At 63.4% G+C, this 112530-nt stretch carries 112 protein-coding genes (2 of these 112 running past the window's edge); 73 read left to right on the top strand and 39 right to left on the bottom strand.

All coding sequences use genetic code 11. The features are described 5' to 3' along the window. The 3 genes in view from HJO_RS07025 to HJO_RS07035 are tightly spaced (at most 2 nt apart) and all read left to right on the top strand, a layout consistent with a single transcriptional unit that may run on beyond the window. Positions 1-1110: the 3' portion of an acyl-CoA dehydrogenase family protein gene (locus HJO_RS07025; RefSeq protein WP_035615513.1), read on the top strand. It extends 105 nt beyond the left edge of the window; only the last 1110 of its 1215 coding nucleotides appear in the window; its start codon lies beyond the left edge, outside the window; it ends in the stop codon at positions 1108-1110. Positions 1111-1112: 2 nt separating this feature from the next. Then, positions 1113-1739 carry a 2-hydroxychromene-2-carboxylate isomerase gene (locus HJO_RS07030; protein ID WP_035615515.1) on the top strand — a complete coding sequence of 209 codons (627 nt, stop codon included), beginning with the start codon at positions 1113-1115 and terminating at the stop codon, positions 1737-1739. Continuing rightward, positions 1736-2872, top strand: a complete 1137-nt coding sequence (locus HJO_RS07035; protein ID WP_035615516.1) for an acyl-CoA dehydrogenase family protein — start codon at positions 1736-1738, stop codon at positions 2870-2872. The genes HJO_RS07030 and HJO_RS07035 overlap by 4 nt, the downstream gene beginning before the upstream one ends. An 81-nt stretch (positions 2873-2953) precedes the next feature. On the opposite strand, the gene HJO_RS07040 is transcribed toward HJO_RS07035, so the two are convergent. Continuing rightward, positions 2954-3406, bottom strand: coding sequence for a DUF2853 family protein (locus HJO_RS07040; protein WP_084141728.1), 453 nt, complete (start codon positions 3404-3406; stop codon positions 2954-2956). Between the two features lie 522 nt (positions 3407-3928). Between HJO_RS07040 and HJO_RS07045 the strand changes: the two genes are divergently transcribed. Both HJO_RS07045 and HJO_RS07050 read left to right on the top strand, forming a co-directional pair. After that, positions 3929-5533, top strand: a complete 1605-nt coding sequence (locus HJO_RS07045; protein ID WP_035615518.1) for an FMN-binding glutamate synthase family protein — start codon at positions 3929-3931, stop codon at positions 5531-5533. Between the two features lie 9 nt (positions 5534-5542). After that, on the top strand, positions 5543-6376 hold the full coding sequence (locus HJO_RS07050) for a lipoprotein N-acyltransferase Lnb domain-containing protein (protein WP_035615520.1): 834 nt from the start codon (positions 5543-5545) through the stop codon (positions 6374-6376). Positions 6377-6389: 13 nt separating this feature from the next. Here HJO_RS07050 and bfr read toward each other — a convergent pair whose 3' ends face one another. Beyond that, on the bottom strand, positions 6390-6869 hold the full coding sequence (gene bfr, locus HJO_RS07055; protein ID WP_035615522.1) for a bacterioferritin: 480 nt from the start codon (positions 6867-6869) through the stop codon (positions 6390-6392). 149 nt (positions 6870-7018) lie between these two features. Continuing rightward, positions 7019-7219: a (2Fe-2S)-binding protein gene (locus HJO_RS07060; RefSeq protein WP_035616060.1), complete on the bottom strand. Its 201-nt coding sequence runs from the start codon at positions 7217-7219 to the stop codon at positions 7019-7021. A gap of 138 nt (positions 7220-7357) precedes the next feature. Between HJO_RS07060 and HJO_RS07065 the strand changes: the two genes are divergently transcribed. After that, the gene (locus tag HJO_RS07065) at positions 7358-8164 is read left to right on the top strand and encodes a GGDEF domain-containing protein (protein WP_051618377.1); all 807 of its coding nucleotides are present in this window, start codon (positions 7358-7360) and stop codon (positions 8162-8164) included. Positions 8165-8181: 17 nt separating this feature from the next. Here HJO_RS07065 and HJO_RS07070 read toward each other — a convergent pair whose 3' ends face one another. From HJO_RS07070 to HJO_RS07080, 3 genes are read right to left on the bottom strand one after another with little or no spacing between them, the layout of a single operon-like run. Next, entirely contained in the window at positions 8182-8406 is a 225-nt protein-coding gene (locus HJO_RS07070; protein ID WP_035615524.1) for a helix-turn-helix transcriptional regulator, read from the bottom strand. Positions 8407-8409: 3 nt separating this feature from the next. Further along, entirely contained in the window at positions 8410-8832 is a 423-nt protein-coding gene (locus tag HJO_RS07075; protein WP_156945465.1) for a hypothetical protein, read from the bottom strand. 41 nt (positions 8833-8873) lie between these two features. Next, positions 8874-9290, bottom strand: a complete 417-nt coding sequence (locus tag HJO_RS07080; protein ID WP_035615526.1) for a hypothetical protein — start codon at positions 9288-9290, stop codon at positions 8874-8876. 155 nt (positions 9291-9445) lie between these two features. Here HJO_RS07080 and HJO_RS07085 point away from each other — a divergent pair, with 155 nt between their 5' ends. Beyond that, positions 9446-11035, top strand: a complete 1590-nt coding sequence (locus HJO_RS07085) for a lysine--tRNA ligase (protein ID WP_035615528.1) — start codon at positions 9446-9448, stop codon at positions 11033-11035. 64 nt (positions 11036-11099) lie between these two features. Continuing rightward, entirely contained in the window at positions 11100-11438 is a 339-nt protein-coding gene (locus HJO_RS07090) for a hypothetical protein (RefSeq protein WP_156945467.1), read from the top strand. 12 nt (positions 11439-11450) lie between these two features. Here HJO_RS07090 and HJO_RS07095 read toward each other — a convergent pair whose 3' ends face one another. After that, complete coding sequence (locus HJO_RS07095) at positions 11451-14909, bottom strand: indolepyruvate ferredoxin oxidoreductase family protein (RefSeq protein WP_035615532.1); 3459 nt, start codon at positions 14907-14909, stop codon at positions 11451-11453. 127 nt (positions 14910-15036) lie between these two features. Between HJO_RS07095 and HJO_RS07100 the strand changes: the two genes are divergently transcribed. After that, positions 15037-15531, top strand: a complete 495-nt coding sequence (locus HJO_RS07100) for an Lrp/AsnC family transcriptional regulator (protein WP_035615535.1) — start codon at positions 15037-15039, stop codon at positions 15529-15531. Positions 15532-15535: 4 nt separating this feature from the next. Here HJO_RS07100 and HJO_RS07105 read toward each other — a convergent pair whose 3' ends face one another. The 5 genes from HJO_RS07105 to HJO_RS07125 all read right to left on the bottom strand — a co-directional run bounded on the left by HJO_RS07105 (position 15536) and on the right by HJO_RS07125 (position 18999). After that, positions 15536-16156 carry a hypothetical protein gene (locus HJO_RS07105; RefSeq protein ID WP_035615537.1) on the bottom strand — a complete coding sequence of 207 codons (621 nt, stop codon included), beginning with the start codon at positions 16154-16156 and terminating at the stop codon, positions 15536-15538. An 82-nt stretch (positions 16157-16238) separates the two neighbouring features. Next, positions 16239-17420: a thiolase family protein gene (locus tag HJO_RS07110; RefSeq protein ID WP_035615540.1), complete on the bottom strand. Its 1182-nt coding sequence runs from the start codon at positions 17418-17420 to the stop codon at positions 16239-16241. 264 nt (positions 17421-17684) lie between these two features. After that, positions 17685-18032, bottom strand: a complete 348-nt coding sequence (locus HJO_RS07115) for a hypothetical protein (RefSeq protein ID WP_035615542.1) — start codon at positions 18030-18032, stop codon at positions 17685-17687. 565 nt (positions 18033-18597) lie between these two features. Then, positions 18598-18720 carry a hypothetical protein gene (locus HJO_RS18805; protein WP_277813159.1) on the bottom strand — a complete coding sequence of 41 codons (123 nt, stop codon included), beginning with the start codon at positions 18718-18720 and terminating at the stop codon, positions 18598-18600. A 9-nt stretch (positions 18721-18729) separates the two neighbouring features. Then, positions 18730-18999: a hypothetical protein gene (locus tag HJO_RS07125; RefSeq protein ID WP_035615545.1), complete on the bottom strand. Its 270-nt coding sequence runs from the start codon at positions 18997-18999 to the stop codon at positions 18730-18732. Positions 19000-19408: 409 nt separating this feature from the next. Between HJO_RS07125 and HJO_RS07130 the strand changes: the two genes are divergently transcribed. The 5 genes from HJO_RS07130 to HJO_RS07150 all read left to right on the top strand — a co-directional run bounded on the left by HJO_RS07130 (position 19409) and on the right by HJO_RS07150 (position 23513). Then, positions 19409-19912 (top strand): hypothetical protein, encoded by a 504-nt coding sequence (locus HJO_RS07130; RefSeq protein ID WP_051618379.1) that lies wholly within the window; start codon positions 19409-19411, stop codon positions 19910-19912. 199 nt (positions 19913-20111) lie between these two features. Next, the gene (locus HJO_RS07135; RefSeq protein ID WP_035615550.1) at positions 20112-20525 is read left to right on the top strand and encodes a hypothetical protein; all 414 of its coding nucleotides are present in this window, start codon (positions 20112-20114) and stop codon (positions 20523-20525) included. A 79-nt stretch (positions 20526-20604) separates the two neighbouring features. After that, positions 20605-20982, top strand: a complete 378-nt coding sequence (locus HJO_RS07140; RefSeq protein WP_156945469.1) for a hypothetical protein — start codon at positions 20605-20607, stop codon at positions 20980-20982. A gap of 127 nt (positions 20983-21109) precedes the next feature. After that, positions 21110-21772, top strand: coding sequence for a glutathione S-transferase family protein (locus HJO_RS07145; RefSeq protein ID WP_035615554.1), 663 nt, complete (start codon positions 21110-21112; stop codon positions 21770-21772). 166 nt (positions 21773-21938) lie between these two features. Further along, positions 21939-23513 (top strand): ABC-F family ATP-binding cassette domain-containing protein, encoded by a 1575-nt coding sequence (locus HJO_RS07150; protein WP_035615557.1) that lies wholly within the window; start codon positions 21939-21941, stop codon positions 23511-23513. Here the strand turns inward: HJO_RS07150 and HJO_RS07155 are convergent. The 8 genes from HJO_RS07155 to HJO_RS07190 all read right to left on the bottom strand — a co-directional run bounded on the left by HJO_RS07155 (position 23510) and on the right by HJO_RS07190 (position 33564). After that, a complete protein-coding gene (locus HJO_RS07155; protein ID WP_035615559.1) occupies positions 23510-24097 on the bottom strand; it encodes a glutathione peroxidase in 588 nt (195 codons plus the stop codon). The two genes, HJO_RS07150 and HJO_RS07155, sit on opposite strands and share 4 nt — an antisense overlap. Positions 24098-24159: 62 nt before the next feature. After that, positions 24160-24510: a DUF1801 domain-containing protein gene (locus HJO_RS07160; RefSeq protein ID WP_162173792.1), complete on the bottom strand. Its 351-nt coding sequence runs from the start codon at positions 24508-24510 to the stop codon at positions 24160-24162. A gap of 20 nt (positions 24511-24530) precedes the next feature. Beyond that, complete coding sequence (locus HJO_RS07165; protein ID WP_035615563.1) at positions 24531-24761, bottom strand: dodecin family protein; 231 nt, start codon at positions 24759-24761, stop codon at positions 24531-24533. Positions 24762-24856: 95 nt separating this feature from the next. Further along, positions 24857-25183: a PilZ domain-containing protein gene (locus tag HJO_RS07170; protein WP_035615565.1), complete on the bottom strand. Its 327-nt coding sequence runs from the start codon at positions 25181-25183 to the stop codon at positions 24857-24859. 151 nt (positions 25184-25334) lie between these two features. Continuing rightward, positions 25335-27509, bottom strand: coding sequence for a M13 family metallopeptidase (locus HJO_RS07175; protein ID WP_156945471.1), 2175 nt, complete (start codon positions 27507-27509; stop codon positions 25335-25337). 81 nt (positions 27510-27590) lie between these two features. Continuing rightward, complete coding sequence (locus HJO_RS07180; RefSeq protein ID WP_035615567.1) at positions 27591-30812, bottom strand: efflux RND transporter permease subunit; 3222 nt, start codon at positions 30810-30812, stop codon at positions 27591-27593. Then, a complete protein-coding gene (locus tag HJO_RS07185; protein WP_035615569.1) occupies positions 30809-32086 on the bottom strand; it encodes an efflux RND transporter periplasmic adaptor subunit in 1278 nt (425 codons plus the stop codon). The genes HJO_RS07180 and HJO_RS07185 overlap by 4 nt, the downstream gene beginning before the upstream one ends. 5 nt (positions 32087-32091) lie before the next feature. Continuing rightward, positions 32092-33564 (bottom strand): efflux transporter outer membrane subunit, encoded by a 1473-nt coding sequence (locus tag HJO_RS07190; protein WP_035615571.1) that lies wholly within the window; start codon positions 33562-33564, stop codon positions 32092-32094. Between the two features lie 226 nt (positions 33565-33790). On the opposite strand from HJO_RS07190, the gene HJO_RS07195 reads away from it, so the two are divergent. Further along, positions 33791-35188: a sensor histidine kinase gene (locus HJO_RS07195; RefSeq protein WP_051618380.1), complete on the top strand. Its 1398-nt coding sequence runs from the start codon at positions 33791-33793 to the stop codon at positions 35186-35188. A gap of 32 nt (positions 35189-35220) precedes the next feature. Then, positions 35221-35910: an SOS response-associated peptidase gene (locus tag HJO_RS07200; RefSeq protein ID WP_035615573.1), complete on the top strand. Its 690-nt coding sequence runs from the start codon at positions 35221-35223 to the stop codon at positions 35908-35910. Here HJO_RS07200 and HJO_RS07205 read toward each other — a convergent pair. After that, on the bottom strand, positions 35907-36155 hold the full coding sequence (locus HJO_RS07205) for a DUF3297 family protein (RefSeq protein ID WP_035615575.1): 249 nt from the start codon (positions 36153-36155) through the stop codon (positions 35907-35909). The two genes, HJO_RS07200 and HJO_RS07205, sit on opposite strands and share 4 nt — an antisense overlap. 119 nt (positions 36156-36274) lie before the next feature. Between HJO_RS07205 and HJO_RS07210 the strand changes: the two genes are divergently transcribed. Then, the gene (locus HJO_RS07210; protein ID WP_051618381.1) at positions 36275-37327 is read left to right on the top strand and encodes a hypothetical protein; all 1053 of its coding nucleotides are present in this window, start codon (positions 36275-36277) and stop codon (positions 37325-37327) included. On the opposite strand, the gene HJO_RS07215 is transcribed toward HJO_RS07210, so the two are convergent. Continuing rightward, positions 37324-37830, bottom strand: a complete 507-nt coding sequence (locus HJO_RS07215; RefSeq protein WP_051618382.1) for an SRPBCC family protein — start codon at positions 37828-37830, stop codon at positions 37324-37326. The genes HJO_RS07210 and HJO_RS07215 overlap by 4 nt on opposite strands. Positions 37831-37952: 122 nt before the next feature. On the opposite strand from HJO_RS07215, the gene HJO_RS07220 reads away from it, so the two are divergent. The 3 genes from HJO_RS07220 to HJO_RS17635 all read left to right on the top strand — a co-directional run bounded on the left by HJO_RS07220 (position 37953) and on the right by HJO_RS17635 (position 41625). Beyond that, positions 37953-39137, top strand: a complete 1185-nt coding sequence (locus HJO_RS07220; RefSeq protein WP_035615577.1) for an FAD-binding domain — start codon at positions 37953-37955, stop codon at positions 39135-39137. 76 nt (positions 39138-39213) lie between these two features. Beyond that, positions 39214-40221: a zinc transporter ZntB gene (locus tag HJO_RS07225; RefSeq protein WP_035615579.1), complete on the top strand. Its 1008-nt coding sequence runs from the start codon at positions 39214-39216 to the stop codon at positions 40219-40221. Between the two features lie 9 nt (positions 40222-40230). Beyond that, positions 40231-41625: a mechanosensitive ion channel family protein gene (locus HJO_RS17635; protein WP_051618383.1), complete on the top strand. Its 1395-nt coding sequence runs from the start codon at positions 40231-40233 to the stop codon at positions 41623-41625. A 43-nt stretch (positions 41626-41668) separates the two neighbouring features. Here the strand turns inward: HJO_RS17635 and HJO_RS07235 are convergent, their stop codons facing one another. Next, positions 41669-42196 (bottom strand): GcrA family cell cycle regulator, encoded by a 528-nt coding sequence (locus HJO_RS07235; RefSeq protein WP_035615581.1) that lies wholly within the window; start codon positions 42194-42196, stop codon positions 41669-41671. Between the two features lie 278 nt (positions 42197-42474). On the opposite strand from HJO_RS07235, the gene HJO_RS07240 reads away from it, so the two are divergent. From HJO_RS07240 to HJO_RS18605, 3 genes are all read left to right on the top strand, one after another. Then, positions 42475-43350, top strand: a complete 876-nt coding sequence (locus tag HJO_RS07240) for an ABC transporter permease (RefSeq protein ID WP_035615583.1) — start codon at positions 42475-42477, stop codon at positions 43348-43350. A 79-nt stretch (positions 43351-43429) separates the two neighbouring features. After that, positions 43430-44026 carry a hypothetical protein gene (locus HJO_RS07245; RefSeq protein WP_035615585.1) on the top strand — a complete coding sequence of 199 codons (597 nt, stop codon included), beginning with the start codon at positions 43430-43432 and terminating at the stop codon, positions 44024-44026. Between the two features lie 232 nt (positions 44027-44258). Further along, positions 44259-44594 carry an EF-hand domain-containing protein gene (locus HJO_RS18605; RefSeq protein WP_199285755.1) on the top strand — a complete coding sequence of 112 codons (336 nt, stop codon included), beginning with the start codon at positions 44259-44261 and terminating at the stop codon, positions 44592-44594. 78 nt (positions 44595-44672) lie between these two features. Here the strand turns inward: HJO_RS18605 and HJO_RS07255 are convergent, their stop codons facing one another. Both HJO_RS07255 and HJO_RS07260 read right to left on the bottom strand, forming a co-directional pair. Beyond that, on the bottom strand, positions 44673-45413 hold the full coding sequence (locus tag HJO_RS07255; protein WP_162173793.1) for a GGDEF domain-containing protein: 741 nt from the start codon (positions 45411-45413) through the stop codon (positions 44673-44675). Between the two features lie 120 nt (positions 45414-45533). Next, positions 45534-46262 carry a GGDEF domain-containing protein gene (locus tag HJO_RS07260; protein ID WP_162173794.1) on the bottom strand — a complete coding sequence of 243 codons (729 nt, stop codon included), beginning with the start codon at positions 46260-46262 and terminating at the stop codon, positions 45534-45536. A gap of 243 nt (positions 46263-46505) precedes the next feature. On the opposite strand from HJO_RS07260, the gene HJO_RS07265 reads away from it, so the two are divergent. Next, a complete protein-coding gene (locus HJO_RS07265) occupies positions 46506-47816 on the top strand; it encodes a Na+/H+ antiporter NhaC family protein (RefSeq protein WP_206741825.1) in 1311 nt (436 codons plus the stop codon). On the opposite strand, the gene HJO_RS07270 is transcribed toward HJO_RS07265, so the two are convergent. Next, positions 47806-48243, bottom strand: coding sequence for a PaaI family thioesterase (locus HJO_RS07270; protein WP_035615589.1), 438 nt, complete (start codon positions 48241-48243; stop codon positions 47806-47808). The genes HJO_RS07265 and HJO_RS07270 overlap by 11 nt on opposite strands. A gap of 963 nt (positions 48244-49206) precedes the next feature. On the opposite strand from HJO_RS07270, the gene HJO_RS07275 reads away from it, so the two are divergent. From HJO_RS07275 to HJO_RS18925, 3 genes are all read left to right on the top strand, one after another. Further along, positions 49207-50067 (top strand): hypothetical protein, encoded by an 861-nt coding sequence (locus tag HJO_RS07275; RefSeq protein ID WP_035615591.1) that lies wholly within the window; start codon positions 49207-49209, stop codon positions 50065-50067. A 256-nt stretch (positions 50068-50323) separates the two neighbouring features. After that, positions 50324-51490: an AAA family ATPase gene (locus HJO_RS07280; protein WP_162173795.1), complete on the top strand. Its 1167-nt coding sequence runs from the start codon at positions 50324-50326 to the stop codon at positions 51488-51490. A 1-nt stretch (position 51491) separates the two neighbouring features. After that, complete coding sequence (locus HJO_RS18925; RefSeq protein ID WP_422120071.1) at positions 51492-52109, top strand: RloB family protein; 618 nt, start codon at positions 51492-51494, stop codon at positions 52107-52109. An 18-nt stretch (positions 52110-52127) separates the two neighbouring features. Here the strand turns inward: HJO_RS18925 and uvrB are convergent, their stop codons facing one another. Continuing rightward, entirely contained in the window at positions 52128-54317 is a 2190-nt protein-coding gene (gene uvrB, locus HJO_RS07285) for an excinuclease ABC subunit UvrB (RefSeq protein WP_035615596.1), read from the bottom strand. 147 nt (positions 54318-54464) lie between these two features. Between uvrB and HJO_RS07290 the strand changes: the two genes are divergently transcribed. Beyond that, entirely contained in the window at positions 54465-56390 is a 1926-nt protein-coding gene (locus HJO_RS07290; protein ID WP_051618386.1) for an ATP-binding protein, read from the top strand. 46 nt (positions 56391-56436) lie between these two features. Here HJO_RS07290 and HJO_RS07295 read toward each other — a convergent pair whose 3' ends face one another. After that, positions 56437-57720 carry a M48 family metallopeptidase gene (locus tag HJO_RS07295; RefSeq protein ID WP_051618387.1) on the bottom strand — a complete coding sequence of 428 codons (1284 nt, stop codon included), beginning with the start codon at positions 57718-57720 and terminating at the stop codon, positions 56437-56439. Between the two features lie 132 nt (positions 57721-57852). Between HJO_RS07295 and HJO_RS07300 the strand changes: the two genes are divergently transcribed. Further along, entirely contained in the window at positions 57853-58764 is a 912-nt protein-coding gene (locus tag HJO_RS07300; protein ID WP_051618388.1) for a DMT family transporter, read from the top strand. 91 nt (positions 58765-58855) lie between these two features. Here the strand turns inward: HJO_RS07300 and HJO_RS07305 are convergent, their stop codons facing one another. Further along, positions 58856-59065: a cold-shock protein gene (locus HJO_RS07305; protein ID WP_035615597.1), complete on the bottom strand. Its 210-nt coding sequence runs from the start codon at positions 59063-59065 to the stop codon at positions 58856-58858. 278 nt (positions 59066-59343) lie between these two features. On the opposite strand from HJO_RS07305, the gene HJO_RS07310 reads away from it, so the two are divergent. Both HJO_RS07310 and HJO_RS07315 read left to right on the top strand, forming a co-directional pair. After that, positions 59344-59715 carry a PilZ domain-containing protein gene (locus HJO_RS07310; protein ID WP_035615599.1) on the top strand — a complete coding sequence of 124 codons (372 nt, stop codon included), beginning with the start codon at positions 59344-59346 and terminating at the stop codon, positions 59713-59715. A 168-nt stretch (positions 59716-59883) separates the two neighbouring features. Further along, positions 59884-61365, top strand: a complete 1482-nt coding sequence (locus HJO_RS07315) for a sigma-54-dependent transcriptional regulator (RefSeq protein WP_035616092.1) — start codon at positions 59884-59886, stop codon at positions 61363-61365. A 123-nt stretch (positions 61366-61488) separates the two neighbouring features. Here HJO_RS07315 and HJO_RS07320 read toward each other — a convergent pair whose 3' ends face one another. After that, positions 61489-62388: a hydrogen peroxide-inducible genes activator gene (locus HJO_RS07320; RefSeq protein ID WP_035615600.1), complete on the bottom strand. Its 900-nt coding sequence runs from the start codon at positions 62386-62388 to the stop codon at positions 61489-61491. 123 nt (positions 62389-62511) lie between these two features. Here HJO_RS07320 and HJO_RS07325 point away from each other — a divergent pair, with 123 nt between their 5' ends. The 13 genes from HJO_RS07325 (at position 62512) to murC (ending at position 76972) form a co-directional block, all read left to right on the top strand. Next, on the top strand, positions 62512-63072 hold the full coding sequence (locus HJO_RS07325) for a peroxiredoxin (RefSeq protein ID WP_035615602.1): 561 nt from the start codon (positions 62512-62514) through the stop codon (positions 63070-63072). Positions 63073-63279: 207 nt separating this feature from the next. Further along, on the top strand, positions 63280-63822 hold the full coding sequence (gene ahpD / locus HJO_RS07330; RefSeq protein WP_035615604.1) for an alkylhydroperoxidase, AhpD family: 543 nt from the start codon (positions 63280-63282) through the stop codon (positions 63820-63822). Positions 63823-64274: 452 nt separating this feature from the next. Continuing rightward, positions 64275-64790 carry a division/cell wall cluster transcriptional repressor MraZ gene (locus HJO_RS07335; RefSeq protein WP_051618389.1) on the top strand — a complete coding sequence of 172 codons (516 nt, stop codon included), beginning with the start codon at positions 64275-64277 and terminating at the stop codon, positions 64788-64790. After that, a complete protein-coding gene (gene rsmH, locus HJO_RS07340) occupies positions 64787-65815 on the top strand; it encodes a 16S rRNA (cytosine(1402)-N(4))-methyltransferase RsmH (protein ID WP_035615607.1) in 1029 nt (342 codons plus the stop codon). The genes HJO_RS07335 and rsmH overlap by 4 nt, the downstream gene beginning before the upstream one ends. Beyond that, positions 65812-66150 carry a cell division protein FtsL gene (ftsL, locus tag HJO_RS07345; protein ID WP_051618390.1) on the top strand — a complete coding sequence of 113 codons (339 nt, stop codon included), beginning with the start codon at positions 65812-65814 and terminating at the stop codon, positions 66148-66150. Before rsmH ends, ftsL begins: the two co-directional genes overlap by 4 nt. Then, entirely contained in the window at positions 66147-67775 is a 1629-nt protein-coding gene (locus tag HJO_RS07350) for a peptidoglycan D,D-transpeptidase FtsI family protein (RefSeq protein ID WP_035615610.1), read from the top strand. The genes ftsL and HJO_RS07350 overlap by 4 nt, the downstream gene beginning before the upstream one ends. Then, positions 67772-69208, top strand: a complete 1437-nt coding sequence (locus tag HJO_RS07355; RefSeq protein ID WP_035615613.1) for a UDP-N-acetylmuramoyl-L-alanyl-D-glutamate--2,6-diaminopimelate ligase — start codon at positions 67772-67774, stop codon at positions 69206-69208. The genes HJO_RS07350 and HJO_RS07355 overlap by 4 nt, the downstream gene beginning before the upstream one ends. Next, a complete protein-coding gene (locus HJO_RS07360) occupies positions 69205-70641 on the top strand; it encodes a UDP-N-acetylmuramoyl-tripeptide--D-alanyl-D-alanine ligase (protein ID WP_035615616.1) in 1437 nt (478 codons plus the stop codon). The genes HJO_RS07355 and HJO_RS07360 overlap by 4 nt, the downstream gene beginning before the upstream one ends. Continuing rightward, positions 70641-71834, top strand: coding sequence for a phospho-N-acetylmuramoyl-pentapeptide-transferase (gene mraY / locus HJO_RS07365; RefSeq protein WP_035615618.1), 1194 nt, complete (start codon positions 70641-70643; stop codon positions 71832-71834). The genes HJO_RS07360 and mraY overlap by 1 nt, the downstream gene beginning before the upstream one ends. A gap of 10 nt (positions 71835-71844) precedes the next feature. Beyond that, the gene (murD, locus tag HJO_RS07370) at positions 71845-73260 is read left to right on the top strand and encodes a UDP-N-acetylmuramoyl-L-alanine--D-glutamate ligase (RefSeq protein WP_035615620.1); all 1416 of its coding nucleotides are present in this window, start codon (positions 71845-71847) and stop codon (positions 73258-73260) included. Continuing rightward, positions 73257-74408, top strand: coding sequence for an FtsW/RodA/SpoVE family cell cycle protein (locus tag HJO_RS07375; protein ID WP_035615622.1), 1152 nt, complete (start codon positions 73257-73259; stop codon positions 74406-74408). The genes murD and HJO_RS07375 overlap by 4 nt, the downstream gene beginning before the upstream one ends. Then, positions 74401-75501: a UDP-N-acetylglucosamine--N-acetylmuramyl-(pentapeptide) pyrophosphoryl-undecaprenol N-acetylglucosamine transferase gene (locus tag HJO_RS07380; protein ID WP_035615624.1), complete on the top strand. Its 1101-nt coding sequence runs from the start codon at positions 74401-74403 to the stop codon at positions 75499-75501. Before HJO_RS07375 ends, HJO_RS07380 begins: the two co-directional genes overlap by 8 nt. A gap of 49 nt (positions 75502-75550) precedes the next feature. Further along, on the top strand, positions 75551-76972 hold the full coding sequence (gene murC, locus HJO_RS07385) for a UDP-N-acetylmuramate--L-alanine ligase (RefSeq protein WP_035615626.1): 1422 nt from the start codon (positions 75551-75553) through the stop codon (positions 76970-76972). Here the strand turns inward: murC and HJO_RS07390 are convergent. Further along, a complete protein-coding gene (locus HJO_RS07390) occupies positions 76969-77787 on the bottom strand; it encodes a hypothetical protein (protein ID WP_156945473.1) in 819 nt (272 codons plus the stop codon). The genes murC and HJO_RS07390 overlap by 4 nt on opposite strands. A 178-nt stretch (positions 77788-77965) precedes the next feature. Between HJO_RS07390 and HJO_RS07395 the strand changes: the two genes are divergently transcribed. Next, on the top strand, positions 77966-79450 hold the full coding sequence (locus HJO_RS07395; RefSeq protein WP_035615629.1) for an MFS transporter: 1485 nt from the start codon (positions 77966-77968) through the stop codon (positions 79448-79450). A 60-nt stretch (positions 79451-79510) separates the two neighbouring features. On the opposite strand, the gene HJO_RS07400 is transcribed toward HJO_RS07395, so the two are convergent. The 3 genes from HJO_RS07400 to HJO_RS07410 all read right to left on the bottom strand — a co-directional run bounded on the left by HJO_RS07400 (position 79511) and on the right by HJO_RS07410 (position 81238). After that, positions 79511-80122, bottom strand: coding sequence for a TadE/TadG family type IV pilus assembly protein (locus HJO_RS07400; RefSeq protein ID WP_035616098.1), 612 nt, complete (start codon positions 80120-80122; stop codon positions 79511-79513). A gap of 4 nt (positions 80123-80126) precedes the next feature. Next, positions 80127-80687, bottom strand: a complete 561-nt coding sequence (locus HJO_RS07405; protein ID WP_035615631.1) for a TadE/TadG family type IV pilus assembly protein — start codon at positions 80685-80687, stop codon at positions 80127-80129. 107 nt (positions 80688-80794) lie between these two features. After that, positions 80795-81238: a pilus assembly protein N-terminal domain-containing protein gene (locus HJO_RS07410; protein WP_084141743.1), complete on the bottom strand. Its 444-nt coding sequence runs from the start codon at positions 81236-81238 to the stop codon at positions 80795-80797. A gap of 277 nt (positions 81239-81515) precedes the next feature. On the opposite strand from HJO_RS07410, the gene HJO_RS18150 reads away from it, so the two are divergent. The 10 genes from HJO_RS18150 to amaB all read left to right on the top strand — a co-directional run bounded on the left by HJO_RS18150 (position 81516) and on the right by amaB (position 92255). Beyond that, complete coding sequence (locus HJO_RS18150) at positions 81516-81671, top strand: Flp family type IVb pilin (RefSeq protein ID WP_084141746.1); 156 nt, start codon at positions 81516-81518, stop codon at positions 81669-81671. A 176-nt stretch (positions 81672-81847) separates the two neighbouring features. Further along, positions 81848-82345 (top strand): A24 family peptidase, encoded by a 498-nt coding sequence (locus tag HJO_RS07415; RefSeq protein ID WP_035615637.1) that lies wholly within the window; start codon positions 81848-81850, stop codon positions 82343-82345. 116 nt (positions 82346-82461) lie between these two features. Continuing rightward, positions 82462-83316: a Flp pilus assembly protein CpaB gene (cpaB, locus tag HJO_RS07420; protein ID WP_035615639.1), complete on the top strand. Its 855-nt coding sequence runs from the start codon at positions 82462-82464 to the stop codon at positions 83314-83316. 2 nt (positions 83317-83318) lie between these two features. Continuing rightward, a complete protein-coding gene (locus HJO_RS07425) occupies positions 83319-84884 on the top strand; it encodes a type II and III secretion system protein family protein (protein ID WP_051618391.1) in 1566 nt (521 codons plus the stop codon). 21 nt (positions 84885-84905) lie between these two features. Continuing rightward, positions 84906-85613 carry a CpaD family pilus assembly protein gene (locus tag HJO_RS07430; RefSeq protein WP_162173796.1) on the top strand — a complete coding sequence of 236 codons (708 nt, stop codon included), beginning with the start codon at positions 84906-84908 and terminating at the stop codon, positions 85611-85613. A 30-nt stretch (positions 85614-85643) separates the two neighbouring features. Beyond that, positions 85644-87035: a CpaE/TadZ family protein gene (locus tag HJO_RS07435; protein ID WP_035615641.1), complete on the top strand. Its 1392-nt coding sequence runs from the start codon at positions 85644-85646 to the stop codon at positions 87033-87035. A gap of 22 nt (positions 87036-87057) precedes the next feature. Continuing rightward, the gene (locus HJO_RS07440; RefSeq protein ID WP_035615644.1) at positions 87058-88551 is read left to right on the top strand and encodes a TadA family conjugal transfer-associated ATPase; all 1494 of its coding nucleotides are present in this window, start codon (positions 87058-87060) and stop codon (positions 88549-88551) included. A 3-nt stretch (positions 88552-88554) separates the two neighbouring features. Further along, a complete protein-coding gene (locus tag HJO_RS07445) occupies positions 88555-89589 on the top strand; it encodes a type II secretion system F family protein (RefSeq protein WP_241764693.1) in 1035 nt (344 codons plus the stop codon). An 11-nt stretch (positions 89590-89600) separates the two neighbouring features. Further along, positions 89601-90632: a type II secretion system F family protein gene (locus tag HJO_RS07450; RefSeq protein ID WP_035615647.1), complete on the top strand. Its 1032-nt coding sequence runs from the start codon at positions 89601-89603 to the stop codon at positions 90630-90632. A gap of 111 nt (positions 90633-90743) precedes the next feature. Beyond that, positions 90744-92255: an L-piperidine-6-carboxylate dehydrogenase gene (gene amaB, locus HJO_RS07455; protein ID WP_035615649.1), complete on the top strand. Its 1512-nt coding sequence runs from the start codon at positions 90744-90746 to the stop codon at positions 92253-92255. Between the two features lie 4 nt (positions 92256-92259). Here the strand turns inward: amaB and HJO_RS17640 are convergent, their stop codons facing one another. Then, positions 92260-93231 carry a tetratricopeptide repeat protein gene (locus HJO_RS17640; protein ID WP_051618394.1) on the bottom strand — a complete coding sequence of 324 codons (972 nt, stop codon included), beginning with the start codon at positions 93229-93231 and terminating at the stop codon, positions 92260-92262. A gap of 116 nt (positions 93232-93347) precedes the next feature. Between HJO_RS17640 and HJO_RS07465 the strand changes: the two genes are divergently transcribed. Next, positions 93348-94712 (top strand): leucyl aminopeptidase family protein, encoded by a 1365-nt coding sequence (locus HJO_RS07465; RefSeq protein ID WP_035615651.1) that lies wholly within the window; start codon positions 93348-93350, stop codon positions 94710-94712. Here the strand turns inward: HJO_RS07465 and HJO_RS07470 are convergent. After that, positions 94700-95374 (bottom strand): tetratricopeptide repeat protein, encoded by a 675-nt coding sequence (locus HJO_RS07470; RefSeq protein WP_035615653.1) that lies wholly within the window; start codon positions 95372-95374, stop codon positions 94700-94702. The two genes, HJO_RS07465 and HJO_RS07470, sit on opposite strands and share 13 nt — an antisense overlap. A 61-nt stretch (positions 95375-95435) precedes the next feature. Between HJO_RS07470 and HJO_RS07475 the strand changes: the two genes are divergently transcribed. After that, complete coding sequence (locus HJO_RS07475; RefSeq protein WP_035615655.1) at positions 95436-96290, top strand: SDR family oxidoreductase; 855 nt, start codon at positions 95436-95438, stop codon at positions 96288-96290. Between the two features lie 30 nt (positions 96291-96320). On the opposite strand, the gene HJO_RS07480 is transcribed toward HJO_RS07475, so the two are convergent. Beyond that, positions 96321-96878: an EF-hand domain-containing protein gene (locus HJO_RS07480; protein WP_156945475.1), complete on the bottom strand. Its 558-nt coding sequence runs from the start codon at positions 96876-96878 to the stop codon at positions 96321-96323. A gap of 289 nt (positions 96879-97167) precedes the next feature. Between HJO_RS07480 and HJO_RS07485 the strand changes: the two genes are divergently transcribed. Continuing rightward, positions 97168-98889 (top strand): tetratricopeptide repeat protein, encoded by a 1722-nt coding sequence (locus HJO_RS07485; RefSeq protein WP_035616108.1) that lies wholly within the window; start codon positions 97168-97170, stop codon positions 98887-98889. On the opposite strand, the gene HJO_RS07490 is transcribed toward HJO_RS07485, so the two are convergent. After that, complete coding sequence (locus tag HJO_RS07490) at positions 98886-99644, bottom strand: alpha/beta hydrolase (protein ID WP_035615659.1); 759 nt, start codon at positions 99642-99644, stop codon at positions 98886-98888. The genes HJO_RS07485 and HJO_RS07490 overlap by 4 nt on opposite strands. A 58-nt stretch (positions 99645-99702) precedes the next feature. Between HJO_RS07490 and HJO_RS07495 the strand changes: the two genes are divergently transcribed. The 14 genes from HJO_RS07495 (at position 99703) to HJO_RS07555 (ending at position 111030) form a co-directional block, all read left to right on the top strand. Continuing rightward, positions 99703-100863 carry a glycosyltransferase family 4 protein gene (locus tag HJO_RS07495; RefSeq protein WP_051618395.1) on the top strand — a complete coding sequence of 387 codons (1161 nt, stop codon included), beginning with the start codon at positions 99703-99705 and terminating at the stop codon, positions 100861-100863. 37 nt (positions 100864-100900) lie between these two features. Continuing rightward, positions 100901-101917 (top strand): glycosyltransferase family 9 protein, encoded by a 1017-nt coding sequence (locus tag HJO_RS07500; RefSeq protein WP_035615660.1) that lies wholly within the window; start codon positions 100901-100903, stop codon positions 101915-101917. 97 nt (positions 101918-102014) lie between these two features. Continuing rightward, positions 102015-102554: a translation initiation factor IF-3 gene (gene infC / locus HJO_RS07505; RefSeq protein WP_084141796.1), complete on the top strand. Its 540-nt coding sequence runs from the start codon at positions 102015-102017 to the stop codon at positions 102552-102554. 35 nt (positions 102555-102589) lie between these two features. Continuing rightward, on the top strand, positions 102590-102946 hold the full coding sequence (locus tag HJO_RS07510) for an I78 family peptidase inhibitor (RefSeq protein WP_162173797.1): 357 nt from the start codon (positions 102590-102592) through the stop codon (positions 102944-102946). 384 nt (positions 102947-103330) lie between these two features. Further along, a complete protein-coding gene (locus HJO_RS18385) occupies positions 103331-103483 on the top strand; it encodes a hypothetical protein (protein WP_156945477.1) in 153 nt (50 codons plus the stop codon). A gap of 122 nt (positions 103484-103605) precedes the next feature. Then, complete coding sequence (gene rpmI, locus HJO_RS07515) at positions 103606-103809, top strand: 50S ribosomal protein L35 (protein WP_034741433.1); 204 nt, start codon at positions 103606-103608, stop codon at positions 103807-103809. 41 nt (positions 103810-103850) lie between these two features. After that, positions 103851-104213, top strand: a complete 363-nt coding sequence (rplT, locus tag HJO_RS07520; RefSeq protein WP_035615665.1) for a 50S ribosomal protein L20 — start codon at positions 103851-103853, stop codon at positions 104211-104213. Positions 104214-104335: 122 nt separating this feature from the next. Continuing rightward, positions 104336-105412, top strand: a complete 1077-nt coding sequence (gene pheS / locus HJO_RS07525; protein ID WP_035615667.1) for a phenylalanine--tRNA ligase subunit alpha — start codon at positions 104336-104338, stop codon at positions 105410-105412. Positions 105413-105423: 11 nt separating this feature from the next. Then, positions 105424-106059, top strand: coding sequence for a hypothetical protein (locus tag HJO_RS07530; protein ID WP_162173798.1), 636 nt, complete (start codon positions 105424-105426; stop codon positions 106057-106059). Continuing rightward, the gene (gene pheT / locus HJO_RS07535; protein ID WP_035615670.1) at positions 106056-108449 is read left to right on the top strand and encodes a phenylalanine--tRNA ligase subunit beta; all 2394 of its coding nucleotides are present in this window, start codon (positions 106056-106058) and stop codon (positions 108447-108449) included. The genes HJO_RS07530 and pheT overlap by 4 nt, the downstream gene beginning before the upstream one ends. Before the next feature lie 34 nt (positions 108450-108483). Next, complete coding sequence (locus HJO_RS07540) at positions 108484-109338, top strand: ion transporter (RefSeq protein WP_035615672.1); 855 nt, start codon at positions 108484-108486, stop codon at positions 109336-109338. Positions 109339-109385: 47 nt separating this feature from the next. Further along, positions 109386-110219, top strand: coding sequence for a 4-hydroxy-tetrahydrodipicolinate reductase (gene dapB / locus HJO_RS07545; protein ID WP_035615673.1), 834 nt, complete (start codon positions 109386-109388; stop codon positions 110217-110219). 101 nt (positions 110220-110320) lie between these two features. Then, positions 110321-110725, top strand: a complete 405-nt coding sequence (locus HJO_RS07550) for a PTS sugar transporter subunit IIA (RefSeq protein WP_035616114.1) — start codon at positions 110321-110323, stop codon at positions 110723-110725. Beyond that, entirely contained in the window at positions 110725-111030 is a 306-nt protein-coding gene (locus HJO_RS07555; protein ID WP_156945481.1) for an HPr family phosphocarrier protein, read from the top strand. Before HJO_RS07550 ends, HJO_RS07555 begins: the two co-directional genes overlap by 1 nt. 9 nt (positions 111031-111039) lie before the next feature. Here HJO_RS07555 and HJO_RS07560 read toward each other — a convergent pair whose 3' ends face one another. Next, positions 111040-111603, bottom strand: coding sequence for an EF-hand domain-containing protein (locus HJO_RS07560; RefSeq protein WP_156945483.1), 564 nt, complete (start codon positions 111601-111603; stop codon positions 111040-111042). A 200-nt stretch (positions 111604-111803) separates the two neighbouring features. Between HJO_RS07560 and HJO_RS07565 the strand changes: the two genes are divergently transcribed. Further along, positions 111804-112530, top strand: the 5' portion of a protein-coding gene (locus HJO_RS07565; RefSeq protein ID WP_241764695.1) for a sensor histidine kinase. 1724 nt of this gene lie beyond the right edge of the window; only the first 727 of its 2451 coding nucleotides appear in the window; the start codon lies at positions 111804-111806; its stop codon lies off the right edge, out of view.

Below are 112530 nucleotides of genomic sequence, written 5' to 3' on the forward strand. Positions count from 1 at the left end.
GAAATCGTCTGGGGCGGCAAACGCGGCGAATTCAAGAATCCCGACTCGAAGGTCTGGCTGGACCGGATGGGTGAAAGAGGCTGGACCGCACCGGAATGGCCTGCTGCCTATGGCGGCGGCGGCCTGACGAAAGAACAGAACCGCGTGCTGCAGGAAGAGCTGCGCCGCATCAAGGCGCGCCCGGCGCTGTTCTCCTTCGGTCTCTGGATGTTCGGTCCCGCCTTGCTGGAGTTTGGCAACGAGGAGCAGAAGAAGCGCTTCCTGCCCGACATCGTGAAAGGCAAGACGCGCTGGTGCCAGGGTTATTCCGAACCGGGTGCGGGCTCTGACCTCGCCGGCCTGCAGACCAGGTGCGAGGACAAGGGCGACCATTACCTGATCAACGGCCAGAAAGTCTGGACGTCGTATGCTGACCAGGCCGACTGGATCTTCTGTCTCGTGCGCACAGACACGTCGTCAAAGCACGAAGGCATCAGCTTCATCCTGTTCGATATGGAAAGCCCCGGCGTGGAAGCGCGGCCGATCCTGCTGGTCTCCGGGTCGTCTCCTTTCTGCGAAACCTTCTTCACCGATGTGAAAGTTCCCAAGGACCAGCTGGTCGGGCGGGTGAATGGCGGCTGGGAAATCGCCAAGCGCCTGCTGCAGTTCGAACGCTCGTCAATCTCGGCTGGCGGATTCGGCGGTACGGGCGGCTCAGGCATCCTGGGCCCGGAAGAATATGCCAAGATCCATGTCGGCACCGACAGTGAGGGGCGCATCGCCGATGGCGACCTTCGCGGTCGTATTGCGGACCACAAGATGTACGCAAAGGCGTTCAACCTGACCGTCCAGCGCCAGACCGAGCAGGCCAAGGCCGGCCAGCAGGTTGGTCACACGGCGTCCATCCTGAAATATGGCGCCGCCAAGATGAACCAGGACCGCCATGAACTCCTCATCGAGGCGCTCGGTACTGAAGGCCTCGGCTGGGAAGGGGAGGGCTTTGACGAGGGCGCGATGAAGGCGACACGCGGCTGGCTGCGCTCGAAGGGCAACTCGATCGAAGGCGGCACCAGTGAGATCAACCTCAATGTCGTTGCCAAGCGCGTATTGGGCCTGAAAGACCACCAATAGGCATGGCCGCGATCGAATTCTGGTTCGAGTTTGCATCGACGTATTCCTATCCCGCAGCGATGCGGGTGGAGAAACTCGCCAGCGCGGCGGGGCTCGACGTCGTGTGGAAGCCGTTCCTGCTCGGGCCGCTGCTACATTCGCAACAGGGCCTGACCGACAGCCCGTTCAACGCCGTCCCTGTGAAGGGAAAATACATGTGGCGTGACCTTGCCCGCGTTTGCGCGAAAGAGGGCCTGCCTCTGGAGACGCCAGCCCGGTTCCCGCAGAACGGACTCCTGGCGGCGCGCTGTACGCTCGCGTTGCCGGAAGCGGCGCGCGCAGGATTCATCAAGGCAATCTATTCGGAGAACTTCGCGCGCGGTGCGCTGATTTCCGAACCGGATGTCGTTGCCCGCGCGATTGAATCCGTTGGTCACGATGCTGAAGCGATCATGGCGCGTGCGGGAAGTGATGCGACCAAGGCCGAACTCAAGGCCAATACCGGGGAAGCCATTCACCGCGGCGTGTTTGGCTCACCAACCTTCTTTGCCGGAGACGGCGAAATGTTCTGGGGCAATGACCGGCTGGAAGATGCCGTTGCGTGGCAGGTCGCGCCTCAAGAGATAATGTCCATTGGAGGGACGATATGAGCTTCGTATTGACTGAAGACCAGGAGATGCTGCGTGACACGGCGCTGGCATTCGTGCGCGATGAGTTGCCGGTGACGCATTTGCGGGCGCTGCGCGACAAGGGCGCCAACGGCCGTGACGCGGCCACGCGCCAGAAGCTGGCAGAGCTCGGCTTCTTCGGCGTCATCATTCCGGACGAGCCGGGCGGCGAACATTTCGGGCTTGTCGGCTTGGGACAGATCCTCGAGGCGCAGGGCCGCACGCTGGCCGCAACGCCTTTGCTGCAAACAGCACTGATCGCTGCGTCCGCCATCCAGCTTGGCGGCAGCAAGGCGATGCAGGCCGAATGGCTGCCAAAGATCGCTGCCGGAGAAACCACGTTTGCGCTGGCGCTCGACGAGTCGGCCCACTTCGCGCCGCTGAATGTGGCGACAGAGGCGGAGAGCAATGGCCAGGGCTATACGCTGAACGGCATGAAGCGCTTCGTTCCCGGCGGACACGACGCGGAGATGTTCATCGTCGTCGCTCGCACATTCGGGGAAACCGGTGACCGGCACGGCCTCACGCTGTTCCTGGTGCCTGCCAAGACAAAAGGCGTCACGGTCCAGGAACTGAAGACCGTCGATTCGCATGGCGCAGCGCACGTGACCTTCGACGACGTCATGGTCGGCCAGAACGGCGTCCTCGGCCCCGTCGACGAGGGAGCAGATGTGCTCGAACCGGTGCTCGATCGCGCCGCCATCGGCATGGCAGCTGAAATGCTCGGATCGTCAGAGGCTGCGTTCGAGATGACGCTTGAATATCTCCAGAGCCGCAAGCAGTTCGGCCAGCTGATCGGTTCATTCCAGTCGATGCAGCACCGCGCCGCGAAAATGTTCACCGAGATCGAGATGACCCGCTCCTGCGTGGCAGCTGCCCTGGCGGCGGTTGATTCAGGCAAGGGCGATGTTGCCGAACTTGCGAGCCTTGCCAAGGCGAAGGCCGGCGAGCTGGTTCACCTCGTGTCGAATGAATGTGTCCAGATGCATGGCGGCATCGGCATGACGGATGTCGCTGATCCCGGGCTCTACATGAAACGGGCGCGCGTTCAGGAAGCGCTATATGGCAGTGCCAGCTGGCATCGCGACCGTTACGCGCGTCTCCAGGGCTTCTGAGCCTTCAGATTCCAGACATGAAAAAGCCGGGCCAGCAATGCTGAGCCCGGCTTTCCTTTGATCCGCAAGCGGATTGGCAGGTTAGCCCTTGAGGACCGAACCCTTTTTCAGAGCCTTGGCGATGAGATAGTACATCACCGGGCGGTGCTTGGCGCGAACCGACTTGCCGTACTTGGCAATGGCGTCGGCGATAGCCGCGTCAGCCTTGGCTTCGTCGGTGACGCCGAGCTTCTTGGCGATGAAGCCCTTGCGCACGCGTGCGAGTTCTTCCTTGTCGGAAGATGCGACGGTCGCTGTATCCGATTTGTAGATGGTTGGGCCGCAGGCTTTCACGGCAGCGTCGAGCAGCGCCATGTCAGGACGGGCTTCGCCGACTTTTTCTTTCAGGTCGGCGATGTATTTTTCCACCAGCATTTCTTTCGCTGTTGGCGCCTTGGCAGGTGCAGCGATCTTCGGTGCGGCTGCAGCCTTCTTGGCGACAGCAGGTTTCTTGGCGGCGGGTTTCTTGGTTTTTGGCTTGGTTGCTTTTGCCATGGGATTGTCTCCTCAATGGGCCCGGAAGCGGGCGGTTTTTGTCTTACGCAAACTGACTACACGAATCTCTTGATACGTGGGGTGCTTAAATCGTGATTTCCACAGGGGGGCAACCCCGGCAGCTGAATTAAAGCACACACTCCATTTTTATAAAGTCAGTAAACAGAATAAGTTATTTTTCCCTTTGTGGCGCAGATGGCGCAGACGCCCGATAAGATGGTCTGTCCTGGTTCATCCGAAGACAGGTTGAGTGGAGCCATGTCGGCTTCCGTGATCGCAACGTGTTTGTCTCCTGTTTAGGCAGCCGTCACAGTTGCAGACTGCGAGTGTTGCGCAAAATAATCCGCTGGCTTGCTTGCCTGATCAGGCTCGGCGCTGCGGGTGGCAGGCGGAGGTGCATCCGATTGATCCTTTCAGGACAGGACGCCTCGGACCGTTGACGCATATCTTCCCTTGAAGCGATCCCAAGGCGGGCTAGGGTCGCCATCATTCCAACTATTTCTCTCGACTCAGGAAAACGCAATGACGCGACTATTGCCCTTCGGCCTCATCCTCTTGTCTGCAATCGGTTTTGCGCTCGCGCTAATGACTGGCCAGCACATGCCGACATGGGTGGTGATCGGAGGCGGGATCGCGTCTCCACTGGCCCTGCTTGGCATCTACGATGTCATCCAGCGCCCACACGCCTTGTGGCGCAACTTTCCCGTCCTCGCGCATATCAGATGGATCGCGGAAGAACTGCGGCCCTTCTTCAGGTCCTACATCGTCGAGAACGACACAGAAGGGCGGCCGTTCAACCACGAGCAACGGGCGCTCGTGTACCGGCGCGCAAAGAACGTGTCCTCGGTCGAGCCCTTTGGCAGCCAGCTTGATATCGACAAGCCGCCTTATGAATGGCTCGCGCATTCGATTGCTGCCAGGCACAATAGCGATGAGTGCCCGCGCGTGAGCGTCGGCGCGCCGGGAACAGCGCAGCCTTATGCGGCCAGCGTGTTCAATATCTCGGCGATGAGTTTCGGGTCGCTGGGCGCGCATGCGATTGAAGCGCTGTCGACCGGTGCGAAGAAAGGCGGCTTCTACCACGACACGGGTGAGGGCGGCGTTTCGAAATATCACCGTGCAGGCGGCGGAGATCTCGTCTGGGAGATCGGCTCTGGCTATTTCGGTTGCCGTGCACGTGATGGCTCGTTCGATGCGGCGCGGTTTGAAGACGTCGCGAAAGACCCCCAGATCAAGATGATCGAGATCAAGCTCAGCCAGGGCGCCAAGCCAGGGCACGGCGGCGTTCTGCCGGGCGCCAAGGTGACTGCGGAAATTGCCGAGACGCGCGGCATACCGATTGGCGAGACGTGCTTCTCGCCGCCCGGGCATTCTGCCTTTTCCACGCCGCTGGAAATGATGGACTTCGTGGCGCGCCTGCGGGACCTGTCCGGTGGCAAGCCGGTTGGTATCAAGTTCTGCGTCGGCAATCGCTGGGAGATCCTCGCACTGTGCAAGGCCATGCTCGAGACGGGTATCCGCACGGACTTCATGGTGGTCGATGGCGGGGAGGGTGGCACAGGCGCCGCACCGGCAGAATTTCTTGACCATGTCGGTGCCCCCCTGCGCCAGGGGCTGGTGCTGACGCGCAACGCGCTGATCGGCACGGGCTTGAAGGATGATGTCCGGATTGGCTGCTCGGGCAAGCAGACGAGCGCCTTTGCGCTTGCCGCGTCCATGGCACTGGGCGCGGACTGGGTGAACACGGCGCGCGGGTTCATGTTCTCGCTGGGATGTATCCAGTCGCTCAACTGCCACAACAATACCTGCCCGACCGGAATTGCCACGACCGACAAGAGCCGTCAGCGCGGCCTGGTCGTCTCGGACAAGGCCGAGCGCGTCTTCAACTATCATCGCAATACGATCAGGGCGCTCATGGAAGTGGTCGGTGCGGCTGGCTGCGAGCATCCCAGTGAGCTGACGCCGCGCCACATCATGCACCGGGTGACCGAAGACATGGTGAAGCCGGCCCACCGGGCATATGACCTGCTCGAACCGGACGTCCTGCTGCACGCGCCGGAAACGACCCTGCTTGGCCGGGAATGGGAAATGGCACAGGCAGCCAGTTTCAAGCCGCTCGTTGTGTGAGGGCTGAGCATGTGGCTGAAACCCGTTCTCGCCGCCATGCTGGCAGCCTGTGGCGTGTTTGCCCTGGCGGTGGTGACGAAACAGCCCTCGCATGCGCGCGCCTGGCAGCCACACCTGTCCCGGCTGCCCGTCGTCGCGCGGGACGGCGACCGGTTCTCGATCAGCCAGTACCGGTCATGGGCCTATTCCGCAGATGTGCCCGTGTCCGAAACCTGGCATGAACTGGCGCCGCACGATATCCGCGATGTCCGCCGGGCATGGTTCGTTGTCGAGCCGCATCCGGGCCTGGCCGTCATGGCGCATACGCTGGTCCTGTTCGAATTCGCCGATGACGACCTGATTGGCCTGACAGTCGAGGCGCGCAAGGAAGCCGGCGAGTCCTATTCCGCGCTGCGCGGTGCGCTCAACGCCTTCGAGCTGGTCTATGAATGGGCCACACCAAGGGACCTGCTGACGCGGCGCGCCGTCATGATGGATCGTGAGCTGTACATGTATCCGCTCGCACTGAGCCAGGATGAGACGGAAGCCTATCTGGACGGCCTGCTACAGAAGACCGAGGCCATCGAGCGGCGCGCGCGCTTCTACAATACCGCGACGTCGAATTGCACAAATGAACTGGCCAAGACAGCCGGCCTGTCCTGGGACCCGGCATTCATCCTGACCGGGTATTCCGCGAAGGCGCTGCATCGCATGCGCCGCATCGCGGCGGACGGCGACTTCGAGTCAGTCAGGGCACACGCGAGAATCGACAGCAGGGTCCGCGATCTTGCGACCCTGCCGGATGCGGCGTTCAATGCGGAATTGCTGAAGGCATCCCGGGACACCTTCGGCCTGGCCCCCTAGGCGGCCGGACCGTTCAGCCTGCGTTGGCTTCGGACTGCAGCAGGATATAGCGCTCGATGCCGATCCGCTCGATCAGGTCGAACTGCGTTTCCAGGTAGTCGACATGTTCTTCCTCATTGTGGAGGATCTTGCCGAACAGGTCGCGGCTGACATAGTCACGCACCGATTCGGCATGCTCCATCGCGTCGCGAAGCAGGGGGATCGCATCGTTCTCCAGTTTCAGGTCGCACTCGAGGATTTCCTGGACCGTTTCGCCGATATGCAGCTTTCCGAGATCCTGCAGGTTGGGCAGGCCGCCAAGGAACAGGACGCGCTGGATCAACCAGTCGGCATGCTCCATTTCCTCGATGGATTCCTTGTGCTCGTAATCGCCGAGCTTCGAAACGCCCCAGTCCTTCAGCATGCGCGAGTGCAGGAAATACTGGTTGATGGCCGTCAGTTCGTTCTTGAGACAAAGGTTCAGGAATTCGATGACCTTGGTGTCGCCTTTCATGGGGAAATCTCCTGCAGGGCGTGAAAAAGCATGTTCGCGGGATAAGCGAACCGCCGTGGCATTGCAAGAAAATATCAAATAAAATCAAGTTCATCTGCAAGTGAGACACAGTCTCACTGCGTGCTGAAACGCAATCGCAATCAGGTGCCCTATTCGGCGGCGACCAGCACTGGAGATGGTGCCTGCCGGTCCATTTCCTCGGAAATGATTTCGCCGATCGAGCAGCTGCACTTGCCGCAATTGAATTTGCACCCGTGATGGGCCTGGACCGCATTCGGGCTACGCGCACCGGCACCGACCGCGGCGCGGACGCTGGAACAGTTGATGCGGTTGCAAATGCAAATGATCATGAGAACCATTTGCAATTAGATGAGAATGATTGTCAACCACAAAAATTAGTGCCGCAAACGGGGTGATTTGGCCAGTTACAGGAAATTTCATCGATCCGGACAGGCGTGCGTACACCAAATCCGCCTATTAAGCGTCGCATGCAGGATGCAATATTCAAACGGAACCGGATTCTCAGCTGGTCGCTTTGGCGGCCGGTGTTTGTGACCCTGATCTCGATCGCCACCTCGATCGTGGTGACGGTGATCGCCGTCTTTGTGTCACCGCTGACATCTGCCGTGCGGGAGGAAATCCTCCCGATCGCCGTCACGATTTGCGTGATCGTGTCGACGCTCGTCGCCTTTCCCATTGCCTGCCAGGTGCATGGCCGCGGATTACGCCTCGGGCGCACAGTTCAAATGCTGGAAGCCGCGCATGCAGAACTCGCGCGCCGCGCGCGGATCGACCCGCTGACGGGCCTGCTCAATCGCGATGCATTCATGGCCGACATGACGCGCCATCGCCAGGGCGGGAATGCCGGGGCCGTGCTGATGATCGACGCCGACCACTTCAAAAGCGTGAATGACAATTTCGGCCACCAGGCCGGAGACGAAGCGCTTTGCCTGATCGGGGAAGTGATACGCCAATCCGTCCGGACGCTCGACCTTGCGGCCCGGATTGGCGGCGAGGAATTCCTGGTCTTCCTGCCGGAAGCCGGAACGGACCTGCCAATGGTGATTGCCGAACGGATCCGGGCCGGTGTCAGCGATCTTTCGCAGCGAAACGGCGCCCGCCCGCATCATCGCCTGACGGTCAGTATCGGTGTCGTCATGCAGACCGGATGCATGTCCGATCATGACATTGTCGCGGCGGCCGACCGGAACATGTATGAAGCCAAGCATGCCGGCCGCAACCGCGTCGTCAGGTCGATCGGACCAGACGCGCCCCGGATTGCCAGCGTCGCCTGACTGCCGGCGGCCCGCGCTCAGGCCGCCTGGTCGTCCCAGCCGAACGCATCTTCCACACCGACGCCGAAGGCCCGGGCAATCCGGAACGCGCTTTCAAGCGATGGGGAATAACGCCCCTGCTCGATGGCGATCACCGTCTGCCGGGTGACTCCGATGATCTCTGCGAGCGCTGCCTGGCTCATCTGTCCGTGGGCTTCGCGCAACTCGCGCACGCGATTTGTGATCGGGGGACGTTTGGCCATGACCTAGACGCCCCGGCGGTAGAGGATGATCTGGAACACGTATTCCCCGATCTGGCTCAGCATCAGGCTGGCAAAGACGATATGGAACAGCAGGTTCCCGTCATGCAGGACACTGTAGTTGAAGATGCCGGCAAGGGCGCCGGCGGCCAGTATGTAGCCTGACCAGTGGCCGGCCTTGTCGATGATGAGCCTGTCGCGCTCGTCGGCCGGCTGATTGGCTTCACGTCCGGATGTTCCGGCGATGGCCGCCATGATGATGATCGAGGCGATCACGATCAGGATCACATAGGATATGACGAGCGAGATGATCGGCGGGGCGGTTTCACCCAGCGCGTGGGAGATGCCGATGATCTTGTTGAAATAGTACGCGCCGGCACTGAACAGGATGAAGATCATGGCCCAGGCGGATTTTTCTCGGAATGACATGTGGTTCTCCGTTGGAGGGGGGGCGGGGCCTTGGCCAGCCGTCACACGCTTGTGCGCGTGTAATGGAACAGGGAGGCGAGGCGCACGGATTCTGCCAGGATGAAGACCCCGATTGCCAGGTGGGCGAAGTCCATCGGCGTATGGCCCTCGAAGGCGTCGAGGAAGATGTAGGTGACGCCGCCGGCGAAGATATACATGGCGTTGCGTGATGCCCGCAGGCCGATCATCTCCTCGCGTTCATCGCTGTCAGGCGCATTGCGGTTGAGGATGGCGATGATGATCGAGATGATAATGGTGAGCACCACAATCACGGCCACGCTGATGCCGACGCGAAGGTGCAATTCAGCGCCACTCTCGGGCGGCGTCCAGAACAGGCCCCAATAGGCGCCGAGATTGAGCAGGCCGACAAGGATCGCAAGAATGGATGCGACGATGTCTATGCGGAAGATGCTGGTCATGATGATGTCCTCGTGTCAAAAATATCTTACATCCGGCATGTAGTAAAAGATTTTTTACATGTCAAACATTTTTAACAAAAAATTTTGACCTCGCTTGACGCTGTGGCGCCGGGCCTCTAGGCCCGGCCAGTCAATCCAGCAGCACCGGTAGCCCCATGACCGACCTTTCCCTTCTCGCCCAATCTGCCAAGGCCTGGCCCTTCGAACTGGCGCGCGCGCTGGACAAGCGCGTGAACCAGCAGGTCAAGGCCGGCCAGCGCGCAGCGGATGATCCGGTCGTGTTCGAGACCGGCTATGGGCCGTCTGGCCTGCCGCATATCGGCACGTTCGGGGAAGTGGTGCGCACGACAATGGTGCGGCATGCGTTTGAGGTCCTGACCGGCGGCAAAATTCCGACGCGCCTGATCTGCATCTCCGACGACATGGACGGCATGCGCAAGGTGCCGCCGACCGTGCCCAACCCCGAAAAGCTCGAACCCTGGCTGCAGAAGCCCCTGACGGCCGTGCCTGACCCGTTCGGCACGCACGAGTCCTATGGCGCCCACATGAATGCGCGCCTGTGTGCCTTTCTCGACCAGTTCGGGTTCCAGTACGAATTCGTCTCGGCGACGGAGTGCTACAAGTCGGGCCGGTTCGACCCGATGCTCCTGAGAGCGGCTGAGAAATTCGACGAGATCATGGCCGTGATGCTGCCGACACTTGGCGCGGAACGGCAGGCGACCTATTCGCCGTTCCTGCCAATCTCGCCGAGCACAGGCCGCGTGCTCTACGTGCCGATGAAACATGTCGATGCCGCCAAGGGCGAGATCACGTTCGTCGACGAGGATGGTTCGGACGCGACGCTGCCGGTGACGGGTGGCAATGTGAAGATGCAGTGGAAGCCGGACTTCGGCATGCGCTGGGCGGCGCTGGGCGTTGACTTCGAAATGTTCGGCAAGGACCACCAGGCCAATGCGCCGATCTATTCCAGGATCGCCAAGATCCTCGGCCACCGCCCGCCGGAGCAATATGTCTACGAGCTGTTCCTGGACGACAAGGGCGAGAAGATTTCCAAGTCCAAGGGCAACGGCATTTCTGTCGAGGAATGGCTGGCCTACGCGCCGGACGAGAGCCTGTCGCTGTTCCAGTTCCAGAAGCCGCGGGTGGCCAAGAAGCTCTATTTTGATGTGATCCCGAAAGCAGTCGACGAATACCTGACCTTCCTGGAGAAATACCCGGACGAGGATCCCGCGCGCCAACTGGAAAACCCGGTCTGGCACATCCATTCCGGCAATCCGCCGCGCGCCGATGTACCGGTCAGCTTCGCACTGCTCCTCAACCTGGTCGCGGTGGCGAACCCGGACGACAAGAGCCAGCTCTGGGGCTTCATCTCACGCTACGCGCCGGAAGCGTCGGCCGAGACGCATCCGCTGCTCGACAGGCTCGCCGGTTATGCGATGCGCTATTACCGCGACTTCATCCTGCCGGCGAAGACCTATCGTGCCCCGACCGACAAGGAACGTGCGGCGATGCAGGACCTGTCGGCGCGTTTCAAGGCGTTCGATGAAGACCCCACGCCGGAAAACCTGCAGACGCTGACATTTGCCGTCGGCAAGGAGCATGAATTCGAGAACCTGCGCGACTGGTTCAAGGCGCTCTACGAAGTCCTCCTCGGCCAGGCGCAGGGGCCGCGCTTCGGCAGTTTCGCGGCGCTCTATGGCGTGGAAAACACCGCCCGCCTGATCGATGAGGCGATGGCACGTTGATCAAACCGTAACTGTGCGCCGGGCAGGCTGTCACCTAGGCTGACCGGAACCCGGAGGACGCCCCATGAAACGATTCAGGTATTTGCTGGTCGCGCCGCTCTTGCTGGCCACGCCCGCCTGTGTGGCCACCAAGATCGTGACCGTGCCGGTCGGCATCGCCGTGGGCGCCACGAAAATGGCTGGCAAGAGCGTGATCTATGTCGGCGGCACGGCGGTTCGGGTGACGGGCGATGCGCTGGACGGGCCGGACGAGAAGGTCAAACTGGACGTCACGCTGAAGACACGGACGGGCCGCACCAAGCACGTCCGCAAGACCGTGAAGGTCAAGTATCTCGAGCGCGAGATTAAGAAGATCGAGAAAAAGGGGCGCATCGTCGACGTCGAGGTCAAGAAGGTCGACTGACGCGGCGGGCGCCTACTCCGCCGCGATCAGTGTTGTCTTCTCCTTCGGCAGGTCGCCATTCGGCCATCCGGCCCACAGTTCGGCTTCCTTCTTGCCGGCAAGCGCGACGGCAGCATCCTTGACATGACCATAGCCGCGGATCTCGTCCGGTACTTCGGCGATGGCGATGGCCAGGGCATGGTTCCGGGCGGTAAGGCCTGATGACAGCGTTTCGAGCGTGGCGAGATAGGTGTCGCGCAGGGCGCGTTCCATCTTGCGCTCTTCGGTGCGTCCGAACAGGTCGAACGGCGTTCCGCGAAGGCCCTTCATCCGGGTCAGCATCTTGAAGCCCAGCATCATCCACCCACCGAAATGCTTTTTCTTCAGGTGGCCGTGGCTGTCCTTCTTCGAGATCAGGGGAGGGGCCATCCAGAAGCGCAGCTTGCCGCCCTTGAACTGGCTGGCGAGCTGTTTGGCAAAGTCGCCATTTGTGTAGAGACGGGCGACTTCGTACTCGTCCTTGTAGGCCATCAGCTTGTAGGCATAGGTCGCCGCCGCACGGGTCAGTTTCTCGCCAAGGCCGGCAGCCTCTTCCGCCGCGCGCACACGGGCAACGGCGTCGCGATAGGTCTGGGCATAGGCGGCGTTCTGGTAGGCCGTCAGGCGGGTCGCCCGGTCGTCGATCAGCTCATCGAGCGTCTTCGGTTCGAGGTGGCCGCGCGGATCATGCTGCGCAGCCAGGCGTTCGGGCGCGGCGGCTGCGATGCGGCCGATATTGAACGCCGCCATGTTGTCGTCGACCTTGGTGCCGTTGAGGCGGATTGCCCTGTACAGGCCGCGCAGCGACACGGGCACGGCGCCCTTCTGCCAAGAATAGCCGACCATGATCATGTTGGTATAGATCGCGTCATGCAGGTAGCCGACGGCGAGCGCTTCGGCGTCAAACGCACCGAAGTCCCGCGCCTGGCGCTTCACACGTGCTGCCAGCAGGTCGCTCTCGAACCGCTTCGACCGGTTGCGAATGAATTCGCTGGTCGGTGTCACGTCAGAGTTTGCATAGGCGGCGGTACGGCCCGGTTCCATCAGCAGAAGGGCATCGCCGCCAGCCGCGACGACGAGGTCGCAGGCGATGATGAGGTCTGCGCTGGCAGGTGGTACGCGGCCGGTCGAGATCGCTTCCGGTTCACGCGCAAAGCGGATGTGCGAGAGCACGGGCCCGCCTTTCTGGGCAAGGCCGGTCATGTCTAGCGAAGAGGCGGCATTGCCGTCCACATGCGCAGCCATGGCCAGCACGGCGGCCACGGTTGTCACGCCTGTGCCGCCGACGCCGGTGAACAGCACGTTCCACGGCTCAGCGAGACTGGGTGTCTCGGGCAGGGGCAGGCCGGAGGCATCGAATTCGCGGCGCACTTCGCCGGTCCATGCGGGTTCACCGTCTTTCACGGTGACAAAGCTCGGGCAGAAGCCGGTGAGACAGGAAAGGTCGGTATTGCAGGTCGACTGGTTGATGCGGCGCTTGCGGCCGAGCTCGGTTTCTACCGGCTCGACCGACAGACAGTTCGATTTCACCGAACAATCGCCGCAGCCTTCGCAGACTTCCTGGTTGATGATCACGCGCACGCGGTCTGGCGCGATGGTGCCGCGCTTGGAGCGGCGGCGCTTCTCCGTGGCGCACATCTGGTCATAGATCATGACCGAGACACCGGGCGTCGCCCGCAGCATGACCTGAACGTCTTCAAGGTCCTCGCGGTCATAGATCTTGACGCGGCGGGGCAGGTTCTTGACGCCGGCATAGCGGGTCGGGTCTTCAGTCACGATGACGATGGTCTGGACGCCTTCAGCTTCGACCTGCTGGGCGATCTGGGCCGGTGTCTGGCCGGATTCGACCTGCTGGCCGCCCGTCATGGCGACTGCGTCATTGTAGAGGATCTTGTAGGTCATCTTGGCGCCGGACGTGACAGCGGCGCGGATCGCCAGGCTGCCGGAATGCGAATAGGTGCCGTCGCCGAGATTGACGAAGACATGGTCCTCGTCGGTCGCCCAGAACTGGCCGACCCAGGCAATGCCTTCGCCGCCCATCTGGCTGGTCATGTCGGTTTTCCGGTCCGGCATGAAGTTCGCCATGTAGTGGCAACCGATGCCGGCAAGTGCACGCGAGCCTTCCGGCACGGTGGTCGAGGTATTGTGCGGGCAGCCGGAACAGAAGTGCGGGCTGCGCAGGGTGGGTGAGGCGTTCGCACGCGCCGACTCGCCGGCCCGTCCGACGCGGTCGAAATAGGCGTCCGCGCGGGTCGTGTCCCAGCCGGCAGGAATGATCTTCATCAGCGCGCCGGCCATTTCGGGCACCGTGATGGATGCGATGTCGGAGAGCAGCGGCTGGCCGTCAGCTGCGCGCTTGCCTTCAACGATGGGGCGCTTGCTGTCCGGAAGGTCGTAGAGCGCGGCCTTGAGCTGTTCTTCGATCAGCGGCCGCTTGTGTTCGATGACGAAAACCCGTTCCAGGCCGGCGCAGAATTCGCGAACGCCTTCCGGCTCCAGTGGCCAGGGCATGGCAACCTTGAACACGGTCAGGCCAAGATTGCCGGCCTGTTCCGGCGTCAGGCCGATCGCGGCGAGCGCTTCGAACACATCGCGGGCAGCCTGGCCGGTGACGATCACGCCAATGCGCGGCTTCGGTGAGGGCAGGATGACATGGTCCAGCCGGTTGGCACGGACATAGGCCTGCGCGGCGGGCAGCTTGAAGTGACGCAGGCGCGCTTCCTTGTCGAGCGGCGTGTCGCCGCGGCGCATGTGGACGCCGCCTTCAGGCAGGTGGAAAGACGGTGCGACAAAGCTGAACCGGTCGAGGTCGACATTCACGACTGCGCCGGAATCCATCGTGTCGGCCAGTGCGATCAGGCCGGTCCAGGCCCCGCTGAAACGGCTCATCGCCCAGCCGTGGATGCCATAGTCGAGCACGTCCTGGATCGAGGCCGGGTTGAGGACCGGGATCTCGGCATCCGCCATCGCGAATTCAGACTGCGAGGGCAGGGTCGAGGACTTGCAATTATGGTCGTCGCCGACGATGGCGAGCACGCCGCCCAGGGCCGACGTGCCGGCCGCATTGGCGTGCTTGAAAACGTCGCCGGTGCGGTCGACGCCGGGCGCCTTGCCGTACCAGATGCCGAACAGGCCGTCGAAGCGCGCGCCGGGGAACAGGCCGAGTTGCTGGCTGCCCCAGACGGCGGTGGCGCCGAGGTCTTCGTTGAGGCCTTCCCACAGGCGGATGTCATGTGCATCGAGCAGGGCCTGGGAGGCCCGCAATTGCTGGTCATAGCCACCGAGCGGCGAGCCGCGATAGCCGGAGATGAAACCGGCCGTGTTATAGCCCGACGCGGTGTCCAGACGCTTGCGATCAAGCGGCAGGCGAACGAGCGCCTGGATGCCTGTCATGAAGGCATTGCCCTCGACAAGTTCGTATTTGTCGTTCAGCGTGACTTCGCGATGTTTCATGGATGTGCGACCCTGAATGTTGCCATGGTAGATTATTGGGCATTTTCGTCGAAAATGCTTGCCTTTCTTGCCCTATTCCGGCTAATTCGTAGAATATTATGCCTTGAATAGGGGAGAAAAAGTAAAATTGGCCCAAGAACTAGACTCGATTGACGCGCGCATACTCGACATTATCCAACGCGACGCCAGTCTTTCGGTTGCAGAGATAGCCGACCGTGTCGGCCTGTCGTCCTCGCCATGCTGGCGGCGCATCAAGCGCATGGAAGAGGCGGGATTCATTACCGGCCGTGTGACGTTGCTGGATAATTTCGCCCTCGGCCTGAATTTCGAGGTCATGGCGAGCGTCAAGCTGGCCCTGCCGAGCCGCGAAAATCTCGAAGCGTTCGAAGCGATTGTCCAGCAATGGGCAGAGGTGATCGAATGCATGACCGTGACCGGCGCGGTGGACTACATGATCCATGTCGTGACGACGGACATGCATGCCTATGACGTTTTCCTGCGCGACAAGCTGTTGGGCTCGGCGCTGGTGTCCGACGTGCAGTCGCGCATCGTGATCCGCGTCGCCAAGCGCACGACGGCGTTGCCGCTGGGCCTGGTCGGCGACCGCACCAAGTCCGGCTAGGGCGTCACCGGGCGGCCGATGGGTGCAGCGCGGGCAGGTATCCGGCAGCCAGGGCAGCGCAGGTGGCACGCGGGGTGAGGCGATGGCCGCTGGCGTGCAGCGGCTGGGCCGCGCCATAGCCGGCGAAGGACCAAGGCCGGGCCGTCTCACCCTGCTTCAGCCAGGCGGTGTCACTGACCGTATAGAACGCACCGTCGGGCAGGGCGGCGGGCGTGGTGATCTCGCGGGTGGCTTCGCCCTTGAGCACGCTTTGCACTTCGCCGGCGATCAGGCGGTCCATGGCAACGACCTTTGCGGAGGCGGGCAGGACATTGGCGCGGTCGAGGGCGGCGCGGAAGGCGAGGGCATCGGCGCGGCGACATTCGTGGCAGGGCCGGTGGCCGGCAGCAAGGGCGGTTGCCTCGTCGAGGAAGAAGAGTTCCGTATAGAGGCCCGGCTGCATGAGGGCGCGCCTGCGGCCCTTGAAGTCCAGCAGGCAGATGATCCATTGCTGCGTCGCCCAGCGGCGCGACCTGAGGGTCTGGTCAGGCAGGTGGAAACAGCCGCCGCGATTGCCCATGAAGGCGCCCTTGTCCGGAACGGCGTGAATCTCGCCGAAGGGATCAACACGGTTCTGGAGGGGCATGGGATCGTGACCTCAAAAAGCAAAAGCCCGGACAGTGCGATGGCACGGCCCGGGCTCTCGACAGTCAATCTGACCGGTTGGATCAGTAGCGTTCGAGGGCCATGGCGATGCCTTCGCCGCCGCCGATGCAGAGCGAGGCCATGCCTTTTTTCAGGCCGCGGTCTTCCATGGCGGCCAGCAGCGTGACGATGACGCGGGCACCGGACGCACCGATCGGGTGGCCCATGGCGCAGGCGCCGCCATTCACGTTCAGCTTGTCATGGCTGATGCCGAGTTCCTTCATGGCGATCATCGGAACGACCGCGAAGGCTTCGTTGACTTCCCAGAGTTCGACATCGTCGATGCTCCAGCCAGCCTTTTCGAGGGCCTTCTTCATGGCCGGCACGGGCGCGGTGGTGAAATATTCCGGCTCGTGCGCGTGGCTGGACGAGGCGACGATGCGGGCGATCGGCTTCAGGCCGCGCTTCTTGGCTTCCGACAGGCGCATCAGCACCATTGCAGCGGCACCATCGGAAATGCCGGAGGCGTTGGCCGCGGTGACCGTGCCGTCCTTCGAGAAGGCCGGGCGCAGGGTGGGAATCTTGTCCGGCATCGCGGTGCGGGGCAGTTCGTCCGTGTCGACAATCGTGTCGCCCTTGCGGCCTTTCACGGTGACCGGGGCGATCTCGCGCTTGAACTTGCCGTTCTTGGTGGCGTTCTGGGCGCGGGTCAGGGTTTCGAGGGCGTAGGCGTCCTGCTGCTCGCGCGTGAACTGGTATTCGACGGCGATCTTGTCAGCGAACAGGCCCATCGGCCCGTGCGTATAGGCGTCGGACAGGCCGTCGAGGGCCATGTGGTCTTCCGAGGTCATCGCGCCATACTTGTGGCCCTTGCGGACGTTCAGCAGGTGCGGCGCGTTGGTCATGGATTCCATGCCGCCAACGATGACGATATTGGCATCGCCCGCGAGGATGGCCTGGCGGCCCATCACGGTGGCCTGCATGCCGGAGCCGCACATCTTGTTGATCGTGGTGGCCTCGAGGCCCTTGTCTTCACCGGCCTTGAACCCGGCCTGGCGGGCGGGCGCCTGGCCCTGGCCTGCGGGCAGGCAGTTGCCCATGATGATTTCGTTCGCTTCGCCCGGCTTCAGCTTCGCCTCGGCGATAGCGGCCTTCACGGCAATGGCGCCGAGTTCGTTGGCAGTCAGGCTCGAAAGGTCGCCCAGCAGGCCACCCATCGGGGTGCGGGCCATGCCAACGATGACGACGGGATCTTGTTCGGACATTCAGGGTTCCTTCCAGAAAGTATTTTCTTGCAGTTGCGAACACATAGGCGCTTTGACGCTGCGGACGTCAAGACCGCGCGGGGGCCAGGATAGCGTATACGCCAGCACTGACGGCCGCATCCCTCGGGCGGAGGGGGCGGCAGGCGGCGGATACTGATTTCCCTGAGGCTCGTCCTGAGCGAAGTCGAAGGACGAGCCGGGCCGGGCGGGATTCTCGCCCGCGCCCTATCCTTCGACTTCGCTCAGGATGAGCGCTGCGAGGTTTCAGGACGTGTCGGGAGAGGCCGGGCGCGGCCCGAAGGCAGCCCGAACGCTACACGCAAACAGCCCGGACACTGCACGAAGCGCGACGGCGATGCACGCAGGCGCCGCGACGGCCAGCCGCTGCCAGGCCGATATGGCCGGGGCATCGTAATGGTAAAGGGCGGGGTCGCGCGGCGCGTCGGCCATGTAGGCGACGCGGAGGCGGCCGGTGACGTAGCAGACGGAGATCATCAGTTCGCGCCGATGGCGCATCTGCCAGCGCTTGATGACCATCAGCTGCAGCCACACCCAGGGCCGCATCCAGATCGGGAAGCGGGCCAGCAGGGCGGATATCTGGGCGCGGGTCATGGCGGGAGTATACGGCAGGTGCGGAAGGGGGGGGATAAGTTCTCGTCTATACACTTTGCGAATAAGAAAACTTTCCCAATTATATATTTGACAAAGCTTGCGCCGAGTCGGGGAAAGGATAACCCTCGTGGCCGACAGGCTGGTACTAATTGAAACTAATCTTAGGCGTCTCCTGAAAGACGATCCGAAAATTCGTGAGCAGCTGCATAAGCTTCTGGATCAGGCTTATGAGAGCGTGCTTCAGCGGCAGTGCGATAGCTGGGGAAGCCTTCCGGATATGCCGCTTTCGTCCGACCAGCTATGGCAGGCCCTTCTCCGCGAAGCGCAGTGCGTCGGAGGCAAGACAAGTCAATAGATGCCTCAATGCAGAAGTTCGCGGCCAACGACATCTGTTCGTTTGGAACAGCCTCCAAGGCCGCTCCCTTTTGTCCTTTTTGAATGTTGGCGCCGAAGGGCGGGATCGGCCTTCTTCGGAAAACGGATCAAAGGTTTGGAGCGTTGAACCGCGATGCCTAGCGTCGAAATCAATGAGCCGGAGTAGCGCCCGGCCCGCATCACCCTCGCCCTACTCTCTCGGCTTCTTCTTCACTGCGCCGACGATCAGGCCCCGTATCCAGAACCCGACCATCAGGATCACGACAAGGCCAACGCCTGTCACTGCTTGCGATATGAGGCTGGTTTCCTGCATGGCTGTCTCCTAACGGGTGTCTCTCAATAGCGCCTCACTGGCTGCGTCCAGCGGCGCCTCGGCAGGCTGCTCATTGCCTTCGAGAAGATCGTACACGTAATCGCCCGTGATGATAAAGAGAAAGATCCAAAACCGCACGAGGAGATGAAGGCGGCGCGCGAGCTGACGCCCGCGCTGGAATTGTAACGCTAGTTCGCGGTTGAAGAATTGGGCTCTGCCATAATTATCGTCTCCGGATGAGGCGATCGACCGAAACACCCCAATCCCTGTCTTGAGCAAGTGACCACGACCAATCGCGCTCCAGCGGTTGAACTCATGCCCCCGGACTCCGGCCAGATTTTCGAGAGAAATCCACTTGAGGGCGATTCTTCCTCATATGCCAGCTATGTATGAGTGCATTGCATTGGACAGGATTCGCCAGTCCGTGACAGGACGAATCCGACTTCTCGCCGGTCCACATCATCAACGCTGCAAACATCACGTCCGCACTGGGCGCCGTCACGGCGCGTTGCGGGGACGACTGAACGTCTCCGCGAGAGATGATCGTCCGCGTCGGGTGCAAACGCGGGCAGGGGGTGAAAACGGAAAATGGACAAGTGTGAGCCAGTTCACTTCACGATGCCCGATACGCTGTTATGTTGCTCCTGTCGCTGATCGAGCGAGGTCAACCCAACAAGGATCAAATCTCATGAAACGCCTCAACATGCTTCTCGCCGCCGCCCTCGCTTTGACCAGCGCAGCGTCTGCCCAGATGCCGGGATATGGCCAGGGCCAACAGCAGCCGGGCCAACAGCAACCCGGCATGGGCCAGGGCCAGCCCTATGGCGGCTATGGCAACCAGGGCGGCTTCACCCCTCCCGGCGGCGGCAGCTTCGCCGCCCTCAACGGCGTCTGGGCCTACACGATCCAGGGCGGTTCGGGCCCGGAGATTTTCCAGGCGCAGGTCGACCCGTCTGGCCGGTTCACCGCGCGCAGCCCCACGACCAGCCTCCAGGGCCAGTTCAATGGCATGGCCGGCCAGGGCATGGCCGTTACGCCGGGCCAGAACGGCCGCCCCATGCAGAACCGCGTGCAGCTGCAATTCGATGGCCAGTGCCATATCCAGGTCACCTTGATCGGCCAGAACGGGCGTCCGTTTGGTCAGGGCATGGTCCACGCAAACCACAGCCCCGGCGCGCCTTGCCCGAACTAGGCGGCCTTGCCGTTCCGTACACAGCCCCCGCACCTCGAAGGATGTGCGGGGGCTGAATTGTTTGTGCGGTCGGTGACAGGCGGGGGCGTCTTTTTCCGGGGGTGTGCCGCAGCTCACAGCGCAGTGGGCGGCGCGGGGGTAGGGTCAGTCCATCGCCGCCAGACCAGGCGGCCCCAACCTGGACAGATGGATACCCGTCATGACTCATTTCCTCTCCCGCAAGGCCATCAGCAGCGTGGCCATCATCGTGGCCAGCGCCGCCGTGCTGCTCGCCGGGCTGACACCCCAGGCCAGTGCGCAGGCCAATGACAGGGGCGCGGCCCCGGCGGCGGCCACCGACGCGCCTGATGCGGCGCCGTACGATCCGGAGTCTGACTGGATTGCGATGACCCTGCTCTGGGGCGAGGGCGACGTCGGTTGCGGGGAAAACTGTGATGATTATCCGGCGTTCGATGAAGGCTCCTGGCCGGTGTACGATATCGACCCTGACGTGAGTCAGGCCAACTGCTACGCCATCAGCGAGGAATGCGGCCTTTCTGCCGAACAAGTCGAGCGGATGCGCGGGAACATCGACAATGAACATCAGGCCTTGATCGATTCCATTTGGGAATAGGCGGCGCGTGACGGCACAGCACCCGGACGCCGCGCCGGCGGATCAATGCGGCACCAACCTGGACAAAAGGATACCCGACATGACTCATTTCCTCTCCCGCAAGGCCATCATCGCGGCCAGCGCCGCCGTGCTGCTCGCCGGGCTGACACCCGAGGCCAGTGCACAGGCCAACGAGAGTGGCGCGGCCCCGGCGGCGGCCACCGACGCGCCTGATGCGCCGCCGTGCGATTTTCTGGACAGCTGGCAAAAACTCGCCCCGGAGTGCTGGACGGACCTCAGGGACGAGCCGGTGGTCCATGACGAGGACTGGGTGCCGTATGAACCCGAAAATGACTACGGCTTCGGCTATTGCCATGCCTTCCGCCCGGAATGCGGCTATCCTGACGGCGAGCCGGCGTGGGATAGCTCGGACTACGAGTCCGGCCACCAGGCCTATATCGACGCCATCCGGGAATAGACGGGCGTTCGACGGCGCCGGACCGGGATGGTCCGGGTGATTTCAGCTTGTGCCCGCGGGAGGGAGGCTTCACAATTGCCGCTGGAGCGTTCGGGCCCTGGACGCCGGTAGAAGGGAACACTACGCCATGCTGAAACTGTACGGATTTCCAGCGTCGAATTATTTCAACATGGTCAAGATGGCCCTGATGGAGAAGGGCGCTCCGTATGAAGACGTTCGTGTCTTTACGGGCCAGTCGGAAGACTTCCTTGCCAAGAGCGCGATGGGGAAGGTTCCCTGCCTGGAAACGCCTGACGGGTTCCTCACCGAGACGAGCGTGATCCTCGAATATATCGAGGACGTTGTTGACGGGCCGTCATTCTTTCCGGCGGATGCGTTCGGCCGGGCGCGCGCCAGGGAGTTGCTGAAATATTCCGAACTCTATATCGAGCTGCCGGCGCGGCGATGCTATGGCGAGGCCTTTTTCGGCACCGGGCCGGTGTCCGACGAGGTGAAGGCCACTGTGCGGCCGGTGCTTGAGAGGGGCTGCCGCGCGATCCGGCGCCTGGGGCGGTTCTCGCCGTATCTTGCAGGCGATGATGTCTCGTACGCGGACTTCGTGTTCATGCACGCATTCCCGAATGCGGCGGCGGTTGCCAGGATCGTGTTCGACTGGGACCTGAATGATGCGCTGCCCGAGGCCGCCGGGCTGCTTGAGCGCCTCAACCAGCGCCCGGTTGCGATCAAGGTGGCCGAGGATGCCAGGAACGGCATGCGGGAGTTCCGCGAAGCCTATGGCATGAAAGGCTGACCCGTGGTGGCCTGCCGGGCGGGGGAGGCCGCCGGCCGCCCCTTGCGCCGGCGCGCCGGCTTTCATAGATACATACCCAACGCTGACGCCTACGGAAGGACCCGGACAATGGATTTTGCAACGCACACCCTTCGCTGCATGTCTCCCTTGTCGAAAGCGTCTTCCCATGACCGCGTTTGTTACCCTTACATCGATTTCCCTTTCCACACCTGATGCCCGCCCACTGTTTGACGGCCTGACCCTCGCCATCGGGCGGGAGGTGATCGGCCTTGTCGGACGCAATGGGAGCGGCAAGTCGAGCCTGCTCGACGTGATCGCGGGCGATGCCATGCCGGTGGCGGGAACCGTTCACCGCGGCGGGACGGTCGGGCGGCTGGAACAGCTGCCGGACGAGACCTTGAGCGTGGCCGAGGCGCTGGGCGTTGCCGAGGGGCTTGCGCGGCTGGAGCGGCTGGCGGCGGGGCAGGGCAGCGTGGCGGATGCCGGCGCGGCGGACTGGACGCTGGAGGCGCGCCTCGCGGCGGCGCTGGCCGGGACGGGGCTGCCGGGGATGGACCTGGCACGGCGGCTGGCCACGCTGAGCGGCGGCGAGCGCACGCGGGTGACGCTGGCGCGCCTGTTGCTGGCGGCGCCGGACGTGCTGTTGCTGGACGAGCCGACAAACAATCTCGATGCGGACGGGCGCGCGGCGATTGCGGGCCTGCTGGCGACCTGGACAGGCGGGGCGGTGGTGGCGAGCCATGACCGGGCGCTGCTGGAGCAGGTCGACCGGATTGTTGAACTGTCGCCGGTGGGCGTCACCGTGTTCGGCGGGGGCTGGAGTGAATTCCGGGCGGCGCGCGAGGCGGCGCGGGACCGGGCGGAAGCGGAGCTGGACCGGGCCGGGAGCGAGCTGAAACGCACGGAACGCGAAGCGCAGGTCGCCCGCGAGAAGCAGGACCGGCGCGACAAGGGCGGACGGGCGACACGGGCGAAGGGCGGTGCGCCGAAAATGCTGCTCGACGCCCGCAAGCAGCGCGCCGAGACGACACGCGCGCGCGGCAGCGATGTGGCCGAGCGGCTGACCGGGGCCGGGCGTGCGGCCTATGAGGCGGCGCGTGAACGGGTCGAGGTGGAGGTGCCGCTGCATGTCGACCTGCCGGTAACGGGCCTTGCCGCCAGCCGCGACCTGCTGGCCCTGAGAGGCGTTGTGATGGCGCGCGGCGGGCGGCGCCTGTTCGCGCCGCTGAACCTTGACGTGCGCGGGCCGGAGCGGATTGCCATCAGGGGCGCGAACGGGTCCGGCAAGACGACGCTGTTGCGGTTGATCATGGGGGAGGCTGAAGCCGATGCCGGCGAGGTGCGGCGGCTGACCGACCGGATGGCAATGCTGGACCAGCATGTCAGCCTGCTGGCACCGGAGGAAAGCGTGCTCGAGAATCTGCGGCGGCTGAACCCGGAACTGACGGAGAATGCCGGGCGGGCGGCGCTGGCGCGGTTCGCCTTCCGCAACACCGCGGCGCTGCAACCGGCGGGCACGCTGAGCGGCGGCGAGCGCCTGCGGGCGGGCATGGCCTGCGTGTTCGCGCGGGCCGAGCCGCCTTACCTGCTGCTGCTGGACGAACCGACCAACCACCTCGACCTTGCGGCGGTCGAATTGCTGGAAGCGGCCCTGTCAGGCTTTGACGGGGCGCTGATCGTGGTCAGCCATGATGCCGACTTCCTGACGGCGATCGGCGTGACGCGGGACGTGTGCCTCTAGCTGCCGAGGGCAGCCTCGATATCGGCGACGAGGCCGGCATCGGCCGGCTTGGTGGCCGACGGGTAGGCCTTCAGCGGCGTGCCGTCGCCGGAGGCAAGGATCTTGTGGAAGTTCCATTTGGGCTGGGCCGCTTCGCCGAGCGTCGAGACGGCGTGGAGATAGAAGGGATGCTCTTCGGCGCCAGTGACGGCGTATTTCTGGGTCAGCGGGAAGGTGACGCCGTAATTGATCTGGCAGAAGGTTTTGACTTCCGCTTCGGTGCCGGGTTCCTGGCCACCGAAATCGTTGGAGGGCACGCCGACAATGACGAGGCCCTTGTCCTTGTAGGCCTCGTAGAGCGCCTCGAGGCCTTCATACTGGGGCGTGTAACCACATTTGGACGCGGTGTTGACGACGAGCACGGCCTTCGCGCCGAGGCTGGCGAGGTCGAATGGCTTGCCGTCGATGGAGGTGAATTCGGTGCTGGTCATGGTGGTGGCATCCGTAAGCGGGGGTGAGGCGGGGTCAGCCGAGGCGGGCGCGGGAAGGCTGGCGAAAGGCAGAGCGGCGGCGAGGGCCAGGAGGGCGAGCGAGCGTGACAACATGGGCGGGTTCCTTTGGAAGCCTCAACAAGACCTAATCCGATTTCCGGCCGTGTCACGCACGGTCAGCGAACTTTCTGCGGATCAAGGCGGTCAAGCGCGATGGCGGCCTCGACCAGGTCGCTGAGCCCGTCATCCATGGCGTCGACGGAGGTGACCTTGACGTGACGCAGGGCCTTGCCGGTGCCCTCGACGAGATCGGGGAATGCGTCGGCGAGGCGCGCGCCGTTCCAGAGCTGTAGATTGCAGCGGGCCTTGTGCGCGATGAGCGAGAAGACGCGTTCGTGCCCGGTCCAGCAGGGAAAGCCCCAGGCGAGGCCGAGGCTTAGATGGGGGCCGAGCGAGGTGATCTCCGCGCTGAGCGCGTGGGCAATGTCGCGGGGCAGGCCGTCGAGGGAGGCAAAGTACGCCTCCACTCGCGGGTCGACCGGCATGGCTACTTGGTCTTCTTGGCCTTGGTCACGGCCGGTTCGATTTCGAACGTCATCTGAAGGTTGACGCGATAGGTCGCGATCTTGCCGTTCTTCACGGTGGTCGACATGTTGTTGACGTTCGCCGAGGCGAGGCCGCGCACGGTCTTCGAAAAGCGGCTGACGGCGGTCTGGATGGCATCCTCGAAAGACTTCGTGGATTCTGCCATGATCTGTTCGGATTTCATGATGGCCATAGGGGGTTCCTTGTTCCAGGGTTGAACAGAAACGCCATACAAGCCTTAAAAGCGAAGCCTGCCAAGCAGACTCTCGTCAGGCGAGAGTGCCGGGCCTAGGGAATGAGCGTCAGGCCGACTTCGGAATTCTCCTGCCAGACGACGCGGGCCCGACCGTTGATATTGACGGCCTTGGCGTTGAGCTGGACCTCGGCGGGCAGGTTCTCGTTGGTCGGGAAGCGCAGGCGCACGCCGGTATTGGAATAGTCAAGGACGATGCCGCGGCGGGTGTAGCCGGACTCGTAAACCACGAAGGCTTCACGGTAAGCGACGCCGCGCACAGGCCGGGGAACGTCCTGTTCCGGCGACACGGCGTGATCGATCCGGCCGCTCGAGGGCGAGGCGGATTTGCGATTGCCGAATACACGGTCGAGTAGGGCCATAGTTTTTGCTCACATTCCAAATCGGGCCAATTGAAGCCCATGCCCGGTAAATGCAAATAGCGCGCCAACACTTAACAACGCGCTTACCGGCGCAAAAAAACGGCGCCCGAGGGCGCCGCTTTCTGTTGATTCAACTACAGGGGGCGGATGGTTACCAGATTCTGATGCGTTGTTCCGGCGGCAGGTAGAGCGCATCGTCCGGCCCCACGTCGAATGCGGTGTACCATTCGTCGAAATTACGCACGATTCCGTTCACCCGATAGTTGGGCGGGGAGTGCGGATCGGTCAGCATCTGGCGGCGCATGGCCTCTTCACGGTTCTTCGACCGCCAGACCTGGGCCCAGGCCATGAAGAAGCGCTGGTCGCCGGTCAGGCCGTCAATCACCTTGTCCTTCTTGCCGTTGAGGCTGAGATGGTAGGCCTTGTAGGCCATAGACAGGCCGCCAAGGTCGCCGATATTCTCGCCGAGCGTGAGCGCGCCGTTAACGCAGGTTTCGCCGTCATCATACGGACAGAAGGCGTTGTACTGGGCGACGAGCGCACTGGTCTTGGCCTTGAAATTGGCCTCGTCCTCGGCGGTCCACCAGTTGCGCAGCATGCCCGTGCCATCCGACTTGGCACCCTGATCGTCAAAGCCGTGGCCGATTTCGTGGCCGATCACGCCGCCGATGGCGCCGTAATTGACGGCCGGATCGGCGCTGAGATTGAAGAAGGGCGGCTGCAGGATGGCAGCAGGGAAGACGATTTCGTTGCGGTTCGGCGAGTAATAGGCGTTCACCGTTTGCGGCAGCATGCCCCATTCGGTGCGGTCGATCGGCTTGCCGAGGTCGGAGATCATGTCCTTGTAGGCCCAGTCATTCACGGCCATCTGGTTGGCGAAGGCATCGTCGGTGACCACGAGGCTGTCATAGGTCTCGAACTTTTCCGTATAGCCGATCTTCGGCGTGAACTGGTCAAGCTTGGCTTCGGCTTCCGCCTTTGTTTCAGCACCCATCCAGTCGAGTTCCTGAAGTTTCTCGGCGAGCGCAACGCGGAGGTTGGCGACGAGCTTGTCCATCGCCGCCTTGTTCTCTGCCGGGAAGTAGCGTTCGGCGTAAACTTTGCCGACAGCTTCGCCGACCGAGTCCTCGACGGTTTCGACGCCGCGTTTCCAGCGCACGCGCTGTTCCTCGAGGCCACTGAGCTGCTTGCCGTAGAAATTGAACACCGTGTCGTCGATGCGGGCCGGCAGGACGTCGGATGCGTCGATCAGCAGGTGGGCCGTCAGGTAGGCCTTCCACTGGTCGAGCGGCGCGTCCTGCATGACCTTGAAGATGCCTTCGATGCCGCCGCCGGAAATCTTGGCAACATCTTCAGGGGTGAGACCGTTTTCGGCGATCTCTTCCGCTGTCGGGGTGACCTGGCGAACGACAAATTCCGACTGGTCGCCGAGGGCGAGGTCATTGATCATGGTGGCGGCGGGGAAGGCACCGGCCAGGGCAATGAGGTCGTCCCTGGACATCTTGTTATAGGTCAGGTCCCGGTTGCGGCCTGCGGCACGATCCCAGTGGGCCTCTGCGATCCGGGTTTCGAGCGCGATGACCTGGTCGGCTGCGGCAGCTGCGTCGGCGTAGCCGGCTTCGGTCAGAAGGCCTGTCAGCATGGTCTTGTAGCCGGCCAGCAATTCCTTGTTCTTGTCATTGGCGACCAGGTAATAGTCGCGGTCGCCCATGCCGAGGCCGCCCTGGTTGATGTAGAAGATATAGTCTTCGGTCGATTTGGAATCGACATCGACCCAGCCTCCGATCGGCGAGGCGAACCCGTTCGCGGCAAAGATCCTGGCGAGGTCTTCACGGCTCGACATTGCCTTGATCCGGTCGATATAGGGCTGGGCCGGTGCGAGGCCCTTGGCTTCGATCGTGGCGGTATCCATGTAGGCGTTGTAGATCGTGGCGACCTTGCCTTCGAGCGTTGCCGGATCCGGCTTGGCGGCGGCGAGTTCCTCGATGATCTTGTGCACGCGCTGTTCGGATTTCTCGGCGAGCAGGGTGAAGGAGCTGTAGCGAGTCCGGTCGGCCGGGATCACGAAACTGTCGAGCCACTTGCCGTTGACGAAGGCGTAGAAGTCGTCGCCGGGCCGGATGTCGGGGTTCTGCGTGTCGAGGTTGATGCCCCATTTGCCCCAGGTGTCCGGGGAGGACAGTTCGAGGCCTTCGGCGGTGACATACTTGCCATCGGCATTGGCGACGGGGGCTGGCGCGGGAGCCTCGACTTTCGCCGTTTCCTTGGCAGGGCCGCAGGCGGTCAGCAGCGCGATGGCTGCAACACCCAACATCAGTTGTTTCATGTGCACTTCTCCATTTGCAGGGCCATGTCCGTGTTCCCGCTTCTCATGGAAGGGGAGGGCATGTCACAGGTTAATCCAGTCTCATTCGGCAGGCGCGAACGCCCCAAGGTCGTCTCCCCTGGTAGTGCCGATCAGTTCGTCTTCATCCATGGTGACTTCGCCGGAATAGGTCTCGCCGATCTGGCGGAAGGGCTTGCCGCCCCAGGTCCAGCGGAAGATCCGGCCAATCTCGACACCGACAGCGTAGAGCGCCGGCACCATCAGCAGCGACACGAAGATCGCGAAGGCGACCGCGCAGGCCAGCGACACGATCATCGGCTTCAGGAACTGGGCCTGGGTGGAGCGGACGGCGAGCAGTGGCAGGATGCCGACAAAGGTGGTGACGGATGTCAGCAGGATCGGACGGAAGCGCGAGACACCGGCATCGACCAGTGCCTGGATCGCCCCGGCGCCTTCGTCGCGGCGTCGGTTGACGTAATCGATCAGCACGAGGTTGTCGTTGATCACGACCCCTGCGGCGGCGGCGATGCCGAAGAAGGCAAACATCGCCATCGGCGTGTTGAACAGGGCGAGGCCGAAGATCGCGCCGCAATAGGCAAAGGGCAGGGCCATCATCAGCAGGATCGGCTGGGAGTATGACCGGAACGCGACGGCCAGCAGGATGTACATGGCACCAATCGCGATGACGACCAGGCGGCCGATCTCGGCGAAGAATTTCTGCTCTTCCTCGAAACCGCCGGCTTCACCGCGCTGGACATCCGGGAAGCGCTTCTCGAATTCGGGCCAGTATTCCTTTTCCATCGCGCCCATGATCTGGGCGCGGCCGCCTTCGCCCTTGATTTCGGCATAGACCGCGACCGACCGGGTGCGGTTGCGCCGGATGATCCGGTTGATGCCGGGGGCGTATTCGAAGTCGGCGACCTGCGTGACCGGGATTTCCCGGCCGTCGATGGTGCGCAGCTTCAGGCTGTCGAGGCTGTCGAGGTCTGCCCGTGCGCTTTCGGGCAGGCGGACCATGACGCGCACGTCCTCGCCGTCGCGCGGCAGGCGCTGGACTTCCTCGCCATAATAGGCCTGGCGCAGCTGGCGCGAGACATCCGCCAGCGTGATGCCGAGCGTTTCGGCGCCGGGCTTCATCGTTATGCGGATTTCCTCGGCGGAGGAGGACAGGTTGTCGCCGATGTCAAAGGCGTTGGAATAGGTCGCAAGGTGCGCCTTCACGTCGGCGGCCGCCTCGCGCAGGCGGGCGAGGTCCTGGTGGTTGAGCGCGAAGCGGATGCCGCTGTCGTCTTCGTTGAAGGTGAAATCGAACCCGATCTCCTGGGCATCCTGGACTTCGCCGACCAGGTCACGGAGCCGTTCGGAGACATCCTTGGTGCGGATCTCGATAGGCCGGACCTCTGGCGGGGCAAGGCCGACCCAGGCGCGGACGAACTTGCCGGACGCGACGACCGAGGCCTGCGTGACCAGGCCGTCTTTCAGCTCCGGGTATTCCTTGTCGGTTTCATCCATGATGCGGTCGATGCCGCCCTGCAGCTGGTCGCGGACCTGCAGCAGGCGTTCATAGGGCGTACCTTCCGGCATCTCGATGCTGACCTGGATCAGGTCGGCCTCGATTTCCGGCATGAACTGGAAGGGCACGATGCCGCTTGTCTGCATCTGGAAGGCAAGCGCGAACAGGCAGAAGAAGAAGGCGACCGTTGCATAGCGGAACTTCATCGCAAATTCGAGCACGGGCTTGTAGAGGTGGTTGGCGAACCAGAGCAGGCTGTCGGCGATGCGGCGCTGGAACTTCATGAAGCCGCCGGTGGGGCCGTCGAATTCCTGCTTCTTCATGTGTGCCAGATGGCTCGGCAGGATGAGCATGCACTCGACGATCGAGAAGATGAGGGCGGCAACGACCACGAACGTGATCTGCTGGGTGAACATGCGCGTCGGACCGGAGATGAAGGCCCAGGGCAGGAAGGCGATGATCGTGGTCAGGACGCCGAAGACGACCGGCTTGAGAACCAGCTGGGTGCCGACAATCGCCGCGTCGATGCCTTCGCGCCGACCGCTTTCGACTTCCCTGTGTATGTTCTCGCCGACAACGATGGCGTCATCGACGACCACGCCGATCACCAGCAGCACGGCGAAGGTGGACAGGATGTTCCAGGACACGCCGAAATAGGGCAGCAGCATGATGCCGCCGGCGAAGGCGGTGAAGATGCCGATGGTCACCCACAGCGCCACCAATGGGCGCAGGAACAGGACCAGCACGAGCATGACGAGCACGGCGCCCGAAAGGGCCGACTGGGTGATCAGGTCCATGCGGGCCTTGAACTCGACCGAATTGTCCCAGAGGACGTCGATCTTGACGGCTTCCGGCAGGATGCCGTTGGCCGGGTCGTTGGCTTTCTTGACGAACTCCTTGAACCCGTCGGTGTATTTGACGATGTCCATCTTGTCGGGGGAGGGGATCATCACGAACGCTGTCGGCTCGTTGTCGAAGGTCGCCTTCAGCTTGTCGCTAACAAAGCCGTCGATGACGGTTGCGACATCGGAGACGAAGACCGTGCCGTCGCTGCTGGTCTGACGGATGATGATCTTGCTGAACTGGTCGGCGGTGTCGGCCAGCTGGCGGGCCGTGATGTTGACGTCGCCGGTCGAGGATTCGATGCGTCCGCCGGACGAGTTGAGAGACGACTCGCGGATGGCGTTCGCCACGTCGCTGAAGCTGAGGCCAAAGCGGCGCAGGGCCTGCTCGGACACTTCGATACTGACCTGTTCGTCCAGCGTGCCCTGCAGCTCGGCCAGTTCGCCGCCGGGCAGCTTGGCCAGTTCATCACGCACGGTGTCGGCGACGCGCTTGAGCGTGCGGTTGTCGACATTGCCGTGGATCGCGAAGCCCATGTACTGGTCGCGCTGTTCCCAGCGCGTGATCTGCGGCTGGAAGGCCGCCTGGGGCAGGTTGTTGATCTGGTTGACCCGGCGCTCCACGTCCTTGACGAAGACTTCCATGTCGACGTCATCGCGGCCCTTGATGTTGACCACGCCGAAGCCTTCGCTGGCAATCGACGTGATCCGGTCCAGCCCGTTGAGGTCGGCGACGGCTTCCTCGATGCGGGTGACGATCTGCTCTTCGACATCCTGCGGCGAGGCGCCGTTCCAGGCGACGGACACGGAGGCGCCGGTGACGTTGATCACCGGGAACATCTCCTGTTCCATCTTCGTGTAGCCGAAAATGCCGCCGACAAAGGCGACGATCATCAGCAGATTGGCGGCAACAGCGTTACGGGCGAACCAGGCGACTATTCCGCTCATCGTGACGTTCCCTCATCCCCTTTCAGCGCGACGGCCTCTTCGCGGACGTCTGCGCCGCCTGCTGCGTCGTCGGGCTTGTCATGCTCATAGACTTTGACGGTGCCGTCTTCCATGCGCTCCATGACCGTGATGCTCATGCCGTCGAACGGCGCCTGGACCGGGCTGACAATGGCGAGTTCGCCAGGCGCGATGCCTGAACGGACATAGGCGCCGTCTGCGTCGGAATAGATCAGGTCGACCGGGCGGATCGACAGTTTGCCGTTTTCCGCGTCACCGATGAAAATGCGGTCTTCGCCGCGCAGAGACGCGCGCGGCGCGATCAGCACGTCCGGAATGGTCTCGCCCTCGATCGTGGCATTGACGAACAGGCCGGGTGCCATCGGGGCATCGCCGTCAGCGCCCTTGCCGTAGGGATCCTTCAGTTCCGCGATCACGTTGATCTGGCGCGTCATCGAGTTGACTGCCGCAGCGCTGCGGACGACTTCGCCCGTCCAGTGACGTTCGACACCGCCCACGGTGGCAGTGAAGTCGACCTTCGGGCCGGGAGACTGTTCGGATGCGGCAAAAGCCAGCGGCAGGCCGAGCCGGCCCATTTCGGCATCCTTCAGCGGCAGCGACACTTCCACCACGTCATTGGCAAAGATGCGGCCAAGGGCGGAGCCTGCGGCCACGACCTGCCCGATATCCACGCTGCGTTCGCGCACGCGGCCGTCGAACGGCGCGTAGACCGCGGTTCGGTCGAGGGCCAGTTCGGCGTCCTTCAGCTGGGCCTTGGCGCCGTCGAGCGCGGCCTGGGCCTCGGCCAGTTGCGGTTCGCGGCGGGCGAGGGGCGTCACGTTCTCGAGGCCGAGGTCGGCGATGTCCTGGGCGGCAAGGTCGGCTTCGGCGATTTCGCGGGCGAGGCGCTGTTCGGCGCTGGCGACACCGGAGCGGGCGCGCACGACGGCGAGCTCGTAATCAGCCGCTTCGACGCGGACCAGCAGCTGGCCCTTCTTGATGAAACCGCCATCAATGAAGTCAGGCGAGACATAAGACACGCGACCGGAAATCTGTGGGGCGACCACGATCTCGCGGCGCGGGCGCACTTCGCCCTGGGCCTCGACCGTAAGGTGCAGGTTGCCGCGGCGCACGACCTCGGCAAACACGTTCAGACCGACCTTGGCCTCGTCGGCCTTTTCCGGTTCCGGCTTGATCATTTGCAGCACGAAGCTGCCGCCGACGCCGACCACGATAATCACGATGATCGGGGCAAGGATTGAGACAATGCGGCTCATGTAAATCAGCTCCTGCCACGCAGTGCGGCGTTCTTTGGGGTGTCCATTATAACAGATTGGCTCGAGCCTGTACCGGTCGGCAGGCCGCCGCCAAGCGCGAGGTGGTAGGCAACCCGGTTCGCAGCGCGGCTGGCGCGGGCCGATACCAGAAGGCTCTCGGCGTTCAGGCGGCGTGTCTGGGCGTCGATCAGGTTGAAGATGGTGATCGTACCGCTGGTGTACTGACGTTCGGCTAGCTCTTCGGCGAGGCGGGCTTCTTCAAGGGCGCGGGCCTGGGCGTCTTCCTGGTTGGCCAGGAGGATATCGGCGGCGAGCGCGTTTTCAACCTCGCGCCAGGCGTCAAGCGCGGCAGCGGCGTAATTGGCGACGGCGGATTCGGCCTGGGCCACGGCGGCGTCACGCTGGGCGTCGAGATTGCCGCCGGTGAACAGTGGCTGCACCAGGCCGGCAATCAGGTTGGCCGCGATCTGTTCGGGATCGAACAGATCGGAAATCTCGGTCGTGTTGGTGCCCGCAGATGCAGTCAGGCGCAGCGATGGCAGCATGGCGAGGCGGGCCTGCTCGGCGCGCAGGCCGGCGGCGGTGATGCGCGCCTCGGCGGCGGCAATGTCCGGGCGGCGCGACAGGAGGAGGGCGGGATTGCCTTCCGGCGTGATGACTTCGAGCGAGGCGATTTCGGCCGGGGCCTGGATTTCGGCTGACGGGTAACGTCCGACCAGCGTTTCCAGCCGGCGGGCAGCTTCGCCGGACAGCTGGCGGCGGGCCGCAATCGTGGCTTCCGACCCGGCGAGCGCGCTGCGGGCGGTGCGCACGTCGAGCGCATCAGCGAGGCCGCGCTGGAAGCGCCGTTCGGTCAGGGTGCGCACACGGTCACGCGCCTCGAATGTCAGGACGGCGACGCGCTCCTGGGCGAGGGCCTCGTTGAGATTGATCCAGGCGATGGCCGTCTGCGCGGCGACAGAGAGTTCGGCAGCGGCATAGTCGGCCTGGCTGGCCACCAGGTCTGCATCGGCGGCGCCGATGCCGGACCCGATCCGGTTCCACAGGTCGACTTCCCAACTCGCATCCAGGCCGATGCCGTAGGTGCCGTCGGTCGACCGGTCGGAATTGCCGCCGAAATTGTTCGACGTCGACGTGACGCCTGCCGAGGCCGAAGCGCTGACGCTCGGGCGGCGCTGCGACCGGGCGGCGCGGGCAAACGCCTTCGATGCGCGCACGAGGGCCGCGCGGGATTCCAGTGTCGGGCTGTTGGTCAGTGCTTCGTTGACGAGATCAACCATCACCGCGTCATGAAACTGGCTGAGCCAGTCTGCGCTCGTCGGAACGCCGGCGACGCCGCGGGCGGCCCATTCCTGCGGTGCTTCGACAGAAACGGCAAAAAATTCCACGGGTTGGCCGGCACGCTGGCCATGTGACCCTGAAGACGATGCACACGCCGCAACAAATGCCGTGCCGAGTAATAGAACAGATCGTTTCATGCCGCAGCCAAAGCTCCCGAGTGTCTCGCCCTCCGGTTACGATGGCGCTAGTCGACTGTCAACGAAAAATTATCGACTTTCAATAATTTTGGCCTGGGTGTCACGGGGGCGGCAGACTGCTAGAATGCGGCGGTCGGGGCTTGGCAGATGTCCGGTGGCGCTGTAGCCGCAGCCTGGAGAATGGCGGACTGGCCGCGGCAGTCCGGCAAGGGGAGGGGGAGACCGGATGAACAGAGTAGATCCATCCGACGTCCGCCTTCCGGGCCGGAGCGCACTGACACGCCGCGCGCGCGATTTTGTCGTCGTCGGCCTGTGTTTTTCGGCCGTGCTGTTCCTGCTTGCCGTGACCGGAGAGCTGGGCTGGATCGAAGCGATCACGGCATTTGCCGTCTCCGTATCGGTGGTGGTCGCCTATTATGTCGGGTCGGCCGCATTCCTGCCCGTTTCCTCGCCATCCGGGCCGCAGTCGACCAGCCCGGAGGGGCCACAGGACCAGGCCATCGCGCAGGTCCTGCAAGCGCTGCCCCTGCCGGCGCTCGAAGTGGACCTGGAGGGGCGCATCACCGGGTTCAATCCGCCGGCTGACATGATCCTGCACCTGGAAGGGCGCTACAAGCCGCATGCCAGCGCGGTTATCCGGTCTCCGGCGCTGTTGTCGGCGATCGAACGGACGGCGAAGGGCGAAGAGGCCGGGATCATGTCGGTGGAGGTCAATAGCGGCCCTGACGAGACCTGGCGCGCGAATGTCTCGCTGTTGCAGGGCACAGGCCATACGCTGGTCATGCTGGAAGACCTGACACCTGTGCGCCGGGCGGCGCGGGCCCGGTCGGACTTCCTGGCCAATGCAAGCCATGAATTGCGCACGCCGCTGACGGCGCTGTCCGGTTTCATCGAAACGATGCGCGGCCCGGCCAAGGACGACAAGGCGTCCTGGGACCGCTTTCTCGATATCATGGCCGGTGAATCCGAACGGATGAGCCGCCTGATCGCCGACCTCCTGTCGCTGTCGCGGATCGAGTTTTCCGAGCATATTGCGCCGAGTGAGCGCGAGGATTTCACCCGCATCGTGCGCGACGCCGCCGAGGCGCTGCAACCGATTGCCGACGACCGCAGCATCACGCTGGACATTCGCGGCGACGCCGCCGCGCTGCCGGTGATCGCGCACCGCGACGAGGTGGTCCAGGTCGTGGAGAACCTGCTGACGAATGCGCTGAAATATTCCAGCGCCGGCGGGCGTGTCACGGTATCCTATGGTGACGCCGCCAGCATGGCGGACGCCCGTGGCATGGCTGGCCAGGCCTGGCCCGAAAGCGACCGCATGACCCTGCTGCCCGCCGGTGGCCGGCCCGGCGTGCCGGACCCGTCGGTCTGGCTGCGCATCGAGGACCAGGGGCCGGGCATCGAACGCGAACACCTGCCGCGCCTCGGCGAACGCTTCTACCGCGCCGACCAGAGCCGGGGCGGCAAGATCACCGGCACCGGCCTCGGCCTTGCCATCGTCAAGCACATCATGGCGCACCATCGCGGCGGCCTGTCGGTGGAAACCCGGATGGGAGAGGGCAGCGCGTTCGGCATATGGATGCCCGCCGCCCCGGGCCGGACCGCAGGCACAAAAGCGGTCTAGGGTTTGCGCCGATAGCTTGCTAGGCTGGCGGCATGTGCGGACGCTTTTTCAGACACGGGGTGACCTGGGAAGAATATTATACCGGGCTCAACCTGATCATCCCGGACAATGTCGACCCGCCGGAGCCTGCCTACAATATCGCGCCGACCCAGATCGCGCCGATCATCCGGCTGGTGCCCGAAGGCGACGGCCCGGACCAGACGGCGCGCGAACTGGCGCCTGCAATGTGGGGGCTGGTGCCCTCGTGGTGGCACAAGCCGCTGAAGGAGAAGACGTTCTCGTCGTTCAATGCCCGATGCGAAACCGTGGACACCAGCAATGCCTTTCGCGGCGCGTTCCGGCATCGCCGCTGCCTGGTGCCCGCCAGCGGATACTATGAGTGGACCGGGCAAAAGGGGGCGAAGACGCCGTTCGCGATCGGCCTGAAGAACCGCCGCTGGTTCTGCTTTGCGGGCCTCTGGGACCGGGCGATGATCGACGGGTCTGAGATTGACAGTTTCACCATCCTCACGACCGTGCCGAATGATGCGACGGCGGGGCTGCATTTCCGGATGCCGGTCATCCTGCACCCGTCGGACTATGCCCGCTGGCTGGACACCTCGCGCAAGGATGTGGAGGCGTTGTTCGAACCGTTTCCGGCCGAGGACATGAACATATGGGTGGTCGGGTCGGCCGTCGGCAATGTCCGCAACCAGGGCCAGGACCTGATCCGCGAGGTCTAGGCCTCCGGCTCGTCCTTGATCCAGACTTCGACCGGGCCCTTCAGCAGCATGGTGAGGGGGTTGCCCTTGCGGTCAACCGCCTTGCCGGCGGCAACGCGGATCCAGCCTTCGGAGATGCAATACTCCTCGACATTGGTTTTCTCTGTCCCATTGAAACGAACGCCGATGCCGCGCAGCAGCAGGGCTTCGTCGTAAAAGGGGCTCTTCGGATTGACGCTGAGGCGGTCGGGGAGTGTGTCGGTCATGGCGCCGGTTTAGCCCGGGCCGGGCCGGGGCGGCAAGGGGGTTTGCGCGGGCGCGCTGCCGCTTGCCGCCGGGCCGTGTTCGCGTCAGGCTCGGCGAAGGACGACATGGAGGCAGGGAGATGGTGGCGAAGAGCAGGGACGATGCAGCGCTGGCGGCGATTGGTGCGCAGGCGGACCTGCACCACCAGTACCTGCTCGGCCTCGAACTGATGGTCGCGACGCGGGAGGGGCCGGCCGTTGTCGGCGACTGGATGTTCCGCCTGTTCCGGCGCCAGCACGAGGCGAAATTCCTGTCCAGTTTCCGTAAGCTGGGCCTTGATGCCCTGCCGCATGCCGTAGCCTGCGCGCGATACCATGTGCTGTCGAACGGCATGGGCGGCGTAGCGGTGGAATACATGGAAGAGAGCGACACCAAGGCCTGGGTGCGCTTCCGGTATCCACGCTGGATGTATGATGGCCCTGCGATCTGTGGCGTGCCGGTGGAAGCGAGCCGGGGGTTCCTGCGGGGCTGGTATGCCCAGAACGGGGTGTCGCTGGGTAATCCGCGGCTCGGTTTTGTCTGCGTGTCGGAGGACATGACCGGCCAGTTCGGCCTGTGCGGCTATTTCCGCGAATACGATGATGCCCTTGCCGAGGACGAGCGGCTGCAATTTCGCCCGGACGAGCGCCCGCCGGCCTACGACCCCACGCAGCAGCCGCGTCCGCCGGAAGGGACGTGGGATGAGGCGCGCCTGGCCAAGGCGAACCGCAACTATGCGATGGACTATATCCGCAATGGCCTGTCCGAACTGGTCGGCGTGCTGGGCGAAGCGCGGACGCTGGAACTCGGCAAGCTCGCTGCGCGCCTGACCGGGCTGCAGCAGTTCCGGCACATGGCGGCGGCGCTCGGCGTGGAAGAAGGCGGGCCCGAGGCGGCGGCCGGATTCCTTGCGGCGATGATGGCGGGCATGGGGGATGATGTGTCCGTGGCAGTGCAGGACGGCGGTGGCACCAGCGTGCACCAGACAGGGCTGCGCATCGTGCGCGGCATGGACGGCACCGAGCGGGACGTCGTTCTGGCGTGCTGGTGCGACTTGTGGCGCGGTGCGATCCAGGCCTCGCGGGACTTCATGTCCGTCGATGTGGCGCAGGTGCCCGACGGGCTCGACTGGGTGATCCGGCGCGAGGCCTAGTCCGTGTGCGTCAGGCGGGCCATTGCCTGGGCCTTCACCGCGTCGACAGCCGGGGCGAGATCGGCGAGGCCGCTGGCCGCCGTGCCGTTTGCGACTTCGTCGAACGTGACTTTCGACCCGTCGCCGTCGGGCGCGATGGTGATGGTCCAGACGACCGTGACACCGAGCGCCTGCAACGGCCCGAACGGTGCGTCGAGGCGCAGCAGTTCACCCTCGAGGACCGTGAGGACCTGGCCATGGGCGACCGATCCACCGTCCCAGGTTTCCGTCCACAGGCCGCCGGCAACAGGGGCGAGCGCCAGGTTGGCCGCATCGCCCGAATAGGAATGGTCAGGTGACCACCATGTCTCCGGATGGACCAGGCGTTGCCACATGGCGGCGGGCGCTAGCGACGAGGTGGCCTCGTGCCTGAGCACGTAATGGTCGGGGGCCGCGGCGACCACGTCGGCCTGGGCGGTGGTGGCAAGGCCGGCAAGGACAAGTGCGCAGGCGAGGCGTTTCATGGCAGTCTCCCGTTCTGGTGTGCGCGTGAATATGACGGCTACGGAAAATTGGGCAAGCCGGGGCGTGGCCGCCTTTCAGACCCGGAGCATTTCTGTTAGCCCGTTCCGGAAAGGACGGTGCGATGAAGATTTGCATCAGCGGCGCTGGCGTTGCCGGACCAACGCTCGCCTATTGGCTCGAGCGGTCAGGGCACAAGCCTGTACTTGTCGAGCATGCGGCGGACTTCCGGGCTGGTGGCTATGTCATCGACTTCTGGGGAACAGGTTACACGATTGCCGAACGGATGGGCGTTCTGGAAGATGTCCGGGCGCGCGGCTATTCGATCGAAGAGGTCCGCTTCGTGGACGCGGATGGCACTAAGGCGGCGGCATTTTCCGCCAAGGTGTTCGGCCGGATGACCGGAGGGCGGTACACGAGCCTGCCACGGGGCGACCTTGCCGAATGCATCTACATGGCAGTCCAGGACAAGGTCGAGACCGTGTTCGGCGACAGCATCTCCGCGATCGACATGGGGGACGAGGGCGTGGCTGTTCGTTTCGAGAGCGGCGCCCGGCGCGATTTCGACCTGGTGATCGGCGCCGACGGGCTGCACTCTAATGTGCGGCGCCTGCTGTTCGGGCCGGAGGTGGATTACGAACGTAAGCTGGGCTTCTACGTCGCGGCGTTCGAAGTCTCCGGCTACACGCCGCGCGACGAAAATGTCTATCTCAGCCATGCCGTGCCTGGACGGACGATTTTCCGGTTCGCCCTGCGCGGCGGCACGACCCTGTTCCTGTTCGTGTTCGAAGCCGGGCGGATGACCGGCCCGGAGCCGCACGCCATGGCCGGCCGGAAGGCGGCGCTGCGCGACATATTCAGCGACATGAAATGGGAATGCCCCGACATCCTCGGGGTCATGGAGGACGCTGACGACATCTATTTCGACCGGGTCAGCCAGATCGAGATGCCGGCCTGGTCAAAGAGTCGGGCGATGCTGGTCGGTGATGCAGCGGCCTGCGTGTCGCTGCTGGCAGGGGAGGGCACCGGTCTTGCGATGACGCAGGCCTATGTGCTGGCTGGCGAACTGCAGCGGGCAGGCGGCGATCATCGCGCGGCCTTCGCCGCGCATGAAGCGCGGCTGCGGCCCTTCCTGCTGGCGAAACAGAAATCCGCACGGGCCTTCGCGTCCTCGTTCGCGCCGAAGACGGCGCTCGGCATTGGCGTTCGCAACCTGGTGACCAACCTGTTGCGGGTGCCATTCGTGGCAAACCTGGCGATCGGGCCAAGCCTGAAGGATGATTTCGACCTGCCGGACTATCGTCTCTGACCGGTGCGGCGCGTTTGCGCCGGAGGCCGTGATCGGCTTAAGTCGTCATGGCAGACCAACAGCCACGGACCCGCGTATGACGACAGGCCCCTCCAGCAGTAACAGCCCCGGCGAACCGATGGTGTTCGGCTGTGTGCTCGACGGGGCTGGCGGTTGCCGGATGCTGGACTGGCAGGAAGCGCAGGCATGGACCCCACTACATGCCACCGATGTGCTGTGGCTGCACATGGACCGTACCGTACCCGGCGTGTCGGAATGGTTGCATGCCGCGCTGCCGGCCTCTGATGCCACAATGGATGTGCTGATCTCGAACGAGACCCGGCCGCGCGTGTTCCGCGAAGGCGACGGCCTCATCAACATCTTGCGGGGGGTCAATTTCAATCCCGGGGATGTCCCTGAAGACATGATCGCCATGCAGGTATGGGCCGAGAAGAACCGGGTCATCACATTGCGCCGGCGCCGGCTGCAGACCCCGCGCGATGTGCTGGCCAGCCTGCAGGATGCAGGAACCGGTCCGCGCACGGCAGGCGACCTGGTGATGGCGCTGACCAGGGAATTGATCGGCAAGATCACCCAGGCCATCGTTGCGATGAATGATCGGATCGACGAACTGGAAGCGGACGCCGCAGCGGCGACACCCAAGACCCTGGTCGAGGAGATCGGCGGTATCCGGCGCACCTGTCTTGCCTTCAAGCGCTATCTCTCGCCGCAATATGATGCCCTGCTGCAATTGCAGCGTGACCCGCCGGACTGGATGTCGGCCAGCAATCGCAACATGGTCAGGGAGATGCTGGACCGGCTGACCCGGAACCTCGAGGATCTTGACGTCTCGAAGGAAAGCGCTCTCGTATTGCAGGACGATCTCAACAACCGGGCCGCCAGTGAAATGAACCGGACCATGTTCATTTTTTCCATCATTGCGGCGATCTTCCTGCCGCTCGGCTTCGTAACAGGTCTGCTCGGTATCAATGTCGGTGGCATGCCGGGCGTCGATTCCAGCGGGGCGTTCTGGATCACTGTGGCCATTCTTGCCGTCCTGGTGGGCCTCGAATTCCTGCTGTTCAAGCTGATGAAATGGATCTGAGGTAGGCACATGGACCCTGATAACATTGATATCGAGGCCGTCGGGTCGCAAGTGACCACGTTCATGGGGCAGGCGCAGGTCTGGCTGGCGGCCTTCCTTGAACGGGCCCTGTCGATCGCGATGCTGTGGCAGGTGGGCATCATCATTGCTGCCGCAGCGATCGGCTGGCTGGCGTCGCGCGTGCCGCGGCGCATGCTGTTGCACGTGGCTGAAAAGTACGCCGCGGCGGTCATGTATTCGCGGTTCTGCCGGTCATTTGCCAAGGTTTCCTGGCCGTTGATCAGCGTCATCCTTATCTGGTGCGCAGCGTTTGGATTCAGCCTGGCCGGGTTGCCCTATGAGGGTTTGCGGATTGTCGGCAGCCTGATGAACGCCTGGATCGTCGTGCGGCTGATGACCCTGAACATGCGCGAGACCATCTGGTCGACGCTTTTTGCGGTGATCGCATGGACTGTGGCCGCGCTGTTCATCCTGCACCTGCTGCAGCCGACACTCGACCTGTTGCGCAGCACCCATGTCGCCGGAACGAAAATCAACGCCCTGACCCTGCTGGCCAATATCCTGATCGCCATCGCGGCGCTCTGGCTGGGTCGGGTGGCCGGGGATGCTGCGCAGATAAAGCTGCGGTCGACCCGCCAGCTCAACCCGTCCACGGCGGGGCTTCTCGGCCAGGTCACGAAGATCGTCGTCATCGGCTTTGCGGTCGTGGTTGCGCTCCAGTCGATTGGCGTGCCGCTTGGCGCGCTGGCGGTGTTTTCCGGTGCCCTTGGTGTCGGCATCGGCTTCGGCCTGCAGTCGATCTTTTCGAACTTCATCTCCGGCGTGATCATCCTGTTCGAGAAATCGGTGAAGGTCGGCGACTTCATCGAACTGCCCTCGGGCGTGACGGGGCTGGTCAACGAGATCAACATCCGGTCGACCCTGGTCACGACCAACGACAATGTCGATATCCTGGTGCCCAACGAGGAGTTCATCAAGGCACAGGTCATCAACTGGACCCTGCGCGAGGCGCGCCGGCGCATCCGGGTGCCGTTCGGTGTCGCCTATGGCACCGACAAGGACCTGGTGCGGCAGGCAGGGCTGGAAGCGGCTGCCGAGGTCAACTGGACGCTCGAGAACATGGGTCCGCGCGCGCCGCAGGTCTGGCTGGTGGGGTTCGGGGACTCCAGCCTCGATTTCGAACTGGTCGTCTGGCTGAACGAAGAGGCGGTGAAGAAGCCGTCCAAGGTGAAGGCGGATTATAACTGGGCGCTGCATACGGCCCTGGAGCGTCACAATATCGAAATCCCGTTCCCGCAGCGCGACTTGAACCTGAAACCGCCAGGGCCGATCCGCGTCCGGATCGAGCCGCAGGATGCGCCGGCGCAGGCGGATCCCGAGACAGAAAAAGCCCCCGAAGAATAACTCCGGGGGCTTTCCTGTGGGTCGCTGGGGTTACCGGCTGGAATCAGCCAGCGATGCGACGCACATAATCGTATTGGCTTTTCTTCTGGTCCCGCTTGCGGGCCGGCTGGAACGCCACCTTGGCATGCTCGGCGCAATAGGGCCCACAGTCAGACTTGCGGCCGCAGAACGCGAATTTCGGGTCCGCCGGATCGCCGATCGGCCATTTGCACATGGAATCCCGCAGCGTGAGGATGGTCGCGGCGCCGCCATCGGCGAGTTTCAGCGGTGGCAGTGGCGCGATCATCGCAGGACGCTCGACCGGGCGCGCATGCTCTGTCGGAGCCGGCGCAGCGGCGGCGGGCGTTGTCACGGTACCGTCCGGCATCAGGCGCGGCTTCGGCCGGGCCAGGCGTGGCGGGCGCTTGACGGGGCGCGACGGGGTCGCACGGCCGGACAGGCCGAGGCGGTGGACTTTGCCGATCACGGCATTGCGGGTGACGCCGCCCAGCTGCTTAGCGATCTGGGAGGCCGAATGGCCCTCCGCCCAGAGTTTCTTGAGTACATTTACCCGTTCATCGGTCCATGACATGGATTGAGGTCTCCCAGCTCTAGGTTTACGGTCCCGCTACAAGGTTCCGTCAGCCCCTATATGTTGTAGTGACTAGTACAAGCCACCGTTCTCAGCACCTAGATATCGTATCAGGACCGAAATGAAACACAACATGCAGGCGTAGCTTTCCACAGGCTTTCTACATCTAGTGTCCCTCCTGTCACTCAATCAGGCAATCTGGCCATAATTTTGTCATTCGCGGAAAAACTTGTGGCCTGCCCCTCGCTCATCGCGGGCAAGCGTCCTAGATACGTCCGATGATTGACTCCACCAGCGATGCCCCGCCCGCCAGTCCGGCCCTGTCCGACACCCAGGTTCCACAAAGCGGCCAGCGGACGATCCGGCAGTATGGCGCCGTCAACGGTCTCGGCCTGTGGACGCTCTACAAGCGCGAAGTCGGGCGCTTCATGAAAGTGTGGCTGCAGACCGTGCTGGCCCCGGTGGTGACGACGCTGTTGTTCATGACGGTTTTCAAGCTGGCTTTCGGGGACCGGGGTGAGCTGAAGGGCGATTTCGCGGGCCTGAGCTATAATAACTTCCTGGCGCCGGGCCTGGTGGTGATGGCAATCCTGCAGAACGCCTTCCAGAACACGAGTTCCAGCCTGGTGCAGGCCAAGTTCAACGCCACCCATGTCGACTTCCTGATGCCGCCGCTGTCGCCGATGGAACTGACGGCCGGCTTCCTGGGTGGCGCCATCACGCGCGGTGTGCTCGTGGCGGTGATTTCCGCGATCGGCATCCAGCTCAGCGGCCTGGCCGACATGACGGTCGTGCATGTCTGGCCGATCATCTGGTTCAGCCTGACGGCGGCGATCATCCTTGGCGCACTTGGCGCCATGGGCGGCATATGGGCCGACAAGTTCGACCACCTGTCCGCCGTGACCAATTTCGTGATCGTGCCGCTGACCTTCCTGTCGGGCACGTTCTACGACATCAAGGTGATGAAGGAGCCGTTCCTGACGCTGGCCCACATGGATCCGTTCTTCTACATGATCGACGGTTTCCGCTATGGGTTCATCGGCGTTGCGAACTCGTCGATCGTCACCGGCATGTGGGTGACCGGCGTGCTGTCAGTGGTCTCGACGGCGGCTGTCTGGTGGATGTTCAAGGCCGGCTACAAGCTGAAAGCCTGATTCCCGCATTACGTGATTTGCGTTGACCCGTCTGTCCACGGCCCGCTTAATGCCCCCCGAACGACACGCGGAGGATACTATGCGCATTGCAAAACTCGCCGCCGGCACGCTGCTGGCCCTGGCGCTGGCCGGGTGCCAGAGCCTGATTCCACAGGAAATGAGCGTCGCCGACTATTGCGCCAATCCCGACAAGGCGGGCGAGAATGTCTGCCGCCTGAAAGTCGAGATCGATGGCCAGTCAACGGCGATTGCCGAGACGGACATGCGCCTGTCAGAGGCGCGCAACGTGGCTGAAAGTGCCTCCAGCGCCGCCGCCGCCGCACAGGCCACGGCTGACGAGGCCAAGGCAGCTGCCGAAGCGGCCCTCGCCAAGACGGACGAGATGGTCTGCGAGACACGCACCATCCAGAAGACCGATACCGGCACCTGCCGGCCAGGCTATGTCCTGACCAGCTGCAACCAGACGCGCTACACGACCCGCGCCGGGGGCCTGTCGTTCCTGCGCGAGATCAATGACGAGAAGTGCCGCTTCAACGAACGCGTCCTCGAGATGCAGGTGCGCTGCTGCAGCACGGCCTCGGCTGCGCCACAACCACAAGACACCACGATCAACGAGAACATGCCGGAGCCTGAACCAGAGGTGCAACCGGAACCAGATGCACCGCTGAGCTTCTAACCAGGCTGAGCGGCCGCCCCGGGGGGCTGGGGAGGGAAGCCGCCTGCACTCGCGCGCAGGCGGCTTTTTGCTGCCTGCAATGCACGGTCGGGGAAGGGGCGCGCCTGCCACATTCCGGCCACGAGTCTTAGCATTCAGACAGGTTGGGAACGCCGGGGCGGGTGAGCGCCTTGATCCGTCACTGCCAGCGGGCGACGTCCGGATGGCAGGGAAGCCAAACGGAGTAGACCCAATGAAGAAGACAATCGCCTATACTGCCCTTGCCATGCTGTTGGCCGCCCCGGTTGCCCTTGCCGGCAACGACACGGCGCTCGCAGACGTGGATACCGACATGAACGGCTATCTCAGCCTCGAAGAGGTCCAGGCCGCCGATGACACGGTGACTGCCGAGACGTTTGCCGAGTACGACGTCAATGGCGACGCCCAGCTGTCTGATGTGGAATTCGAGTCCTGGAAGGCCGTGAAGAAGGCCGAAGAAGCCGGTGATGCACTGGAAGACGCTGCCGACGATGCAGCCGATGCCATGGACGACGCGGCGGACCACACGATGGATCACACGCCAGAATGATCTACTTGTCGAAGCGGCGCCCCCTCCGCTTCAACAAGGTGAGAGGCCCCGGTGAAAGCCGGGGCCTTTTTTTGACGGTCAGGCGGCCAGCTCGGACCGGTTGCGGCCGTGACTCTTGGCTTCGTAGAGGGCGGCGTCAGCGCGCTTGAGCAGGGTGGAGAGCGTGTCGCCGGTGCGGGTGATCGACAGGCCCAGGCTGATCGTCACGCTGATGGTCTCGCCATGGTAGTAAAACCGCGTGGCTTCGACGCCCCGGCGCAACGCTTCGGCCAGGTGGCCGACATCCGCCGCATCATCGTATTCCCACAGAATGGCAAATTCCTCGCCGCCGAGCCGTGCCACCAGTGCGCCTTCGGGCGCGATCCTGGTCAGCGTATTGGCGACATGGCACAGGGTTTCATCTCCGGCCTCGTGACCGTGCGTGTCGTTGACCTGCTTGAACCAGTCGATGTCGGCCACCATGAGTGCGGTGCGACGGCCTTCGTGCACGGCATCGGACACATTGAGAGCGGCCTCGCGGTGAAAACAGCGCCGGTTGGCGAGACCGGTCAGGTCGTCGGAATTGGCGAGATGGTGGACCTGCTGGTGCAGCCGATGCAGGCGTTGGTTCTGGAAGCCGGCATAGGTCATGGCAAAAGGACAGACCGTTGCCGGCAGAAGTGCACTCAGCCAGAGGACGACCAGGCGGTCGCTCGGCGTGAAGCCTTTCGTGGCCAGGTACACGGACACGACCGACAACAATATCGAGCAGATAGAGACAGTCGCCATGTTGCGAGCCTGGCCGAACCAGAATTTTCGTGTGCTGATATTCCGGCTCATCGACATGCTATTTCCTAACGTATACCGAAGCAGATACAGGCATTCCCTTGCCGCTTCGTGCGGCAGATCGATCAAATTTCCGGGAATATTGTGCGGCGGTCGGGGCAGCGGCCGGCGGGCCTATGCTGCCAGTGCGGCCTGGTTGCGGCCGAGATGCTTGGCGTCATAAAGGGCCCTGTCGGCGCGTGTCAGGAGCGATGATACTGTATCATCGGGCTGGAACAGCGTCAGGCCGAGGCTGATCGTGACGCGGATCGCCTCGCCACGATAGAGCAGGCGCGTGGATTCGATTGCCCGGCGAAGCGCTTCGGCGACGTGGCTGAGCTGGTCGAGGTCGGCAACGTCGCAGACGATGGTGAATTCCTCGCCGCCAAGGCGCGCCACGACGGCCCCTGCGGGCACGGCGTGCTCCAGCGTCCGGGCGATATGGCAGAGCACTTCGTCGCCCGCTTCATGCCCGAACGTATCATTGACGCGCTTGAACCAGTCGATGTCGGCGAGGATCAGGCCGGTTGGCGCACGGTCGGTGTCGGCGAGACGCGCTGTGACGAGCTGGGTCAGGAAGCGGCGGTTGGCAAGGCTGGTCAGGTCGTCACGGTTGGCGAGGTGCTGGACCTTGAGGTGGAGGTGCAGGTTTCGCAGGTTCTGCCGGATCACATAGAAAAGTGCCAGCGGAGCAACGACCGCCGGGATCAGGAAGGACATCATCAGCGAATGGCGGACCTCGGCGGAGGTAGTATCCGAATTTGACAGCCAGTCGAGGCCCATGGAGACGATGATCGCGACACTGGTCACGGTCACGGCCATGCTGGTCTGCTGGCGCCAGAAAGTGCGTGTGAGGTCGTCCATGCAGAAGGGCTTCGTGTTTTTTGTTGTGGGCAGGGTATAATATTGCACACAGGCTTCCAAAACCTGCTCCGGAAGGGTGAAATTTGACCCATTCCAGCGGTACGGCATGGCTGGCGAAGATGTGAAGCTGCCCGGCGCTGGGCTTTTGGCCGCGAATGCGTATAGCTGGCGGCTGGAAATATGGGAGGCTGAGCCCTGGATATCCTGACTGTCGCGCCGCCGGTTCTGGCGATCATCGTCGCCATGCTGACGCGCAATGTATATGCGGCGCTGGGCCTTGCGCTGCTGGCCTCCGAAACGCTGATTGCGGGTTTCAATCCGGCCATGGGCGCACTGGGCGGCATCGACCGCGCCGTGGGCGTGTTCGACAGCACCGGCAATGCGCAGGTGCTGTTATTCTGCCTGTTGATCGGCGCCCTGATCGCATGGATGCGCGACAGTGGCGGCGTGGAAGCGCTGGTCAGCGGCCTGATGAAGCGTGGCCTGGTCTCGACGCCGCGGCGGGCCGCGCTGGCCCCGGCACTGGCCGGCACGGCAATCTTCGTCGAGACGAATGTCAGCCTGCTGAGCAGCGGTGTGCTGGGCCAGCGCCTGTTCGATGCGCACGGCCTGTCGCGTGAAAGGCTGGCCTATATCATTGACTCAACCTCGGCGCCGATATCCGCGTTGATCCTGCTGAACGGCTGGGGCGCCTATGCGCTCGGCCTGGTGGAACCCTATGGCTTTGACAGCCCGATCGGCGTTGTCGCCGGCACCATCCCGTGGAATTTCTACGCCCTGCTGACCCTGGCGGGCGTCTACCTGACAGTGTTCACGGGGCGCGTGTTCGGGCCGATGAAGACGGCGGCCAGCAAGGTCGCCCAGGTCGAGGATGATGAACTCGTCGCGCCGACGCGGGCGATCTACATGTGGCTGCCGCTGATCGTGATGATCGGCGCGGCGCTCGGCTTCATGGCGTGGACCGGCGGGGGCAATATCCTGGCGGGCAGCGGCAGCCAGTCGATCCTGTGGGCGGTATGCCTGGCGCTGGTCGTGGCGGGCCTGTTGCTGGTAGCCGGCAAGGCGTTCCCGAAAGGCGGCCTGCAGGCGCGCGGCTTTGCCGGGATTTCGGAAATGGTGCCGGTGGTGGCGATCCTGTTCCTGTCGATCGCGCTTGGTGACAGCCTGCGCGTGCTGGGGACGGGGGCGTTCCTGTCCAGTGTGGCGGCGCAGTTCGTGTCACCGATCGTGGTGCCGGCCGTGCTGTTCGCGGTGGCCGGCGTGACCGCGTTCATGACCGGTACCAGCTGGGGCACCTATGGCATCATGATCCCGATCGCGATGCCGCTGGCCATGGCGCTGGGCATTCCGCCCTCGCTGGCGCTGGCGGCGGTGCTGGGCGGCGGCGTGTTCGGCGACCATTGCTCGCCGATCTCCGACACGACGATCATCGCCTCGCTGGCGGCCGGCTGTGACCATATCGATCACGTGCGCACGCAGATGCCCTACGCGCTGGTGGCGGGCGGGTTCGCAGTGGTGATGTACCTGATCGCGGGGCTTGTGGTCAGCCTTTAGGGCGCAGCACGAGCTGTGAGCAGCGGAAGAGGGCCATGCGCTTGCCGGTTTCCATATGGGTGACTTCGCAGTCCCAGACCTGGGTCGTGCCGCCCACGTGGACGGGCGTGGCGCGGGCCTGGACGCGGCCTTCGAGGGCGGTGGCGAAGAAGTTCGATTTCAGCTCGATCGTGGTGAACCCGGTCGCACCGGCGGGCACGTTGGCCAGGGTGCCATAGCCGCAGAGCGTGTCGGCGAGGGTGACGAGGGCACCGGCATGGAGGTAGCCATTGGGCGCGTGGTGCGTGGCGACAATCTCGAAATGGCCCTCGACGAGGTGGCGTTCCAGCGTGGTCACGATGATGCCGAGATGGCCGGGCAGGTGGCCTTTGCCACGAGCGATGAAGGCGGCGGGGTCAAGCTGGTCTTCGGGAAGGAGGTAGGTCATGGACGGGCCCCAACTAGCATTCTTAAAAGGAACTTAGTCCATGCGGGCGGGGCTGCAAGCCGTGACGTCGGGAGAGGGGAGGCCGGGGCAGGCTCGGCCTGTTCCAGGCAGCAAAAAGGCGCGGTCCCGAGGGCACGCGCCTTTCCTGCGTCATCGAATCAGACTACCGAGACTATGTGCTAGCACTCGTCGTCGGTCATCGGCTGACACGGGGCTCGGTCGGTTCCGTTTGAGCGGTTCCTTCGTCACCCTGGCTCCGGCAGGTCGCTCCGAAGAGCGCCCAGATCCTTCACCTCGGCCAGTCATCACCCAGGGGTGAACTTCTGGCCTAACCGCCGGACATCCCGAGGGATTTTCCTTTGGTTACCGCGTTTCGGATCGCGCCCCGGTCGCGGCATAGGGCTCCAAATCCAGGGGTCTAGCTCCCCCAAAGATGGACATCGCCTGGCTTTATCCCGTCGCCTTACCCTTGCCCTTCACGTCCGCCGCTCTCACGGCCTGGCTATTGGCCCGGGGTCTCCGGGTGCGATGTGCTGGGCCATCGTTCTGTCGCGGATTGTGCTCCCGCGCCGAGGTCGTTGGCTTACCGAAACGATCTCAAAAAAAGTCGCCTGAGTCGAGTCCCTGTAAAGAAAAATTCGCCATACAGGAGAGGTTTTCCACAGGATTGCGACGCCCTGTGAATATGCTGCACCGCACACGGATACGAAGCACGAACAGGTGCACGATGGATGAACGGATAAAGACCGGATGATGCACGGGCAGGGCCCGGACAGGCCGGATGGAGGAGGGAAGAGGGGGGAGGCCCGGACAAGCCCGCTATCCTTCGACTTCGCTCAGGATGAGTTTTGGACCGAGTGATGGGGGAGAGGCGCAGGCCTGTTCATTCCTTTGCGCCAGGCGGGGCGGGGGACAGCGCCCGGCCTGTCCGACCGGAATGGCGCCGGGCGTATACTTCCCGCCATGACACAGCCAGACCGCCCCCGCCGTTACCGCCGCCCCGCCGCAACCCTCACCGCCCTGCGCCGGCTGGCCCGGGAGGCCGCCGAAGCCGGCGAGCCGCTGGCCGCGATTGCCGCGCGGCTGAAAATCCCCCGCACCACGCTGTCGGGCTGGGCGCGGGAAGACGGCTTCCGCGCCAGCGACCTGCAGGCGAAGGCCGCGGCGGCGGCCGCAGCCGAGACAGAGGTCGACCGGGTACGCCGCGAGGCGGAGGAGATGGTGCGCGAGGCGGGGCTGGACGCCGACGCCTCGCCGGTGAAGCGCGAAGTGGACCGGGCCCGCGCCCGCGTCAGCGCGCTGCTCGACGCCGGCCACATCCCGGAAGCCGAGGCCGACATGCGCAAGGCGCGGCGCCTGCTCAGCCTGATGAATTTCGCCGCGCCGGTGGCAAGCGGCCTGAGCGAGGCGCAGCGCGCGGCGCACGAGGCGCGCGGCCATGCCTTCGAATGGCGGCTGATGCGCAAAGTGTGCGAGGCCTGGCATGACGGGCTGGAAGACGTGGTGCCGGTGGCCGATGGCGACATGCGGTTTCACGGCATGTACATGCACCGCTGCCACATGGTGTGGGACATCAACCGCGCCCTGTTCGGGCCTGACCCGTTCTATGAAGAGCATCTGATGGAGGACATCTACCTGCGCGCCGAAGAGGGCTGGTTCAACGGCTTCCGCGGGAAGATCCGCGAGGCGGTGCGGCGGCTGCGCGACATCGGCAATGACGCGCTGGCCGACAGCCTGGAAGAGAATCTCGCCGACGAAGCCAAGGCGCAGGCGGCCTGGGCGGAGCATGACGCGGAGAAGGGCTATGCGCGGCCGGCGGATTAGGGTGGGCGCGGTGGGGTGCATTAAGGCCTACGGCTTCAATGCACCCCCTTCGCTTGCTTGCGCAAAGAATTTTATCGTGAAATACATGTTTGGATAACATTAGAGTGCTATGTATGCGAAATATGGACAAATATAACTCTAAAACTTGCCGGAGGCAGATTTGCTAGTTGAGTTCAGGTTTCGAAACTGGGGGTGCTTTTTTGGGGAGCAAACTCTCAATTTTAATGCTTCAAGTTTAAAAGGACGCACCGAGTGCGTGGTCGAAACAAAATTTACTACGGCGAAGCAAGTCTTGCCCGTGGCTGCAATCTTCGGGCCGAATGCATCGGGAAAGAGTAGTATTCTTTCAGCGGTCGCATTCCTTCGACTGGCTGTTCGCCGCTCATTCTCGGAAAAGCGCGATAAACCAGTCGTGCCAAGAAAATATTTCAAGTTGGTAGCAAGTGGGGTTCGCGAGACGTCCGAATTAGAGCTAACTTTTATAAGTGACGACACGCTGTTCAAGTTTGGCTTTGAGTGCGACTCAAAGAGCTTTGTTAGAGAGTGGTTATATGCGTATCCGAACAACCGCCGCCAAATTTGGTACGAGCGGAACGGAAATGATCTCACTTTCGGAAATAATCTAAAAGGGCCCAATGCTATCGTTGCCGGGATGGTTAGGGATGATGTTTTGTACTTATCTGCAGCCTCTGCTGCAAACCACTCACAGCTGGATAGTGTTTTCAACTTTATTCAAAAGTTGAAAATCGAGACGGATTTCATGGTGACCCCATTTGAAATCGAAGACGACATGCAAGATCAAGAACTCGATGAAAACGCAGTTAGGTTTTTGCAGTTTTTAGATACAGGAATCATTGGGTACGAGAAACAACCAGTAAAGCGCAGCGAAAATCAACCCGATGAAAAAGTGCTGGCATTGATGAAAGCTGTTAGCGACCTCACGGGTCAGGATGGCGATGTTTCTCTAAAAGCCAAAGAGTACGATGTACTATTTAAGCACGAGGGTTGTGAGGATGGCTTTTTGCTGAGGGCGCATGAGGAAAGCGCGGGATCGCTTCGTCTAATTAAGCTTTTGAACAGTGCTTTCAAAACGTTGGAAAGCGGAGGTGTATTGTTCGTTGATGAACTAGACGCAAGCTTGCATACTCGGGCTTCTAATCAAGTAATGAAATTGTTCCTTAGTCAAATTACCAATAAGAATGGTGCCCAGCTTATCTTCACTACTCATGACACGAACTTATTGTCGGATAAATCGCTTCGCCGAGATGAGGTTTGGTTAGTAGAAAAAGACCGGTGCGGACAGTCTGAACTCTATTCAGCCAGCGAATTCTCTCTTAGATATTCGGACGATCTAGAGAAAGTTTATTTGGATGATCGAATGGGTGCCGTTCCTCCCAATTTGGAATTCGAATGGTTCGCATAAAATGGGCAGAAAATCTCCGAAGTCAAAAAGAAAGATAGCAGCACAATCGAAGCGAGCGTTGAAAAAGAAGCTACACATTTTTTGCGAAGGTGCGGTCACTGAAACTCTCTATTTTAGAGAGATGGCGCGCTTCCAACGAGAATTTGTGATAGATTTTGTTTCGACCGGGAAGATTCCTAAGACCCTATTCGATGAAGCTTTAGCTTACTTAAAGTTGATCAATAAGAGCCGAACCGGATACTCGGAACACGATCAGGTTTGGTTGATATTTGACCGCGACTCTCATGATCACGTCTCGGAGGTTATCAACAACGCACGAAGTCATGGAATACATGTTGCGTACTCAAATCCGTGTTTTGAGGTATTCCTTCTGTACCATTTCCAAGACTATGACGCGGACGAAGATAGGTCACGAGTAAAGGCAAAATTGGCGGGAATTTGTACTGAATATTGTTCAAAGAAATGCAAGTTAAATTCTGCAAATGAAGTAGTGAATCTAAGAGCAGATGCAATTGCTCGTTCAAAGCGAAGCTTGGTTAGCCGAGCAAATGAAGGAACTGAAATGGGGGCGCCATCGTCAACTGCGCATCTCCTCATCGAGGCACTAAAGCTATCCTAGATTTTGATCAGAACTCATCTAAAGCCCCAAATCCTGTTCTCTCAACCGCTTCAGCTCGTCCCTGAGCGTGGCGGCCTGTTCGAATTCCAGGTTGGCGGCGGCTTCGCGCATCCGCTTTTCTGTATCCGCGATCACTGATTTCAGGTTGTGGCCCGGTTCCCCGGCAAGTGGCAAGGCTTTTTCTTCGCCGAGGGCGCGATCACGGTCTCGCCGGGCGCGGGACTTGGTGCCGGGTTTCTCGCCGAGCTCGCCGAGGATGTCCTGCACGCCGCGGATGATCGTGGTCGGCGTGATGCCGTGCTCCAGGTTGTGCGCCTCCTGCTTGGCGCGGCGGCGGGAGGTTTCCTCCATCGCGCGCTCCATGCTGCCGGTGATGCGGTCGGCATAGAGCACGACGCGGGCCTCGGAATTGCGCGCGGCGCGGCCGATGGTCTGCACGAGGCTGGTCTCCGAGCGCAGGAAGCCCTCCTTGTCTGCATCGAGGATGCCGACGAAAGCGCATTCGGGAATGTCGAGCCCCTCGCGCAGCAGGTTGATGCCGACCAGCACGTCGAACACGCCGAGGCGCAGGTCGCGGATGATCTCGATGCGCTCGATCGTGTCGATGTCGGAGTGCATGTAGCGCACGCGCACGCCGTTCTCGTGGAGGAATTCGGTGAGGTCTTCCGACATCTTCTTGGTCAGGGTGGTGATGAGGGAGCGGAAGCCCTTGGCGGCGACGGCCTTCACCTCGGCCATGACATCGTCGACCTGGTTGGCGCCGTCGGTGGAGACGGGGCGGACCTCGACCGGCGGGTCGACCAGGCCGGTGGGGCGGATGACCTGTTCGGTGAACACGCCGCCGGTGCGCTCCAATTCCCACTTGCCGGGCGTGGCGCTGACATGGATGGTCTGCGGGCGCATGGCATCCCACTCGGCGAACTTGAGGGGGCGGTTGTCCATGCACGAGGGCAGGCGGAAGCCGTATTCGGCGAGCGTGGACTTGCGGCTGAAGTCGCCCTTGAACATGGCGCCGATCTGCGGGACGGTCTGGTGGCTCTCGTCGCAGAAGACGAGGGCATTGTCGGGCAGGTATTCGAACATGGTGGGCGGCGGCTCGCCCGGCTTGCGGCCGGTGAGGTAGCGGCTGTAATTCTCGATGCCGTTGCAGCTGCCGGTGGCGGACAGCATCTCGATGTCATACTGGGCGCGCTGGGAGATGCGCTGCGCCTCCAGCAGTTTCCCGTGCTTCTCGAAATGCGCGATGGTCTGCTTCAGCTCTTCCTTGATCTTGCCGACGGCCTGGTGGAGCGTCGGGCGCGGCGTGACATAGTGGCTGTTGGCGTAGATCTTGATCGCGGGCAGGGACTGGATCCTGGCGCCGGTGAGGGGGTCGAACTCGGTGATGCTCTCCAGCTCGTCGCCGAAGAAGGACAGCTTCCAGGCGCGGTCCTCGTAGTGGGCGGGGAAGATGTCGACGACGTCGCCCTTGATTCGGAACGTGCCGCGCGTGAAGGCGATGTCATTGCGGGTGTACTGGTTGGCGACGAGGCGCTCGGCGACGGCGCGCGGGTCCATCCGGTCGCCGGGCTGCAGCTTGAACGTCATCGACGTGTAGGTCTCGACCGAGCCGATGCCGTAGATGCACGACACCGAGGCGACGATGATCACGTCGTCGCGCTCCAGGATGGCGCGGGTGGCCGAGTGGCGCATCCGGTCGATGGCCTCGTTGATCGAGGATTCCTTCTCGATATAGAGGTCGGCGCGGGGCACGTAGGCCTCCGGCTGGTAATAGTCGTAATAGGAAACGAAATACTCGACCGCGTTGTCCGGGAAGAAGCTCTTGAACTCGCCATAGAGCTGGGCGGCGAGGGTCTTGTTGGGGGCGAGGATCAAGGCCGGGCGCTGGGTCGCCTCGATGATCTTGGCCATCGTGAACGTCTTGCCGGTGCCGGTGGCGCCGAGCAGCACCTGGTCGCGCTCGCCGGCCTGGATGCCCTCGACGAGTTCGGGGATGGCGGTCTTCTGGTCGCCCGCCGGCTCGTAGGGGCTGTGGACCTTGAACCGCTTGCCGCCTTCCAGCTTGTCCCAGTCGCGGTCCGGCCGGTGCGGCGTCCAGATCGACGGCGACAGGGGCTCGATGGCGCCATGCGCCGGCCCGTCCAGGGTGAACACGGACGGCGCCTCGGCGACGCCTTTGGCGGAGGATTTGGACGGGGAGCGGGCCATGCGCCCAGATATGGAGCGGGGGAGGGGGAGTGTCTAGGGTGTTCTTGGTTTGTTTGCTGCGGGTGGTGAAGAAGAGTTGTGAAAGAGGCGCTGTCAGAACTATGGTTGCATTTGCAGGGCCCTTCTAATTACAGGCGAGGATGTGTCATGAAAATCAAGGCGTTGATTTTAGAGAATTTTCGTGGGTATCAGGCCAAAACTATAATACCCTTCAGTCAATTCACTGCGCTGATCGGTCGAAATGACGCCGGAAAATCTACTATTCTCGAAGCGCTCGATATCTTTTTTGACAATTCAAAACCCGATCAAGGCGACGCCTGCATCAACGGGGATGCACGGGGAGTGCGAATTGGCATAATTTTCGATCACTTGCCCACCGAAATCACCTTGGATCGCGGTGCACGAAGTACATTCCAAGCTGAACACTTGCTCAACTCGGATGGTGATTTGGAGATTCATAAGGTGTTTAACTTGGGTGTACAGCGCCCGTCAGGCGCCAAGATATTCGCCATCGCCGTGCATCCAACACGGCCCGATTTGGCAGATCTCCTTCAAAAGTCGAATACTCAGCTCAAAGCCGTCATCCGGGAAAGAGGATTGGAGGCGAATTGCAACCTGAATGAAAACCCTTCGATGCGGCAAGCGATCTATCGCGCCGTCGGTGATCTTGGATTGTCGCGTCAGGAAGTTCCCTTGAATGATGAAAACGGAAAGGCAATTTGGACGGCGATCCAAAGCGTGTTGCCATTGTTTGTGCTTTTCAGATCAGACCGCGCAAGTAGCGATCAGGACCCGGAGGTTCAAAACCCCATGAAGGTAGCTGTGCAAAAAGCGCTGTCTGAGATTGAAGAGGATTTAGCGGCGATCACCGCAGAAGTGAGAACACGAGTCGAGGAGACGGCTGCCAGGACATTGGCGCAAATGCAGCTGACCTATCCTGAACTCGCGAAAACTTTAACGCCGCAGTTTCGAACTCCGACTTGGCAGAATATTTTCAAAGTCGATCTAGAAAGCGACGATGGCGTTCCGCTGAATAAGCGTGGTTCTGGCGTTCGCCGTTTGGTTTTGATGAGCTTCTTTCAAGCGGAAGCGAAGAAGAAGAAGGAAGAAGCTGCTGCCGATGATTTAGATGGTCAACGGCCTGTAGTTTACGCGATTGAAGAACCCGAGACCTCGCAACATCCAGAAAATCAGGAGCTAATTGTAGAGGCATTAAAGGAAATAGCTGACGCGGGCGACCAAGTTGTCATTACTACTCACGTACCGGCATTAGCTGGGTTGGTCCCCGTGGACGGATTGAGATATGTGGATAGTGATCCCGCGACCGGTCTACCGAGGGTGCGCCAAGGTACTCCGGAAATCTACGAAGAAATTGCGTCGGCGCTCGGAGTTCTTCCCGACCCGATCAAGTCAAACTCGATCAAGGTGGCCGTCTTGGTCGAAGGTAAGACTGATGTCGATGCACTTGTGTCTTTTTCACATGTATTGTCTGCATCCGGTGATATCCCAGCGTTGGATCAATCCAAAATATTTTGGGCTATGGGCGGGGGACAAACGCTCAAAGATTGGGTCGAACGCAACTATCTTGGAAGCCTGAACGTGCCGCAAGTAGTAATATTTGATTCGGATCGAACTTCAGGAGAACTCCCAGCCCACGAAGAAAAGCAGAGACGGCTGCGGGAAATAAATGCATGGGCGAATAGAACGGCGTTCATGACCCGCAAGCGAGAAATTGAGAACTACATTGACCTTCAGGAGCTGAACAATCTAGCAGAAGGCAAGCTAGTATACCCGGCGGGCATAGACGTGGATCACTCTGATTTAACGGAGGTGATTGCTGCGGCATTGCGTGATGCTATCGACAACAGGGATCTGCGATTTAGACCGACCAGCCACCGTGAAGAACCAATTCGGGTGACCAGGCGGAACATTAAGACGATAATCACCGCATACGTTATTCGTAATATGTCAGCAGACGGAATAAAAACTAGATGCGCTTATGAACATGAAGGTGAGGTTCGTTACGAAGTCTTGGAATGGCTTTCGGCAATTCAGAATTATTGTGCTGCCTAAAGTTGACACGCTCTCTGGTCGGCCAAGAATCGAAACGCCTGACTACCTACTTCCCACCTCCAGTCCGCTTGGCTTCGCGTTCGGCGACGTAGCGTTCGACTTCGGGGACGAGGGGGGCCTGGCTGGGGTCTAGGTCGGTGGCACCGGCGGCGAGCTCGGCGGCCTTGAAATTCATGCTCATGGTGACGCGGTCACGCCCGGTCGGGTGGTCGTGGAAGACGAAGCGTTCGACCGGGCCGGGATCGATCTTGCGATAGGCGCCGAGCTTCATCGACACGGCGGCAAAGCCATCAGGCTCGCGGGCCAGGGCCAGGCCATAGGCGTCTGCCTCGGTCTCGTTGGACCGGATGATGGTGTTCACCACCGGCGTGGCGAAGAAGAAGAACGTGCTGATCAGCGCGAACAGCAGCGGCATGCCGGCAATGTCGCCAATGTCGCCGATGCCCCATTTGCCGCCGAAGGTGCGCGCGGCCCAGGCAAAGGTGCCATTGGCAAAGGCAAAGCCGATCGCGATCAGCACGGTGAAGGCGAACAGCATCTCGTAGATATGGTTGAGCACGTAATGGCCGATCTCGTGGGCCATCACGGCGCGCACTTCGGCCGGCGTCGCGTCGGCGAGCAGCGTGTCGCCGAGGCTGACGCGGGTGGTGCCGAGGATGCCGGAGACATTGGCGCTGATCGTGTTGGTCTGGCGCGAGCGGTCGTAGACATAGACATCGTCGGCCGGCACGCCCGCGGCGGTGGCAAGGTTGAGGATGTCGGTCCGCAGCGGGCCTTCCTCCATCGGCGTATAGGTGTTCAGCAGCGGCGCGATGAACACCGGCAGGATGAGGAGCATGACCGCGATCAGCACGGCAGAAAGCCCGGCGCCCCAGATCCACCAGGTGCGCTTCAGGGCGCGGATGACGAGATAGAGCAAGCCGACAAAGATGGCGGTGGCGACGAGGTTGAGGCCGAACTCGATGAGATACTCACCAAACCAGGCGCCGAATGTCTGCGTGGAATTACCATAGGCGACCTCGCGGAAATGGCTGAGCCAGATGTCGAGCGGCAGGGTGATGAGGCCGAAGACCAGTGTGTAGACCAGCACGAAGGGAAAGACGGCGGCCCAGCGCGGCAGGCGCGCCTCGACACGGTCGCGCAGGCCCCGGATGAAACCGGTCTGGTAGAGGCCGAACGTGACGGCGAGGCTGACGAGGAACGTGACCACGGACCAGATCGCCTCGCCTTCGTCATAGGCGTCCGACCGGTCCCGGATGGCACCTGAGACGGCGTTGAGGTAGGCATCTATGGCATGGGGCGCGTCGAACGCGAGGGCGATGAGCTGCATGGTCAGTCTCCTGAGGGTATTTATCGAAAAACAACGAATCGTGCGGACTGTCAAGCGGGACGTCCTGCGGGGCGCTGGGCGGCCCGTACCAGGCATCTGGACAGGCCACGGGATTGGCCCTAGCCAGCGCGCATGATCGCGCGCCTCCTGTCTGCTCCCCTGTTGATTGCTGTCCTGGCCGTGGCGATGGGGTCGGGCATCGATGCGCTTGTGAAGGGCACGGCGCCGGGCACCGGGGTGATGGTGCTGGTCGCCTGGCGGTTCCTGTTCGGCGCGCTGATCGCAACGGCGGTGTTTGTCGGCCTGCGGCGCAAATGGCCGGCGCCGGAGGTGGTGCGCTTCCACAGCCTGCGCAGCCTGTTGCAGGTGGTCAGTGCGATCCTGTTCTTCTATGCGCTGACGCAGCTGGCGCTGGCCGAGACGATCATCTTCGGGTTCACGGCGGCGCTGATGGTGCCGTTCGTGGCGCGGGTGGTGCTGGGCGAGCAGATCTCGCCGACGGCGTTCGTGCTGACACTGGTGGGGTTTGCGGGCGCGGCCTTTGCGGTGAGCGTGACGCCGGATGGCGCGGCCGGCGCGCACAGGGTGCTGGGGCTGGCGGCGGTGTTCGCCTCGGCGATGATCTATGCGGTCGTGCTGGTGCTGCTGCGCCTGCGCGCGGTGAAGGAGGATGCGACGACGATTGCGCTGTTCACCAATGGCGTGCCGGCGCTGTGCCTGGTGCCGGTCCTGTTCGGCGTGGCTGGCCCTGTGGAGATGACCGACCTGCCGGTGTTCGCGCTGCTGGGGGCGATGGGCTATGCGGTCTGGTACCTGATGACGCTGGCTTATGCGCGGGCGCGGGCGCAATTGCTGGCGCCGCTGGAATACACGGCGCTGGTCTGGGCAGCGGTGTTCGGGATCGTGTTCTTCGACGAGGTGCCGGGCTGGCGTGTGTGGGCCGGGGCAGTGCTGATCGTCGCGTCCTGCCTGGGCGTCGCGTTCGAGAACCATTTCGTGACACGCAGGGAAGCCGGCCAGCCAGCCAGCGACCTGCCGGAGTGAATTCCGGACATAAAAAACCCCCGCGCCTTGTGGGAGCGGGGATCTTCAGGATTGTGTGGCACTCGCGGCGTACGCGGGCCCTTAAAGGCGTTTAGACAGCGGCGAGTTGGCCAGCTGACATCTTCCCGCTGCGGCTGTCTTTTTCCAGCTCGTAGCTGACCTTTTGGCCATCATTGAGCGTGGCAAGGCCAGCGCGTTCGACAGCAGAGATGTGAACAAACACATCAGCGCCGCCGGCATCGGGTTGAATGAAGCCAAAGCCTTTTTGGCTGTTGAACCACTTAACAGTTCCTGTAGACATAGATCTTACCTGGTCTTAAAAATTCACGGGCATGCGGAGTTGCTCGCACGTGATCAATCTCGGGTCTTGCGGGGGAGAAGTCGGTCTTGCAGCGGCGCTTGAGCACGGCCTTAGTTGCGAGTTATCCGACACAATTTCGAAGTCGATAAGCGCCTTATTGCACAGTTTCCACACAAGCTCAATGCAAGTTCGCACGCGTACTGCGACAGCGGCCATAAGGTCGAATTGACAGGTGTTTGTTTGCAAATGGTTTACTCCCTCAATGCATAGATCGCAGAATGAACAGGTTTACGGCCAAACTGCAGGAAGGCTTGAAGCGTGTCGGGATGGATATCCGGCGCAGCGAGCCACGCATCCAGGCCTATCGGCCGGGCCGCATCGTGTGGCCTGACCTGACCGCCTCGCGGGACATTTCCATTCTCGACATGTCACAGTCCGGTGCCAAGCTGACTTTCGGTGAGGGGGCGATGCTGCCGGACCTGCCGCGCGAGTTCTACCTGCTCGTCCACGGACGGGGCGGCCCGGTCTCTATCCGCCGCGTCTGCGAAAAGCGCTGGCAGCGTGACGAACTCGTCGGCGTACGGTTCGTCCAGCGCCTCAGCGATGAGGACCTGGAACGGCTGGTCGCTGCCGAGACCGAACTGCACTGAGCAGCCCGGCGCAATTCGCCTGAAATTTCATCGATCCACTCAACCTGATTCTCATCCCTCTGTGTCAGAACGGGGCGTAGCGATGTGGGACGCAGCTGTCCCAGATCGCTCCAGCAATTGACGGCACGGGCGGCAAATGATCGCCCGGCCTTGAACGAGGGTATGATGATGGCGAAGACCGTTCTGGTTATTGACGACGATCCGACACAGCGCCGGCTGTTGCAGGCCGCCGTGGAGAAGGCGGGCTTTGCCTGCCGCACGGCGCCCGATGGGGAAACCGGGATTGCGGTTGCCGCTGACGCCAAGGACGGCGTCGACGTTGTCCTGCTGGACCTCACGATGCCCGGCCTGTCCGGCATGGACACGCTGGAGCGCCTTGCCACCAAGCGGGCAGACCTTCCGGTGATCATGCTGACCGCGACCAGCGGTATCGACACGATCGTCCAGTCGATGCGCCGCGGCGCGGTGGACTTCATCGTCAAGCCGGCCAATCCGGAACGGGTTGTCGTCTCGATCCGCAACGCGCTGAAGATGCAGTCGCTGTCGGGTGAGGTGAAACGCCTGTCGCGCAAGGCCGAAGGGGGCATGAGCTTCAGCGACATGATCGCGTCGGCCGCGCCGATGCGCCAGGTGATCCGTCTCGCCGAGCGGGCGGCGGCATCTGATATTCCCGTCCTGATCCTCGGCGAAAGCGGCGTCGGCAAGGAAGTCGTCGCGCGCTGCATCCAGGGCGCTTCGGCCCGGGTCGGCAAGCCCTTCGTGACGGTCAACTGTGGTGCGATCCCGGAAAATCTTGTCGAGTCGATCCTGTTCGGTCACGAGAAGGGGGCCTTTACCGGCGCCGTTTCGAAGTCGCCGGGCAAGTTCGTCGAGGCAGACGGCGGCACGCTGTTCCTGGACGAGGTCGGTGAACTGCCACTCGACGCGCAGGTCAAACTGCTCCGTGCCCTGCAGGAGGGCGAGGTCGACGCAGTCGGGTCGCGTCGTCCGACCAAGGTGGATGTCCGCATCATTTCCGCGACCAATCGTGACCTTGCCGCCCAGGTGGCAGACGGCACGTTCCGCGAAGACCTGTATTACCGCCTCAACGTGTTTCCGGTCGACATGCCGAGCCTGCGTGAGCGCCGTGACGATATCCCGGCCCTGGTCGAGCATTTCATCACCCGCTTCAATGCCAGCGAAGGCGCGAAAGTGTCCGGCATTGCCGACGACACGCTGAAGCTGCTTTACGCTTTCGACTGGCCGGGCAACGTCCGCCAACTCGAGAACGCGGTGTTCCGCGCGGTTGTGCTTTGCGAGGGCGACCAGCTGCAGCCGCAGGACTTCCCGCAGATTTCCGGTCAGATGCCGGACGTTTCGACCCTGCCGTCCGCACCGGTCGCAGCCAATGCCGTACCGGGTGCCCCGGCGGCGGCCAATGATGCCGGGCCCGGCACGGTTGCCGCGTCCAGCCCGGTTGCGATCACCGACGAGCATGGCGACCTGCGGTCGCTCACCGATGTCGAACGCGACATCCTGCAATACGCGATCGACTATTATGACGGGCACATGAGCGAAGTCTCGCGCCGCCTCGGCATCGGCCGGTCGACGCTTTACCGCAAGGTGCGCGAATACGACCTCGACGTGCGCAACGAACGCGAAGCGGGTTAGGGCCAGGAAGGCCAGGAGATGCTGGGAAGCGGTCCTTCGGGGCCGCTTCCTTTGTCTTGGTCCTGAAGTTCGCTCGCCTCACCGTCGCGTGCAGTGAGCAGGGGAGGCCGGAAGGCCAGTCCGTCAGCCGACGATCACGGCCTTCATTATTTCGCCGATCTTGCGGGCATCCGCCTCGCACGGCGATCCGGCCTTCCAGGCGATGCCGACCTGGCGGCCGATGACGGGTGTCGTGAATTCACGCACGGCAACATCGTTGCTGATGGCGAGACCGTGATCGACCGCGAGCCTTGGCAGCAGTGACACCCCGATTCCACCGGCCAGCATGTTGACCAGCGTACCGAGCGACGTTGCTGCGACCTGGCCAGCCCGGTCGCCGGCAGCCGGCCGGCAGATCGACAGGGCATGGTCACGCAGGCAGTGGCCGTCTTCGAGGAGCAGGATGTCCTCGCCGACCAGGTCGTCGGGCGAGAGGCCGTTCTTCTTTGCCAGCGGGTGGCTGGTCGAGGATGCGAACAGGAATTCGTCATCGAACAGGGACAGGGTCTCGATGCCGGGCGCATCCCAGGGCAGGCCGATCAGCGCCGCGTCGAGGGTACGGGTCTTGAGCTGGTCGATCAGGCGGCTCGTCTTGTCTTCCCGCAGGTACAGCCTGAGCGCCGGATAGGTGGATGAAAGGGCTTTCACCACCTGTGGCAGGACGAACGGCGCAATGGTCGGAATGGCGCCGAGGTGGAACGGACCGGTCAGCAGCGCACCGGCGCTCTGGACGGCCTGGACGAGCGCATGGGTATCGGCGAGCAGGGCGCTGGCGCGGGCCGCGGCAAGGTCGCCGGCATGGGTGAGGCGGGCGCCGCGGGCCTCACGGTCGGCCAGTTTCACGCCAAGCAGCTCTTCCAGCTCCTTGATGCCGGCGGACAATGTGGGCTGGGTGACACAGCAGGCTTCGGCGGCGCGTGAGAACGATCCGGTCTCGCCGAGGGCGGTCAGGAACTGCAGCTGTCTGAGGGTCGGAATTGCCATAGAGTGTATCTATGTCAGTTCTAGAGAATATCAATTTCTCTTTTGCTTGAAACGCGCCCATCTGTGATTCCGACGGGCTCAACAGGCCCGGAACCGTTGTAAATACTGCAGGAGACCTCCCAGATGCTAGGCATTGGCCACAAACTTCCCGACTTCAAGATTACCGGCGTGAAACCGAAATTCATGCACCATGAAGAGAATGGCGAAAGCGCCTTCGAAACGCTCGACCAGAACAGCTTCGAAGGGAAATGGAAGGTCATTTTCTTCTACCCGAAAGACTTCACCTTCGTCTGCCCGACCGAAATTGCCGAGTTCGCCCGCCTCAACAGCGAGTTCGAGGATCGCGACGCGGTCGTGCTCGGCGGTTCGACAGACAATGAGTTCGTGAAGCTGGCATGGCGCCGGGAACATCCGGACCTGGCAGAACTGCCGATCTGGCAATTCGCCGACACGACGGGGTCGCTCGTTGACCGCCTCGGCGTGCGCAACCAGGAAGAAGGCGTCGCCTATCGCGCCACTTACGTGGTCGACCCGCATAACGTGATCCAGCACGTTTATGTCACCAACCTGAATGTCGGCCGCAATCCTTCGGACACGCTGCGGGTGCTCGACGCGCTGCAGACAGACGAGCTGTGTGCGTGCAACCGCCCTGTTGGCGGGGACACGCTGGAAATCGCGGCCTGACCTGCACGGTCCGAACATGTCACGCGGATCCGGACTGACGGTTTGTTCCGATCTCCCCGAACCGTTGTCCCCCGCGTGACAAGCCGTCTGGCGGGCGCTTCATGCGCACCTCCCCAAGGCGCAAGGCATATCATTCCCTCCCATGCCGATGCGCCCGCCGGATACTTTTCTCTGAATACGAGTTCCTGCTCCTGAAAGGACGCCTTGATGTCGCTCGACACCCTGAAATCCAAACTGCCGGACTATGCCAAGGACCTGAAACTGAACCTCGGCTCGATGGTGAACGAAACCATCCTGACCGACCAGCAGAAGTATGGCTGCCTGCTGGCCTGCGCGCATGCCGTGGGCGAGCCCCAGACATTGCGGGCGCTGGAGGCTGAGGCCCGCAGCAAGATCAGCCCCGAAGCCGTGACCGCCGCCAAGGCGGCGAGTGCGATCATGGGGATGAATAATGTCTATTACCGCTCGACGCACCTCTTCACGAACGAGACCTATACGACGCTCCCGGCCAAGCTGCGCATGAACGTGATCGGCGCGCCCGGTATCGAAAAGGCCGACTTCGAGCTGTTCGCGCTGGCCGTGTCGGCCGTGAACGGCTGTGGCATGTGCCTTGATGCCCATGAAAGCGTGCTGCGCAAGCATGGCATGACGACCGAGCAGGTCCAGGCGGGCGTACGCATCGCGTCTGTCGTGAATGCTGTCGCCCGGGTGATGGCTGCAGAAGCCGCGCTGCAGCCTGAAGACGCCTAGCCGCCTGGCTGCCCCTTTTTCACGCGCCCCCGGAGCCGAACTTCGGGGGCGTTTGCTTGTGCGGGTGCCTGTATTCGGTGCGTGCAGCGAAGCGCAGCCAAAAGGATTCGCAAGATCCCGCCATGAGTTCGCAGGCGAACCTGCGCTGCAATGATGTATTATTGGACAGAAAGCGGGCAAAAAGCAGCAAAGCCCGAGGCGCGATGCAACAGCACAACACAATGCTGCAACGGGCTGATTCACAAAGGTTAATTACCGGTTTCCCATGATGTCCCAAGGGGGTGTTCCAGCTTGTTCCCCGCTTGTGCCGCCTATGTTCCAGAGCATGTGTCTTGTGGATATTTCGATTCACCCACTCAACCCATTGAGGCCCATGCGCACCCATGATATTCCAAATTTACACATGGTTTACCCATGCTGGGGTTTAGGCATAACAAGAACAGGGTTGGCGGGTGTTCGTTTCCACCTACGAGAGCGCTATTGATGCAAAAGGCCGGGTTTCGATCCCCGCGCCCTTTCGCGCTGCGCTTGGAGGTGGAACCCGCATCTTCCTCTGGCAGGCCCTCGACGGCTCTGGCTGCTTGGAAGGTGGCGGCGACGCCCTGATGGCGATGTACCGCGCGACGCTGACCCGGCTGGCGCCCCAGTCGGAGGTCCGCAAGGCCCTGGTCAACCGGATCATCGCCGGATCGGCTGACCTCAAGATGGACGAGACGGGCCGGATCAAGCTGCCCGAAAACCTCTGCAAGGCCGCCGAACTGACCGATCGAATCAAGTTTGCCGGCAACATGGACAGTTTCCAGATCTGGAATCCTGAAAAGCACGCCGCCTTCAATGCCGCGATGGAAGCGGCGGCAGCGGCCCCCGAGACCCTGGAGGCATTCGGCCGGGCCTATTCCGAAGTGCTGCACCAGCAGGGCGTCGGCAATTACATGGGGCCGAAACTGGTCGAAGGGGGCGAAGGATGAGCGCCCGCCATACATCTGCCCGCCTGCCCGCCACAGGGCACCAGCCCGTATTGCTGGAGGAAGTCCTCACATGGCTTGCGCCAAAGGATGGCGACCTGATCGTCGACGGCACCTTTGGCGGCGGCGGCTATACCCGCGCGATCCTGCTGGCGGCGAAATGCAATGTGCTGGCGATTGACCGCGACCTCGACGCGATCCTGCGGGCCGAGAAGCTGGCAGCCGAGACGCCGCGCCTGACGCCGCTGCTTGGCCGGTTCGGCGAGATGGATGCGCTGGTGATCAATGCCGGGCACAAGGCGGTGGACGGCGTGGTGCTGGATATCGGCGTGTCGAGCTACCAGATCGACGAGGGCGAACGCGGCTTCTCGTTCATGAAGGATGGCCCGCTCGACATGCGCATGGGCGCATCGGGGCCGACTGCTGCAGACGTGGTCAACCGGATGCCGGAGCGCGATCTCGCCAATATCATCTTCCGCCTCGGTGAAGAGAAGCAGGCGCGCCGGATTGCGCGCCATCTGGTGCAACGCCGGGCACAGGCGCCGTTTGAAACCACGTCAGACCTCGCAGATGCGGTGGAAGTCGCTGTCGGTGGCCGGCGCGGCGCGCGCACGCACCCCGCAACCCTGACCTTCCAGGCGATCCGCATGTATGTGAATGACGAGCTTGGCGAGCTTGCCCGGGCGCTGCAGGCTGCCGAACGGCTGCTGCGGCCCGGCGGGCGGCTGGTCGTCGTCGCATTCCATTCCCTGGAAGACCGCATGGTCAAGCAATGGCTGCGCGGCCGTTCAGGCAAGCAGGGCGGCGGGTCACGGCACATGCCGCTGGCCGCAAAAGGGCCTGATCCGACCTTCGAACTCGCTGTTTCCAAAGCAATTGTCCCTTCTGATAAGGAAGTGGAAGGCAATCCACGGGCACGCTCGGCCAAGTTGCGGGCTGCGATCCGTACGGGCGCACCCGCTATCGAGGAAGACGCCAGCGACGGCATGAACCTGCCGCCACTGTCAGACCTGGAGGATGCCCAATGAGCCGCCGCGCATTCCTGTTCGGAATCCTGGTTGTCGGGCTGCTGATTGTCAGCCTGTACCGCGCCAAGTACGGCGCCAAGGACACGGCTGCCGAGATCATGGCCGTCGAAGCGCAGATCGAGGATGCTGCGCACGAAAAAGCGCTGCTGGAGACCGAGCTGTCCCACATGAGCCGGCGCGAATGGATCGAGGAATATGCCCGGGGTGAACTCGGCATGGCCCCGCCGCGCCCCGACCAGATGGCCGGCGAATCCGATCTCGACCAACTGGTCGGCCCGCCGATGAAGGCCGGCGCCGTCAAACCCGAGCCTGCTGCGGCGGAGGCGCCGAAATGACGCTATCAGCCCGGGACCGGACGCGACTTGTGGGACTCGGCCTTGGCGCGCTCTTCATCGTGCTGGCGGGGAAGGGCGGTTATCTCGCGATCGCCGGCGCATCCGATGCGCCGCACAAGGCCGGCCTCGCCGCTGAAAAGGTCGTGCGGGCCGATATTGTCGACCGTAATGGCGAGTTGCTGGCGACATCCGTGACGGCCTATTCGCTGGTGGCGAATCCGAGACTGATCTGGGATGCCGGCGAAGTCGCGCGGTCGCTGAAAGGCGTCTTCAACGATATCAATGTGGCAGACCTGAGCGCGCACCTGGCCAATCAGGAGCGCGAGTTCGTCTATGTGAAGCGGGGCCTGACGCCACGCCAGCGCAAGGCGGTGTTCGACCTTGGCCTGGAAGGCCTGCGGTTCGAACCGGAGAGCCGCCGGGCCTATCCGCGCGGCACGCTGGCCGGGCATGTGCTGGGCTATACCAATGTCGACGGCAAGGGCATTGGCGGCATCGAGTACGCGCTGGAAGACCGTCTGAAGGCGGGCGGCGAACCGCTGCGCCTGACCATCGACAATGGCGTCCAGTCCGCTGTGGAATCCGAGCTGTCGGCAGCAGCTGCCGAATACGACATCGAGGGCGGGGCCGTGATCCTGATGGATGCGCGGTCCGGCGAAGTGCGGGCCATGGCAAGCTGGCCGCCGATGGATGCCAATCGCGGGCTGGACCTGCGTGCGGATGATACCGCCCGCCTCAACCGGGCAACCGGCGCAGTCTACGAACTGGGATCAGTGTTCAAGCCCTTCACCGTGGCGGCGGCGCTGGAAGCCGGCGCCATCAAGCCGACCGACCTGTTCGACGTGCGCACACCGCTGGAGATACGCGGCTTCACCATCCATGACACGCACCCGCTGGGCGCGCGTGCCAGCGTGACGACCATCATCTCGGAAAGTTCGAACCTCGGCACCGTGCATATCAATGCGGCGCTGGGCCCGCGGCGCCAGAAGGCGTTCCTGGAAGCGCTGGGACTGCTCGAAAGGGCGCATATCGAGCTTGCCGGCAGTGCCAACCCGATCCTGCCGGATCGCTTTGACGAACTCTCGGCGGCGACCGTGGCCTATGGGCATGGCATCGCGGTGACGCCGATGGCCTTCCTGGCCGGGTTTTCAGCTTTCGCGAATGGCGGCGAGCGGGTGACCCCGACACTGGTTGTCGACGAGGCGCGCAAGGTTGTCCCGGTCCGCGTCATGTCGGCGCTTACGGCCGACATCGTCAATGTCATGATGCGCGAAGCGGTGGTGACGGGAACCGGCAAGCGGGCCGAAGTCGCCGGCTATCGCATCGCCGGCAAGACGGGTACGGCCGAAAAGCCTGTGCCGGGCGGCTATGACGACACGCGCAACGTGACCAGCTTTGCGGCGATTTTTCCCTATGACCGCCCGCAATATGCCCTGATCGTGACATTGGATGAGCCCAAGGCAGATGCGGCAGGCCACGATACGGCCGCGCTGAATGCAGCGCCGACCGCCGGGCGTATCGTCGAACGCGTCGCGCCCCTGCTCGGGCTCGCCCCGCGCTTCGAGGGTGCCCGTCCTGCCGGCGCTGAACTCCGCTCTGCTTCGGATGAGAGGAGTTCCCTGTGAAACTGAAAGACCTGTTCCCCCTGGCCGAAGACGGCGAGACTGACATCACCGGCATGACCGCCGACAGCCGGGCCGTGAAACCGGGCGACCTGTTCGCGGCCCTGAACGGCACCGTGACGGACGGACGCAAATACGTGCCGCAGGCCATCGAGGCAGGCGCTGCAGCGATCCTGTCGGATGGCGGTATCGAGAAAGTGCCGCTGCCGCATGTCATCGCCGACGAGCCGCGCCTTGCGCTGGCACTCGCGGCCAAGCGCTTCTTCTCGGCACAGCCCGAAACCGTCGTGGCGATCACCGGCACCAACGGCAAGTCATCGACCGTGGATTTCCTGCGCCAGATCTGGTCGCGGGCCGGCCTGGGCGCCGCGTCGATGGGAACGCTGGGCGCGATCGGCCCGGGCGGCAAGATCGATGTCGGCCACACCACGCCCGACCCGGTGACGATCCACCAGACGCTGCGCGAGCTGACCCGGCAGGGCGTGACGCATTGCGCGATGGAAGCGTCCAGCCACGGGCTGGAACAATACCGGCTCGACGGCGTCGACCTCGCGGCCGTGGCGTTCCTCAATTTCACGCAGGACCACCTCGACTATCACGCGACGATGGAGGCCTATCTCGCGGCCAAGCTGCGCCTGTTCAGCGGTCTCGGCCACAGCGGCATGCCAGCCATCGTGAACGCCGACAGCGACCATCGGGAGGTCTTCGAGGCCGCCGCAAAGGATGCCGGCCTGAATATCGTCTCGTTCGGCTGGCGCGGCGAGGACCTGTGGATCGACGAGATCATGCCGCGGCAAACCGGGCAGGTGCTGAACCTGTTCTGGCGCGACGTGGAACAGAAGCCGCTGGAACTGCCGCTGATCGGCGAGTTCCAGGCACTGAACGCGCTGGCCGCCGCCGCCATCGCGCTGGCGCTCGGCCTGCCGTTCGAGGCAGTGGCCGATGGCCTGACGCATCTGCAGCCCGTGAAGGGCCGGCTTGAACTGGTTGGCAAGACACCGGCCGGGGCAGGGGTGTTTGTCGACTATGCGCATACGCCGGACGGGCTGGACGTGCTGTTGCGCGCCGTGCGCCCGCACACCGCCGGGCAGCTGAAGGTGATCTTCGGCTGCGGCGGTGACCGGGATGCCAAGAAGCGTCCGATGATGGGCGAGATCGCGACACGCCAGGCCGACGACGTGATCGTGACCGATGATAATCCCCGCACGGAAGATGCCGCCGCGATCCGCAAGGCCATCCTTGCCGCAGCGCCGGGCGCCCGCGAGATCGGTGACCGCGAGACGGCGATCCGCACGGTGGTTGCGGAACTGAAAAAGGGTGACACGCTGGTGATCGCCGGCAAGGGCCACGAGACCGGCCAGATTGTCGGCAAGACGGTGATTCCGTTTTCCGACCAGGACACGGCGCTTGCAGCGCTGGCGGGGGCCAACGCATGACACAACTCCTCTGGACGTCCGAAGAGATCGCCCTGGCCACCGGTGGCAAGGCATCCGACCCGTTCTGGGTGTCGGGCACGATCTCGATCGACACGCGCACCCTGATGCCGGGCGACCTGTTCGTCGCCTTGCACGACCAGCGCGATGGCCATGATTTCGTCGAAGCGGCGTTCAAGGCCGGGGCGGCGGCGGCACTGGTGTCGAAACCGGTCAGCGGCGGGCCGCTGATGATGGTCGACGATACGCTGGTGGCGCTGGAAATGATGGGCATCGCGGCGCGCGCCCGGTCCGGTGCGGTCCGCACCGCCGTGACGGGCAGCGTCGGCAAGACCAGCGTCAAGGAAATGCTGGCGCGGATCTATCGCGCGGCAGGCCCGGCGCACGCGAACGTCAAGAGCTTCAACAATCACTGGGGCGTGCCGCTGACCCTGGCGCGAATGCCGGAAAACACCGCGCGCGCGGTGTTCGAGATCGGCATGTCGACGCCCGGCGAAATCGCCCCGCGCAGCCAGATGGTGCGCCCGCATATCGGCATCGTGACCTGTATCGCAGGGGCCCACCTGGAAGGCCTTGGCAGCCTCGAGGCGGTGGCCAACGAGAAAGCGGACATCTTCGCGGGCATGGAGGCAGGTGGCACGTTCATCCTGCCGTCGGAAGATGCCTTCCTCGACCAGCTGTCGGCGCGCGCGCGGGTGCTCTGCCCGACGGGCAACCTTGAAACCTTCGGCACCGCCTCGGATGCGACGGCACGGGTGACGGGTTATGAATCCAATGGCGTGACCAGCCGCATCAGTGTCGACGTGATCGGCAAGCGGGCCGAAATCGAGATCGAGGCCGTCGGCCGGCACTGGGCGCTCAACGCCGCCGCAGCCCTGCTTGCAGCCAGCCAGACAGGCTATTCCGTGGCAGATTGTGCTGCGGCGCTCTCAGGCTATGCGCCGCCGCCCGGGCGCGGCACGGCGGAACGCCTGGCCCTGCCGGACGGTGGGCACTTCACGCTGGTCGACGACGCCTACAATGCCAACCCCGCAAGCATGCGCGCAGCGCTCTCCGCGCTGGCCCAGCGGCCGGGTGGACGGCGCCTCGTCGCGCTCGGCGAAATGCTGGAAATCGGCGATACGTCCGCCAGCGAGCATGCCGGGCTGGCCAGGGATGTGGTTGCCAGCGGGGCAGAAGGTGTCTTCCTGGCAGGTGACAAAATGACTCACCTCGCAGAGGCCCTGCCGCCTGGTCTTCAGCAGGTATGGGCACCCAAGGCGGATGAGCTGTGGAATGCGCTGCTAAATGCAGTGAGGGACGGAGACGTGCTCTTGATCAAAGGGTCGAATGCCTCCGGGATGGGACGAATTGCAGACCGCTTGCGCCAACGAAGTGCAGCGGCTGGTTTGGGCAAGATGGATAGCAGCGCAGAAGATGCTGCAGAGGTCAGGTGATGCTGTACGAGTGGCTGGCCGCAGATAGCGGTATATTCAACCTACTGAACTATATCACCTTCCGCGCCGGTGCTGCCGTCGTGACGGCATTCCTTGTGACTGTCGTGTTCGGAGACGCGATCATCAACTTGCTGCGCGCCCGCCAGGGCAAGGGCCAGCCAATCCGTGACCTGTCGCTGGAAGCACAGATGTCGAAGCAGGGCACCCCCACGATGGGCGGGCTGCTGATCTGGCTCGGCCTGCTGGTCGGCGTGCTGCTGTGGGGCAATCTGCAGAACCCCTATGTCTGGGTCGTGCTGTTCGTGACGCTGTCCTACGCGCTGCTCGGCTTCCTCGACGATTACGCGAAGGTCAACAAGCAGAGCGCCGACGGCGTGTCGGCCCGCGCGCGCCTGCTGATCGGGTTTGCGATTGCGGCTGTCGCCTGCGCGTTCGTCATGGGCCTGCACGGGGCGCACACACCGGCAGGCCACGCCCAGTGGGGACCGCTCAACGGGCTGGCCGAGACGATCGCCAGCCTCGCCCCGCGGACATCGGTGCAACCGGCAGACCCGGCCTTCTCGGGCGGTGTCGCCGTGCCGTTCGTGAACAATTATTTCCTGCCGCTCGGCGGGCTATTCATCGTGTTCGGCATGATCGTTGTCGTCGGAGCAGCCAATGCGGTGAACTTCACCGACGGCCTCGACGGCCTGGCGATCGTGCCGATGACCTTTGCCGCCGCTGCCTATGCGATGATCGCCTACCTGACGGGTAACTTCGTCTTTGCTGAATACCTGGGCATCCAGTTCGCGCCGGGCGCAGGCGAGATTGCCGTCCTGCTCGGTGCCATGATCGGCGCAGGCATGGGCTTCCTCTGGTACAATGCCTATCCGGCAAAGGTGTTCATGGGCGACACCGGCTCGCTCGGCCTTGGCGGCATGCTGGGCATCGTGGCGGTTGCGACCAAGCACGAGTTTGCACTGGTCGTCATCGGTGGCCTGTTCGTGATCGAGGCCCTGTCGGTGATGCTGCAGGTTGGCTGGTTCAAGATCACCAAGCGCCTGACCGGCGAAGGCAAGCGGATCTTCCTGATGGCGCCGCTGCACCACCATTTCCAGAAAAAGAACTGGCCGGAAACGCGGGTCGTCGCGCGCTTCTGGATCATGTCGGTCCTCTTCGCCCTCGCGGGCCTCGCAACATTGAAGCTGAGGTAGCCGCAAACCCATGATCCCCATTACGGAATACGCAGGACGGGATGTCGCCGTGTTCGGCCTTGGCCGGACAGGCCTCAGCGCAGCGAAAGCGCTGAAGGCTGGCGGCGCACGTGTGCATGCGTGGGACGATAATGAGGACACTCGCAACAAGGCCGAAGCGGCTGGCGTGCCGCTGTCCGACATCAACAAGCGTGACTGGCAGACCTTTGCCGCGCTCGTCCTGTCGCCGGGCATTCCCTACAAGTTCCCGCAGCCGCACCGGATCGTGCGCATGGCCGAGATGACCGGCGTGCCGGTGGTCGGCGACATGGAACTGTTCGCCCGCGCGGTGCAGTCGCTGCCGGAACGCGGCCGGCCGAAAATCATCGGCATCACGGGCACGAACGGCAAGTCGACCACGACGGCGCTGATCGGGCATATCCTGAAGCAGGCAGGCCGCGACGCGCGCATCGGCGGCAATATCGGCACCGGCGTGCTCGACCTTGCGGCGCTGCATGCCAATGCGGTCTACGTGCTGGAACTCTCGTCCTACCAGCTCGACCTGGTGAAGAGCCTGCACTGCGATATCGCGGTGCTGCTGAACATGAGCCCGGACCACCTTGACCGGCACGGCGGGATGGAAGGCTACCAGGCCGCAAAGATGCGGATCTTCCAGAACCAGCAGAAGGGCGACATCGCGATTGTCGGCTTCGATGACGTCATCACCCAGTCGATCGCCATCGGCCTTGCGGGCCATGGCCCGGGCCGTGTCATCCACGCCTCGTCCACCTACACGCTCGGCCGCGGTATCAGCGCCATTGACGGCAAGCTGTATGACAACCAGTCCGGCAAGGCGGAACTGATCGGCAACCTTGCCGAATGCCCGTCGCTGCCCGGCAAGCACAACCACCAGAACGCTGCGGCGGCCTACGCTGCCTGCCGCGCGCTGGGTGTCGACCCAGACGTGATCTTCGCGGGCATCAGGTCGTTCCCCGGCCTGCCGCACCGGCTGGAGACCGTTGGCGAGATCGACGGCGTGCGGTTCATCAACGATTCCAAGGCCACCAATGCCCAGGCCGCCGAACAGGCGCTGAAGGCATTCAAGAATGTCTACTGGATCGCCGGCGGCGTTCCCAAGGCCGAGGGGATCGCGCCGCTCGCGCCGCTGTTCCCGAATGTCGCCAAGGCCTACCTGATCGGCGAGGCTGAAGAAGCCTTTGCTGCAACGCTGAAGGGCAAGGTCGCGGCGCAACAGTGCGGCACGCTGGAGAACGCTGTCGCGGCGGCCCTGCACGATGCGCGCGGCGCCGGGGAGGAGGGCGCCATCGTCCTGCTGTCGCCTGCCTGCGCGAGTTTCGACCAGTTCCGGGACTTCGAGGAACGGGGCGACGTGTTCCGGTCTATCGTCCAATCGATGATGCCCGCGGTGTTGAGGGTGATGGCTTGAACCCAGCACCCACCGCTCTCCAGTTCGATCGCTCTGATGCGTCCTGGCTGACAGAGTGGCGGCGAACAATTGACTGGGGCCTGATGGGCGGGGCCTTCTTCCTCATCGCCATCGGCCTGTTGATGTCACTGGCAGCCGGGCCCACCGCCGCCAGCCGCATCGGCTTCGAGAATCCCTATTTCTTCGTCATCCGGCAGGCGGCATTCGCTGCTGCCGCGAGCCTGATCCTGATCTGTACCAGCATGCTGGACCGGACATGGGCGCGCCGGTTCGCCGCCGCCGTGTTCTTTGTCGCGCTCGCCCTGATGGTGGGCATTCTCGTCTTCGGGCATGAGGCGAAAGGCGCCCAGCGCTGGCTGCGCGTTGCCGGCTTTTCGCTGCAGCCGAGCGAAATGGTCAAGCCTGCCCTGATCGTGCTCAGCGGCTGGCTGCTGTCGCAGCGGGAGATGTACCCCAAGGGGCCGTGGGCCGTGGTCGCCTTCGTATTCTACGCCGTGACGCTCGGCCTGCTGCTGTTGCAGCCGGATGTCGGGCAGGCGGTGCTGCTGTCAGCTGCGTTCGTCATCACCTTCTTCGTCAGCGGCCTGCCGTGGAGATGGGCAGCTGCCTTTGCGAGCGGCGGTGCGTCGCTGGCGGCGCTGCTCTACGCCCTGCTGCCGCATGTGCGGGCACGGGTGAACAGTTTCTTCGACCCGACGGCCTACGACACCTACCAGATCGACAAGGCCGCCGAGGCCATCGGGCGGGGTGGCTGGTTCGGCGTCGGGCCGGGTGAGGGCCTGGTCAAGGCGAGCCTGCCGGATGCGCACACCGACTTCATCTTCGCGGTGATGGTCGAGGAGTTCGGTCTCGTCGCGGCGATTGTCCTGCTGGCGGCATTCTCGCTGATGGTGCTGCGCGGTTTCCGTGCGGCGGCCCGGCTGGACGATGGCTATGCCCGCGCGGCGGCTGCTGGCCTGTTTGCCCTGTTCGGTCTCCAGGCCGCCATCAACATTGCCGTGAATGTGGCCCTGATCCCGCCAAAAGGCATGACATTGCCCTTTGTTTCGTACGGAGGCTCGTCGATGATCGGCATAGGATTGACTCTCGGGCTTGCACTCGCCCTCGTGCGCGGTCAGGGTACGCGCACAAGAGGCAGGTATGGGTGACGGGACAACCGGGAAGCTGGTAATCATCGGGGCAGGAGGAACCGGGGGGCACATGTTCCCCGCGCGGGCCTTTGCCGACGAGATGCGTGCGCGCGGATGGAAGGTCGGCCTGATCTCCGACCATCGCGGGCTGCGCTATGCCGCAGACTTTCCGGCCGAGTGGAAGGAAGAGGTACGCGCCGCCTCGCCGAATTTCCGCAAGCCCTGGGCGCTGCCCGGCGTCGCCATGAAGATCAATGCCGGTATCCGCCGCGCCGCCAGGATCATGGACGAGACACGGCCTGCGCTGGTCGCCGGGTTCGGTGGCTATCCGGCTTATCCCGCGCTGGCGGCGGCCAAGCGGCGTGGCGTGCCGATCATCATCCATGAACAGAATGCGGTCCTTGGCCGGGTCAACCGCCAGTTCGCCACCCATGCCAAGCTGGTCGCGAGCGGGTTCAAACGGCTCGACCGGCTGCCCGCAGGCGCGGCGCACATGCCGATCGGCAACCCGGTACGCGAGCCGATCATTGCCATGCGCGACGTGCCCTATCCGCCGACCGACGGGAAGCTGACCCTGCTCGTCACCGGCGGCAGCCAGGGGTCCAGCATCATCGGCGACACCGTGCCGCTGGCGGTTGCAGACTATATTCCGGCGTCGCTGCGGGGACGGCTGAAGATTGTCCAGCAGGTGCGGGCCGAACAGATGGAAGGCGTGCGCAACATGTACCGGCGGGCGCAGGTGGACGCCGACCTTGCGCCTTTCTTCCCCGACATGCCGGAGCGGCTGGCCTCCGCGCACCTCGTCGTCGCCCGGTCCGGGGCCGGCACGGTGAGCGAACTGGCCGTGGTGGGGCGTCCGTCGATCCTGATACCGCTGGCCATCGCGATGGACGATCACCAGGCAGCCAATGCCGAAGCGCTGGTCGATGCCGAGGCGGCCGACATGATCCTGGAATCCAATCTCTACCCCAAATTGCTGGGCGCCCTGATTGCCGTGCGGATGGAGCATGGCGACGACCTGCGCATCCGCGCCGCCCGGGCCAAGGCGGTCGGCACGGTGACAGCGGCGCGCGACCTTGCCGACATGGCCGAGCGCGTCGCGGAGCTATGAAGCGGCGCCGGTTTCGGTTAGACCACAGGGCTGTTTCGGAGATAAAAACATGACTTCACCGACCCCTTTTGACCTTGGCCCGGCGCATATCGTGGGCATTGGCGGCATTGGCATGTCCGGCATTGCCGATGTCATGATCACGATGGGCTATCAGGTGCAGGGCTCGGACATTTCCGAGAGCGCCAACGTCCAGCGCCTGCGGGAGAAGGGCGCGACCGTGTTCATCGGCCACAAGGGCGAGAACGTGAAGGGCGCAGGCACCGTGATCATCTCCTCGGCGATCAGGAAGGACAATCCGGAAGTGCTGGCGGCGCGCGCGGCGGGCATTCCCGTGGTGCGCCGGGCGAACATGTTGGCCGAGATCACGCGGCTGAAATACACGGTCTGCGTGGCCGGCACGCATGGCAAGACGACGACCACCAGCATGGTGGCCTGCCTGCTCGACGGTTGCGGCATAGACCCGACCGTCATCAATGGCGGGATCATCCATGCCTATGGCTCGAACTACAAGGCGGGCGAGAGCGACTGGATGGTCGTCGAGAGCGACGAGAGCGACGGCACGTTTGCCAAGCTGCACCCGACCTGCGCCATCGTCACGAATATCGATCCCGAACACATGGACCATTACGGCTCCATGGAGAAGCTGCGCGAAGCCTTTGATACTTTTGTGGAAAACCTGCCTTTCTATGGCTTTGCCGTGCTCTGCACCGACCATCCCGAAGTGCAGGACCTGGCCGCGCGGGTCACTGATCGGCGGCGTATCAGCTATGGCTTCAACCGGCAGGCCGATGTGCGGGCCGTCAACCTGAACACAGACCTGGACGGCGCGCATTTCGATGTCGCGCTGCGCCGGCCGGGCTCGGCAAGCCCGCGCATCATCAAGGACCTGACGCTGCCCATGGCGGGTGAGCACAATGTCCAGAACGCGCTGGCGGCGATCACCGTGGCGCTGGAGCTTGGCGCGACCGATGACCAGATCAGGGCGTCGCTGGCGGCGTTCGGCGGGGTGAAGCGCCGGTTCACGAATGTCGGGGAATGGGCGCCCAAGGGAGACGGCAAGGGTGTGGTGAGGATCATCGACGATTATGGCCACCACCCGGTCGAGATTGCCGCCGTACTCAAGGCCGCGCGCGCCATGCTGGGCCAGGGCCAGCTGATCGCTGTCTGCCAGCCGCACCGCTACACGCGCCTGCGCGACCTGTTCGAAGACTTTTCGCGCTGTTTCGATGCGGCGGACGAAGTGTTCGTCGCGCCGGTCTACGAGGCGGGCGAAACACCGATTGATGGCATCAACCATGAGGCGCTGGTAGCGAGCATCAAGCGGCACGGGCACCGCGGTGCGCATGTGCTGGCCTCGCTGGATGACCTGCCGGAAGTGATCCGCCGGGACGCCAAGCCGGGCAGCATGGTGGTCTGCCTCGGGGCAGGGGACATTACCCGGTATGCCGGGGAACTGGCCAGCAAGCTCTAGGGCGTCGCGGACGGGCGGACGGCCACGGCAATACTGTCGACGATCACCATGTCATTGGTGAAAGCGAAGTTTTCCGGCGTGTCGGCGCGGATGGACACATACACCGTGTCGGACAGGTCCTTCAGGCTCCACAGCGGCGTGGCATTGGTGCCGACGCAGAATTCCGCTGATTCCCCGGCCCGGACATTGGTCTCGTACGTGTCCGGCTCGCGGTCGACCCGGACACCGTCTTCGGTATGCATTTCGACGTCGTATTCCTGCACGATATCGGTCGTGTTGGCGACGTCGACGCAGACCGTGAACTCGTCGTCGGTGATGGCATCGTCGATCACGCGCGACCGCACGCCGGTAATCTCGCCGCCGGGCTGGCCGATATGGGCGTAGGCGCCATAGGTGTTGTTGATTGCGGCGTAATAAACGCCGGCATGGAAGCGGCAGAGTGACAGGCCGATCCCCGGCACGCGGTAGGCACCGCTGCCCGCCTGCAGGTCGCAGATCGCCAGCATTTCATCGCGCATCCGGTCGTCGCACCAGCTTTGCGTGTGTTCGTTGAGCCTGTAACAGGCATCGTGACGCCGGCAGACGGGCCGGAAGGGGCCGTCGATGACCGGTCCCATCACGCTGATGAGGCCGGCGGGGACGTGGTCCTGGATGAATGCCGGGCCGCAACGGTCGGCCGGGTCCATATTGGCCGCTTCGCGCGCAACATAGTCTGCCGGAAGGGCGACAGGGGCATCCGTGGCGTTCCGCGCCGTCAGGCAGGCCGCCAGCACTGTTATGAGGCTTCCGACGACGATCAGGCGCCTGGCTCGCATGGTTTCCCCCCGCTTTTCGGCCAGTTTACACATCCTGTCTGGCTGATCGAACCCTAACATATTCGCGAGGCAACTGCATTGACGCGGCGCGGGGACTTCCCTCGAGCATCGGAATATCGCACGGTCCGCCCGAAGCGGCCGTTCAGACGCCGGAAACAGACCGGGGAGACACATACGAATGAGCGAGTCACAGGTTCTGGGCGTCGCCCCGGAAATTGCGCCGGCAGGCCAGAAGGTCGAGGGCGGCCCGTTCGGGCTCAAGGGCCTCTCCTGGGCTGTCTTCGAAGGCGGACGCAACCCCTATTACAATCTCATCGTCATCTACATTTTCGCGCCCTATTTCGCCGATGTCATGGTCGGCGGCGGCGAACTGGGCCTGACCCTGTCGGGCGTTACCATCACCATCGCGGGCATCATCACGGCGCTGACGGCGCCGTTCCTGGGCGTGATCGCCGACAAGGCCGGGCGCCGCAAGCCGCCGCTGGCCTTCTTCGTCGGGCTGATGATCATCTGTTCGGCGCTGCTCTGGTTTGCGCGCCCCGAAGGCCCGCTGACGATGTGGCCAACCATGGCCGTGCTGGCGATCGCCTATTGCTGCTACGGCTATTCGGAAGTGCTGCACAATGCGATGCTGCCGACAGCCGGCCGGCCGAGCGCCTTGCCCTATATTTCGGGACTTGGCCTTTCAATGGGGAACATCCTCAGCGTCGGCATCCTGATCTTCTTCCTGTTCGGCCTGCTCCTGCCCGGGTCCGGCCTGCCATTTGCGCTGCCTGAGCAGCTGATCCCGCTCGACCGCGCAACGCACGAGCCGCAGCGCTTTGCCGGGCCGTTCGTGGCGGTCTGGATGACCCTGCTGATGATCCCGTTCTTCGTGTTCATGCCCGACGCCGTGTCCAAGGGCCTGAGCTGGAAACAGGCGGCGGCCGACGTGTTCCGGGGCGAAAACCGGGACCAGGGGCCAAGCCAGACGCTGGGCCAGCGCATCGGTGTCTTCAAGGCCTATCTCGCCCAGCTGTTCGCCGACCATCCCCACACAATGCGGTTCCTGATCGCCCGGACGATCTATGCCGATGCGATGGCGGCCCTGCTGACGCTTGGGGCGGTCTTTGCCAAGACATTCCTGGGCTGGAGCGATGTCGAGATCCTGTTCTACGGGATCACCGGCGTCCTGTTCGGGGCGGTTGGCGGATTTGTCGGCGGCGCCCTCGACCGCTGGCTCGGGCCGAAGCTGGCGCTTGTCTGGGAGATCAGCGCGCTGACCGCGCTCCTCCTGATCCAACTGTCGATCACGCCGGATTCGCTCCTGTTCGGCCTCATCCCGAGCGGGGAGCCGGTCTGGAACAGCCCGTTCTTCGACACCCTGTCGGACGTCACCTACTTCCTGTTCGTGATTCCCGTTGCCATCGCCGTGGTCGCGTCGATTTCGTCAAGCCGCTACATGCTGGTGCACATTGCGCCGCAGGAACGGATTGGCGAATTCTTCGGACTCTACGCCATCGCCGGCACGGTGACCGTGTGGATGGGACCGGGCGTTGTCAGCCTCCTGACATGGCTGACCGGCAACCAGCGTATCGGCATGGGCGGGATCGGCTTCATGTTCCTGATCGGGCTGGCCATCCTGTGGAAGGTTCACGCGCCCAAGCGCGGGTTCGCCGAATAGGGGAGGGCGTGCGATCCAGCGGCACGCGGGGGCGCCGCCGGATGCAAGGGCTGTCTGGGACTAGCTGGACGGACCGAACGACGTGCCGTCGTCATCCGCGTCATGGACGCGGTTGATCTCGTTCACCCGGCGTGGACGCAGGTAGAACTTGTCCTTCACCACCGTGTCGGTTCCAAGCACGAACGTGAACGGGCTGGTATAGGTGTATTCGACTTCCGACATGATGGCTGATCCGGGCGAAGGGATGATCCCGGCCGGCACAGTGACGGTGGCGCCCTTGGCATAGGCATTCATCTTGTAGCCGTCCGACCACGCCACCTTTGCGACGCCATCACCCTTGTCGACAATACTGGTGATCCGCAGGTGGGCATTCGTTGCGTCATAGGGCTGCATCATCACGCGGGCGGCCTGGAACATCTCGGCCATATCGTCATCCGTCGCGACTGCAAGGCGCGCTGTCAGGTCGCCGAGGCTGGCGCTGGTTGACGTGACGCGGCGATCGATGCGCATCAGGAAACTGATCTCGATACAGCCGAAATAGACGAGGACAAGGACCGGCGCGATGAAGGCAAACTCGATCGCCGAGATACCTTGTTCGTTATAGCACAGGCCCTTGATGCCGCGCCATTTGGTGCGTTTCGTGAAACGTGAGAAGAAGCGCTTGCTGGACATCGTATCAGTCTCCGAACGGTTCATTGCGGAATACGGCATTGGCCTGGAGCAGGCGCCGCGAGCCGGCGAGATTGGCGAGCGGCGCGGAGATGATCGGCGTCAGCAGGTGCCATTCGTAGAAGACGCGAACGGCGACGATGTCGTTCGGCCCGCCAGGCTTGTAGTCGAAACCGGTATCGTCAAAGTTGCCGCTGCCATCAATCGGCAGGTCGATCGCGGTTTCGCTGAAGCCGTTGAGCGCTTTCACGTCAATGTAGAGCTTGGCGTCGCAGTCGATCATGTCGAGCAGCTTGTCGCAGACCGTCTGGCGGAAATTCTGTTCGTTGAAGCCGCTTTCCTGCGCCTGGCCGGTGCGGATCTGGCGGGAGGCTTCGGAGACGGCGTGCTCCAGCACGGTCGACACGATGAAAATGATGCACACTTCCAGGAGCCCGAAAATCAGGAAGAAGAAGGGCACGGCAACCATGGCAAATTCGACCGCAGCCAGACCGCGATGGTCGCTGGCATAGGATCGCCACTTTGCTTTCAGGCGCGGCGAAAGAAGGCCGAAACACGGAATGTTCATTTTAAGCCCCGAGCAGACACGTCAGTCAAGCAACCGGTATAGCAGGCTTGGGTTTGCGGTAAGTTGAAGCCTTTGTTCAAATTTCAACGAAATACGCCGCCGTATTCCTAGTTGCCTTCGTTCAGTGTCTGCAGGCTGCGTTGCTGCGACATCAGGCTTTCGAAATAGGCCGTCTGGTCGCCGGTGCTGATGATCGAACGGCACTCGGGCGCGCAATCATAGGTGAAGCTCTGGCCGGACCGGTTGACGGTCAGGAGATTTGAAGAGTTCACAGTGACAACAACCTCGGTCGAATAGATCTGGTCGCCCGCCTTGTTGAAGATCAGCAGGTTGGTCGTGCCAAAGGATTTTCCTGTGATGAAGATCAGGTGCTCGTCGTGGACAGCGACGTCGGCGACGTTCTTGTTGCCGAGAACAATGCTCGCGGCGTCTCCCTTGATATGTACAGGGACCGTCTTGTTCGCTTCGACAGACAGTTGGCCGGCCATCGCCGGGGCGACCAGCAGGGACCCCGTCAGCGCCATGGCGCACGCTTTTGCGAGTATTCTCATTCGACCAGTCTCCACGTTCGGTTTCGGAATATCTTCTCGCTGAAGAAAGTTGCCCGTTTCCTAACCGGCCAGCCTGGAGCCCGATTTTGACTTTACATATAGGGGGCCAGCCAGACGCGGTGATCGGGCGCTGCCAAGAGTAAACGAATCACTGACCGGCCTTCATGGATTTTCTGTATTCTTTCATCTGATATTGAGAATAACCCTGTAGTTTCAGTCGTGTTCCGGGAAGAAAAACAACTCCGGGGCTTATTCAAATGCATGATGGGAGTTTCCAATGTTTGCACGTTTTCTTAAAGACGAATCCGGCGCCACGGCTATCGAATACGGCCTGATCGCTGCTCTGATCGCAGTCGCTATCATCGGTGGCGTTTCCGCCCTTGGTGACAATGCCAACGCGACGTTCAGCAGCGTTGCTGCCGAAATGGAATAAGATCTGTACGAACCTTCGGGTTCTTGCAGGAAGGCCGCCAGCTCGCTGGCGGCCTTTTTCTTTGCCTGGACCAGGCCCGTCGCCCATGCGCCGGACCGAACCCGGGAAATGTACAAACTTCGTTCAGTCTTTTCAGGCAGGATCACTGTCAGACTTTACCTGAGAGGACGAGACTGATGGTTCTGAATGCTTTCGCCAGCGTATTCCTGGTGCTGTGCCTTTTTGCGGCCGTGCATGACATCAACCGGCTGACCATTCCCAACTGGCTGAACCTGACCATTGCCGTCCTGTTCGTGCCGGCGGCGTTCGCGGCGGGACTGCCGATCGAGATTGTCGGCGGCCACCTGGTTGTCGCCGCCCTTGCCTTCCTTGTGGCCTTCGGCCTGTTCGCGTTCAACATTTTCGGGGGAGGGGATGCCAAGATGATCCCGGCCGTCATGTTGTGGATGGGACCGAACGCGGGGTTCGAATTCGTCATGTACATGGCGCTGGTCGGCGGCCTGTGTGCCGGCGTGGTGCTGATGGTTCGCCGTGCGATGCCGGCCGCTGTCCTGCCGCAAGTGATCCGCGCGCCCTTCGAGGACAATGCCGGCGTTCCCTATGGAGTCGCGATTGCGGCAGGTGCTTTCCTGGCCGGTTCGGGGTCTCCATTCCTTGCCAATTTATTAAGCTAAATCAGCGTTTTTAGTTAATCATGCATTAGGCCCCGTGTGTGAATATCCGACTCGGATGGGGCATTTCATGTGCATTTTCACCCATCACGTATAGTCTTCACAGGGAGAGGCGCCTCATGTCGCCCATGCGTCTGATCATTCTTCTCGGGGCTGCGCTCGCGGCCATGGCTGCCGCCATCCTTGTCCGCAACATGGCGGCACCGACGACCGTCACGCAGACCGTCACGGACACGCAGACCGTCATCAAGGACAAGGAAGTGTCGCAGGTAAAGGTCCTCGTGTCCCGCCGCGACCTGGCGATCGGCGACCGGATCGCAACTGGCGACCTTGAATGGGCGCCCTGGCCGGAAGCGCACGTCGTTGAAGGCTATTCGACCGAGACGGAAAATGCCGATGCGATCGAGAAGCTTGCCGGCAGTGTCGTCCGTATACCCATCTACAATCAGGAACCGATCCTGAAGCAGAAACTGGTCCTGGCAAATGATACCAGCCTGATGGCAGCCCTCCTGGCGCCGGGCATGCGTGCCATTTCCGTCGAGATATCCACCGAATCCGCGTCGGGCGGGTTCATCCTGCCGAATGACAAGGTCGACGTGATCCTGACCCACGAGATCGAAGTCCAGACAGAGCAGGCGATCACGGAACGTGCCGTGACAACGACAATCATCAAGAACGTGCGTGTCCTGGCGATCGACCAGGTCTTCCGCCCTGACGAGAATGGCGGGTCGTCACAGATCGGCAATACCGCGACCCTCGAAGTGTCCGCCAAGGAAGCCGAGCTCGTCGCGCTCTCGCAGCGGATGGGCACACTGTCCCTGTCATTGCGTCCCTGGTCTGATTCGAGCGAGTCGATGGCGCGTGATTCGCGGACCGACATGCTGGAAGTCGGCAATCCTTACGGGTCCGGCCATGGCGGCATCACAATATATAAAAACGGACAGGCGGCCTCCGCCGGCCTTGGGGGAAACTGAGTATGAGCATGTCATACGGGATGAAGGGCGCACTGGCGCTTGCGCTTGTGACTGCGGTGCCATGCATCGCCAGCGCCGCACCGAATGGAATGAATACGAAGATTACTGCGCCGGGCCAGTCGGCGGTGAGCGAGCATGTGACGCTCGGGCTCAGCAAGTCGATGGTCATCGAGCTTGATTCCCCGGCGGCCGACGTCGTTATTACAGACCCGAAAATCGCTGACGCGGTGGTCCAGACCTCCGAGCGGATCATCTTCCGCGGCGTGTCCATCGGCCAGACGAATGCCTTCGTGTTCGACCGCAACGGCAACCAGCTGCTCAACCTCGAGATCAGCGTCGAAGTCGACATGACCGGCCTGCACCAGCTGATCGAACGGCACGTGCCGGGCGCACGCATCAATGTCGAAGGCGTCAATGGCAACGTCCTGATCACGGGTGTTGTTGACGACCTCTCCCAGTCCGACCAGGTCTCGCGGCTGGTATCGGCCTACCTGAGCGCCGACGACGACACGCAGGTCGTCAACATGGTGCAGATTGCCGCCAAGGACCAGGTCATGCTGGAAGTGCGCATCGTCGAGATGCAGCGCACGGCGATCAAGCAACTCGGGATCAATCTCAGCGGTACACCGGGCTTCGGCGACTTCGCCAAGTTGGTGGAACAGCAGCTCTTTACGCCGAATGCGGACGGTGTTCTCGTCGATGCCGATATAAAAGCCCTTCTTCCAGGTCAGCCGCAGACATTTGCCGGCGCGATCGGAACGTCCAACAGCTTTGGCATCCAGGGGCGTTCGCTCGGCGGCTTCAACGGCGGCCTGACCTATTCGAACTATGTCGGCAAGGACCTGCAGACGTCCTTCGGTGCGACCATTGATGCGCTCGAGCGCATCGGGATCATCAAGACGCTGGCGGAACCAAACATCGTCGCGATGTCGGGGGAGAGCGCGAAATTCCTTGCCGGGGGCGAATTCCCGGTGCCGGTCGGCCAGGACAATAATGGCCGCGTGACAATCGAATTCAAACCCTACGGCGTTGGGCTCGGGTTTACGCCCGTGGTCCTGTCGGAAGGCCGCATCTCGCTGAAAGTATCCACCGAAGTGTCGGAACTGACCAACCAGGGCGCGTTCCAGGGCGCGACCCAGTCCGCTGTCGATTCGAACGGCAACGTGGTCCAGGTGCAGGGCATCACGATCCCGGCCCTGACGGTTCGCCGCGCCGAATCGGTGATTGAACTGCCATCGGGCGGGTCGATGATGATGGCCGGGCTGATCCAGTCCAAGTCACGCCAGACACTGGACCAGATCCCGGGCCTCAAGAAACTGCCGGTACTCGGCGCGCTGTTCCAGTCGCGCGACTTCCTGCAGGACGAATCGGAACTTGTCGTGATCGTGACGCCTTACCTGGTCGATCCGACCCAGAAGAACCAGTTGCGCACTCCGGCAGATGGCTATGCCAACGCCTCGGATGCCAAGACGATCTTCTTTGGCAAGCTGAATGAACAATACGGCAAGGACGGCGCGCCCGTCGATGCCCAGGATTACCGCGCCCCAGTGGGCTTTATCGAAGAGTAGGGGACCCCTCGGATGAACCGCATGATGAAACCGACTTCCATGCTCCTGGCAGCAGCAGGCCTGGGTATTGCCAGCCTGACCGGTTGTGCCAGCACCGCGTCGACGAAGCTGCCGCCGGTTTACCTGCAAGGCACCGTGCTCGACAATCACCAGATTGGTGTGTCGAAGCGGACGGAATTCCTCGAGATTGCCATCAGCCCGGTGGCGAGCGAGATCACGCTCAAGGACCGTCAGCAGATCGCCGATTTTGTCACGCTCTATCGCAAACGCGGTCACGGGCCGTTGATCATGTCGCTGCCGGAATCCAGCGCCAACCCGCAACTGGCGGTTTCGGCAGTCGCGACCGCGCGGGAAATCGCCTGGCAGAACGGCGTGGAATATGACGAGATTGCCGGTAGCAGCCATGGTGAAGGATCGACCGTATCCGAACCGCTGCTGATGGCATTCCAAGTCTATGACGCTGTCGCGCCGGACTGCAAGCCGCTGTCGGAATACGATTATTCCGACGTCAGCTCGAACAATGAATCGCCGGAACTCGGCTGCGCGGTACGCACCAACCTGGCAGCGATGATCGCCGATCCGGCCGACCTGTTGGGACAGCGCAAGCTGGACGCCGCCGACGGCCCACGCCGTGCCGTCATTCTTGAGAAATTCCGGAACGGTGAAGCAACCGCATCGACGCGCGGCCGTGACGAGTCGGGTGCAGTATCACAGGCAGTCGGCAACTAGCCTGCCTGCGGAACAAAGGACGAGAGTATTATGTCGAACGAGAAAGCGCTTTTCGAGGACGATTTCAACGCAGATTTCGAGGACGTGTTCGCCGAGGATCCAGCCATGGATGTGGTTGAAGAGCCTGCGAATGACGACCTTGGCGGGCCTGTCGCCGGCCTGATGGATGATCTTGCCCAGAAGACGGTCCAGACCGAGCAGCCGATCTTTTCGATGCAGGACGACCAGGGTGGTGACGCGCCGCTGCCAGCCATCTCGATCAAGATGTTCTACGAACGCGAAGAAACCCACCAGCTGATGGATATCTGTGCGCGTGACCGCCGGATGGGCCGCGCGACCGTGGAGTCCATTCCCGGCGGTATCCCCGCCGCGATCACCTTCATGCAGAACAATCCGACGCCCAACCTGCTGATCATTGAATCCACGGCGTCTGCCGACCAGATCCTGCGCGAGATCGACGCGCTTGCCGAGCATTGCGACGAGAGTGTCCAGGTCATGGTTGCCGGCGCGGTCAACGACATCAAGCTGTATCGCCAGCTGGTCGCGCGCGGCGTCAGCGAGTACCTCGTGCCGCCCTACCAGCCACTTCAGGTCATCCGTTCGATCTCGAACCTCTTCGTTGACCCCGACCGGCCGTTTGTCGGCAAGCAGATCGCCGTGATCGGCGCAAAGGGCGGGGTAGGGTCGTCGACGATCGCCCACAACCTGTCCTGGGCGCTGGCGGAGAATGCCCGGGTCAACACGACGCTCGTGGACCTCGACCTGTCCTTCGGCACGACCGCGCTCGACTTCAACCAGGACACGCCGCAGACGATTGCCGACGCGCTGCTCGCACCGGAACGTGCGGATGATGCCGTGATCGAGCGCCTGCTTGCCAAGGCGACCGACCGCTTGTCGCTGTTCACGGCGCCTGCCTCGATCAACCAGATCATGGATATCCCGGACGAAGCCTTCACCACGGTTATCGAGGCGGTGCGCCGCAACGTGCCCTACATGGTGCTGGACCTGCCGCACAGCTGGAGCCGCTGGGTGCAGCGCACGCTGGTGGCCTCCGACGAAGTGATCATCGTCTGCCAGCCTGATCTCGCCTCGCTGCGCAACGGCAAGAACTTCATCGACCAGCTGAAGGGCCAGCGCCCGAACGACAATGCCCCGCGCCTCGTGCTGAACATGAGCGGTGTGCCGAAGCGGCCAGAAATTCCGGTCAAGGACTTCGCGGCTGCCATCGGCGTGGAGCCGGAAATCATCCTGCCATTCGAGCCGGAACTGTTCGGCACCGCCGCCAATAACGGACAGATGATCTCCGAAACGGACGCGACGTCGCGCTCGTCACTCGCCATCGACCACCTCGCATCGGTCCTGACCGGCCGGTCTGTTGCGCAACCTTCCAAGTCTTTCTTCAAGAAGCTGCTCAGCAAGTAAATTCAACGGAAAGAGCCCATAAATGGCCTTCGGGAAACGTTCAGGACTATCAGACACTGCAACCCCGGCACCGGCGCCCCGACCGGCCGCGCCGGTCGTCCAGGCGCGCCCGCAGGCGGCCAAGCCGAAAGTTCCTGACCCTGTCGCCGTGAAGGGCGCACCCAAGCCACCTGCGTCCAAGCCGGTGAAGGTTGCGGCGCCCGAGATCAAGCCGGAACCGGTTCGCAAGGTGAACCAGCAGTCCGAGCAGTATTACGCAACGAAGACAACGATCTTCAACGCATTGATCGACACGATCGACCTGTCACAGCTGGCTCAGCTGGATGCCGACAGCGCGCGCGAGGAAATCCGCGACATCGTGGTCGAGATCATCAGCATCAAGAATGTTGTGATGTCGATTTCCGAGCAGGAACAGCTGCTCGACGATATCTGTAACGACGTGCTCGGCTATGGCCCGCTGGAGCCTCTGCTTGCCCGCGACGACATCGCCGACATCATGGTCAATGGCGCCGACACGACCTATATCGAGGTCAACGGCAAGATCGAGCGGACCAATATCCGCTTCCGCGACAATGCGCAGCTGATGAACATCTGCCAGCGCATCGTCAGCCAGGTCGGCCGCCGGGTCGATGAAAGCTCGCCGATCTGTGACGCCCGCCTGCTGGACGGCTCGCGTGTCAACGTGATCGCGCCGCCCCTGGCCATCGACGGGCCTACACTCACCATTCGTAAGTTCAAGAAGGACAAGCTGCAGCTGCAGGATCTCGTGAATTTCGGGTCCATCAGCGAAGCGGGCGCCGAGATGCTGCGCATCATCGGCCATTCGCGCTGCAACGTCCTGATCTCCGGCGGTACCGGTTCGGGCAAGACGACGCTTCTCAACTGCCTGACCGCGTTCATTGAACCGGGCGAACGCGTTATCACCTGCGAAGACTCTGCCGAACTCCAGCTCCAGCAGCCGCACGTCGTGCGCCTTGAAACCCGCCCGCCGAACATTGAGGGCTCGGGCGAGGTGACGATGCGTGAACTGGTCAAGAACTGCCTGCGTATGCGTCCGGAACGGATCATCGTGGGCGAGGTTCGCGGACCGGAAGCATTCGACCTGCTGCAGGCCATGAACACCGGTCACGATGGCTCGATGGGCACGCTGCACGCCAACAGCCCGCGCGAAGCCCTCAGCCGTGTGGAATCCATGATCACGATGGGCGGCTTCTCGCTGCCCGCCAAGACCATCCGCGAAATGATTGTCGGCTCGATCGACATCGTCGTCCAGGCCTCGCGCCTGCGTGACGGTTCGCGCCGCATCATGTGCGTCACCGAGGTGATGGGCATGGAAGGCGACACGATCGTCCTTCAGGACGTGATGAAGTTCGAAATGGATGGCGAGGACGAGAACGGCAAGATCATCGGGTCTCATCGTGGCACCGGCGTCGGGCGTCCGCGCTTCTGGGAACGGGCATCCTACTACAATCTGGAACGCGAGCTGGCAGCCGCCCTCGACGCACTTGGGTCCTGATCAATGAACAGTGACATGATGATCTATGCGATCGCTGGCCTCGCTTTCCTGGCGCTGGCCGGTATCGGCCTGGCGTTCACGGCAGGTGACAATGATGCGGCCAAGAAGCGGGCCAAGGCGATTGGCGCGGGAACATCGGTCAACGGCAAGGGACGCGGCGGCAAGGTTGTCGACGAGAACGTCAAGCGCCGGGCGAAGACGCAGGAAATGCTCGACAACCTGCGCAAGCATGACAAGGAACGCCGCAAGTCCATCGCGCCGCGCGACATCTCTTCCAAGCTGTCCCAGGCCGGCCTTGACCTGCCGGTCTCTGTGTTCTGGATCGGGTCGGCTGTTCTCGGTGTTGCCTGTGCCGTGCTCGTCTACATGTCCGGGGCCGACGGCCTTGTCATCAGCGGCATCTCGCTGAAAAGCAAGCCGGTCTTGATTGCGGGTGGGTTCATTGCAGGCAGTCTCGGCCTGCCGCGGTTCGTGCTGGGATTCCTGACGGCCGGTCGCCACAAGAAGCTGATCAACCAGTTTGCCGACGGCCTCGACATCATCGTGCGTGGTGTGAAGTCCGGCCTGCCGCTCAACGAATGTATCCGCATCATCGCCAAGGAAAGCCCCGACCCGCTGCGCTCGGAATTCAAGTCACTGGCCGACAACCTGTCCATGGGCGCCGGGCTCGACCGGTCGCTGAACGCGCTCTACAAGCGCATGCCGCTGCAGGAAGTGAACTTCTTCGTCATCGTGTTGATGATCCAGTCCAAGGCAGGGGGCAACCTGTCGGAAGCCCTGGGCAACCTGTCCATCGTCATCCGCTCGCGCAAGATGATGCGGGAAAAGGTGAAGGCGCTGTCGTCCGAGGCCAAGGCATCAGCCATGATCATCGGCAGCCTGCCGTTCGCGGTGGCGGTCATGGTCTTCCTCACCACGCCTGAATACATCATGCAGCTGTTCACGACCGAAACCGGTCACGTGATCCTGGCAATGGCTTTCGGCCTGATGGCGACGGGTATCATGACGATGCGCAAAATGATCAACTTCGACATGTAGGGTGACGGACGATGTATGACTTTCTTCTCTCCTTCTCCCGTCCGGATACGCTGGCGGCCTATCTCGTGGCGGGCGCCGTGTTCGGCACCTTTGTCACCGTGTTCCTGCCCTATCTCAAAGGCGACAAGCTGGAGACACGCCTGAAGGCGGTGTCGAACCAGCGCGAAAAGCTCCGCAAGCAGAGCCGCGCAACGCTCGAAAACAAGGGCCTGCGCCGCGAAGACAAGAGCATGATGGGCAACATCTCGTCCAAGCTCAATCTCGCCAAGGCGCTTGAGGATCCGAACGTTGTCAAGCTGCTGAACCAGGCTGGCCTGCGCGGGCCGGGGCCGATTTCGGCGTTCTATTTCGCCCGGATGGCGCTGCCATTCGTCGGCCTGGTGCTGACCTTCGTCTATATCTTCTTCGTCAATGATCACGGCTTCAACCCGGTCATGAAATACGGCTCGCTCGCCTTCGGGGCCGCTGCCGGCTTCTATGCGCCGAACATGTACGTGTCGAACCTCGCCGCCAAGCGCCAGAAGTCGATCATGCGGGCGTTCCCGGACGCACTCGACATGCTGCTGATCTGCGTCGAGGCCGGCATGTCGATCGAACTCGGCTTCAACAAGGTCAGCCAGGAGATCGGAACCGCGTCGCCGGAACTGGCCGAAGAGTTCGGCCTGACGGTTGCGGAACTCTCCTACCTGCCGGATCGCCGGCAGGCCTATGACAATCTCGCCGGCCGCACCGGGCATGAAGGCGTCAAGGCCGTCTGCATGGCGCTGTCACAGGCTGAACGCTACGGTACGCCGCTGGGCAGCGCGCTGCGCGTGATGGCCAAGGAAAACCGCGAAATGCGCATGTCGGAAGCCGAGAAGAAAGCGGCCGCCCTGCCGGCCAAGCTGACCGTTCCGATGATCCTGTTCTTCCTTCCGGTCCTCTTCCTCGTCGTGCTCGGCCCTGCCTATATCCAGTACCAGTCGATGCAGAAGGGCAATGAAGCCGCCCCGGCATTGAGCAGCGAAGCACCGCAGAAAATACGCAGCGGCCATCACGCCTGACGCCAGCTGACCGACCCCGTGACAAAGCCCGCCCGCCAATCGGCTGGCGGGCTTTTTCCATCTTTCCGTCAAGGGTTTCGTCCGGCTTCCTGACGCGCTACATCGCTGGCCATGATACTCATCAGCACAACACATGAATTGCTGCGCGGCCTCGGCGTTGACGGCGCACGCCTGACCGGTGGCCGCCTGCAGGTCCACACGCCGCTGACCGGCGAATGCCTCGCCGAACTGCACACGACCAGCAAGGACGCCGCGACCGCGCAGATCGACCGCGCCGCGGCGGCGTTCCGTTCCTGGCGCACCGTGCCGGCGCCGAGGCGGGGCGAACTCGTCCGCCTGCTTGGCGAGGAATTGCGGCTGGCCAAGCCCGCGCTGGCGCGTCTCATCACCATCGAGGCCGGCAAGATACCGAGCGAAGGGGCAGGCGAAGTCCAGGAGATGATCGATATCTGCGATTTCGCGACCGGCCTGTCGCGGCAGTTGCACGGCCTGACGATTTCGAGTGAACGGCCCGGCCACCGGATGATGGAGACCTGGCATCCGGCGGGTGTGGTCGGTGTGATTTCGGCGTTCAATTTCCCGGTGGCGGTCTGGGCGTGGAATGTCACGCTGGCCCTGGTGTGCGGTGACCCGGTGATCTGGAAGCCGTCGGAAAAGACGCCGCTGACGGCGCTCGCCTGCATGGCCATCCTGGACAAGGCGCTCGCGCGGTTCGGCGATGCGCCGGAGGGGCTTGCCGGCTGCCTGATTGGCGATGCCACCATTGGCGAAGTGCTGGTCGACCACACGGCGGTCGCGGTTGTGTCGGCGACAGGCTCGACGCGGATGGGGCGCGCTGTGGGGCCGAAGCTGGCCGGCCGTTTCGCGCGTGCGATCCTCGAGCTTGGCGGGAACAATGCCGCGATTGTCTGTCCGTCCGCCGATCCGGACCTGGCGCTGCGCGGGGTGGCGTTTTCCGCAATGGGCACGGCCGGGCAGAGGTGCACCAGCCTGCGGCGCCTGTTCGTGCAGGAGTCCGTGCATGACGCCTTCCTTGACAGGCTGGGCGCGGTCTACCGATCAGTGAAAGTCGGCAATCCGCTGGAGGATGACGTGCTGGTCGGGCCGCTGATCGACAAGGCCGCCTATGATGCGATGCAGGCGGCGCTGGCCGACGCCAGCGCACGCGGCGGCACGGTGACCGGTGGCGAGCGGATCCTGACCGGTGATGACGACGCCTATTATGTCCGGCCCGCTCTGGTCGCCATGCCGCAGCAGGCCGGGCCTGTGCTGACCGAGACGTTCGCACCGATCCTCTACGTCATGCGCTACCAGACGCTGGATGAAGCGATTGCGCTGCAAAATGCAGTCGGGGCAGGGCTGTCATCAGCGATCTTCACGACCGACCTGCGCGAAGCCGAACGGTTCCTGTCGGCGGCCGGATCGGACTGCGGCATCGCCAACGTGAATATCGGCACGTCGGGCGCCGAGATCGGTGGCGCGTTCGGCGGCGAGAAGGAAACCGGCGGCGGGCGCGAGTCCGGTTCCGACGCGTGGAAGGCCTATATGCGCCGGGCAACCAACACGGTGAATTATTCCAGCGAGCTGCCACTGGCGCAGGGCGTCAGTTTCGACATCGACTGAACGCCTAGTAGGTCGACTTGCGCAGGCGCAGGCCGGTCCCTGACGTTTCTTCCTGTGGCGCGCCGGTCAGCCCGATCGGTTCATCGCTGACCGCAACTGTGGCTGCGGCGACAGGCGCATCTTCGGGCGGTGTCGCGGGCTGGGTGAGGGCCGGCTGCGGCGGCAGTTCACCGACTTGCGCGCGCGCGGCGAGGGCTTCCCATGTCCGGTTCGGCTGGACCATTTCGCGGAGCAATTCGACATTCTGCTCGACAATGCCTTGCGGCGCTCCGGGCCCGCTGGCGGATTTCATCTCGTCATACTTGCCCTGCAGGCCAAGGACGAGTGCGAGGTTCTCGCGCACCTGCGTTGTGGCGTCCGGCTGGTCGCTGGCGAGTCTCAGCTTTGCCTCGGCGCCAGCAAGGTCGCCGGACAGGGCGAGCGAGAGGCCGTAATTTGCCAGCGTGCTGGTGCGGGCAGGGTCGATGGCGAGGGCATGGTCATAGGCATCCTGCGCTTCGACGTGGCGATCCAGCCTGTCGAGCGCGGTCCCGAGGCCGGCCCAGGCGTCTGCGCGCGTCGGCTCCAGCCTGGTAACCTGGAAATAGGCCTGCGCGGCGGCGGCGTAGTCCTGCTCGGTCGACAGGGCGCGGGCGATCAGCAGCAACAGTTCAGGCTCGTTCGGGTGGACGACCATGACCTGGGACAGGACATCAATGGCGCGCTTGTCGCTGCCGATGTCGCGCAGGGCATTCGCGAATGCGAGGGCGGTGGCCAGGTTTTCCGGGTTCTTGGCGTGTTCCTTGGCCCAGAAATTGGCCTTGGTGAGGGGATCGGCGCGGTTTGCCGCCTCGACTTCCTCGGGCGGCGCGGGCTTGGTGGCTTCCGCCATGGCAAGTTGCAATTCTTCTTCCGGCGTCGGCTTGCTCGCGCAGGACGCCAGAGTCACCGAAATGGCGAGCGCGAGGGCCGCCAGTGACGTTTTGGCTCTGGACATGGGCAGGCTCCAAGTATGTATCAGGGACTATCTGGCCTGAGTCTGACCCGGTCGGGTCAAGGTTCGGTTAACAAAACGGCCCGCCCGATTAACAATCTGCCCGGAGAGGCACCCGAATGCACAAGAGTTTCACCCCCAGCGCCGCATCGCCGGCCGAGATCCACCTGTACACGGCGCAGGAATTCGAAGGATTGACGGCCGATCCGTTCAAGGGGGCCCGGGCCATTGCGGCCGGGCAGGCCTTCGTGGCGAGCGCCGGGCAGGCCGTCCTGGTTTCCGGCGAAGACGGCGCGCTGGCGCATATCCTGTTCGGCCTTGGCAATGGCAGGGATGCGCTCGGCGTTGCAGCGCTGGCAGCGCGGTTGCCGGAGGGCGACTATACGATTGCCCGGCCGAGTGGTCTCGGCTTTGCCGACATTGCCGCTGGATGGGCCGACGGGGCCTACCGGTTCGACCGCTATCTCAAGGAGCAGGCCGCGCCGCCCCGGCTGGTCATCCCGGCCGGTGAAGACGGCGAGGCCCTGTCGCGCGAGGCGGACGCGATTGCGCACCTGCGCGACCTCGTCAACACACCCGCCAGCGACATGGGGCCACCCGCGCTGGAGGCGGAGGTCGCTGCGATGGCTGACCGGTTCGGCGCCCGCCTCACGGTGGTGACCGGTGACGCCCTGCTGGCAGAAAACTATCCGATGGTGCACGCGGTCGGGAAGGCAGCGACCTTCGCCCCGCGCTTCCTGGAACTCGAATGGGGCGATGCGGCCCATCCGGAGCTGGCCCTGGTCGGCAAGGGCGTGACGTTCGATTCCGGCGGCCTGAACATCAAGGGTGGCGACGGCATGCGGATCATGAAGAAGGACATGGGCGGCGCCGCGCACGCAATCGCGATGGCGGAACTGATCATGGGTGCGGGCCTGAAGGTTCACCTCAAGCTGTATGTCCCGGCGGTCGAGAACGCGATTGCGGGCAATGCCTTCCGGCCGGGCGACATCCTGTCCAGCCGCAAGGGCCTGACGGTCGAGATCGACAATACGGACGCCGAGGGGCGGCTGATCCTGGCCGATGCGCTGGCGCGGGCGAGCGAAGGCGATCCCGACCTGCTGCTGGACTTCGCGACGCTGACCGGTGCCGCGCGGGTGGCGCTGGGACCGGATCTTGCGCCGCTCTATACCGATGACGAGGCGCTGGCGGAGGCGGTGCTGGCCGGCTCAAAAACGAGTGGTGACCCGGTATGGCGCATGCCGCTCTGGGATCCCTACCTTGCCGACCTCAAGAGCCCGATTGCCGATCTGGTCAATTCCGGGGGCCGGTTCGCCGGATCAATCACGGCGGCGCTGTTCCTGAAACAGTTCGTGTCGGCCCGGAGCTGGGCGCACTTCGACGTCTGGGCCTGGCGCAAGGGCAAGTATGGCCGTCCCGAAGGCGGCGCGGCCTGTGGCCTGCGTGCAGTCTGGGCGATGCTGCAGACGCGCTATTCCGGCTGAGGCGGGATCTGGCGGACTTCCGACAGGCGGATCGCTTCACGCACGCGGCCACGCAGGACCAGCGTGTCGATATTGGCCGGCTCGGCGGCGAGGGAGGCCTTCACGTCGCTGAGGGCAAGGTCGAGCTCGCCGGTATTGAGCAGGGCCTCGGCGCGCAGCTGGTGGGCTGCGGGGTGGCCGGGCGACAGTTCGAGGGCCGCATCGAGATCGGCCTTGGCCCGTTCCCAGTCTTCCAGCATCAGGCGGGCGCTGGCCCGGTCGATCAGCAGGTCCGGGTCGTCAGGCTGGATCTTCAGCGCATTGGTCAGGGTGACGACAGCCGCTTCGGGCGCGCCGGCGACCAGCCAGGCATTGCCGGCCTGGGTGAGATAGAGGGCCCGTTGCTGCAGCGTGCCGCCGTCGGACGCATTGGCCAGTTCTTCAAGCCGCGCTGCGCCTTCAGCCTCCTGCCCGAGGGCGATCAGGGCGAGGGCGACGCATTGGCGTGAGCCGGGCCGGTTGCCCTCGAAATTCCAGGCCAGGGCGTCTTCATAGGCTTCTTCGGGATCTTCATCGATGCGGGCGATGCAGGCTTCGAGATGATCGGCTTCGCGGGCGGCGAATTCGGCACTGGCGCTTTGCAGCAAGGCGTAGGACGCCGCTGCGAGGGCAAGGATAGACATGGAAATTCAACTCCCGAACCTGTAGGCGTTCCAATAGTCACAAGTGGGAGACCGGTTGCAAATGACAGTTCCGCCATCTCTGCTTTTTGTTTTCGGCATGGGCTATTCCGCCCGCAGGCTGGCCACGCGGCTGGTGCCGGACGGGTGGCAGGTCGTGGGAACGACCCGGCGCAGCACCGGCAACCTCGGGGCGGGGGTGGAGGCCGTGCAGTGGGGCGGCGAGGCGGTGGTGGAGCCGCCATCCGGCGCCCACTGGCTGGTAACCGTCCCGCCGGACGCAGGCGGATGCCCCGCCGCCCGCGCAGCGGGGGCATCCGCGCAGGCGGCCGCGTCCGTCACCTACCTGTCGACGACCGGGGTGTATGGCGACCTTGGTGGCGGCTGGGCGATGGAGTGGAGCCCGGTCAATCCGGTGTCCGATCGGGCGAAGGCAAGGCAGCTGGCCGAGCGGCAATGGCTGGAGGCGACCGACGGGCGCGCGCGGCTGGTGCGCCTGCCGGGTATTTACGGGCCGGGCCGGTCACCCTTTGCGCGGCTGCGGGAGGGAACCGCGACCCGGGTGGTGAAGCCGGGCCAGGTGTTCAGCCGGGTTCATGTCGACGATATCGCCAGTGGCCTCGTGGCGCTGATGGCCAGGCCTGACGCACACGGCGTGTTCCATCTCTGCGATGATGAACCGGCGCCGCCACAGGACGTGACGGCCTTCGCCGCCGAATTGCTGGGCGTTACCCCGCCGCCGGAAACCGATTTCGGGACAGCGGACCTCAGCCCGATGGCACGCAGCTTCTATGCCGAATGCAAGCGGGTCTCCAACGCGCGGACCAAGGCGGCGCTGGGCTGGCGGCCGGAATTTCCGACCTACCGGGACGGCCTGAGAGCCGTGCTGGCTGAGGAAAGCCAGGCCGCCGCGATCTGAGACGGCCTGGGGGAGCGGGCCCTGGCGCGTTCAGCGCGGAGGCCGGCGGCCGTCGCCCCGGCCTTCACCGCCACCCGAGGCCCTGCCGCTGCCCTGGGACTGGGCACGCGCCGGGGCGTCGATCAGCATCTCGGCCCGGGTGAGCCGGAGGTCATGGTCCCTGTCGAGCTGGGCGAACTCACTGGTGAGGCGGTTGCGGAACTCGACTTCGGACACCTGCCCGTCAAAGTTGGCGTCGAAGGCAATATGGTTGGGAAGGGCGTCGGCATCGCCCAGCGCGTAGACGGACCATTCGGCGAGCGAAAGGGCCGAGACGCCTGAACGGCCCCGGACATTGAAGCCTTTCCAGTCCTGCGCGATTCCGAGGGCCAGCTCGGCCTCGTCGATGACATGGTTCTGGTCCCGGTCCATGCCGGCAAAAAGCAGGGCAACGGGGCGGGCAATCTTGCCGCCCTGGACGCTGGCACCTGCGGTGCGAGGAGGGGTGCCATCGCGGGGCGGCTGGCGAGAGGACGCGCAGCCTGTGACGAGGACCAGGGTGGCAAGGCATGCGCCTGCTGCCACGAAGCGGGAGTGGGGGAGAGTCATTGCGGAATAGCCCTTCAAGCCTGTTTATGTCCGGCTTGAACGTGCGCGAGCGAATGATCCGTCGGCCGCTAACCGACTTGTAATGGAAAAGGTCTCGCCGGGCGGAACAAGCGCGCCGGTTGCGTGATCAATCGCGCGACTTCTGCCGTGGGCTGACCGGTCTGGCGGCGAGAAATCGCCGGAACGCGATTTTGGCGCCCCGGGCGCGCGGAAGTGTGCTATAGGCGCCGGATCAAAGATCGGGAGCTGCACCCGACCGGTGCCGGTCCCGCAAAAAAAGGGGACGGAAATGACCAGCAGACACCTTCTCGTGGCTGCCAGCGCGATTGCGCTGGCCAGTTGCACGCACTTCAATCCACCATCCGCGCCGGAGACTGTGGCCGAAGCCGCTGCGCCTGCAGCGCCTGCACCCGCGGCGGTCGACGTGGCGACGGTCGCCGGGGCGCCGCTGTTCGACGGCATGGGCGATTTCCATCGCGAGATCACGACGACGAGTGCCGACGCGCAGAAGTATTTCGACCAGGGCATGGTGCTGGCCTTCGGGTTCAACCATGCCGAGTCGATCCGCTCGTTCCGGGCGGCGCAGAAACTCGATCCGGCCTGTGCCATGTGCTACTGGGGGGAAGCGCTTGCGACCGGCCCCAACATCAATGTGACCAGCAAGGGCAAGGCGATCATGTCTGACGCGGACCGCGCGGCAGCGTTCGCAGCGATCACCAAGGCACAGGCCCTGAAGGGGAGTGCCGGCGCGGACGAGCAGGCGCTGATCGATGCGCTGGCGACGCGCTACAATGGGGACCCGTCGACACCGCGCGAACCGCTGGACGTGGCCTATGCAGAGGCGATGGGGCAGTACGTCGCCGACCATCCGGGCGATTACGATGCCGAGGCGATGTATGCCGAAGCGTGGATGAACACGATGCCGTGGAATTACTGGTCAGCCGACGGAGAGCCGAAACCGGAAACGGTGAAGGTGATTGCGGCGCTGGAAGACATCATTGCGAACGCGCCGGAGCATCCGCTGGCGCTGCACCTGTACATCCATGCGGTGGAAGCCTCGCAGGACCCGGGCCGGGCCGAGGACGAGGCCGACCGGCTGGCGAACCTGGTGCCGGCGTCAGGCCATCTGGTGCACATGCCGGCGCACATCTATTGGCGTGTCGGGCGGTATGACGATGCAGTGAAGGCGAATATCCGGGCCGCGAAGGTCGATGAGGACTATATCGCCCAGTGCAATGCGCAGGGCTTCTATCCGGCGCTGTACTATCCGCACAATATCCACTTCCTGTGGGCGGCTGCCAGCATGTCGGGCCAGGAGACGATGGCGATCGAGTCAGCGCAGAAAGTGGCCGACAATGTCCACCTGGAGCAGATCGAGCAGTTCCCGACCGTGGAATTCTTCAAGACCATCCCGGTGCTGGCCAATGTGCAGTTCGGCAAATGGAACACCATCCTGGCGATGGACGCCCCGCCGGAGACGCTCGATTTTTCCAATGCCATCCACCATTATGCCCGCGGCGTGGCCCTTGCCCGGACCGGTGACACGGACGGCGCCACGACAGAGCGCGAGGCGCTGGCAGGCCTGAAAGACAGCGTGCAGATCAACTTCCTCGATACGGCGGATTATCCGGCCAGCACGCTGCTGACCATTGCAGATGAATTGCTGCAGGGCGAGATCGCGTCGGCGCGGAACCTGCCGGTGACGGCGATCACGCATTTTGCCAGTGCGGTCGAAGCCCAGGATTCGCTGCCCTATACCGAGCCGCCATTCTGGTATTACCCGACGCGGCAATCGCTGGGTGAGGCGCATATCCAGGCCGGGCAGTTCGAGGCGGCCGAAGCGGTCTACCGCGCGGACCTTGTCCAATACCCGCGCAATGGCTGGTCGATGTCGGGCCTCGCCAAGGCGCTGGATGCGCAGGGCAAGACGCTGGAGGCCGACAAGGTGCGCGAACAGTTCGCCATTGTCTGGCGCAATTCGAACGTGACACTGGACGGGTCGCGGCTCTAGGCGCCGAGCGTTCGGGCGATTTCGCCACAGGTCGCGAGCAGGCGGGCAATGTCCTGCTCGCGGCTGAGGCGATGGTCGCCATCCTTGATCAGGGTGAAGGTGAGGTCGTCTGACGTCATCGTGCCGACCAGCCGGAAGGCATGGGCGTAGGGCACGTCGGGGTCCTGCATGCCCTGGAGGATTCGCACCGGGCCGGGGAAGGGGATCGGTGCATCGAGGACCTGCCATTGGCGGCCATCCTCGATCAGCGCCTGGGTGATCTTGTAGGGCTCGCCATAATCGGACGGGCGCAGCGTGAAGCCGATGTCGCGGATCTCGGCCTGCGCCTCCGGCGCGAATTCGGGCCACATCAGCTTTTGCGTGAAGTCGGGTGCCGGGGCGATCAGCACGAGGCCCTTGACGCGGGCGGGCCTGGCGGTGGCGGCAAGGATTGCCAGCCAGCCGCCCATGCTGGAGCCGACAAGCACGAGCGGGCCTTCGGTGAGGCTGTCGATGGCGGCCAGCGTATCGGCGCGCCACTGGCTGACCGTGCCGTCCTCGAAGGCGCCGGCGGACTCGCCGTGACCGGAATAGTCGAAGGCGAGAAAACCGTAACCGGCCTGATTCGCCCAGGCTTCGACGCGCTTCACTTTCGTGCCCGTCATGTCGGACTTGAATCCCGACAGCCAGACGAACGTCAGTTTGCCGGGACTGGCGTCATTGCGACGATAAGCGAGGCGGCGGCCCTCCGGGCTGGTGAAATTGGACGTTGTCATCCTCCTTCCGTTCCTCCATCTGTTTCGCCTGTCAAGCGAGCGAGGGGTGAGAGCGGCCTTGGACGATTTCCCGGACCTGACCGGCAAGACGATCTTGCAGGTTGCACCAGAACTCTCAGCCGGCGGCGTTGAGCGCACCGTGCTGGACATGACCGAAGCGATTGTCGCGGCTGGCGGCCGGGCCCTGCTGGCCAGCCGGGGCGGACGGCTGGAGGACGAATTCGCGGCGCTGGGCGGCGAACTCTTCCCGATGAACGCCAAGTCGAAGAACCCGCTGGTGCTGAAGCTCAATGCGGCAAAACTGAAGAACCTGATCTTCCGGGAAGGCGTCGACCTGATCCATGCGCGGTCGCGGGCGCCGGCCTGGAGCGCCTATTGGGCCGCAAAGGGCAGGGGCCTGCCATTCGTGACGACGTATCACGGGGCCTATTCGGGCACGACGAAGCTGAAGCGGCGCTACAATTCGGTGATGGCGCGCGGCGACATCGTGATTGCCAATTCCAACTGGATCGCGGCGCATGTGCAGGCCGAACACGGGCTGGCCGCCGACAGGATCGTCACCATCCCGCGCGGTGTCGACCTGTCGAAATTCGACCCTGTGCTGGTGCCACCGTCGCGGATCGAGGCGGTACGGGCCCGCTGGGGCCTTGCCGGTGACCCGCGCCTGACGCTGTTCCTGCCGGGGCGCCTGACCGAATGGAAGGGCCAGTTGCTGGTGATCGAGGCGATCGCCCTGATGGCCATGCAGGAGCAGAAGGGCCTGGTCGTGGTCATGGCCGGCGATCCGCAGGGCCGGGCGGGTTATGTGACCCAGCTGGAGGATGCGATCCTGGCGCACAAGCTGGGGGGGACAGTGATCCTGGCCGAGCACGAGCGCGACATGCCGGCGGCATGCCTTGCGGCCGACATCGTGCTGATGCCGTCCGTCCGGCCGGAAGCGTTCGGGCGGGTGGCGGCCGAAGCGTCCGCGATGGGCCGGCCGGTGATCGTCTCCGACCATGGCGGCGGGCGTGAAACGGTGATCGAGGGCGAGACAGGCGCGCGGGCCGAGCCGGGCAATCCGGCGGCGCTGGCAGGCGCGATCCGGGCGCTGGTTGCGATCGGGCCGGATGCACGGGCCGGCATGGGCAAGGCGGGCCAGGCCTTTGTCAGTGCGCATTTCTCCAAGCGGGGGCTTCAGGCGGCAACGCTTCATGTCTATAAGCGTCTGTTACGGTAGGGATTGTCACACGGGAATGGCGAAGCCAGAGACTCTCATGAGCCCGGTCAACCCGGGCGCGAGCGCCAAGGAAGTGCTGATCATCAAGCTCAGCGCGCTGGGGGACTTTGTCCTGGCGCTGGGTGCCATGAAGGCGGTGCGCGAGACGCACCCGTCGGCGCGGATCACCTTGCTGACGACGCCCTTCTTCGAGGAGTTCGGCAAGCTGTGTCCCTATATCGACCGGGTCGAGACGGACGGGCGCCCGGAGGGCATGAAGGCCACGGCGGCGCTGATCCAGCGCATCCGCCGGTCCAATTACGACATCATCTACGATTTCCAGACCAGCGGGCGGACCAGGAACTATTTCACCGCGCTGAGCCGTTCGGGCAAGGCACCGCTCTGGTCGGGCCATCACGAGAAGGCGGCCTTTTTCCACGACAATGCCGACCGCGGGAAAATGCACTCGATCGACCGGCTGGCCGAACAGCTGGAAGTGGCGGGCGTGGCCCCGGAAGGGCGGTGGCTGGGCACCAGCGCGCCCTTCCCGGACCTGTCATGGGTGCGCCACAAGATCGGCGACACGCCGCGCCTGCAGCCGGCCTATTTCTCGCTGTCGGAACCCTACATGCTGCTGATCCCGGGGGCGTCGGCGCACCGGGAAGCGAAACGCTGGCCGGAAGAGAACTATGCCGAACTGGCAACGCGGATCGCCGATGCCGGGATCACGCCGGTGATCATCGGCGGCAAGGCGGAAGGCCCGCTGGCGCAGGAGATCGTCCGCCGAGAACCGCGCGTCAAGAGCCTGGTGACCCGCACCGACCTGTTCCAGATCGTGACGCTGGCCGAGAAGGCGCTGTTCGTTGTCGGCAATGATACCGGGCCGATGCACATGGCGACGCTGGCCGGCGCGCCGGGCATCGCGCTCTTTGCCCTGACGGAAAGCGATCCGGACCATTCGGCCCCGCGCGGACCGAAACAGCCGGTCATCATCAACTCGGCGCCGACCCTGAAAGAGCTCAGTGTCGACGACGTCTGGCAGTCGGTCAGGGCGCTTGGGCTGTTGCCCGCTTGACTTCTTTCCCGTTAGCGCACAACCGAAGCGCCTTGTGGAAAAGGCCAACCACTGGCATATTCGCAAAGCCTCTAAACAGCCACAAAGGAGTCAGGCCATAGCTCGTAGACCAGAACAGGGTGGACCACCGAAACAGGTAGGACCCCGTATCAATGAAGATATTATCGCCGCAAAGGTTCTCCTGATTGATGAGAACGGCGAAAAACAGGGTGTGATGCCTTTCGATGCGGCCCTTGATGCGGCGCGCGCGGTGAGCATGGACCTTGTGGAAGTTTCCCCTGACCAGGAAGTGCCGGTCGTGAAAATTCTCGACTACGGCAAGCTGCGCTTCGAAGAGCGCAAGAAGAAAGCTGCGGCCAAGAAGAAGCAGCGTTCCAGCGAGCTCAAGGAAATCAAGATGCGTCCGAACATCGACACGCATGACTATGAGGTCAAGGCGCGCGCGATGCAGCGGTTCTTCGAAGACGGCGACAAGGTGAAGGTCACCCTGCGCTTCCGTGGACGGGAAATGGCGCACCAGCATCTTGGCATGCAATTGCTCGAGCGGGTGAAGGCCCAGTTCGAGGAGACGACGAAGGTGGAAACCGAACCGAAACTGGAAGGCCGCCAGATGACGATGGTCCTGGCGCCGCGATGAAGTTTGTCGGGGGGCTGCTTCTCGGAGCCGTGTTGATGGTTTCGGCCTGTACGGCCGCTGACACCAGTGACGACATCCCGGCGGCGGCCCCGCCGGTGGCGACCGAGCCAGCCGCGGCCCCCGTCACGGCCCAGCCCGAAGAGGCCCCGATGGCGGACGACCGCGAAGTGAAAACCGAAATGGATGCCCTCGACCGCGTCAACGACACGTGCGGCCTGGATGCCTTCAAGCCGTATCTCGGCAAGAAGGCTGCCGACATCCCGCCGGAACTGGTGCCCGACACGGCCCGTATCGTGACGCCAAGCTCGCAGGTGACGATGGATTATGTGGCCAGCCGCGTGAACATCCTGACCAAGGAAGACGGCACCGTGATCGGCCTGAAGTGCGGCTGAGCCAGACTGCCAAAAGAAGCAGCACGAGAAACCGGACGGGCATTTGCCCTCCGGTTTTTTTGTGTGTGGCGGGCGGAGGGCCGAGGGGCCGCATCGCACAACATGATCACACGGCAAACTCAGGGTCGCGTACCCTGGCCCTCCGCTGCCGGGGCTTTCGCCCCCATGCCGGCCGGGGGGAAACCGGCCGCCATGACAGGTGCATGATGCCGCAGGTTCGGGGCCGGTCGGACAAGGTTTGCGGGATCTCAGGCATGGCGGGCCATCCCCGGCCGTTCCGTCATGGAGAGACGCGCGCATTGCCCCCGGCGCAGGTGGTCCGGGCAGCTGACCGGGCCTGAAATCCTGCCAGTGTGCGATATTCAACCGCAGCGAGGCAGACCGATGGACATCGCCTTCATTCTCGCGATTCTGTTCCTTCCGGTCTTCATCTGGCGCGCGTGGGTCGGGCTGGGCATGCCGAAACGGCGGGCCGAGCGGCAGGCGCGGCGTCACGCGGTCGAAAAACGCCTGCAATCTGAACAGAAGACGTCTTGATTCTCTGCCCCTGATCCGTCATAAGCCGCCTCTTCCGAGTGGTGCGGGCGAACGGCATGCCCCTCTGCTCATGAACCGACCAAGGGCCGCCCCAGGGCGTGAGCTCGTACAAGGAGACGAAAATGCCGAAGATGAAGACCAAGAAAGCCGCTGCGAAGCGGTTCAAGATCACGGCCACCGGGAAACTCAAGCACGGTGTGGTGGGCAAGCGCCACCGCCTGATGAGCCACAATGCCAAGTACATCCGTCAGAACCGGGGCACGAAAGTCGCCTCGAGCGCGGATGTTGCGCGCGTCATGAAGAAGTTCCTGCCGTACGGCCTTTAGGCTTTCCCGTTTTTCCCCCGATCTTGACTTAGGAGGCTTCCATGCCCCGTTCACGTAACAAAGTGCCGGCCCACGCCCGCCACAAGAAAATCATCAAAGCTGCCAAGGGTTTCCGCGCCCGCCGCAAGAATACGTTCACCAATGCCCACGCTGCTGTGTGGAAAGCCGGCGAATACGCCTATGTCGGCCGCAAGGTGAAAAAGCGGAAGTTCCGCTCGCTCTGGATCCAGCGTATCAACGCTGCCGTGCGCATCCATGATGACGAGCTGACATACAGCCGCTTCATCGACGGCCTGACCAAGGCCGGTGTCGAAGTCGACCGCAAGGTCATGTCCGACCTCGCGATCCGCGAACCGGAAGCATTTGGCGTGCTGGTCAAGCAGGCGAAAGCCGCGCTCGCCTAGGCTGCACCCGATTGCTGCACAATGGAGAGCCCGGCCCGCAAAGCCGGGCTTTTCCTTTTGGCGTTTGCATGATGACCCGAAGCGACTAGAAAGCGCGCAGAATCCCAAGAGAGGCTGAAACCTTGTCTGATATCAAAACGATAGAGAAAGAGGCCCTTGCGGCGATCCAGGCTGCGCCGAGCCTCGAAGCGCTGGACGCCGTGCGGGTGGCCGAGCTGGGCAAGAAGGGGCGTGTGTCCGGCCTGATGAGCGGCCTTGGCAAGATGACGCCGGACGAGCGCAAGGAAAACGGGCCGAAGCTGAACGCGCTGAAAGTGGCGGTGGACGAGGCGGTCCGCGCCCGCAAGGCACAGCTGGAGGCCGAAGCGCTGGAAGCGCAGCTGGCGACCGAGACCATCGACCTGACGCTGCCGCCCGCGCCCGGCCCGCGCACCGGCACGCTGCACCCAGTGATGCAGGTTTTCGAGGAGATCGCGGCAATCTTCGGCGACATGGGCTTCACCGTGGCCGAGGGCCCGGACATTGAAGACGACTGGCACAATTTCACTGCACTGAACTTTCCCGAGGGCCACCCGGCGCGCGAGACGCACGACACGTTCTTCATGGACGCGCCCGAAGGCGGCACGCCGAAAGTGCTGCGTACGCATACGAGCCCGGTGCAGATCCGTACCATGATGAGCGAGAAGCCGCCGATCCGCATTCTCGTGCCGGGGCGCGTCTATCGCAATGACTGGGATGCGACGCATACGCCGATGTTCCACCAGGTCGAGGGCCTGGTGATCGAGAAGGGCATCCATATGGGCCACCTGAAGGGCTGCCTGATCGATTTCGTGAAGGCCTTCTTCGAAGTGGACGACGTGGTGTCGCGGTTCCGTCCGCACTTCTTCCCGTTCACCGAACCGTCGGCCGAAATGGACGTGCAGTGCGAACGCTCCGGCGGCATTGTCGAAGTGGGCAAGGGCACCGACTGGCTGGAAGTGCTGGGCTGCGGCATGGTGCACCCGAACGTGCTGCGCAATTGCGGGCTGGACCCGGCCGAGCACCAGGGCTTTGCCTTCGGCATGGGCGTCGATCGCCTGGCCATGCTGAAATACGGCATGCCGGACCTGCGCCCCTATTTTGAGGCCGACCCGCAATGGACACGCCATTACGGGTTCGCGCCGTGGACAACGCCGTCGGTCAGCGGCGGATTGAGCTAGGCTGAGGCATGATGGGACAGGGCAACAAAGCCGAAATGCTGATTGCTGTCTGCGCGGTGATAACCAGCGTGGTGGCCCTGTTCATTGGCTGGAGCCAGATGCGGGTCATGAAGGGCCAGCAGGAAGCCGAAGTCTGGCCGATGGTGCAGCTGACGCACGAGACCGATTTCAACGACGAGACAGTCAGCTACGCGATCACCGTGGAGAATGCGGGGGTCGGACCGGCCCTGATCGACAGCTTTGTCATTGCCATGCCCGGACAGCCGACCACGACCGACTTCTATGAACTGGTCGACTACATGGTCGGCAAGGATATCGGGGACCCCTATACCGCCTTCCGGTCGCTTGAGGGCCGTGTCGTGCGCCACGGTACCGAGATGAATGCCATCAAGGCGTCATGGGATTCGACCGATGAGACCCGCGCGGCCCTGCAACGCCGCCTGACCCAGTTTGTCGCTGGCGAAGAGGAGAGTGCGGTCGTGTTCATCTGCTATTGCTCGATCCTCGAAGATTGCTGGGTGTCCAGTACGCTGGACGCCCAGACGCGGCCCGAGCCGGTAAAATCCTGCACGGCACTCGATACGACATCCAATGCATTACTGGCGTCCCATGCGCCGCCCAAACCCGTGAAAGCGACGAATCCATGAAGTTCACCCTTTCCTGGCTGACAGATCACCTCGCGACCAAGGCGGGGCTCGACGATATCCTGGCGCTGATGCTGAAGGCAGGGCTCGAGGTCGAGGAGGTTGTCGACCCGAATGAGAAGCTGGCACCGTTCACCGTGTGCAAGGTGATCGAGGCCGTGCCGCATCCCGATGCCGACAAGCTGCGCGTCTGCACGGTGGAAACGGTCGACGGCACGAAACAGATCGTGTGCGGTGCGCCGAATGCCCGGACGGGCATGACGGCCATCTATGCGCCGCTCGGGGCGTATATTCCGGGGCTGGACTTCGCGCTCGACAAGAAGCCGCGGGCCATTCGCGGTATCGAGAGCCAGGGCATGATGTGCTCGGCCAAGGAACTGGAAGCCGGCGAGGACCATGACGGGATTGCGGACCTGGACGATTCCATCCCGCTCGGCACGCCCGCCGCGCAGGCGCTGGGCGCCACGGACCCGGTGATCGATTTCGAAGTGACGCCGAACCGGCCCGACTGGCTGGGCGTGCAGGGCATTGCCCGCGACCTGGCGGCAGCCGGGGCAGGGCGGCTGATCGTCAAGGAACCGAAACGGGTGCCGGGCAGTTTCGATTGCCCCGTGGATATCCGGCTCGACGCGCCGCAAGCCTGCCCGATATTTGCCGGCGCGGTGATCCGCGGCGTGACCAACGGCCCGTCGCCCGACTGGATGCAGGCGCGCCTCAAGGCCGTGGGTGTCCAGCCGAAATCGCTGCTGGTGGACGTCACGAACTATATCTCGTTCGACCGGGCACGGCCGCTGCACGTCTATGACGCGGCAAAGCTCAGCGGGCCCGTTGTCGCGCGGCTCGGCAAGAAGGGCGAAAGCCTGGAAGCGCTGGACGGCAAGACCTACAAGGTGACGCCGGAGATGTGTGTCATCGCGGACGACAGCGGCGTGATCGGCCTGGGCGGCGTGATGGGCGGCACGTCGACAGCCGTGTCTGACGACACCACGGATGTCTTCATCGAGAGCGCCTGGTTCGACCCGCTGCGCACGGCCCGGACCGGCCGGACGACCGGCATCCATTCCGACGCACGCTATCGCTTCGAGCGGGGCGTTGACCCGCAGAGCTGTGTCGACGGGCTGAACCTTGCCCTTGAACTGACCCTGGAACATGGCGGCGGCACAGTGTCGAAGCCGAATGTTGCCGGAGCGATCCCGGCACGGATCGACAAGGTCACGTTCTATCCGGCGGACGTCGAGCGCCTGACCGGCCTGGTCGTGAAGCCGACGGAGATGCGCCGGATCGTCAAGGACCTCGGCTTCAGCATCGAGGACGCGGGCGATGCCTGGTACGTCCTGCCACCGAGCCACCGGTTCGACATGGAACAGTCGGCCGACCTGGTCGAGGAGATTGCCCGCCTGATCGGCTATGACATGCTGCCAGTGACCTCGCTGCCCGAACCGGATGGCGGGCGCCGCGCGATCACGACACCGATCCAGGACCGTGTGCGCGTGTCGCGGCGCGTGCTGGCGGCGCGCGGCTTCCTCGAGGCCGTCAGCTGGAGCTTCATGGCCAAGGAGCACGCCGCGCTGTTCGCGAAGATCGACCCGGCGCTGACAGTGTCCAACCCGGTTGCCAGCGAACTGGACCAGATGCGGCCCTCCATTCTCGGCAACCTTGCGATGGCGGCGCAGCGCGCAGCCAATCATGGCGAACCCGGCGCACGCCTGTTCGAGGTTGGCCCGATCTACCTTGGCGACGGCCCGAAGGACCAGCGCACGGCGGCCGCCGCCCTCGTCCGGCCGGATGTCCAGCGTCACTGGCAGGGCACGCCGCACAGCTATGATTCCTTTGCCGCGAAGGCCGACATGTTTGCCGTGCTCGATGCGCTCGGCCAGCCGGGCGAGCGCTTCCAGGTGGCGCCGCCGGCCCAGCCGCACTGGCACCCGGGAAAGGCGGCCAGCCTGAAGCTTGGCCCGAAAGTGACGGTCGGCCATTTCGGTGCGATCCATCCCGGCGTGCTGAAGGCGATGGGGATTGACGGGCCGATGTTCGGTTTCGAGCTGAACCTCAACGCCCTGCCGCTGATGAAGACGCGGCCGACCAAGACCAAGCCGGTCCTGAAGCGGACAGAGCTGACGCCGATCCGGCGCGACCTGGCCTTCCTTGTCGACGTTGCCGTGCCGGCTGCCGACCTCGTGCGGAACGCGATCGGGGCCGACAAGCAGCTGATCGTTTCGGCCGACGTATTCGATGTCTACCAGGGCACGGGTGTGCCGGACGGGCAGAAGTCGGTGGCGTTCGAAGTGACAATCCAGCCGCGCGAGAAGCTGACCGATGAGGACATCCAGGCCCTGATGGCGCGGGTCGTCGCCTCTGTCGCCAAGGGAACGGGCGGTGTGTTAAGAGGCTGACAGGCACGTACGTCCAAGGGGGGAGAACCTGACGATGGTGATTCATCAGATCGCAGTCCAGCAGGGCCTGCGCCACACCCTTTACACAGAGCTTGTTCCGGAGGCCCGGGAGCGCGGTATTTCCAAGACGAACCTGATGATCGTCGTGGTCGTCCTGCTGAGTTTCCTGTTTCTGGCCCTTGAAACGGAACCGACGCTGGCGGCCCAGCCCGCCTGGCAGGCCGCGTTCGACACGTTCAATGTGGCAGTCGTCGCGATTTTCGCCGTCGAATATGTCGTGCGGGTCTATGTCAGCGGGCTGCAGCCGGAGTTTGCGGGCCTGTCGGGTCGCTTGCGCTACATGACGCGGGTCTATTCGATTGCCGACCTCCTGGCGTTCCTGCCGGAAATGATCGCGCTCCTGCTTGGCGCCGGCATCCCGCTGATTGCGCTGCGGGTGTTCCGCCTGTTCCGCCTGATCAAGCTGGCGCGGTTCGTGCCGGCCTTCGACGTGCTGGGCGCCGCTGTGCGCCGGGCCGGGTCGCAGCTCCTGACCACGCTCGCGATGGCGTTGGCGCTGGTCTATGTGGCGGCGGTTGCCCTTTATTTCATCGAGGGCGTCGGCGGCCAGCAGCAGGAGATGTTCCAGTCGATCCCGCGGGCCATCTGGTGGGCGATCGCGACGCTGACCACGGTCGGGTATGGCGACGTCTATCCGGTCACGCCGCTCGGCCGGGCCTTTGCCTCGGTGATCGCGCTGGCGGGCATCGGTGTCGTGGCGCTGCCGGCGGGTGTGTTCGCGAGCGCCTTTTCCGACGAATTGCGCGAACGTGAGCTTGCCAGACTGAAAGACAGGGTCGAGGAAATCGAGGCAGAAGCAGGCGCTGCGCCGGAAGAAAGCCAGGCGTGAGCGTCGTGGCGCTCGCCCGGACACGGAATCAGGGTTAGAAAGTAGCGATGACAGACACGCCCCAAGACAATTCCTTCCGCGTGGCCATTGCCGGCGTGGCCGGCCGGATGGGCCGGCACCTGGTGGCGAGTGCGCTCGACGCCGGCCTGATCGTGGCTGGCGGCACCGAAGCCCCCGGCGCCGGGCCATTCGACCGCGACATTGGCGAACTTGCCGGGCGCGCGTCGCTCGGCATCCGCCCGGCGACCGATCCGGTGGCGGCTGCGGCCAATGCCGACGTGTGGATCGACTTTACCCGGCCGAAGGCAACGCTGGCGGCACTGGATGCGCTGAAGCACACACGGGTCAGCGGCGTGATCATCGGCACGACCGGCTTCAGCGCGGCCGACGAGCTCGAGATCGCCCGGGCGTCGGAACGGCTGGCGATCGTCAAGTCCGGCAATTTCTCGCTTGGCATCAACCTGCTGCAGGCGCTGACAAGGATTGCGGCGAGCCGGCTGGGAGAGGACTGGGATATCGAGATCATGGAGACGCATCACCGGCGCAAGGTCGATGCCCCGTCCGGCACGGCCCTGATGCTCGGCGAAGCGGCGGCAGCTGGCAGGAATGCGGCGCTGGGCGACCTGCGCCAGGGGCCATATGACGGTGCAGACAGTGCGCGGGCGCCCGGCAAGATCGGGTTTGCGGTCCGGCGGATGGGTGATGTAATCGGGACACACGAAGTGAGTTTCGGCTCCGACCGGGAAATCCTGACACTGAGCCACACCGCGCTCGACCGGGCCGTGTTTGCACACGGCGCCATGCGTGCTGCAGCGTGGACGGTAAATCGCGAGCCCGGACTTTACGGCATGGATGACGTCCTCGGCCTGGCCGATTCCTGAGCGTCGGCGCGCCACCTCCCAGCAGCTGAATCAGGGTTGACGCCAGTTTGCTGCGTGGCAGCATGACAAGTTCGTTAGGAATGACCCTGGAAGGTTCCGGCATGATCGGCATTGTTGTCGTCAGCCATGGCAAGCTTGCCCGCGAACTGGTCGCCGCCACCGAACACGTGGTGGGCGAACAGCCGTGCTTTCGGTCGATCTCGATCGAAGTCGAAGACGATATCGAAGCCCGGCGTGACCAGATTCGTGAGACCGCAAAATCCTGCGACAGCGGCCAGGGCGTGATCATCCTGACCGACATGTTCGGCGGCACGCCGTCAAACCTCGCCATGTCGGTGATGAATGTGGGGAATATCGAGGTGCTGTCAGGCGTGAACCTGCCCATGCTGATCAAGCTGGCCGAAGTGCGCGCCGACCTCTCACTGGCCGAAGCGGCAAAGGTCGCCGCCGAAGCCGGCCGCAAATATATCAGCATCGCCTCCGACCTGTTGGCGAAGTCTACCTGATGAGTGAGTTGACAGGCACCGCCCGCCAGCGCGTCGTCATCGTGAACCGCAAGGGCCTGCACGCGCGCGCATCTGCGCGCCTGTCGCGGCTTGCGGGCGAATTTGATGCGCAGGTGACGGTGCGCCACGAGGCCGAGAGCGCCGATGCGCGATCAATCATGGACCTGCTGATGCTGGTGGCGCACATGGGCTGTGAAGTGGAGTTGCAGGCCGAAGGGCCCGAGGCAGCCGAAGCCGTGACCGCGATCGCCAGCCTTATCGCCGATGGATTTGGCGAGCAGGGGCCCGCTGACGTGATCTGCTAGGCCTGGCGGTCAGCGCCGTTCCAGACCCCCGGTGCGGCCCAGGTCGCTGAGTTCGCGCTGCTCCGGCCGGTCGCGGTCGCGGTCGCGCTCCGGCGCATCGAGGCTCGAGATCAGGACATCGCCTGTGGCGGCATCTGTATAGGCGGCGGCGAGCTGGGCGATGACGTCCAGGAACTCCGACTTGTCGACGACCCGGTCGAGATTGGGGTCGAACCTGACAGGATTGGCCAGGGTGTCGTCGTGGGTGGGCAGGCTTTTCGCCCACGCCTGCTGTTCCAGCGCGCTGAGAGAGCCTTCGGCATTCGTATCGGCCGCCGCAAAGGCGCGAATGGCGCCTTCCTGCAGTTCAGCCGGGGTGACCCGGCCGTCGCCATCGGCGTCGAAACTCATGATCAGGCCGCCGCCCGGCACCAGGCGGGTATGGGCCCTGCGGCCGGGATAGGCATCGGCCTTGACCTGGCCCTGTCCGGGCAGGCGCACGACCTCGTCGAGCGCGTCCGGTTCCTGCGCCACGGCGGTGCCTGCCAGGCAAAGCAGGGCAGAAACTGTAATAGCCAGAACGGTTTGACGCATATTTGGATCCACTTGGTTGGCCAGTATCGCAGAGTATTGCACTGTGGTTTATTTGCAACATGACGTTTCAGTTACCTTGCACGGTCCAAGGCGACATCTTACCGTCCTGTTAACGCCGCCTTAATGGAAAGGGAGCACTCCGTTAACCAGTTGGGCTGCCTTTCGGGCGGTCGATTCGTGTGACGGGAATTGGGACATCAATGGCCATAACTGCAGACCAGGTTCCGATCATCATGTCCGCCGGGGCGGCGTCGCTCGGGCTGGCGGCATTGCTTTGGGCCCTGCGGGTCTCTGATGGTGCGCGCGGCGCAGCGCGGAAATACCGCGAGCGCTCGTCCGAACTGGAAACAACGCTTGCAGAGCATCGCTCGGTGCTGGGCGCGCATCCCGGGGTCATCCTTGTCTGGCAGGGCGAGGCGCTCGAGGCGGATGGCGACGAGATCATTGCGCCGGAACTCTACGGTTCACCGGTCGCGCTGGCGGGCCTGCTGAGCTTTACGGATGACGCCATCTCGGTCGACCCGGCCGTGCGGATCATCGAAGGGCTCGCCGACCTCGAAGCACGCGACAGCGCCGGCCAGGACACGACCCTGCGAATCCGCCTGCGCGAGCTGCGCGAGAACGGCCAGGCCTTTTCCCTCACGATTATCGGCCCCTCGGGCCGGTTCCTCGAAGCGGACGGCCGGACCGCCGGCGCGCGCGCTGTTGTCTGGGTCACCGACACAACCATCAAGGGACTGGAAGAAAGCTCCGCGCGCGGGAAGCTGGAAGAGGCGCGGCAGGTCATTGCACGCGACCCGACAGCATTCCTCGACATGCTCGGCAAGTCACCGTTCCCGGCATGGCGGGTGTCAGGCATGGGCAAGCTGCAATGGGTCAACCCGGCCTATATCGAGGCCGTCGACGGCATCAACCTGGACCGTGTCC

Source organism: Hyphomonas johnsonii MHS-2, from assembly GCF_000685275.1.
GTDB classification, from domain to species: Bacteria; Pseudomonadota; Alphaproteobacteria; order Caulobacterales; family Hyphomonadaceae; genus Hyphomonas; species Hyphomonas johnsonii.

Bases quoted from the DNA above. Each gene is read 5' to 3' on its own strand.
- HJO_RS07220 (WP_035615577.1), top strand. From the start codon at position 37,953: ATGAAGATTTGCATCAGCGGCGCTGGCGTTGCCGGACCAACGCTCGCC.
- HJO_RS07540 (WP_035615672.1), top strand. From the start codon at position 108,484: ATGGTGATTCATCAGATCGCAGTCCAGCAGGGCCTGCGCCACACCCTT.
- HJO_RS07190 (WP_035615571.1), bottom strand. From the start codon at position 33,564: ATGAAACGATCTGTTCTATTACTCGGCACGGCATTTGTTGCGGCGTGT.
- HJO_RS07480 (WP_156945475.1), bottom strand. From the start codon at position 96,878: ATGACTCTCCCCCACTCCCGCTTCGTGGCAGCAGGCGCATGCCTTGCC.
- HJO_RS17640 (WP_051618394.1), bottom strand. From the start codon at position 93,231: ATGTCCAGAGCCAAAACGTCACTGGCGGCCCTCGCGCTCGCCATTTCG.
- HJO_RS07510 (WP_162173797.1), top strand. From the start codon at position 102,590: ATGGTTTCGGCCTGTACGGCCGCTGACACCAGTGACGACATCCCGGCG.
- murD (WP_035615620.1), top strand. From the start codon at position 71,845: ATGATCCCCATTACGGAATACGCAGGACGGGATGTCGCCGTGTTCGGC.
- amaB (WP_035615649.1), top strand. From the start codon at position 90,744: ATGATACTCATCAGCACAACACATGAATTGCTGCGCGGCCTCGGCGTT.
- rpmI (WP_034741433.1), top strand. From the start codon at position 103,606: ATGCCGAAGATGAAGACCAAGAAAGCCGCTGCGAAGCGGTTCAAGATC.
- HJO_RS18605 (WP_199285755.1), top strand. From the start codon at position 44,259: ATGAAGAAGACAATCGCCTATACTGCCCTTGCCATGCTGTTGGCCGCC.
- HJO_RS07185 (WP_035615569.1), bottom strand. From the start codon at position 32,086: ATGAGCCGCATTGTCTCAATCCTTGCCCCGATCATCGTGATTATCGTG.
- HJO_RS07085 (WP_035615528.1), top strand. From the start codon at position 9,446: ATGACCGACCTTTCCCTTCTCGCCCAATCTGCCAAGGCCTGGCCCTTC.
- HJO_RS18805 (WP_277813159.1), bottom strand. From the start codon at position 18,720: ATGCAGGAAACCAGCCTCATATCGCAAGCAGTGACAGGCGTTGGCCTT.
- HJO_RS17635 (WP_051618383.1), top strand. From the start codon at position 40,231: ATGGACCCTGATAACATTGATATCGAGGCCGTCGGGTCGCAAGTGACC.
- HJO_RS07255 (WP_162173793.1), bottom strand. From the start codon at position 45,413: ATGAGCCGGAATATCAGCACACGAAAATTCTGGTTCGGCCAGGCTCGC.
- HJO_RS07035 (WP_035615516.1), top strand. From the start codon at position 1,736: ATGAGCTTCGTATTGACTGAAGACCAGGAGATGCTGCGTGACACGGCG.
- HJO_RS07470 (WP_035615653.1), bottom strand. From the start codon at position 95,374: ATGTCTATCCTTGCCCTCGCAGCGGCGTCCTACGCCTTGCTGCAAAGC.
- HJO_RS07315 (WP_035616092.1), top strand. From the start codon at position 59,884: ATGGCGAAGACCGTTCTGGTTATTGACGACGATCCGACACAGCGCCGG.
- HJO_RS07070 (WP_035615524.1), bottom strand. From the start codon at position 8,406: ATGGCCAAACGTCCCCCGATCACAAATCGCGTGCGCGAGTTGCGCGAA.
- HJO_RS07045 (WP_035615518.1), top strand. From the start codon at position 3,929: ATGACGCGACTATTGCCCTTCGGCCTCATCCTCTTGTCTGCAATCGGT.
- HJO_RS07395 (WP_035615629.1), top strand. From the start codon at position 77,966: ATGAGCGAGTCACAGGTTCTGGGCGTCGCCCCGGAAATTGCGCCGGCA.
- HJO_RS07275 (WP_035615591.1), top strand. From the start codon at position 49,207: ATGACACAGCCAGACCGCCCCCGCCGTTACCGCCGCCCCGCCGCAACC.
- HJO_RS07410 (WP_084141743.1), bottom strand. From the start codon at position 81,238: ATGAGAATACTCGCAAAAGCGTGCGCCATGGCGCTGACGGGGTCCCTG.
- HJO_RS07195 (WP_051618380.1), top strand. From the start codon at position 33,791: ATGAACAGAGTAGATCCATCCGACGTCCGCCTTCCGGGCCGGAGCGCA.
- HJO_RS07240 (WP_035615583.1), top strand. From the start codon at position 42,475: ATGATTGACTCCACCAGCGATGCCCCGCCCGCCAGTCCGGCCCTGTCC.
- dapB (WP_035615673.1), top strand. From the start codon at position 109,386: ATGACAGACACGCCCCAAGACAATTCCTTCCGCGTGGCCATTGCCGGC.
- HJO_RS07030 (WP_035615515.1), top strand. From the start codon at position 1,113: ATGGCCGCGATCGAATTCTGGTTCGAGTTTGCATCGACGTATTCCTAT.
- HJO_RS07200 (WP_035615573.1), top strand. From the start codon at position 35,221: ATGTGCGGACGCTTTTTCAGACACGGGGTGACCTGGGAAGAATATTAT.
- HJO_RS07465 (WP_035615651.1), top strand. From the start codon at position 93,348: ATGCACAAGAGTTTCACCCCCAGCGCCGCATCGCCGGCCGAGATCCAC.
- HJO_RS07065 (WP_051618377.1), top strand. From the start codon at position 7,358: ATGCAGGATGCAATATTCAAACGGAACCGGATTCTCAGCTGGTCGCTT.
- ftsL (WP_051618390.1), top strand. From the start codon at position 65,812: ATGAGCCGCCGCGCATTCCTGTTCGGAATCCTGGTTGTCGGGCTGCTG.
- HJO_RS07090 (WP_156945467.1), top strand. From the start codon at position 11,100: ATGAAACGATTCAGGTATTTGCTGGTCGCGCCGCTCTTGCTGGCCACG.
- HJO_RS07360 (WP_035615616.1), top strand. From the start codon at position 69,205: ATGACACAACTCCTCTGGACGTCCGAAGAGATCGCCCTGGCCACCGGT.
- HJO_RS07440 (WP_035615644.1), top strand. From the start codon at position 87,058: ATGGCCTTCGGGAAACGTTCAGGACTATCAGACACTGCAACCCCGGCA.
- HJO_RS07050 (WP_035615520.1), top strand. From the start codon at position 5,543: ATGTGGCTGAAACCCGTTCTCGCCGCCATGCTGGCAGCCTGTGGCGTG.
- HJO_RS07380 (WP_035615624.1), top strand. From the start codon at position 74,401: ATGGGTGACGGGACAACCGGGAAGCTGGTAATCATCGGGGCAGGAGGA.
- HJO_RS07430 (WP_162173796.1), top strand. From the start codon at position 84,906: ATGATGAAACCGACTTCCATGCTCCTGGCAGCAGCAGGCCTGGGTATT.
- HJO_RS07080 (WP_035615526.1), bottom strand. From the start codon at position 9,290: ATGACCAGCATCTTCCGCATAGACATCGTCGCATCCATTCTTGCGATC.
- HJO_RS07180 (WP_035615567.1), bottom strand. From the start codon at position 30,812: ATGAGCGGAATAGTCGCCTGGTTCGCCCGTAACGCTGTTGCCGCCAAT.
- HJO_RS07305 (WP_035615597.1), bottom strand. From the start codon at position 59,065: ATGTCTACAGGAACTGTTAAGTGGTTCAACAGCCAAAAAGGCTTTGGC.
- HJO_RS07310 (WP_035615599.1), top strand. From the start codon at position 59,344: ATGAACAGGTTTACGGCCAAACTGCAGGAAGGCTTGAAGCGTGTCGGG.
- HJO_RS07245 (WP_035615585.1), top strand. From the start codon at position 43,430: ATGCGCATTGCAAAACTCGCCGCCGGCACGCTGCTGGCCCTGGCGCTG.
- HJO_RS07145 (WP_035615554.1), top strand. From the start codon at position 21,110: ATGCTGAAACTGTACGGATTTCCAGCGTCGAATTATTTCAACATGGTC.
- HJO_RS07175 (WP_156945471.1), bottom strand. From the start codon at position 27,509: ATGAAACAACTGATGTTGGGTGTTGCAGCCATCGCGCTGCTGACCGCC.
- HJO_RS07490 (WP_035615659.1), bottom strand. From the start codon at position 99,644: ATGACAACGTCCAATTTCACCAGCCCGGAGGGCCGCCGCCTCGCTTAT.
- HJO_RS07300 (WP_051618388.1), top strand. From the start codon at position 57,853: ATGATCGCGCGCCTCCTGTCTGCTCCCCTGTTGATTGCTGTCCTGGCC.
- HJO_RS07560 (WP_156945483.1), bottom strand. From the start codon at position 111,603: ATGCGTCAAACCGTTCTGGCTATTACAGTTTCTGCCCTGCTTTGCCTG.
- HJO_RS07320 (WP_035615600.1), bottom strand. From the start codon at position 62,388: ATGGCAATTCCGACCCTCAGACAGCTGCAGTTCCTGACCGCCCTCGGC.
- bfr (WP_035615522.1), bottom strand. From the start codon at position 6,869: ATGAAAGGCGACACCAAGGTCATCGAATTCCTGAACCTTTGTCTCAAG.
- HJO_RS07405 (WP_035615631.1), bottom strand. From the start codon at position 80,687: ATGAACATTCCGTGTTTCGGCCTTCTTTCGCCGCGCCTGAAAGCAAAG.
- HJO_RS07210 (WP_051618381.1), top strand. From the start codon at position 36,275: ATGGTGGCGAAGAGCAGGGACGATGCAGCGCTGGCGGCGATTGGTGCG.
- HJO_RS07130 (WP_051618379.1), top strand. From the start codon at position 19,409: ATGAAACGCCTCAACATGCTTCTCGCCGCCGCCCTCGCTTTGACCAGC.
- HJO_RS07060 (WP_035616060.1), bottom strand. From the start codon at position 7,219: ATGATCATTTGCATTTGCAACCGCATCAACTGTTCCAGCGTCCGCGCC.
- mraY (WP_035615618.1), top strand. From the start codon at position 70,641: ATGCTGTACGAGTGGCTGGCCGCAGATAGCGGTATATTCAACCTACTG.
- rplT (WP_035615665.1), top strand. From the start codon at position 103,851: ATGCCCCGTTCACGTAACAAAGTGCCGGCCCACGCCCGCCACAAGAAA.
- HJO_RS07260 (WP_162173794.1), bottom strand. From the start codon at position 46,262: ATGGACGACCTCACACGCACTTTCTGGCGCCAGCAGACCAGCATGGCC.
- HJO_RS07425 (WP_051618391.1), top strand. From the start codon at position 83,319: ATGAGCATGTCATACGGGATGAAGGGCGCACTGGCGCTTGCGCTTGTG.
- HJO_RS07475 (WP_035615655.1), top strand. From the start codon at position 95,436: ATGACAGTTCCGCCATCTCTGCTTTTTGTTTTCGGCATGGGCTATTCC.
- HJO_RS07150 (WP_035615557.1), top strand. From the start codon at position 21,939: ATGACCGCGTTTGTTACCCTTACATCGATTTCCCTTTCCACACCTGAT.
- HJO_RS18925 (WP_422120071.1), top strand. From the start codon at position 51,492: ATGGGCAGAAAATCTCCGAAGTCAAAAAGAAAGATAGCAGCACAATCG.
- HJO_RS07450 (WP_035615647.1), top strand. From the start codon at position 89,601: ATGTATGACTTTCTTCTCTCCTTCTCCCGTCCGGATACGCTGGCGGCC.
- HJO_RS07295 (WP_051618387.1), bottom strand. From the start codon at position 57,720: ATGCAGCTCATCGCCCTCGCGTTCGACGCGCCCCATGCCATAGATGCC.
- HJO_RS07115 (WP_035615542.1), bottom strand. From the start codon at position 18,032: ATGACCCGCGCCCAGATATCCGCCCTGCTGGCCCGCTTCCCGATCTGG.
- HJO_RS07155 (WP_035615559.1), bottom strand. From the start codon at position 24,097: ATGTTGTCACGCTCGCTCGCCCTCCTGGCCCTCGCCGCCGCTCTGCCT.
- uvrB (WP_035615596.1), bottom strand. From the start codon at position 54,317: ATGGCCCGCTCCCCGTCCAAATCCTCCGCCAAAGGCGTCGCCGAGGCG.
- HJO_RS07170 (WP_035615565.1), bottom strand. From the start codon at position 25,183: ATGGCCCTACTCGACCGTGTATTCGGCAATCGCAAATCCGCCTCGCCC.
- HJO_RS07350 (WP_035615610.1), top strand. From the start codon at position 66,147: ATGACGCTATCAGCCCGGGACCGGACGCGACTTGTGGGACTCGGCCTT.
- HJO_RS07390 (WP_156945473.1), bottom strand. From the start codon at position 77,787: ATGCGAGCCAGGCGCCTGATCGTCGTCGGAAGCCTCATAACAGTGCTG.
- HJO_RS07205 (WP_035615575.1), bottom strand. From the start codon at position 36,155: ATGACCGACACACTCCCCGACCGCCTCAGCGTCAATCCGAAGAGCCCC.
- HJO_RS07400 (WP_035616098.1), bottom strand. From the start codon at position 80,122: ATGTCCAGCAAGCGCTTCTTCTCACGTTTCACGAAACGCACCAAATGG.
- murC (WP_035615626.1), top strand. From the start codon at position 75,551: ATGACTTCACCGACCCCTTTTGACCTTGGCCCGGCGCATATCGTGGGC.
- HJO_RS07445 (WP_241764693.1), top strand. From the start codon at position 88,555: ATGAACAGTGACATGATGATCTATGCGATCGCTGGCCTCGCTTTCCTG.
- HJO_RS07290 (WP_051618386.1), top strand. From the start codon at position 54,465: ATGAAAATCAAGGCGTTGATTTTAGAGAATTTTCGTGGGTATCAGGCC.
- HJO_RS07270 (WP_035615589.1), bottom strand. From the start codon at position 48,243: ATGACCTACCTCCTTCCCGAAGACCAGCTTGACCCCGCCGCCTTCATC.
- HJO_RS07165 (WP_035615563.1), bottom strand. From the start codon at position 24,761: ATGGCCATCATGAAATCCGAACAGATCATGGCAGAATCCACGAAGTCT.
- HJO_RS07500 (WP_035615660.1), top strand. From the start codon at position 100,901: ATGAGCCCGGTCAACCCGGGCGCGAGCGCCAAGGAAGTGCTGATCATC.
- HJO_RS07435 (WP_035615641.1), top strand. From the start codon at position 85,644: ATGTCGAACGAGAAAGCGCTTTTCGAGGACGATTTCAACGCAGATTTC.
- HJO_RS07225 (WP_035615579.1), top strand. From the start codon at position 39,214: ATGACGACAGGCCCCTCCAGCAGTAACAGCCCCGGCGAACCGATGGTG.
- HJO_RS07550 (WP_035616114.1), top strand. From the start codon at position 110,321: ATGATCGGCATTGTTGTCGTCAGCCATGGCAAGCTTGCCCGCGAACTG.
- HJO_RS07110 (WP_035615540.1), bottom strand. From the start codon at position 17,420: ATGTCCGAACAAGATCCCGTCGTCATCGTTGGCATGGCCCGCACCCCG.
- HJO_RS07215 (WP_051618382.1), bottom strand. From the start codon at position 37,830: ATGAAACGCCTCGCCTGCGCACTTGTCCTTGCCGGCCTTGCCACCACC.
- HJO_RS07140 (WP_156945469.1), top strand. From the start codon at position 20,605: ATGACTCATTTCCTCTCCCGCAAGGCCATCATCGCGGCCAGCGCCGCC.
- HJO_RS07235 (WP_035615581.1), bottom strand. From the start codon at position 42,196: ATGTCATGGACCGATGAACGGGTAAATGTACTCAAGAAACTCTGGGCG.
- HJO_RS18385 (WP_156945477.1), top strand. From the start codon at position 103,331: ATGGACATCGCCTTCATTCTCGCGATTCTGTTCCTTCCGGTCTTCATC.
- HJO_RS07485 (WP_035616108.1), top strand. From the start codon at position 97,168: ATGACCAGCAGACACCTTCTCGTGGCTGCCAGCGCGATTGCGCTGGCC.
- HJO_RS18150 (WP_084141746.1), top strand. From the start codon at position 81,516: ATGTTTGCACGTTTTCTTAAAGACGAATCCGGCGCCACGGCTATCGAA.
- HJO_RS07265 (WP_206741825.1), top strand. From the start codon at position 46,506: ATGCTGACGCGCAATGTATATGCGGCGCTGGGCCTTGCGCTGCTGGCC.
- HJO_RS07040 (WP_084141728.1), bottom strand. From the start codon at position 3,406: ATGGCAAAAGCAACCAAGCCAAAAACCAAGAAACCCGCCGCCAAGAAA.
- rsmH (WP_035615607.1), top strand. From the start codon at position 64,787: ATGAGCGCCCGCCATACATCTGCCCGCCTGCCCGCCACAGGGCACCAG.
- HJO_RS07075 (WP_156945465.1), bottom strand. From the start codon at position 8,832: ATGTCATTCCGAGAAAAATCCGCCTGGGCCATGATCTTCATCCTGTTC.
- pheT (WP_035615670.1), top strand. From the start codon at position 106,056: ATGAAGTTCACCCTTTCCTGGCTGACAGATCACCTCGCGACCAAGGCG.
- HJO_RS07095 (WP_035615532.1), bottom strand. From the start codon at position 14,909: ATGAAACATCGCGAAGTCACGCTGAACGACAAATACGAACTTGTCGAG.
- HJO_RS07105 (WP_035615537.1), bottom strand. From the start codon at position 16,156: ATGCCCCTCCAGAACCGTGTTGATCCCTTCGGCGAGATTCACGCCGTT.
- ahpD (WP_035615604.1), top strand. From the start codon at position 63,280: ATGTCGCTCGACACCCTGAAATCCAAACTGCCGGACTATGCCAAGGAC.
- HJO_RS07415 (WP_035615637.1), top strand. From the start codon at position 81,848: ATGGTTCTGAATGCTTTCGCCAGCGTATTCCTGGTGCTGTGCCTTTTT.
- HJO_RS07555 (WP_156945481.1), top strand. From the start codon at position 110,725: ATGAGTGAGTTGACAGGCACCGCCCGCCAGCGCGTCGTCATCGTGAAC.
- cpaB (WP_035615639.1), top strand. From the start codon at position 82,462: ATGTCGCCCATGCGTCTGATCATTCTTCTCGGGGCTGCGCTCGCGGCC.
- HJO_RS07530 (WP_162173798.1), top strand. From the start codon at position 105,424: ATGGGACAGGGCAACAAAGCCGAAATGCTGATTGCTGTCTGCGCGGTG.
- HJO_RS07325 (WP_035615602.1), top strand. From the start codon at position 62,512: ATGCTAGGCATTGGCCACAAACTTCCCGACTTCAAGATTACCGGCGTG.
- HJO_RS07135 (WP_035615550.1), top strand. From the start codon at position 20,112: ATGACTCATTTCCTCTCCCGCAAGGCCATCAGCAGCGTGGCCATCATC.